Genomic DNA, 115,343 nt, shown 5'->3' on the forward strand with positions numbered 1-115,343 from the left:
TGCGCTATCCTTTGGCTAAGCAAGCTAGGATTTCATCAGGATTTAATCCTAGACGATTAAACCCCGTCACTAAAAAAGTAACACCACATAATGGCGTGGATTTTGCTGTCTCTCGTGGTACTCCTGTTTTATCTGTAGGTGAAGGAGAAGTTATGATCGCCAAATATAGTGGTTCAGCAGGAAATTTCATAGCGATTCGTCATGGGCGGCAATATACTACTAAGTACATGCATCTTGATAAAATTTTAGTAAAAGCTGGTCAAAAAATTAAGAAAGGCGATAAGATAGGGTTATCAGGAAATACAGGTCGTTCTACAGGACCTCATTTACATTTTGAATTGTATATTGATGGCAAACCTGTTAATCCTATAACTGCGAATTTACCTGTTTCAGAAGGTTTAACAGGTAAATCGAAAAAAACCTTCTTAGAGCAATTTAAAAAGATTGAGCCTAAGCTTAGCTTTGAATCTTTAACCCCATCAAATTGATCAATATCAATCAAAAAATTAAGGGTCTTAAATAATTTTTGACCCTTAATTCTTATTTAAAATCTAATCATTGATAACGATATTGCTAGATTTTTATCCAGTAAAATATTTGTGAATTAATAAGATTATTAATCATTAAATATAATAGGAATTTTTTCAGTAATTCTAATTCCTTTTGTTGATATATCTGTTTTATAGCACAATAACTTAACGCCACATTGATGAGCTTGTTTAAGAAGACTGCTATAAATAGGATCAATATTATTTGCAGGAGAAAAATAATCTATCCCAGTATGTAAGACTAGGAAAAAAACGACAGCTTGTTTTCCTTGATTGACAATATTAATTAATTCACGAAGATGTTTTTGACCTCGATTAGTTATTGCATCTGGGAAATAACCAAATTTATTAATCGGGTTACAAAAAGTTACTGATTTTACTTCAATATAACACGCATTTTGGTCTAGATTTGTTAATAGAAGGTCAATTCGACTGTTTTCTAATCCATATTTTACTTCACTTTTAATATCATTGTAGTATAAGAATTCCTCTAATTCATTATTTACGATAGCTTCCTTTACAATTTGATTTGCTCTAATTGTGTTAACACAAATCCAATCATTTTGGTGAGTCTGTGTTAATTCCCAGCTCAAAGGATATTTGCGTTTTGTGTTGTTGGATATAGAAAACCAGACAATATCTCCCTCATTTGCACAACCTGTCATTGCCCCTGTATTTGCACAATGAATAGTTATAATTTCACCATTATCAAGTTTTACATCAGCTAAGAAACGTTTATATCGTTTTATTAATATTGCAGATTGTAAATGGGTTGGAAAATACACAGACTACCTAAGTTAGTTATTCGAAATTATGCTATTATACTTTGTCTAACTTAAGGTTATATATATTTTATAAATTTATGATTAATTCAAAGTCCTACAAGATATCTTAAATTTCTAACGTAAAGATGGTTGATAAGTAATTTATAATAAAATAGGTGATGTTTGGCTAAAAGAACTAAAACCATACGCAAAACGAAACAAAATTCTAAAATAAATAAAAAAAAGCCTCAAAATAAAAAAAGAAGTTTTGTATTGTTTTTGTTGAAAATTATACTTATATTCGCAGTAATTATTGCTGTATATGGTATTTATTTGGATCAACAAATTAAAGAAAAAATAGATGGAAATGTTTGGCAATTACCAGCAGCTGTATACGGGAAAATTATTAAATTAGAACCGAATGATTGCTATAATCAAAATGAAATTATTACATTATTAGTTAGTTCACAATATCGACAAGTTCGTATGACAACTAAACCAGGTGAATTTGTTGTAAATCGAAATTATATTGAAATCTATCGCAGACCTTTTTCTTTCCCAGATATTGAAGAATCAGCTTTTCGAGTTAAAATTATTTTTAATCAGGATCGCATTACAAACATCATCAACAGCGATAATGGAATGCCAATTGCTATGTTAAGAATTGATCCTAAGTTGATTACTTTTTTGCATTCACCAAATAATGAACAACGGCTATTCGTGCCACTAAAAGATTTTCCTGAATCGTTAATTCAAATATTAATTGCTACAGAAGACAAACGCTTTTATCAACATGATGGTATAAGTTTTTATTCTACCTTGCGTGCATTATATGCCAATATTGTTTCAGGAAAAACTATCCAGGGAGGAAGTACTTTAACTCAACAGTTAGTTAAAAATCTATTTTTAACTAATGAACGTTCTTATATGCGTAAAATCCGTGAGGCTTACATGGCATTAATTCTGGATTCTCGATATAGTAAGGAACGCATTTTAGAACTATATCTTAATGAGGTTTATTTAGGACAAGATGCCGATCAAGAGATCCATGGTTTTCCGCTAGCAAGTATTTATTATTTTGGCCGTCCTGTTAATGAATTAACCTTAGATCAACAAGCATTATTAGTTGGTATGGTTAAAGGTGCTTCTTACTATAATCCATGGACAAAACCAGAAAGGGTGATAGAACGTCGTAATATTGTTTTAAAATTAATTGAAGAACAGAATATTATTGATGAAGAATTATATCAATTACTTAGTCAACGTTCTATAGCTGTATTACCAAAAGGCGGTATTATTTCTCCGCAACCAGCTTTTATACAATTAGTAAAAAAAGCATTACGTGAACAATTGGGTAAATATGCTAATAATCTATCTGGGATGAAAATTTTCACTACTTTTGATCCCATAACCCAGCAAGCTGCCGAACTTGCAATGACTAAAGAAATTTCAAGTTTACAAAAAGTAACAAATAAACCAGATCTACAAGTTGCTATGGTCATTGTTGATCGTCAAACAGGTGAAGTTAGATCTTTAATTGGCGGTAATGATCCACAATATGCAGGATATAATCGAGCATTATTTGCTAGAAGACCAATTGGCTCACTAGCTAAGCCACCTACTTATTTAACGGCTTTGAGTGAACCAAACCGTTATCAACTTAATACTTTACTAGATGATAAACCTTTAAGCGTAAAAATTGATAACCATACTGTTTGGCGACCCAATAATTTTGATAAACAATTTAGAAATAAAGTGATGCTCATTGATGCATTAGCTAAATCGTTAAATATTCCTTCTGTCAATTTAGGAATGTCTGTCGGATTAAATAAAACGAAAAAAACGTTAATTGCTCTTGGTGTACCCGTTGCCGAAATAAAAGCGGTACCCTCGCGTTTTTTAGGTGCATTGGAACTAACCCCGCTTGAAACTGCTCAAATGTATCAGGTTATTAGTAATTCTGGTAGAAAAGTTCCTTTATCTACATTAGTTGCTGTTTTATCAGATAAAGGGGAAATGATATACCAAAATCACTCTAGTGCTACTCAAGTTGTTCCTGCACAGGCGGCTTATTTAACGACTTATGCAATGCAGAAAGTGGTTGAATCAGGCACCGCGAAAAGACTTCATATTAACTATTCCTCATTGCATTTAGCGGGTAAAACCGGAACAACAAATGATCTACGTGATAGTTGGTTTGTTGGTGTTGATGGTCAAAATGTTACTGTAATCTGGATAGGACTTGATGATCATAAATCTATGCAATTAACGGGTGCTTCTGGCGCATTAAAAATTTATCAGGAATATTTGCGTTTTCATTTGCCACGATCTTTATATCAAGATGAAATAACAAACATTAAAATGATAGCTATTGATAAAGAGGGGAAACGGCTATGTAAGGGGAATGGAATAGCATTTATGCCTATTTGGATAACAAGTAATGAGCCATTGTGTCATGATGGAAATTAATGAAAAAATACAATGAGTCAGGAAGTTACAATTTAATTTGGTTAAAAGATATTTTTACAGTTGATTTATAATCATGAAAATTCTTAAGAGAAATTGAAAAATATATTTCAAAAATCATTTTTTTTATTAAAATATGGATATTAAATTTAAATATCACAATAAATTAACGCTACCCCATTGACGAAAATGGGAATTAACGGTAATATGCGCGCCTTATGCAAAATAGATTGCCTTTAACCATTGACCCGATTAAAGCGGCTCAAAAAAGATTAGATTATACGGGTGTATATCTAGCTAAAAATGCTTGTCGCTTAGCTGAGTCAGTTGAACATGTGAACAGTGATATTAGTTGTTCGTTATCATTTGGATATGATGCTCAAAAGCTTTGTGTGATTACAATTACTGCAGAGGTTGAGGTCACCTTGATTTGCCAGAGATGTCAGCAACCTTTTATAATTCCTATTCACATTGAAAATAAATTTAGCCCTGTCAGAAGTGATTCTCAGGCAGAGGCATTACCGGAATATTATGAACCTGCCATGCTTAATGAGTTTGGTGAAGTTGATATATTAGCCTTGGTAGAAGATGAAATCATTCTTAGTTTACCTATAGCGCCGGTACATGATAGTAAACACTGCGAAGTGTCAGAAGCAGATTTAGTATTTGGTGAAATTCCTACTAAAGAAGATAAACCAAATCCGTTTGCAATTTTAGCCAGTTTGAAAAATAAGCCCTAAAGAGAGGAGTAAGTCCATGGCCGTTCAACAGAATCGTAAAACTCGTGCAAAACGTGGTATGCGTCGTGCACATGATGCATTAACTGTCGCTAATATTTCAGTTGATGAATCAGGAAAAACTCATTTACGTCATCACGTCACCGCTGACGGTTATTATCGTGGTCGTAAGGTTGTAAATAAATAGTTCCTTTAATCAAGGTAATATTTTGGATAATCTAACCATTGCGTTAGATGCTATGAGCGGGGACTTTGGTCCTCGTGTCATTGTTCCTGCCGCTCTTCAAGCACTTGATCTTCATCGGAATTTACATTTAATTTTAGTTGGTAGTTCAGCTGAAATTAACATTTTTTTGCCCAATAAACACCCTCGCTTAACCGTTATTAAATCATCATCCGTTATACCTAATGATATGAAACCATCTTTAGCCATCAGACGTAGTCAAGGAAGTTCCATGCGCATGGCTTTAGAGTTAGTTAATTCAAAAGAAGCACAGGCATGTGTAAGTGCGGGTAATACAGGTGCTTTAATGGGATTATCAAAATTATTACTTCATTCTATTTCAGGAATTAAACGTCCTGCGCTGGTTGCAACTTTACCTACCATCAAGGATGGTAATACAGTTATTTTAGATCTAGGGGCTAATATAGAAAGTGATAGTGAGATGTTGGTTCAATTTGCTATTATGGGATCTATTTTAGCTAATACTGTCCTAAATATTGTTAATCCTAGAGTAGCTTTATTAAATATAGGTAAAGAAGATATTAAAGGATTAGAGAGAATTCGTGTTGCAGCAAACAAATTAAAAACTAATCACTATTTTAATTTTGTTGGCTATTTAGAAGGAGATGAACTGTTAAGTGGTAAAACTGATGTTTTAGTGTGTGATGGTTTTACAGGAAATGTTACACTAAAAACTGTTGAGGGTTTGATAAAAATCTTTTTATCATCAAATCAGTTAATGACTAAAAACAAATCTATTTTTGCTAGATTAACTCGGTATTGGATGCAAAAAAAGATGATGAATTATTTTGGTCATTTGGATCCAAATCATTATAATGGTGCCTGTTTGCTTGGTTTGCAAAGTATTGTAATAAAAAGTCATGGTGCCGCAAGCCAAAGTTCGTTTCTTGCTGCAATTGAACATGCCATATTAGCGATTGAAAATAATCTACCGGAAAGAATAGCGTCAAGCCTTTCTTCTATACTACCTAAGAGTGAAAAGAATTAATGTTTACTAAAATTTTAGGCACAGGGAGTTATCTTCCTACGCAAATCAGAACCAACGGTGATCTTGAAAAAATGGTTGATACTAGTGATGAATGGATAACCACTAGAACTGGTATTAAAGAAAGACGCATCGCCGCTTCTGATGAAACTGTAACTTCAATGGCATATGAAGCTGCTTGCCGTGCAATAGAAATGGCGCAGATTGAAAAAAATGATATTGGTTTAATTATTGTTGCAACAGCAACTTCTGTTAATGCTTTTCCTAGTACTGCCACCGAGTTACAAGCAAAATTAGATTTATCTGATTTAATTGCATTTGATGTTTCCGCTGCATGCTCAGGATTTATCTATGCTTTAGACATTGCCGATAAATATGTTAAAACCGGCGTAGTAAAGTATGCACTTGTTGTTGGTGCTGATATGTTAACTCGTGGCGTAGATCCAAAAGATCGAGGAACAATTATTATTTTTGGTGATGGAGCTGGAGCTGTGGTAATTGGTGCTTCAGAGGAACCTGGAATTATTGCTTCTCGTCTGCATGCTGATGGTAAATATGGCGATTTGCTTAAATATCCAAATGTTGATCGTCGTAAATTGGATGATCCTGCATACATGGTTATGCATGGAAATGAAGTATTTAAAGTCGCGGTAAGAGAATTATCAAATTTAGTTGATGAAATTTTAACAGAAAATAATATTGATAAATCAGAGCTAGACTGGTTAGTACCTCACCAAGCAAATTTACGTATAATCTCAGCGACAGCTAAAAGATTGGATATGGACATGTCAAAGGTTATTGTCACTCTAGATAAACAAGGTAATACCTCAGCCGCATCAGTGCCTTGTGCGCTTGATATTGGTGTTAGAGATGGACGAATTAAACGTGGTCAATTGCTATTATTAGAAGCTTTTGGCGGAGGGTTTGTTTGGGGATCAATTTTAGCCCGATTCTAAACTAATGAATCAAATGTTATCAGTTGATAATTATAATTTAAGGTAAGTTTATGACTAAATTTGCAATGGTATTTCCCGGCCAAGGGTCACAAGAAATTGGTATGCTAAAAGAATTAAGTGAAGTGTATCCAATTGTTCAAGAAATATTTTCTGAAGCATCTTCCGTTCTCGGTTATGATCTCTGGAACCTTGTGCAAGAGGGTTCTGCTGAAAAATTAGGACAAACTTGGATTACACAACCTGCTTTATTGGCAGCATCTGTAGCAATTTTCAAAGTATGGCAACAAAAAGAAGGTGCGAAACCTGATTTTATGGCTGGACACAGCTTAGGTGAGTATTCTGCATTAGTTTGTGCAGGTGTAATAGAATTCCGTGATGCAATTAAATTAGTCGAATTGCGCGGTAAATTAATGCAGGAAGCTGTACCGGTTGGTACGGGTGCGATGTATGCTATAATCGGTTTAGATAATGATGTAGTTGTAAAAGCTTGTAAAGAAGCTGCACAAGGTCAAGTTGTTTCACCAGTGAATTTTAATTCGCCAGGTCAGGTTGTTATTGCCGGTAACAAAGAAGCGGTAGAACGCGCTGCTATATTATGTAAAGAAGCTGGAGCAAAACGAGCATTACCGTTAGCTGTAAGCGTTCCATCCCATTGTGAACTTATGAAACCAGCAGCAGATAAACTGGCTGAAAAATTAAAAACTATTTCATTCCAAGAACCTCAATATTCTGTTATTAACAATGTAGATGTTAAAATAGAAACAAGTGCACAAGCTATTAAGGATGCATTAATTGCTCAGTTATATAGTCCTGTCCGTTGGACAGAAATCGTAGAGTTTATGGCTAATCAAGGTACAACATTACTTGTAGAAATGGGACCTGGAAAAGTTTTAACTGGTTTAACTAAACGTATTATTAAAACTCTATCAGGTTGTTCTGTCAATGATCCTACTTCATTAGATGTTGCATTAGAGAGTGTAAAATAAATTAAATAAGAGGATTTTATATGAAGTTAGCAGGAAAAATAGCTCTAGTAACGGGCGCTAGTCGCGGAATTGGTCGCGCAATCGCTGAAAAATTAGTTAAAAATGGTGCTACTGTTATTGGTACCGCAACAACAGAAAAAGGCGCTGAAGCTATTAGCCAATATCTTGGTGCAAATGGTAAAGGTTTCTTACTTAATGTTACTGATGAAAAATCCATAGATTCAGTCATTGATGCTGTTAAATCACAATTTGGCGATATTGATATTTTAGTCAATAATGCAGGAATTACTCGTGATAACCTTTTGATGCGTATGAAAGAAAATGAGTGGCAAGATATCCTAGATACAAATTTAACTTCAGTATTTCGCGTATCGAAAGCTTTATTACGTACAATGATGAAAAAACGTTATGGGCGAATTGTAACAATTGGCTCAGTAGTTGGAACAATGGGAAATGCTGGTCAGGCAAACTATTCAGCAGCCAAGGCTGGATTAATTGGTTTTAGTAAATCACTGGCACGTGAAGTTGCTTCACGCGGGATTACAGTAAATGTTGTTGCACCAGGTTTTATTGAAACTGATATGACTAGAGCACTATCTGATGAACAGCGTACAGCTATACTGTCCCAAGTTCCTGCTAATCGTCTAGGTGAACCAGAAGAAATTGCTAATGCTGTAGCTTTCCTTGTGTCGGATGATGCGGCATATATAACAGGTGAAACTTTGCATATCAATGGCGGAATGTATATGGTTTAATCTGGAAAATTAGTGTAGAATAAGTCGCAATTTTAATAAAACAGTAATAATTAACTTTATCAGGTTGAAAAATTTGTTTGCAATTTTTTCAACATTTTATAAACTTACAGTCTCCGCCGGTATTGGCGATTTTTATAGGAAAGAAAAGAATATGAGCACTATTGAAGAGCGCGTTAAGAAAATTATTGTTGAGCAACTAGGTGTTAAAGAAGATGAAGTGAAAAATGAATCTTCTTTCGTTGAAGATCTTGGTGCTGACTCTCTTGATACAGTTGAATTAGTTATGGCTTTGGAAGAAGAATTTGATACTGAAATTCCTGATGAAGAAGCAGAAAAAATCACAACTGTTCAATCAGCAATTGATTATATTACTGCAAATCAATAAGGTTTGTTTGAGCTTGAAACTGTGCGATCATGCTTTTGATCGCCAGTTTATTTTCGTATAATATCACTTAATATTAAATTCACTTATTGCCTTATTATGAATAAGCGCAGTTCATATTTTAATCCTTTTCAGGAGAAACAACATGTCTAAACGCAGAGTTGTTGTGACTGGAATGGGGCTAATATCTCCAGTAGGTAATACCGTTGAATCAGCATGGCAATCATTGCTAGCAGGTCAAAGTGGAGTAGGACTTATTGAGCATTTTGATACAACCCCTTTCGCAACACGTTTTGCCGCTATGGTCAAAGATTTCAACGGCGAAGACTATAACATTACTCGTAAAGATGCCCGTAAAATGGATTATTTTATCCAATATGGTATCGCTGCCGGAGTGCAAGCTATTAAAGATGCTGGAATTGAAATAACCGAAGAAAATGCTAAGCGTATAGGATGTGCCATTGGCTCTGGTATTGGTGGATTAGGTTTAATTGAAGAAAACCATAGTGCACTAATTCATGGCGGTCCTCGTAAAATTAGCCCATTTTTCGTACCTTCGACAATCGTTAATATGATTGCTGGGCATTTATCAATTATTTTTGGATTAAAAGGTCCAAGTATTACTATAGCTACTGCTTGCTCATCAGGTGTGCATAATATTGGTCATGCTGCTCGTATGATTGCTTATGGTGATGCTGACGGTATGCTTGCCGGTGGCGGTGAAAAGGCAAGTACTGCATTAGGTATTGGTGGTTTCGGTGCAGCGCGTGCATTATCAACTAATAATGATAACCCTCAAGCCGCAAGTCGCCCGTGGGATAAAGATCGAGATGGTTTTGTATTAGGGGACGGTGCGGGTATTTTATTCTTAGAAGAATACGAACATGCCAAAAAACGCGGTGCTAAAATCTATGCTGAATTAGTTGGATTTGGAATGAGTAGCGATGCTTATCACATGACCTCTCCACCAGAAGATGGAAGTGGTGCGGCACTAGCAATGGAATGTGCTTTACGTGATGCTGGGATTACGGCTGAGCAAGTTGGTTATATTAATGCTCATGGTACTTCAACTCCAGCTGGAGACAAAGCAGAGACCCAAGCTGTTAAATCTGTATTTAAAGAAAATAGCAAGAAAGTTATGGTAAGTTCCACCAAGTCTATGATTGGTCATTTACTTGGCGCGGCAGGTGCAGTTGAGTCTATTTTCACTGTTCTCGCATTACAAGATCAGGCAATTCCACCAACTATCAATCTAGATAACCCAGATGAAGGTTGTGATCTAGATTATGTTCCACATACCGCACGTCAGGTGAAAGGTTTGGAATATGCGTTATGTAACTCTTTTGGATTCGGTGGAACCAATGGTTCTGTTTTATTCAAGAAGATTTAAATAATCTTATTAGATAAAAACCACGTTTATACGTGGTTTTTTTATACCTTCCCATATCCTAAGAATTTGAATTCTAATTTCCTGCTTTGTTTATTTCCGTTTCCATAGTTGTGTTATTTTATCCTGATTAAGATTATATGAAAAACAGCTAGAGAATAACTAATTTATACTAAATAAAAAGCCCTATATTTATAGGGCTTTTTCATATGAGCTTGAGGGAAATAAAATCTAAGAAATAATAATCAACTTCATTATTTTAATGAATCAACAACTTCATCAATTTGACGATCAAGACTTTCTAAACCGCCACCAGATAAATACCAAATATCAGCAGATAAATTCACAATTTTAGTTTTAGATTTCTTAAGAACTTTGGCATCAAAGTAATCATTTGTCATCGCTTGATTACCGATTGCTTTGCTGCGATCAACGATATAAACAATGTCAGGTTTAACTGTTGCAATATATTGATTATCAATAAATGTTGGTTTTGGTTTTTCTTTGCTATTCATTATCACTTGAGTTAAAGGCACCGCTCGCGATATATTTAAAACATCATGAATTAATGTTGCACTTGAACTATTATTAATTAGTATTACTTTACCATCGTTATGAATAGCAACAATGGCTTTTTTATTACTTTTTTGAGCTTCGGTTTGAGCTTGACTAATTTTGTTTTCCAGTGATTGAATTAAAACATTAGCAGTTTCCTGAGTATTAGTTAATTCACCAAGTAAATTGATATGCTCTTGCGTTGATTGGAGATAGTTTTTGGCATCTATGCTTAAATTAAGTACAGGTGCTATTTTAGTTAATTCTTCGTATTTACTTGCCTGACGACCATCAATAATAATTAAATCGGGTTTTAATTGTTTAATTGTTTCAAGATTAGGCGCTTTCATACTACCAGTATCGGCTACATTAGTATTCTTATATTGTTGTAAATAGGTTGGAATAACCGGAAGTGAAGTTCCAACGACAAGCGAACCTTTTCCTAACGCATCTAATGTATCAAGTGAGCCATAATTCATTACAACAATTTTCTTAGGTGATTTTGGAACGACTACCGATTGGTTATTTGATTCTACCGTAATGAGGTTTGAAGTCTGACATCCTGTTATACTTAGCATTATTGCAGCAATACCACTTAAAATGAGTTTTTTATTCTTGAACATATATCTCTCCAATAATTTTATAATTCAAATAATAATCATTATCATTTAATTATAATGCATTGTCTAGATATAAATAATTTTATAAAGGTATTGATAATTATTCTCATCTGGTGTAACGTTCATCATACTTTTATGAAAATAATTATCATTATTAATTATAAGGTTAATAAGTATGAGTTCTAAAATAAAATTCAATCTACTCACATATACAATAAAATCTAGCCTTCTCTTATCTACACTTTCAGCTACTGCATTGGCAGCGACAAATTCGGATATGGATACAATGGTCGTTACTGCCTCAGGATTTGAACAACAAATAAAAGAGGCTCCAGCAAGTATTTCGGTAATAACGTCTAAGGAAATTAGTAATAAACCTTATCGAGATATCACAGATGCATTGAAAGATATTCCAGGGATCAATGTCTCAGGTGGAGGTGATAGCACCGATATTAGTATTCGAGGAATGGATGCAAAATATACACTAATTCTTATTGATGGCAAAAAAGTGAATACACGAGAAACACGTCCAAATAGCGATGGTTCTGGATTTGAGCAAGGCTGGTTACCACCTTTAGCAGCAATTGATCGAATTGAAGTAGTAAGAGGTCCGATGTCTTCTTTGTATGGTTCAGATGCTATGGGTGGGGTTATTAATATCATCACAAAGAAGGTAGCTGATAACTGGCAAGGTGGTATTCGGTTAGAATCGACAATACAGGATAATTCCAAAGCAAAGAATTATTATAATGGCAATTTTTCCGTTATGGGTCCTATTATAAACGATATTCTTGGTATTCAATTGTATGGTCAATATTCCGATCGTGATGAAGATAAATTTTTAAATGGGCATGCTGCACAAAAGTTACAGAGTATTAACGGCAAACTTTCATTAAATTTAACTGAAAATCAGCGGTTTGATCTTGATTTTGGACGTTCCCTACAAACTAGTGAAGCAACCGGAGGGAAAACCCGAAACCCAAGAAGAGGTGATTTCAAACGTGATAATAGAAGAAATTCATTTGCATTAACACATAACGGTGTGTTTGATAATTTTACGACAACATCATTTGTATCGCATGAAGAGAATAATAATCCGAAAAGAAATATGAAGATTAGAAATACAGATGTTGACACTAGAGCTGTTATTCCATTTAGTATTAATACCTTATCAATCGGTGCAGCATATAATTATCAAGAATTGCATGATAATGGTAATGAACTTAAGACAACACTTAACGAAATCGATCGTTGGAATTATGCGATATTTACTGAAGATGAATTGCAACTATTGGAAAATTGGAGCCTTACATTAGGTTTACGTTTTAATAAAAATGAGAATTATGGTAATAACTGGAATCCAAGAGTTTACAGTGTGTGGAATATCAATGATAACTTTACTTTAAAAGGTGGTTATTCAACAGGTTATGCTGCACCACAATTACGATATGTGGTTTCAGATTGGGGGCAAGTCACCGGAGGATCGGGTACGGGTAACCATGGTGTAATTATTGGTAATCCAGATCTAAAACCAGAAAAAACGAATAGTTACGAAATTTCTCTTAGTTATGACAATGATTTTGGGTTAAGTACTTCTGTTACAGGATTTTATACAAAATATAAAGATAAAATTCAGTCTTATTATTTATGTAATCACGGTGCAGGTTCTGGCACATGTACTGTAAATGGTCAAGGGTCATTTGATTTCGTACAAAAACGAGAAAATGTTGATAAAGCCGATTTAAAAGGTCTTGAATTTACGTTAAAAACGCCTTTATTTGCCAATATTTCTGTGACATCAAATTATACTTGGACCAAGACAGAACAAAAGAGTGGTAAATATAAGGGACGACCTTTAAACCGAACACCAAAACAAAAATTTAATACGCAATTAGATTGGAATATCTCGACAGAATGGGATTTATGGGCAAAAATGGCATATTATGGTGTTGAAAGCTCATCTAGTCGAAATGGTAAAAAAGTAGAATATCCGGGTTATACATTTTGGGATTTAGGCGCAGTCTATCAGGTTAATAATCAAACAAAAATTATGGCTGGAATTTATAATTTATTTGATAAAGATGTGATGAATGAAGATTTCGGTAAGACTTTAGATGGACGTCGCTATTGGGTTGGTACTGAAATTAGTTTTTAGTATGACCGCTTATGTAAAATATATAGGATAATTTTAGGAGGGGATCATGCCATCCCCTCCTTATTCATTTTAAGTTTGATCTAGTCTTTATCGCTTTCGGAACTATATTTCCTACCTAATGATTTCTCTTTAATATTTGGTGTAATTTGAACCTTATAGGTTTTTTATTATTAATGTTCTATAATTTCTTATAATTATTATATTATTTGCCAACTATGTTTACTGTATATCATTCAAATCAACTCGATCTATTAAAAGAATTAACATCTCAGGTCATGACAATTCAGCCTTTGAATAGTGTATTTTCGCCGGAGATTATTTTAGTGCAGAGTCATGGAATGGGGCAGTGGTTGCAAATTCAGTTAGCTGAAAAATTAGATGTAGCAGCGAATATTCATTATCCTTTCCCTACCCAGTTTGTTTGGGATATTTATAGAATATTTTATCCCGATTTACCAAAAAGTAATATTTTTGATATCGACTTTATGACGTGGATTTTATTAGATATATTACCCGATTTGATTAAACAACCTCAATTCACGGCATTACAGAATTACTTTGATTTTATAGATGATAAACAGAAATATTATCAACTTGCCAGTATGATGGCTCAATTATTTGATCAGTATTTAGTTTACCGCCCTGACTGGTTGAAAGCATGGGAAAATAATCAAATAATTGAGGGGATAGATCAAACGCAACTTTGGCAAGCTGCATTGTGGAGAGAGTTAGTTTTCGCTTCTAAAAAATTAACTCCAGCTTATGCTCATCGTTCTGAGATACATATGAATGTTATCAAGGCATTAAATAATAAACTTAGCCTATCAGTTATTGAGCAATTACCAAAACGTATATTTGTCTTTGGTATTGTTTCTCTCCCCCCTATGTATTTGGAGCTTTTTTATAGTTTGAGTAAATATATTGATGTCCATTTTATGTTTATGAATCCTTGTCGACAATATTGGGGAGATATTATTGACCATTCTTTTCTGACGAAATATGCTCATACTGATGAAACACTTGATAATGTAATTCAAACAACTAATCCATTATTAGCATCTTGGGGAAAACTAGGGCGTGATCACTTAGCTCTTTTACAACACTATACAGATAAAAATGATATAGAAGCATTTGTTGATTACGATAATCGAACTCTATTATCTATGGTGCAACAATCTATTTTAGAAATGAACAACCAGTCATTTCTTTTGAAAGATCATGAACCAGATGCTTCAACATTAAGTATAGCTATGGATGATTACTCTATAGAATTTCATTCTTGTCATAGTGAGCAACGAGAAGTTGAAGTGCTTTACGATAATTTATTGGCAATTTTTGATAATCATCCTGATATTGACTTGAATGATTGCGTTGTTATGGTTGCCGATATTGATCATTATGCCCCTTATATACAGGCGGTATTTGATAATGCGCCAAAACATCGTTATTTACCCTATACTATTGCTGATCAAAAATTAAAATATATTGATCCTATCGTACAGGGATTCTTTTTATTGCTTGATCTGCCACACAGCCGTTTAGAAATAGAATATATATTTGATTTGCTTGAAATACCTGCTATAGCAAAACGTTTTTCATTTAATGAGGCGAATTTAATTCAATTACGAAATTGGATTGTTGATTCGGGTATTCGCTGGGGTCTTGAATCGGAAATAGATAAACCACATAGCTGGATCATGGGACTTCATCGAATGCTACTTGGTTATACCATGGAAAGTAAGTTAGATAGTTGGCAAAATATAGTACCTTATGATGAAGTAACAGGATTAAATGCGGAATTAATTGGTTTTTTATCTGAATTTATCATGATGGTAGCTAAATGGCGTGATACATTAACTCAATCCCATTCAATTAGTGATTGGCAGCATTTATGTTTAAACTTATTAACTGATTTTTTCTTTAAAAATGCTGAAAGTGAACCCTTGCTATTAATGATTGAGAACCAATGGCAAGATATTATTCTTCAAGCTAAAAATGCGAATTATAATGGTGAAATTGATACTATTATTTTGAAGAATTTTATTCAGACAAAATTTAATAATAACTATTTATCACACCGTTTTTTAATTGGTAAAATCAATTTTTGTACACTTATGCCGATGCGTTCGGTTCCCTTCAAAATTGTATGTTTATTAGGTATGAATGATGGTGTTTATCCACGCACTACTTCACCATTGGGATTTGATCTTATAAATCGACATGGTCGACTTGGTGATAGAAGCCGTCGTAATGATGATCGATACCTTTTCTTAGAAGCGTTGTTATCGGCTGAGCAAAAACTGTATATCAGTTATATTGGTCGAGATATGCAAACTAATGAACCACGTTATCCGTCTATTTTAGTTGATGAACTATTGAATTATATACAACAGAGTTATCAATTAGATGATGATAATGAGATTTCAATGGAATTAAGAGTAAAGAATCTAACTCAACATTTGATAAGACAACATACCCGAATGCCTTTTGATATTCAAAATTATCAAAAAATTACAGGTAGTGTATTAAGACCGCTTAGTTATGCGGATGAATGGTTATTGGCGGCAAAACGCTGTGGGAAAATAGATGTATTTAATCAACCGTTACATAACCAAGCTGTGACAATGATTACTTTAACAGAATTAAAACAGTTTTATCTCCATCCAATCAAATTCTTAACCAAAAAAAGATTAGGTTATTTCATTAATATCGATGCTGAGCAATTACCTGATGCAGAAAATTTCAATTTAAATAATCTACAGAGGTTTTATATTAATAACCAAATTTTAAATCAATTTATGTTGGAAAAGGATAAATATCATGACTTAGATGATAAATTGTACAATAAGATGTTACATAGCAATCAATTACCATATGGTGCATTTGGTCAATTGTTATATTCTGAACAAAAATCCTTGATGCAGACATTAATGGATCGTATTTACCAAGAAAGAGTGGGAGAGTATCGTACTTTAGATATTAACTTACCTATTCAATCTATAAACTTAATTGGCAGAATAACAAATTTGCAATCTGATGGTATTTTACAATGGTGTAGCTCCAAGTTAACGATCAAAAATGGACTATCATTATGGATTGATCATTTAATTATTTGTGCATTACAACCCTACAAGGATAAATTCCTAAATCGCTTATATGGTCGCGATGAATCAAAATGGTCTTTTGAAAATGTGTCTGCTGATGAGGCCTTAAAATTATTATCAGTATTAATGGAAGGTTATTTAGAAGGTCTTAATCAGCCACTATTTATGCCATTACAAAGTGCATGGAAATGGTTAGATGTCGCTTTTGATAATGAAAAACAAACTATTAGCGATGATGTTGTAATTTTATCAAAAGCTAAAGCTTCTTTTAGAGAACAATGGCAAAATAGCATTGGTTCTAACGCTGAATGTGATGATTATTATTATCGATTATATCCCGAATTGAATGATGAACTTATTGATTGTGCGATAAATGCATTAAAACGTTATTTGTTACCGATTATACAATATCGTCATAAGGAAAATTAACTATGTTCATTGATACTCATTGCCATTTTGACGCTCCACCTTTTATTAAACATGAAGATGATACAATTGCTAGATTTAAACAGTATCAAGTAGAAAAAATTATTGTACCTGCAGTGGGTAATCAAAATTTTTCTATTGTAAAATCATTATCTCAGCAATATGCTCCAATATATTATGCTTTAGGTTTGCATCCAATTTTTAAACATAATCCGGCTGATTTAATTATATTAGATGAAATGTTAAAAAATCGACCAGACAAACTAGTTGCTATTGGAGAAACAGGGTTAGATAATTTTATTGAATCAGCGAATCTAAAAGAACAACAGTCTTATTTATTACAACAGTTTGAATTAGCAAATCACCATCAATTACCTATCATATTACATTCACGTAGAACACATGCACAAATTTTGATGTTATTAAAACAAAATAGGTTAATTAATGGTGGTGTAATCCATGGTTTTTCGGGTAGCTATGAGCAAGCTATGCAATTTATTCGCTTGGGATTTTATATTGGTGTAGGTGGCGTAATTAGTTATGAACGTGCCAAGAAAACTCGCCATGCAATCAGTAAAATTCCTTTAGAATTTATTGTACTTGAAACAGATGCGCCAGATATGCCATTGAGTGGTCTTCAAGGACAGCCCAATCGACCAGAAAATATCGTGCGTGTTTTTGACATATTAGTATCACTTCGTTCAGAACCTGCGGAAAAAATCAAAAATAGCATTATTATGAATACCTTGACGCTGTTTCCGAGAATCAATAAAATGAAGGATAACTAATCTTACAACATAAAATTTTCCGATTTGTATTTGATCTAAAAATATCAAAAATCATATAAATCACTCACTCAACATTAATATCATAAAATAGCATATAAAGGGTATATTTGAGATGCTATTGAATGGTTTTCATTATTACTAATATTAATAGAGAATACTATTATGTCCAATCGCCTCAATCAGTTACTATTAAAACCACTATTGGCATCAACTAAATTCTTTTCTATATGGGCAGTATTATGTGCGATTGTTGCCTATTTATCTCCTGACATTTTTTTGCCGATAAAATCCTATACCCCAGAGTTATTAATGTTTGTTATGTTCACAATGGGAGTCACTCTTAGTATTAATGATTTTAAGCGTATTCTACTTCGTCCTAAAGCAGTTATTGTGTGTACTCTTTTACATTATATTGTTATGCCCTTAACGGCTTTAATTTTAGCAAAAATATTTGCTATGCAAGTCGATTTGTTAATAGGTATTATTTTAGTTGGTAGTGTTGCAAGTGGAACGGCTTCAAATGTGATGATTTATTTATCTAAAGGTGATGTTGCTTTATCGGTAACAATTTCATCAGTTTCCACATTAATTGGTGTAGTTGTTACACCGCTATTAACATTATTACTTGTTGGTAAAAGTGTTGAAGTTCCTTTCTTAAATATGCTTCTTTCCATTATAAAAATTGTCTTTATTCCGATTGTAGCAGGTTTATGTATTCACCATTTGTTTACAAAAAAAATTAGAATCTTTGAACGTTTTTTCCCAGTAATGTCAATGTGTTGTATTTTAATTATTTTATGTATTGTCGTTGCGGGTAGCCATGACCAAATTGCACAAGTCGGTATTACTGTGATTTGTGCAGTGATACTACATAATGGATTAGGTTTATTGGGAGGCTATTGGGGAGGTCGATTATTAGGATTTGACGAAGCAACATGTAGAACAATGTCTTTAGAGGTTGGAATGCAGAATTCAGCACTAGCTGCAACATTAGGCACGACTTACTTTTCGGCATTGTCCGCGCTACCAGCAGCGATTTTCTCTGTTTGGCATAATATTTCCGGTTCATTATTAGCAAGTTACTGGCAAGGAAAACCAATTAAAAAAAGAAACTAAAAACTAATTAATGTTGAATTAACCATTATCCATAAAGTGTTAACAAAATGACTGATAATTCTACGATTTCACCGATTATGTATAAAATGATGCCATGGATTGCAGCAATGGCATTTTTTATGCAAATGCTTGATAGCTCAATTTTAAATACGGCATTACCTGCAATTGCTCAAGATTTACATGAATCCCCGTTAAATATGCAATCGGCCGTCATTTGTTATGCATTGGCCCTTGCACTATTTATTCCAATAAGTGGCTTCCTTTCTGATAAATTTGGTTCACGTAATATATTCGTTTTTTCTGTACTACTCTTTTCATGTGGCTCACTGCTATGTGCATTATCATCGTCTCTTTTAATGCTAGATATTTCACGTGTAATTCAAGGGATTGGTGGGGCAATGATGGTACCAGTAGCCCGACTGGTTTTAATCAAGTCTTACCGACGCAGCGAATTTCTTGCTGCATTAAATACTTCTACTATACCAGGATTGATTGGACCGGTCGTTGGTCCATTGCTTGGTGGGTATTTTGTTGAATCACTTACTTGGCATTGGATATTTTTAATTAATATTCCGATTGGAGTGATTGGGATGATAACTGGCTGGAAATATTTGCCGAATATTAAAAGTTCCCGAACTATTTTTGATACATCGGGTGTCACATTCATTGCTTTAGGTGTAATTAGTGTGACATTAGGAATTGAATTCATTAACCAAAATATTAAAATTCAGTTTTCGATAGCATTGTTTATTATAGGCTTATTTTCCTTACTGTTTTATATTAAACATGCCAAAAAGACTTATTCGCCTATTTTTCCATTAGTTCTTTTTAATATTCATACTTTTAAAATTGGGATAATTGGTAATTTGATTAGTCGATTAGGGATATCGGCAGCCCCCTTTTTAGTTCCTTTATTATTACAAGTTGTTTTTGGATATTCTGCTATATATGCTGGATTAATGTTGATGCCAATGGCTATTGCATCTTTTTTAGGTAAATCCTTAGTACGACCTATTTTACGTAAATTTGGTTATCGTCATGTGTTACTTTTTAATACAACATTTATAGGACTTATAATAATGACAATGGCTTTATTAAATCAGGATTCACCACTGATATTCTTTGCTTTATTACTATTCCTTTTAGGCGCGACCAATTCGTTACAATTTACGGCTATGAATAGTATAACATTGGCTGATTTACCGAAAGAGCTTACTAGTAGTGGTAATAGCTTAATGGCAGTTAATCAACAATTAGCTATTAGTTTTGGTATTGCATGTGGAGCGGTATTGGTTAAAATATTACGTGATCAAAACGAGATTATTCATCACAATGATGCGCTAGCATTTAAATTTACTTTCTTGATTTTAGGAATATTAACATGTCTTTCTGGATTGATTTTCAGACGACTAAATTCTCAGGATGGTCAGAACCTTATTAATTAAGTAATCATTCATCAAAAGAAAAGGAACAGATGATGCAATTTCAAATTATTCCAGTAACTGCTTTTCAAGAAAATTGTTCAATTATTTGGTGTGAAAAAACAATGGCGGGCACTATTGTTGATCCCGGTGGTGAATTTGAGCTTTTAGTTAAAGCAGTTGAAAAATTAAATATTAATATCACTAAGATCTTGTTAACACATGGCCACCTTGATCATGTCGGAGCAGCAAAGGCGTTAGCTAATCACTATCATGTAAAAATTTATGGGCCACAGCAAGAAGATAAATTCTTATTAGATAATTTGCCTCAGCAAAGTGTTCAATTGGGTTTTCCATTTTGTGAAGCATTTGAGCCTGATATTTGGCTACAGGAAGGGGATATAGTACAAATTGGTGATGAGCAATTATCTGTACTACATTGTCCTGGTCATACACCTGGGCATATAGTATTTATTCATCATCAGCAAAAAGTAGCATTAGTGGGTGATGTGCTCTTCAATAACAGTATTGGTCGGACAGATTTTCCAAGAGGAAATTACACAGATCTTATATCATCAATAAAAAATAAATTATTTGTTTTAGGTGATGATATCATGTTTATTCCAGGACATGGTCCAACATCCACATTTGGTCAAGAACGCATCAATAATCCATTTTTAGTCTAAATAAATGGATTAAATGTCATTTTATTCTTGACAGGGTGTACATAACACTATAATATTCGCCCTGACTTTTCGGTTCCTCCATAGTTCAGTCGGTAGAACGGCGGACTGTTAATCCGTATGTCACTGGTTCGAGTCCAGTTGGAGGAGCCAAATTTCCACTAAGCAACCACCGTATACATTTCCTTTAGCATTTAAATCCTTTATAATTTTTTATTTATAAATACTATTTATAGTATTACGCTAGATTTACTATAAAGATCGCGAATATTTAACAAATTATTTTACAAAATCGAATTATTAAATATTATATAAAAATAGCTTGATACTGTATTATTATACAGTATAATTATTATTCATTGTATAGATGCGAACTATTAATATTGGAACCTAATTTATGAACGAAAATAAACAACGTGCGCTTACCGCAGCATTAAGTCAAATTGAAAAACAATTTGGTAAAGGCTCTATTATGCGTTTGGGCGATACTCAAACCCTAGATGTTGATGCAATTTCTACAGGTTCATTAGGGCTTGATATTGCATTAGGCATCGGTGGTTTACCTATGGGGCGAATTATTGAAATTTTTGGTCCTGAATCATCTGGGAAAACCACGTTAACTTTATCAGTTATAGCTCAGGCTCAGAAAGAAGGTAAAACTTGTGCTTTTATTGATGCCGAGCATGCACTTGATCCTATTTATGCAGCGAAGTTAGGTGTTCAAGTTGATGATCTACTAGTCTCACAACCTGATACAGGTGAGCAAGCACTTGAAATATGTGACGCTTTAGTGCGTTCAGGTGCTGTTGATGTTGTGATTGTTGACTCAGTAGCAGCATTAACACCTCGAGCTGAAATTGAAGGTGAAATGGGTGATTCTCACATGGGCTTACAAGCTCGCTTAATGTCTCAAGCATTAAGAAAATTAACTGCAAATATTAAAAATGCAAATTGCTTAGTTATTTTTATTAACCAGATCCGTATGAAGATAGGCGTGATGTTCGGTAATCCAGAAACCACTACAGGTGGTAATGCATTGAAATTCTATGCTTCTGTGCGTTTAGATATTCGTCGTATTGGTGCGGTGAAAGAAGGCGAAGACGTGATCGGAAGCGACACACGTGTCAAAGTTGTTAAAAATAAAGTTGCAGCACCATTTAGGCAAGCGGAGTTTCAAATTTTATATGGCTGTGGAATATCTAAATATGGTGAATTGATTGATTTAGGTGTTAAACATAAATTAGTTGATAAAGCGGGTGCATGGTATAGCTATAACGGTGAAAAAATCGGTCAAGGAAAGGCCAATTCAATTAAGTTTTTACAAGAACACGATGCTATTTCTAATGAGCTAGAAACAAAAATACGAGAATTATTACTAACTAATCCAGCAAGTTTTAGTTCTTCAGATGAAGACAATCCGGCTACAGAAGATGACATTTAGTGGTGTTGAAAAAACCTTATATTATAAAGCTGTGCAATTACTTGCACAGCGTAGTCATTCTACCGTTGAGTTAAAACAAAAATTAGTAATTTATGCATCAAAAAAATATGATAATTTAGATTCCCTTTCAAAGCATATAGAAGCCGTGATTAATCATTGCTTATCCCATCATTGGTTAGACGATCAAGACTACATCAATCAATATATTGCTATACGAGCCCGTAAAGGTTACGGAAAACATCGAATAGTAATGGAGCTAAAACAAAAAGGGCTAGATAGCTCTTTAATTTCGTCATTAATTCATCAAAAAGAGATTGATTGGGTTCAATTGGCATATCGCCAAGTAAAGAAAAAATGTAATTCATTTAAAAACGCAGATGCTCAACAAAAAGTAAAAATTAGACAATTTTTACTTTATCGTGGATTTAGTCATGGTGATATTTGCGATGTATTTACACTATTTCGATAATTATTTTCAAATAACTATTTATAATTTATTGTAAATAAGTATACTTAAGCAAATAAGTTGAGTACTATCTATGTAATTGAAAGTTTTATAATATCCTTTTTAGGTGTCTTTAATTAATTAATTTAGTTATTAAGCTCACATAATTTACTGAGTAAAAATTTGGGCTGTATGTATTGATATTACTTAGAGTTGCTTAAAATACAATTTAAAAGTACTTCTTGAAGTAGAGTGAGTATATAAGTATATTAAGCAAATTTAATTTTAATAATAATCGGATTTATAAATGAAAAGTACCGCAGAAATTCGCCAAATGTTCTTGGATTTTTTCCATAGTAAAGGTCATGAAATTGTCGAAAGTAGTTCTTTAGTGCCACATAATGACCCAAGCCTTCTATTTACTAATGCAGGCATGAATCAATTTAAAGATGTTTTTCTCGGTGTCGATAACAGAGCGTATTCGAGAGCAACGACAGCACAGCGTTGCGTGCGTGCAGGTGGTAAACATAATGATTTAGATAATGTCGGTTATACAGCTCGACATCATACTTTTTTTGAAATGTTAGGTAATTTTAGTTTTGGTGATTACTTTAAACGTGATGCCATCCATTTTGCGTGGGAATTATTAACGGGCGAGGGGTGGTTTAATCTCCCTAAAGAACGATTACTAGTGACTGTTTATGAAACAGATGACGAAGCATTTAACATTTGGGCAAACGAAATTGGTATACCTCAGGAAAAGATTATCCGTATAGGTGATAATAAAGGAGCACCTTATGCTTCTGATAATTTCTGGCAGATGGGTGATACTGGTCCTTGTGGTCCTTGTAGTGAAATTTTCTATGATCATGGTGATCATATTTGGGGTGGACCTCCAGGGAGTCCAGAAGAGGATGGTGACCGTTTCATTGAGATCTGGAATATTGTCTTTATGCAATTTAATCGTCATGCCGATGGAACAATGGAGCCATTACCAAAACCATCAGTTGATACCGGTATGGGATTAGAACGAATTTCAGCTGTGTTACAACATGTTAATTCTAATTATGAAATTGATTTATTTAAAGTACTTATCCAAGATACCGCTAAAGTAATAGGTTTGACGGATTTACATAATAAATCATTGCGTGTGATTGCAGATCATATTCGTTCATGTGCATTTTTAATTGCTGATGGTGTTTTACCTTCTAATGAAGGGCGAGGTTATGTACTAAGAAGAATTATTCGTCGTGCAGTTAGACATGGTCATATGCTTGGTGCAAAAAATGTATTCTTTTATAAATTAGTACAATCTTTAATTAATGTAATGGCAAGTGCTGGTGATCAATTAGCCAAAAAACAAAAACTTGTCGAGGATACATTAAAATCTGAAGAAGAACAGTTTTTGAAAACACTTGAAAGAGGTTTATTCTTACTTAATCAAGAACTAACTAAAATTCAGAGTAATCAATTATCTGGGGAAGTTGCTTTTAAACTTTATGATACCTATGGTTTCCCATTTGATTTGACGGCGGATGTTTGTCGCGAGAAAGATATTACGGTCGATGAAGCTGGTTTCAATCAATGTATGGAAGCGCAACGCAATCGATCACGTGAAGCGGATAATTTTAGCATTGACTATAGTAATACTATCAAGTTTGACGGTGAAACTCAGTTTTTAGGTTATGAAGTTAATGAATTAACAGCAACTGTAGTTGCAATTTTCCAACAAGGGAAGTCGGTTAATCGCATAGATCAAGGTGATGAAGCGGTTATTATATTAGATAAAACCCCATTTTATGGTGAATCGGGTGGTCAAGTAGGTGACAAGGGTATACTTACTGCTACAAATATAAATTTCGAAGTTGTAGATAGCCAGAAGTATGGAAAAAATATTGGTCACATTGGGCATTTGTTACAAGGTCAGTTACAAGTCGGTGATAAAATAGCTGCTATTATAAATGATGAATTAAGAGCCCGTATTAGAAGAAACCATTCTGCGACACATTTACTACAAGCTGCATTGCAACGTATTTTAGGTAGTCATGTACAACAAAAAGGTTCATTAGTTAATGATAACTATCTTCGTTTTGATTTCTCTCATACACAACCTATTGCATTGGCGCAAATTCAAGAAATAGAAAATTTAGTCAATCAACAGATTCGTCGTAATTATCCAGTCCTAGTTGAATTGATGCCAATAGATGAAGCAAAAAATAAAGGGGCAATGGCACTATTTGGTGAAAAATATGAAGATATTGTCCGTGTATTGACTATGGGAGATTTTTCGATTGAGTTATGTGGCGGCACACACGTTAAAAGAACGGGTGATATAGGCTTTTTCAAAATCATATCTGAATCAAGTATCGCATCAGGGGTAAGACGTATTGAAGCAACAACGGGACAAATTGCTATAGATTTAGTTCATGACGATAGTAACCAGTTGAATAATATTATGTCATTACTGAAAGTTGATAAAAATGGTGTGGTACCACGCTTATCCTTACTTGTGGAACAAGTTAAATTATTAGAAAAATCAATTGAACAATTAAAATCACAACAGGCTGTCCAGGAAAGCGCACAATTATTAAATAATGTAGAAACAATTAATAATAAAAAGTTACTGGTAGCTAGAATTGATAACACTGAACCGAAAGTTTTACGTGAAATGATTGATGGTTTAAAAAATCAGTTAAAGTCTGGTGTCATCGTTTTAGCGGCAGTTAATACCGATAAAATTAGTTTAGCCATAGGTGTAACTAAAGATTTAACTGAGCAGATTAAGGCGGGCATATTAGTTTCCCAACTAGCTGCTAAAGTTGGTGGTAAAGGCGGTGGAAGACCTGATTTCGCTCAAGCTGGTGGTTCAGATATATCTGTATTACCTGAAGCATTATCTTTGATTAGAAACGAAATAGGTGAGAAGCTAAAAACGATATAATCTGGATAATTATGAATAGGAGGTTTGATGTTAATTTTAACCAGGAGAGTAGGAGAAACACTAATAATAGGTGATGATGTTGTGATCACAGTATTAGGTGTGAAAGGCAATCAAGTTAGAATAGGGATTAATGCTCCTAAAGATGTATCAATCCATCGTGAAGAGATTTATAATCGCATTCATCAATATCAAAAACCAGAACTCGATAATGAAAAATGATAAGAGTTGTGTGTTTTTGTTATAATTGAATGCTAAATATGCAATTAATACAGATTTTAGTAAAAACCATTTGACTTATTTTCTGTAAACCGTAATATGTGCGCCACATACTTTTTATAAAGTCGCCGATTTTATGAAAAGGGATTTGTTAAAACAACGGTGAGATGGCCGAGAGGCTGAAGGCGCTCCCCTGCTAAGGGAGTATAGGGTCAAAAGCTCTATCGAGGGTTCGAATCCCTCTCTCACCGCCATTTTTGCAAATTATGCATCCGTAGCTCAGCTGGATAGAGTACCCGGCTACGAACCGGGCGGTCAGGGGTTCGAATCCCTTCGGATGCACCATTTTTACTTTTATACTTGCATCCGTAGCTCAGCTGGATAGAGTACCCGGCTACGAACCGGGCGGTCAGGGGTTCGAATCCCTTCGGATGCACCATTTTCTTATAGTTCCTCCTAGCATCCGTAGCTCAGCTGGATAGAGCACTCGGCTTCGAACCGAGCGGTCAGGGGTTCGAATCCCTTCGGGTGCGCCATAAAGTATTTTATAATCTATCCTATTATTTATAGTCTAATTAAATTACTAATATCGTCATAATTTACGCTTTCATAATATAGCCCTGATATGCTATCATAACCGACATTTCGTATAACCTATTGTTTAATAATTATGATTAAATCGATTCATTATTTACGTTTACGTAAAATTCTATTATTAGCAGGTCTGGGCATATCTTTTTTGATTAATGGATGTACATTAACAGGATCCGATATAAGCACTTCTCATAAAAATGTTGTTAAACAATCTGATCATGATTTTGATATTAATAAATTAGTCGATATCTATCCTCTCACTCCATCACTAATTCGTAATCTACAAACGGTACCAGTTATTGCAAAAAACAATCCTAAACTAGATAATGAAATTAAAAAATACCAATATCGAATAGGCATTGGCGATATTATTAATGTTACGGTATGGGACCATCCAGAATTAACTATACCAGCTGGTTCATATCGTAGTGCCAGTGAAGCAGGTAACTGGGTACATGCAGATGGAACAATATATTATCCTTATGTGGGTAAGTTAAAAGTAGTTGGTAAAACATTAGAAGAAGTGCGTAATACTATCTCATCAAAGCTTGCCACTTATATTGAAAGTCCTCAAGTTGATATCAGCATTTCAGCCTTTAACTCACAGAAAGTTTATGTAACTGGTGAAGTTATAAAATCCGGTAAGCAACCTGTTAGCAATATCCCCTTAACTATTTTAGATGCCGTTAACAACGCCGGAGGGTTAACTAATAAAGCTGATTGGCGCAATGTGATTTTGACTCATAAAGGTGTCAAAGAAAGAATCTCATTACAATCACTCATGCAATACGGCGATTTAACGCAAAATAGGTTATTAACAGCTGGTGATATTCTCTATATTCCAACAAATGATACACTAAAAATATTTGTTATGGGTGAGGTTGAAAAACAATCAACACTTGTAATGGATAAAACAGGTATGACACTTGCTGAAGCATTAGGAAATGCAAATGGGATCAACCAAAAAACTAGTGATACTTCAGGTGTGTTTATCATTCGAGCAACTAAAGAAGGTGATGAAGCTGATAAAAATGGTAAAATTGCTTATGTTTATCAATTAAATTTAAAAGATGCAACGGCTATGGCATTGGCAACAAATTTCCAGTTAGAGCCTTATGATGTTGTCTATGTAACAACGGCACCTATAGAACGTTGGAATCGTACAATCATGCAATTATTGCCAACTATTCAAAGTGCTAATAGCTTAACCGAAACTATACGTTGGATTCGTAATTGGCCAAATTAAAAAGAGTTAATCATGTTTGATTCAATTTGTGTCGTTTGTGTTGGGAATATTTGTCGCTCACCAATTGGTGAGCGACTATTAAAGAAAGATTTTCCCGAAAAAAAAATTTCATCAGCAGGTATTGCTGCTGTTGTTGGGGACAGTGCTTTTTATAAATCAGAATCAGTTGCAGAACAGAATGGTCTTTCTCTTGATGGTCACATAGCCCGTCAATTGACAAGAAAAATTTGTGCTGAACAAGATCTTATATTAGTAATGGAAAAATCTCATATCGAAGCCGTTTGTCGTATTGCCCCGGAAGTGCGCGGTAAGGTTATGTTATATGGGCATTGGCTTAATGAAATGGAAATCCCTGATCCTTATGGTGGTGATATTGAATTATTTGAAAAAACATATATTCAATTAGCTAAAGCAAGTAAAGCATGGGCAGAAAAATTAAAGTAAGCATTAATAGATAAGGTTAACATATCAAATGGCGACAAACAATACTGATAAACTAACTAGTACTTATGATGAAATTGATTTACTGGGTTTATTCTATGAATTAATTGATAAATGGAAGATTATTGTTACCATTACTTGTATAACCACCTTTTTGGGGATACTTTATGTTATTTTCGCCACACCTATCTATAAGGCAGATGCGCTTGTTCAAATAGAACAAAAAGTCGGTAATTCATTGTTTAAAGATTTTAGTTCTGTATTAACGGGAGATAAACCAACATCTACTACTGAAATTGAGCTAATACGTTCTAGAATGATAATTGGTAAGACAATTAATGATCTATCTTTAGATGTGGAAATAAAAGAGGTTTTTTTCCCTATTTTTGGTAAAGGGCTAGCACGTATATTGGGGAGTAATAATCAAATTGCCTTAACCCGTTATAATGTTGCTAAAGAATTATATGATATTCCGCTTGAATTAAGAGTCATTGATAATAATCACTATGCAATTTTCAATGGTAATGAAGAATTCTTAAAGGGAACTGTTGGAGAATATGCGTCTAATCAATATGTTTCTTTATTAGTCAGTGACATTAAAGCGAAGCCTAATACTAAATTTAAAATAACTAAACACTCTTATCTAAAAACAATTAATACTATTTTAGATAATTTATCGATCACTGATAAAGGTAAAGATAGTGGAATGCTTGAATTAAGTTTAATAGGCGAAGATCCTGCCCACATTCAATCTATCCTAGCTCAAATTTGTAATAACTATTTATCACAAGATGTTGAACATAAATCAGAAGAGGCAGCAAAAAGCCTGCAATTTTTAAAGACTCAATTACCCCGAATACGTGCCGAGCTAGATGACTCTGAAAATAAATTAAATGAGTTTAGACAAAAAAATGATTCCATTGATTTATCCTTAGAAGCTAAATCTGTGTTAGATACTTCTGTTCAGCTAGAGGCTCAATTGAATGAATTAACGTTCAAGGAAGCTGAAGTTTCTAAACTTTATACTAAAGAACATCCAGCCTATAGAGCATTGTTAGAAAAAAGGCAAACGCTAATAAATGAACGTTCAAAACTAGGTGAGAAAATCAGTTTTTTACCGCAAACTCAGCAAGAAATCTTAAGATTGACTCGAGATGTTAAAGCAAATAATGAAATTTATATTCAGCTTTTAAACAAACAACAGGAATTAAATATTTCGCAAGCGAGTACGGTTGGTAATGTGAGAATTATTGATAACGCTTTAACGCAACCAGAATCAGTTCAACCGAAAAAGTTTTTAATTGTAAGTGTTGCATTTTTACTTGGATTGATTTTATCTTCAGGCACAATTATTGTTGTTCTCATATTAAGAAAAACGATTGATAGTGTTGAGCAACTTGAAGATATCGGTTTAAACGTTTACGCGAGCATTCCTGTTTCTGAATGGCAATCCAAACAAAATCGGATTTCAAAGCGTAATAAGCACGGAAGAAAACATAAAAATGTACGAGCACGTCAGTTGGTTTCTGTTGGCTCACCTAGCGATTTTTCCGTTGAAGCACTTAGAAGTTTAAGAACTAGTCTACATTTTGCAATGATGGAGGCTAAAAACAATATTTTAGCCATTTCTGGTTGTAGTCCGAATATTGGTAAAACATTTGTTACTACGAATCTTGCTGTAGTTATTGCCGATTTAAATAAAAAAGTTTTATTAATTGATGCTGATATGCGTAAAGGCTATCTCCATGAATTAATGAACGTCAAAGTAAAATGTGGCTTATCTGAGTATTTATCTCGAAGACAAAATATTGATGACATTATCCATAAAACAGGAATAAATGAGCATTTAGATTTTATACCAAGGGGAGAAGTGCCACCTAATCCATCCGAACTTTTGATGTATCCACGATTTAAAGAGTTGTTGGATTGGGCGACTCAACAATATGATATGGTATTGATTGATACACCACCGGTACTAGCAGTAACCGATGCGTGTATTGCTGGTCAATATGCCGGAACAATGATGATGGTAGTGCGTTATGGTGAAAATACGATTAGTGAAATTGAATTAGGGTTGCAACGTTTTGAGCAAAATAATATCAATGTTAAAGGTGCAATCCTTAACTGTGTAGTTCGTAAAACCGGTAGCTATTATCAGTATGGTTATCATTATAAATAAATGATATTTTATATCGTTTATTTAACGGAAATAAATTAAATAACACCTTAATAATTAAATCATTTTGTTTATTATTAAGGTGTTTTTTATCATTAACTAATTTCTAATATCCTCAGTAACTTTTAGTTGTATCTAACTTGAAAATAGTTCTAATTATTAAGGTCTATATTTTCTCTATTTTCTGTTTCAAGAATATCTCTAAATATCCTATTTTGAAATCCATATAATGGATCTTACTTGATTTAATAAGCATGTTATGAGCGGGGTAAGATACATATTTTTTATGAAAATATCATATGGTAAGGTGATTTATTGAATTGTTATTTAAGAAGTAGCTCTATATTATGAGCTACTTTCAGAGTGACTATTTTAGCTGGAATAGTGACATGTTTTGCATGTTAACAAAAGTTTGTTGTGCAGCTTTCAAGTTTGCTTGCAACATGACGTATTCAGAAATTGCTTCGTACCAATCTACATCTTCAATTTCGCTAATCTGTGTTTCAAAATCAATATTAAGGGTTTTTCCTAATGTAGTTAGTTTTTCCGTTTCAGCTAATAATGCTCCACCTGCAGCACGAACACTGGAAATATTATTAAAACTATTGTCTATTCCTCTACTAGCGATTGCCAAGGTGTCGCGATATAAAGCCATATCACTTTCAGAACCATTATCTAAATCCATAGATAACGCTTTGAGGGCATTATCTATACTAGCAAAAATATTGCTATCTGACGGAGATCCATCCGGCTCTTTACTATTGGCCCCGGTCATAAATATTTTATTTCCGGTAAAACTAATTGGAATCTCACGAGTTTCATCAATAAAAATTGTAATAGGATTTTCACCGCCAACATACTTAACTTCACCAGACTCATTGACGATAAACGGTGGTTGATCATTCTTGGTGCCAGAAAAAATATAATTACCATTTGAATCTCGTGAATTTGCTAAAGAAAGGAGTTGATCTTTAAGAGTTTGTAACTTATTAGCGAGATCTGCTCTATCAGTATCATTAAGTGTTTCATTACCAGCATAAACTAAAGTTTCTTGGATACTCTGAACAACAGTTGTGACTTCTTTTAGAATCGTATCTTGTCGTGCTAGGGATTTTTCGACACTTTGTCTAGTCGCGAGGAATTGATTATTGCGAGCTTGTTCTTGTTTTAATATTAAACTTTTAGAAGAACCCATTGGATCATCTGATGGCGAGAGTATCTTTTTCCCAGTAGCTAAGTGTAAGCCAGATTTTTGCCAATTACTTTGAGTATTGAGAATATTTTGTAAATTCTTCTGATACATTGAGTTAGTGCTTATTCGCATTGTTTTATCCTTTTATCACTTAGTTAATCCTAAAATCGTATCAAAGATGGTCGTCGCAGCATCAATGATTTTTGCATTTGCTTGGTAATATTGCATGTATACTTGCATAGTGATATATTCTTCTTCAATATTTACACCAGATATTGATTGATTTTGCTCATTAATCTGATTGACGATATTATTACTAGCTGAGGCTGATGTTTTTGCTGAGTGTGTTTCACTACCAATATAACTAACTAATGAAGCATAAGCATTGGATAGGGTCATGTTATTGTTTACTAATTTTTCATTTTGAATATCTAATAATTTAGCGATATTTCTATTATCTCCAGCACCATTTTCATTATCTGCTATACCACTAGCAATTTTGTTAGGATCTTTAGTCGCCATTTTTAATGAACTTGCGATTTCAGCAACGGGTTTTAAAATAAAAGAATCACCTTCTACCGGTGTACCATTAATCGAAATTGTTAGTCCATCAAATATGAGCTGACCATCTTTCGTTTCAGTAGTTATTTGCTGATTATCGGATAGCCGAGTTACAACCCATTCCCCACCAACAAAGGTTATTTCATAATCTGAAGCTTTAACATCGGTTACTTTATTATATACTGCATCAATTGTTGCTTGACCTTGGTTTTTATTGTTTGCAATAGTTGTTGGTTTAGCAAAATCAAATAATTTTTCACCCGGGTTACCTTGAATATCGACACCACTACAGTTTACTTCATTAAATCGATCAGCCAAATTCAATGCGATCAATCCAAGTTGATTACGTGACTCATTTAGTGGACCATCTCTAAAAGTTAGCAAACCATGTAAACTGCCAGAGTTAATATTTTGACTTGTTAGTTCCTGTGTTGCACCTGAATTATGCGTATAAATTATGCTAAAGAGACTAGGATCAGCGGATGATGGTTGAACGGAAAGTAAATTAGCATTTGACCCTTGTACTAAATTTAAACCATTCATTAATGAAAGATTATATTGGCCATTTTGTTCGGTTACGTTGACGCCAATTATTTCATTTAATTCACTTACTAGCTGATCACGTTGATCTAGTAAGTCATTGGGTTCATGACCACCACTGACATTTTGTAAACGAGCTATTTTCTGGTTTAATTCAGCAATTTGTTGTGTATAGCTGTTGATTTTATCCACATTCTTAGCGAGTTCATTATTAACATTGTTAATCTGATTTTTTAGATTAATTTCAGTTTTGTTAAATTGACTGACTAAGGATTCTAAACTACTCATTACAGTTTGACGACCCGCAGGATCAGCCGCATTGGATGAAAGTTTATTGAGATTCGAAAATAAGTCGTTAATTTGTGAAGATAGGCTACTCTCCTTATTAGAAAATAAATTATCAATTTTTGATAATTCACCATAATAAGCGTTGACCGAGCCAGCATGAGATTGAGCTTGACGTAGTTGGTCAACAATAAATTGGTTATACGCGCGATTAACAGCATTAACTTTAACGCCATTCCCTGTAAATCCTTTACCGGAATGAGTACTATTTGCCTGACTTAAAATAATTTGTTGGCGATTATAGCCAGTAGTATGTGCATTACTGATATTATTACTAATTACATTAAGCATGTTTTGTGCTGCATTAAGTCCACTGATACCAGTATTAATTAATGAATTAGCCATAAAACTCCTCCAGATAATAGAGAATAATTCTATTTTTTCGATAAGAATAAGTTATATTAGGTATCGGCAGAGTTGAGTGAAACTTTAATGAAAACTATTACTGTTATTTTGAATGATTAAAAGCTAATCAATAATATGCTTGATTAGCTGATTTCTAATGTGTTATTGCTTGTTACTATTATCAATTTCGTTCGTTAAGAACGATTTAGATTGGTTTGTTTGTTCTAATTCTTTTATTTGATTTAGTAAATCAATGCCAGTCATAGTATTTTCATCTTCAATATAATCTTGCGCTGTTTTATTTAGTATTAGAATACTAATTCGACGATTTGAATCGCGATTGAAGCTTTTATTATTAAGACTGACTGTATCGGCAAGCGCAATAATTCGCATAATTTTATGAGAATCAAGTCCACTTAATATCAATTCTCGTCTTGATGCGTTAGCCCGATCTGCGGATAATTCCCAGTTACTGTATCCTTTGTCACCACTGCGATATTTTCGCTCATCAGTATGCCCTGAAATCGTTATTTTATTCGGTAATGTATTTAATATTGGTGCAAGAGCATGAAGAATTTTTTGCATATTGGGATGAATCTTAGCACTGCCTATATCAAACATTGGCTTATTATTTGATGCCAAGATTTGGATACGTAATCCTAAGTCGGTTAATTCAACAATTAAATTTGGCGCTAGTTCTTTTAAACGTGGATCGAGGTGAAAAATATCAAATATTTTTTTTGCAGCATCAACTAATCTTAATGATTCTGCCTGTTTTTGGTCTAAATCAATTTGTAGTGGAGAAACATCTTCGATTTTTTCTTCACCATCCACTTTAGTGAAATCATCACCACCTCCCGGTAACGGGCTCTCACTATCACTAGTTTTATTTCCTCCTGTAAATCCTAATACTAAAGGAGTTCGGAAATATTCTGCAATACCTTGTAACTCTTTGGGTGTTGATTTGCCAATTAACCACATAACTAAAAAAAGTGCCATCATGGCCGTCATAAAATCAGCATAAGCAATTTTCCATGAACCATTGTGATGACCTGAGCTATGATGCGATTTCTTTTTACGAACAATGATTTTTGCTACATTTTGTTTTTTCATAAATGGCTTTAATTAATCGTGTAATTATTAGACTTTATTGTTTTGTACTTTCTTTTGATTGCTGAACATGATTTTCTAATTCAAAAAATGTCGGACGTTCACTGGAAAAGAGTGTTTTACGGCCGAATTCAATGCAGATTTGTGGCGCATAGCCATGCATACTAGCAATTAATACGACTTTAATACATTCTAAAACTTTAGTAGCATTCATATTCTTTTGTCGTAATAAAGCTGCTAAAGGTGATATAAATCCATAAGCGAGTAAGATACCCAAAAAAGTACCTACCATCGCATGTGCAATCAGTTCACCTAATTCGCTTGCTGGACGATCAGCTTTAGCTAAAGTATTAATAACCCCCATTACTGCTGCCACGATACCAAAAGCAGGTAAACCATCACCAATACTCGCAATAGCTTCAGCTGGCTTTTCTAATTCAGCCTGATATGTAGATAATTCTTCATCCATGAGAGCTTCAATTTCATAAACATTCATATTTCCGCTAATCATTAATCGAAGATAATCAGTTATGAAATCACATATTTGAGAATCTGCTAAAATTTGCGGGTATCTTTTGAATAGCTCACTTTCCTGTGGATTATCAATATCTGATTCAATTGATAGCATGCCATTTTGGCGGATTTTATTTAAAATGCTATACAATAAGCTGATTAATGCCAAATAAAGTGTTTTATTATATTTCGATCGTTGAAATAACTTCCCAATTGATTTAGTGGTTGCCATTAACACTTTAGTATTGTTACTAACAATAAATGCTCCCAGAGCTGCTCCACCTATAATTAATAGTTCTAGAGGTTGAAATAATACAGCTAAGTAACCGCCACTAAGAACATAACCAAGTAGTGTAGAAGCAATAACGATAATATAGCCTATAATAATTGGCATTGATTTTCCCTATCTTAATTTAATTACTATTTAATGCTATTTAACACAATCAATTTACTTTTCGTTCAAGTTGTAAGCTGCTTAATGCTTGCCGAACTAAAACTATTTGAAATAGATGAAGAAAGAACCTGTATAAATTTCGCTTGATTCTCTTTAAGTGTTTTCTGATTTTTATCTACCCTTGACGGGGGTTGGCATAAACTACATATGAAACTATTCCTTGGTTGGTAAGCATGGGTAATAAAACGACCTTTACACCCTTTACAACATGATTGTTGCATAATACGACTTTCAACAAATTTGACTAATATCCATGCTCGAGTTAGTCCTAATACTGGTTCACCTTCAGTTGGTGGGGGACATTGTTCCAAATAAAGTTGATATGCTTTTATAATTGCTTTTACACCAGATTTATTACTATTTTTTACTAAAAATTGGTATGCATTGTAAAAAACACTAGAATGGATATTGGGTTCCCATGTCATAAACCAAGTAGTTGAAAAGGGAAGTAATCCTTTGGGAGGCGGACAACCTTGAATCTCTTTATACAGTTTAATTAATTTTCCACGGCTTAGATTCGTTTCACTTTCTAACATTTGAATTCTAGCACCGAGTGAAATTAGTCGCATGGCTAATTGAATGTCATTATACTTTTTTATTATGCTTTTCTCTGTCATCCTAATAATCCCCTATTTACTTATTGAATCTAACAGCAAGCTTGATAATAAGATACCGGTATGCATTTGTTTAATGTCACCGACACGTGATTCTTCGGTTAATTTTTTGACCATATCAGCGTTTTGAAACCGTAACTGAAAAATTAATTGATTGGTTTCAGATAAAACTAACATTTGAGGGGCATTTAGGTTGCTTAATACATCCGCAGTTTCTTCATCAATCCCTAAACGGTACATCGCAGCATATTTATCTTTTTCAAGCATACGCTGGCTTAATAGTAACGTTGAGAGATTTAAATGATGTATGCTTTTAAGCGTATCGTTGTCTATTACATCATCCAATTTAATCACCAATCCAAAATTATTTAATTTATCATCAGAATAACACTTAATTATGTTATTTTAAAACGTAAAATGCATATTTCTGCGAATAAGTTTGGTAGAACTAGAAAATCTAAAAAAAAATTTAAATTTACCAAACATTTACCAATGTTTAATGTTTTTTAGCTTTTATTTCTTTTTTTTAAACAAAAATCTTACTTTTTATTCTTTTTATAGCTTGACTATGTAATTGACTGACTCGTGACTCACTAATGTTAATGACTTTACCAATTTCTTTTAAATTAAAATCTTCTTGATAATAAAGAATTAATACCATTTTCTCATTTTCAGGTAGATGATTAATCTGTTGAATTATCTTATTTCTAATTTCCTCAATGAGTATCATTGAAGCAGGATTATTATCTTCCTGTTGCTTAATGATTAAATCGATACCATCACCTAACTTTCTTTTCATTTCGTCATATGAACATAGATGACAAGAGTTTGAATCAAGTAATATTTTGCGATATTCTTCAATTGAAATTTCTAAATATCTTGCAATTTCAAGTTCAGTCGGTACTCGTGCTAACTTATGTTCAAGTTCAGTGATTGCTTTAGCTACTTTTTTAATATTTTGTCTAGCTTGACGAGGTAACCAATCACGACTACGTAATTCATCTAGCATAGCGCCTTTAATTCGTTGTGTCGCATAAGTACTAAATGCTGTACACTGATTTGGATCAAAGCGTTCTAATGCATCCAATAAGCCAATATAGCCCACTTGAAGTAAATCATCCAACTCCACCGTTGATGGTAGTCTGATTGTTAATTTTAAAGCTTCATGACGAACTAATGGAATATATTGTTGCCAGTCAATTTCATTAACGACCCCTTGAGAGTTATATAAACTATCACTCATTTATGGTGCTAAGCCAATTTAAGAAAAAATGATTATTGGTATTATGGCAACGTTAGTTAATTTTTAATTGAATAAATAGACTAGAAAAAAATAGGCATTTATCATTATTAAACGGTTTATTAATTTAATAAAAATCATATTTACGTTTAATTCTACTTTTATTTGAGTATATTAGATTTTTAAAATCTGATATTGATTTTTGAGATCAATTAAAAATAGAAGGTAAAATGGTTCGGTTTAATTTTGCATTACCTTTAATAATTGATTTTAAATATGATTATTGTAAAAAAGGAATAGAATTGAGAATAATTAAGTTAACAAGAAGACCCTTAACTCAAGTAAATAGTCTAAATCTTACTAAAAAAAAGAATAATTGTTATAATGTTATAACGTGTTACTTCGAAAAAGAAACTGATATTGAATTGTGAAACAAAAAACTCGCGTTGAAATTTTGAAACGCTTAAAGAATCATATAAAAGATCCCACAACTGAATTAATATATCACACACCTTTTGAATTATTAATAGCAGTTTTATTATCTGCCCAAGCAACAGATGTGAGTGTTAATAAAGCAACAAAACCCTTGTTTGCCATAGCTAATACACCACAAGCAATACTTAATTTGGGAATTAATAAGTTAAAAGATTTTATTCGAACAATTGGACTTTATAATAGTAAGGCAGAAAATATCATAAAAACCTGCCAAATATTGATTACTGAACATAATAGTGAAGTACCAGAAGATTTTGATAAATTGATAGCTTTACCTGGTGTAGGACGAAAAACAGCTAATGTCGTATTGAATACGGCTTTTGGCTGGCCAACTATTGCTGTAGATACACATATATTTCGGTTATGTAATCGAACTGGATTCGCGCCTGGAAAAACAGTTGAAGCTGTTGAAGATAAGTTATTAAAGGTTGTACCGAAAGAATATAAAATAAATTGTCATCATTGGTTTATTCTTCATGGTCGTTATACCTGTATTGCACGTAAACCACGTTGTGGCTCGTGCGTCATTGAAGATTTATGTGAATTTAAAGATAAAGTTTATCCAGAGTAAATATTATGTCTCAACAATTTAATCTTAGTGATGAAGATATTGCTTTATTTAAAAATGCTATTGGTGCGACCAAAAAAATTAAACAAGATAAGGTTGTTCATAAGGTAAATAAGCAGTTGAAAAATCATAATTTAGAAAAGAAACAGCAGCAAGATACCTTGAATAATGAGTTCTATTTCTCGGATGATTTTCAACCTTTATTAGCGGATGATCCCATTCGTTATTTACGAGAAGATGGCGATCCTAATGAACTTAAAAAATTAAAACGTGGTTATTATGAACCCGATTTATTCCTCGATTTACATGGACTTACTCAGCGTGAGGCAAAAAAAGAGATCTCGGCTTTAATTTCTGCTTGTTTGCGGGAACGTGTTTTTTGTGCTTGTATCATGTATGGTCATGGGAAAAATATCTTAAAAAAACAAACCCCATTGTGGTTAGCACAGCATCCAGATATTCTCTGTTTTCATCAGGCTCCCAAGAATTATGGTGGTAATGCGGCACTACTCATTTTATTTGATTTATGTAAGGTTTCTGATGAATTATTTCGCTAACAAAAGAAATATTGCCTAAGTTAATTGATAAACTTATTTAACAATATTTCTTTGCTTGTCATTATTATTGATATAGTTGTTGTAAAGACATCACACAATCGGTAGCATCATAATCAAGTGCAGCGGTTGTAGCATAAGCAGCATTCATGGTGGTGTCATAATGCGTTTTATACATAATTGCACTACGGCGTAAAATTTTAGAAGCTTCTATTGCATCTCGTCCAGATGTAGTATTTAGAATATAACTATATTCACCGTTTTTAATATGATCATGAACGTTTGGTCTACCTTGCGTTTCTTTGTTGACTTTTTGACAGTGGATACCCGCTTGGATAAGATATTCAGCTGTACCTTCAGTCGCATCAATAGTAAAGCCATGTTTAGTTAAACGCTTGGCAATTTCAATTACTCGTTGCTTATCTTGATCGCGAACGGATAACAGAGCTTTTCCTTGTTTCTTCATATTTGATAAGCTAGCCAATTGTGCTTTTGCAAATGCTTCGGCAAAGGTTTGACCTATTCCCATGACTTCACCGGTTGAGCGCATTTCAGGACCTAAAATCGGATCTACGCCACTAAATTTGTTAAATGGCAATACCACCTCTTTTACTGAATAATAAGAAGGTATAATTTCGGTAGTTACTTTTTGTTGTGGCAATGATTGCCCAACCATAACTCTCGCAGCGACTTTAGCTAATGCTATCCCTGTTGCTTTTGATACAAAAGGAACGGTACGTGCTGCGCGTGGATTAACTTCAATTAAATAAATTTGATTATCTTTAATTGCAAATTGTGCATTCATAAGCCCCTTAACATTTAACTCAATTGCTAATTGTTTAGCCTGATGACGTAGTCCTGATAATATTTCATCGTTAAGGGTATGAGTAGGTAATGAACATGCTGAATCACCCGAGTGCACACCGGCTTGTTCAATATGTTCCATGATTCCACCAATTACTACATTTTCACCATCACAAATTACATCAATATCTACTTCAACAGCGTCATCTAAAAAATGATCAAGTAGTACAGGCGCATTATTTGATTCGCTTACAGCAGTAGCAAAATAACGTTCCAGATCTGTGTTATTATATACAATTTCCATAGCACGACCGCCTAATACATAAGAAGGTCTTACCACCAATGGATATCCGATATGTTCCGCTTCATTTAAAGCTTGTTTTAGATCAGTTACTGTAGCATTAATAGGTTGTTTTAGGCTAAGTTTGGCTACGACCTGTTGAAAACGTTGTCTATCCTCAGCTCTATCAATGGCATCTGGCGAAGTACCAATGATAGATACACCTTCTTGAGCAAGTGCTTTAGCTAATTTTAATGGTGTCTGTCCACCGTACTGAATAATGACACCATTAGGTTGTTCTTTGTGAACAATTTCAAGTACATCTTCAAGGGTAACAGGTTCGAAATACAGTCGATCTGATGTATCATAATCCGTTGATACTGTTTCTGGATTACAATTGACCATAATTGTTTCGTAACCATCTTGATGAAGTGCTTGAGCAGCATGGACACAGCAATAATCAAACTCAATACCTTGACCAATACGATTTGGTCCTCCGCCAAGAATCATAATCTTTTTACGCTCAAATTGTGGAAGCGCCTCACATTCTTCTTCATAAGTAGAATAAAGATAGGCTGTTTGTGTAGCAAATTCCGCAGCACATGTATCGACACGTTTATAAACTGGATGTATCTGTAATTGCCAACGTTTTTGTCTTATATCTTTTTCTTCAACGTTGAAAAGATGAGCAAGTCTAGCATCAGAAAAACCTTTACGTTTTAGCTCAAACAATCGTTCTTTACTGACCTGATTCAATTCGGTTGAACAAATACTATTTTCAATTTGTATTAATTCCTTAATTTGTACAAGGAACCAACGATCAATATGTGTTAATTCAAAGACTTCTTCAATTGATAAACCTGCTCTAAAAGCATCTGCAATGTACCAAATACGATCACTGCCTGCTTCATTTAATTCATGGCGAATGATGGCTAATTGTTCATTATTTATTGAATTGCTAAATTTTGAATCTAATCCCGTAGCACCGACTTCAAGTCCACGTAAGGCTTTTTGTAGTGATTCTTGAAACGTACGACCAATGGCCATGACTTCGCCCACTGATTTCATCTGTGTCGTTAGTCGATCATTACATCCAGCAAATTTTTCAAAATTAAATCTTGGTATTTTAGTCACAACATAATCAATTGCGGGTTCAAATGATGCTGGAGTTCTGCCTCCAGTAATATCATTAGCCAGTTCATCCAGCGTATATCCAATCGCTAATTTTGCTGCGATTTTGGCAATAGGAAAACCTGTTGCTTTAGATGCTAAAGCGGATGATCGAGAAACGCGAGGATTCATTTCAATAACAATTAATCGTCCACTAAGAGGATCAACAGAAAACTGGACATTAGCTCCTCCGGTTTCTACCCCGATCTCTCGTAATACGGCAAGCGAAGCATTACGCATAATTTGATACTCTTTATCAGTTAGCGTTTGTGCTGGCGCCACGGTAATTGAATCACCTGTGTGGATTCCCATAGGATCGAAATTTTCAATGGAACAAACGATAATACAATTATCATGTTTATCTCGTACCACTTCCATCTCGTATTCTTTCCAACCAATCAATGATTCATCAATTAACAGTTCATTTGTCGGTGAAAGGTCAAGACCACGTAAGCAAATCTCTTCAAATTCATTACGATTATAAGCAATTCCACCACCGGTTCCACCCATTGTAAAAGAAGGTCGAATAATACAAGGGAAGCCAACTTTATCAAGTACTTCATAGGCTTCTTTTAAATCATGAGCAATGCCACTACGTGCCGTTTCGAGACCAATTTTCTTCATTGCTTGATCAAAGCGTTTACGATCTTCTGCTTTATCAATTGCGTCCGCCGTTGCACCAACCATTTCAACGTTAAATTGTTTAAGGATGCCGTTCTTTTCGAGTTCTAAGGCGCAATTCAATGCAGTTTGTCCACCCATGGTAGGTAAAATTGCATCAGGTCGTTCATGTTCAATAATCTTACTTACAGTTTTCCAATTAATAGGCTCTATATATGTGACATCAGCCATATCAGGATCAGTCATAATTGTTGCAGGATTAGAATTAACTAAAATAATACGATAACCTTCTTCACGAAGTGCTTTACAGGCTTGTGTGCCAGAGTAATCAAATTCACATGCCTGACCAATTACAATAGGACCTGCGCCAATAATTAAAATACTCTTAATATCTGTACGTTTTGCCATTTTACTTATAGCCTTTGTTTATAGTTTGATATGAGTTCAATAAAATGATCAAATAATATAGCAGCATCATGTGGACCGGGGCTTGCTTCTGGATGACCTTGGAAACTAAAGGCAGGTTTATCATTATGATGAATACCTTGTAATGATTGATCGAATAACGACTTATGTGTTACGCGTAAATTAGAAGGTAAACTTTTTTCATCAACGGCAAATCCATGATTTTGAGCTGTAATCATAACTAAATTTTTTTCTATATCTTTAACCGGATGATTGCCACCATGATGACCAAATTTCATTTTTACGGTGTTCGCATTACAAGCTAAAGCTAAAAGCTGATGGCCTAAACAAATACCGAAGATTGGTATATTAGTTTCTAATAATTGCTTAATTGCTTCGATAGCGTAAGTACAGGCAGAAGGGTCACCAGGACCGTTAGATAAAAAAATCCCATCAGGTTTGAGAGCTAATACTTCATCGGCTGACGTTTCAGCAGGGACAACAGTTAGATAGCAACCGCGATCGACTAACATAGTTAAAATTTGATGCTTTATACCAAAATCATAGGCAACGACGTGATAGGGTAATTGCATTTTTGTTTTTGCTGGTGGGTAAGGATTGGTTAAAGACCATGAACCTTGCTGCCAATGATAAATTTGTTTAGTACTAACTTGTTTGGCTAAATCTGCACCTTTAATACCGGGAAAATTTTGAGCATTAAACAAAGCAACATCAGCTTGTTCAACAAGAGCTTCTTTGGAGACCGCCGTTATGATACAACCATGTAAACTTCCCTTTTCACGTAGGATACGAGTTAATTTTCGGGTATCAATATCGGCTATACCAATGATATTATGCTTCTTAAGGTAATCGGATAGATTGCCCGTACTTCTGAAATTGCTAGCTAATAAAGATAAATCACGGATAATCAATCCTTTGGCATAAATTTGTTTAGACTCTTCATCAGATGCGTTAGTGCCGACATTACCTATGTGCGGATAGGTTAAGGTAACGATTTGCTCGCAATATGATGGATCAGTTAGAATTTCTTGGTATCCTGTCATAGAGGTGTTAAACACGACTTCACCGACGGTGTTTCCTTCAGCTCCAATCGATTTACCATAAAATTGAGTACCATCTTGTAATATTAATAGGGCATGGTTATGCATTACTTGCAACTCTCTTAATGAATAATAAATCATTATTTATGAATTTGTATGCAATTTATTTTAGCTTTTAAATTGAGAATAGCAATATGTTTATTAGAAAATAAATCAATATTTATAATTTAATTTATAAATGTTAGCGAATAGATAAATCTAAATTTTGAGACAATAGAATAATAGTAGCTATATTAATGTTAAATTTTTCACTTAAACTTGAAATTGAATAATTATTCAAATAGAATTCAAGACTATGTTATTAGAAAACGACAATTTATAAGTGATAACTTATCGGGAGCGGTATATGCAAGGTTTTTACCAACGCCATTTTTTACGATTACTTGATTTTACACCAGTAGAAATTGAACAACTGATTGCTTTAGCTATGGATTTAAAACAAGCCAAGAAGCAGGGTAAAGAAAAACAATATCTTAAAGGTAAAAATATTGCATTAATTTTTGAAAAAGATTCAACTCGAACACGTTGTGCTTTCGAAGTGGGAGCTTTTGATCAGGGGGCTAATGTAACTTATTTAGGCCCTTCGGGTAGTCAGATAGGTCACAAAGAATCTATTGCCGATACCGCTCGTGTTTTAGGGCGAATGTATGATGGCATACAGTATCGTGGTTTTGGACAAGAAATTGTAGAGACATTAGCACAATATGCTGGCGTACCAGTATGGAATGGTTTGACCAATGAAGCACATCCAACCCAAATCTTAGCCGATTTTATGACAATGAAAGAGCATATTGGTGAACGTAAACTGAATAGTGTTAAATTTGCTTATTTAGGTGATGCTCGTAATAACATGGGGAATTCCTTAATGGAAGGTGCTGCATTAATGGGAATGGAAATTAGGTTAGTTGCACCAAAGGCCTGTCAACCAGAGCAAAATCTGATTGATCAATGTCAATCCATTGCTACAGAAACTGGGGCAAAAATTATCTTGACTGACGATTTAGCGCAAGGCGTGAAGGATGTCGATTTCCTATATACTGATGTTTGGGTCTCAATGGGAGAACCTAAATCAGTGTGGGATGAGCGAATAAAATTACTATCTCCTTATCAAATTAACCAAGATGTCATTAAGTTAACCCAAAATCCACAGGTTAAGTTTATGCATTGTTTGCCTGCTTTTCATGATATGAATACATCAGTTGGTCAACAAAGGGCAACACAATATGGATTAAGTAATGGTCTTGAAGTGACTAATGATGTATTTGAATCGCATCATAGTATAGTTTTCGATGAGGCAGAAAATCGTTTACATACGATTAAAGCAGTTATGGTGGCTACATTAAGTGAAGATTAATCAGAAAATTAATAACTATTTTGACGATAACCAACAGTGAAATTTGCATGAGCATTTTCTTAATAAACTATACAGTTTACTAATTGAAAATGCTCAGATTCTATTATTTAATAGCCGTTAATTTAACGAAAACTAATGCTTAATTTCTTGATGTTGTTGATGACGTAATTTTTCAATATCAATCTTATCAAATATATAATGAGAACCGCAGTAATCACAATGCATATCAATATTCCCATCTTCAGCTAAGATCGTGTCGATTTCATTGGCTGGTAACGTTATTAAAGTATCTTCACATCGTTGTCGAGAACAGCGACACTTGAATATCACATCTTGCGCTTCAAAAAGCCTAACCTCTTCTTGATGATATAAACGATATAAAATTTCTTCAGCTGGTAGAGAAAATAATTCGTTATCAGTTAAGGTTTCAGCTAGAGTAGAAAGGTGTTCAAATGAATCATGTGTATCGTCACTCGCTGGTAATACTTGTAATAATAAACCAGCAGCAATAGGTTTATTTTGATAAACCCCCGTTTTAATTAACAATCGAGTCGGTAGTTGTTCAGATTGTTTAAAATAATTTTCAATACAACCCGTAATGGTGTCAGCCTCAAGGGCAACAATACCTTGATAACGTTCGCCTTGTTTGGGTGTAATAGTGATGACAATGTAACCGTTGTCAATCATTTCTTTTAACGTAGCATCATCTTTAATTGTTCCACTAAATCTAGCAACTCCGCGCATTTGTTGATGGTTATCACCGTTGATTACGGCTAAGGTTAACGGACCATCACCTTGTAATTGAACTGTTATATCACCTTCAAATTTAAGAGTTGCAGTTAATAGACAAGTGGCAACTAGTAATTCACCTAGTACATTTTGTACGGCTAAAGGATAATTTTGATTGTTTAAAATCTGCTGGTATGTTTCATTTAAATGAACTAACTCACCACGTATAGCATGATTATCAAATAAGAATCTTGATAATTGATCATGATGAGAAGAAATATGATTAGTTTGTGTCATAGGTACTCCAAGTGAATTATCATTCACCATACTTAAATTTAATTAAATTACGACGTTCTTTTTTATCTGGTCGTCTATCAGGATGTGGCATAGTTAATGAACCATCTTTGCGTGCTTGCGCAATATTTTCACGCTTAATAATACTTTGTTGCGTTTCTAAATATAGATATTGTGCTTCGCTAGCAGATCGTCGCTGCTGGCTGATAGCTTGAATGATAACCGTCTTTTCATCACTTCCTTGTCTTAATTTTAGCTTAGCTCCAATCTCAACTATTTTGCTCGGTTTCGTTCTTTGTCCATTGTAATGGACTTTACCTCCCTCAATCATTTCTTTTGCGATTGAACGAGTTTTGTAAAACCGTGCTGCCCATAACCATTTATCTAGTCGAACATTATGCTGAAGGATTATCATCTGATTCCTCTTTATAAGTTAATTCCTTCGAATTATAGTTGGGTTTAATTTTAACATATCAATAGTTTATTAAACGATTGTTATCAATAGAATAAAAATTATTGTTTGTTTGCAATTTACCGCTTAGATTTAATGGGTCTAAGGTACCGTTTAATTCAACCGTAAATTTATTAGTGTTTAAAGGATTGTTAATTATATGCCATAATGACAAAATCTGACTATTAACAGTATGGGCTTGCAAGGTTAAAGATTGAACATCTTTGGGGTTTGTTAAACAGACCTCTCCCTCTAAAAATCCTTTCTCAACTAAACTACTAAAGGTTATTTCACTACATTTAGGTTTAAAATTAATAATAAGATCGGGTTTCTCAAGGTTTATTTTATTCAATATACCGTGTTCAGCCTTAATCGATATAATTCCATTTAATTTAAGTGCATTAGCCTTCGAATGAAGTTGCACATTCTTACCGAAAGTTTCAAAAGCATCTAATTGAAACGGCAGAGTAGGATTGGTTGAAATGATAAAACTCGGCATCAGAATGAATTGTTTAATATTAATTTGAGTAAATAAGTCATTAGTAATATCCACTTTATTTAAAGATTGATACCAATTATTGGGTAATTGGTAGTAAATTCCCGATGCAATCAGAGAATCAATGTTTAATGACTTATTTTGTAGATTACCTGAAAAGTTAATATTCCCTTTATTCCAATTAGCAATCCCATGCTCAATTATAAGTTGGTCATTATCGAGATGCCATTGTAATAGTGGATTATTAATTGATTCATCAAACCAAATAACATTTTCAGCGTTAAACATTAAGTTTGATTTTTCCAGTTGCCAACCTTGTTGGTAATTGAGATTAGAGACTTCTAAATTACCATTTTCAATAATAAAATTAGGTAAATTAATGCTACTATTTAAAATAGACAATTTTCGAATAGTGATTTTAGGCCAGTCCATAAACATTTTGTTTATGTGTGCAATATCAAGTTTAGATTGATAATTTAATTTATTGATTTTTAATCTATTAACATATAATGAATTATCAGGAAAAACACTAATATTGCCGTTTATTGCAGCCTGAGAAAGATCTGCTCCAAAATTGGTAATATTTAGTTGGCGATTTTTTTGATTACCTTCAATCAATATCGAATCAATACTGAAATCATCAAATTGTGCTTTTTCGACAGTGAAACTAAATTCACTATCTGTTTGTCGGGTTAATACTTGGGAATTCCAAGGTTTTATTCCACCGGAAAGATTTATTAAGTTAATTTTATGATTTATAGGTGTATTTTCATAATTAATGGATACATGATTAAGCTGTAAAAAATCGGTAGAAATACCTTGTGTATTAGAAGCAGCATTGATCTCACCATCAAATACATAAACATAAGCAAATGATTGATATTGTAATAGATGATTTGATTTGAGTCCGACTATTAATTTATTAGCGGTAAGATTATTTTTACTCTGGGTTTTATCCTGAATATAAATATTTTCAAATGTGAGTTCAAAAGGTTTTGCCATTGAATGAGAGATTTTACCAATGGAAATATCATAATTGGGAATCCAGTACATTAATAACTTACTTGTATATTTTGCTCCCCAATTGGTTTGTAACAAAAAATAAGGTAAAACAATACCAAACCAAGCAATGGCAATCAAAATATAGAAAAATAGTTTTAGACGATTAAGCATGTTTGATTGATTTGAAATAATGATAAATTAACTTTTAGTATTATACTGATTTTTTTTAGAGATAAAATTGATAGTTTAAATAAATGAAAATAGTAGGGGTTATAGGTTTTTTTGCATGTGCATTAATGCTTGCCTTATCTCAAATACACGCTAATATATTGATTAAAGGTTAAATAAGACTCTCCCTTTTGATAAGGGAGTGTTTTTTTATTGCTTATTGAAATTCAGCAATTGAATTTAAAATTGATTCTATAAGGAATAAATATCAAAGGTGAAATCATTATGCAACAGATTCCAATGACGATTAAAGGTGCTGAACTATTACGTGCAGAACTTGAAGAATTAAAAAATGTTAAACGACCACAAATTACTGCTGCGATTGCTGAAGCGAGAGCTCATGGTGATTTGAAAGAGAATGCTGAATATCATGCAGCCAGAGAACAACAAGGCTTTTGTGAAGGAAGAATTCAAGAAATTGAAGGTAAACTGGCGCAAGCACAAATCATTGATATTACAAAAATGAAAAATACTGGACGCGTAATATTCGGTTCCACGGTAACTGTATTAAATCTTGATACTGATGAAGAGATCACATATCGAATAGTTGGTGACGATGAAGCTGATTTTAAACAGAATTTGATTTCTGTAAATTCACCCATTGCTCGTGGTTTAATTGGTAAAGAAATTGATGATACTGTTTCGATTAATACCCCTGGGGGAGAAGTCGAATTTGATATTCTAAAAGTTGAATATATTTAATAAATATTGCCGCATTGCGCGGCATTTTTAGTGTTGTCTTCAACTTTTTGGTAGAGCGATTTTTTTATCTTCGCTTGGTTTAAATAAAGTAAGAATTGAACCAATTAGTTGTACTTGTGTGGCATCAGTTTCACGAATTATTGCATCGCAAATTAATTTTTTGGTTTCTCGATCTTCCGCCGAAACTTTAACTTTAATCAGTTCATGATATTCAAGTGCATTTTCTATTTCAGCTAATACACCTTCAGTTAACCCATTGGCGCCGATCATTACGACAGGTTTTAGATGGTGAGCTTCACCTTTTAAATACTGTTTTTGTTTGTTAGATAAATTCATTTAAATTACTATCAATAAGGGTTGTATTTTTGTTATTCTACCCTTATATAGTATAGAAATTCAATGGTTATTCACAATTGTGAATAAAAATCAAGGATTAAACGTGAGTAATAAAAAACGTTCAGCTAGCTCAACCCGTTGGCTAAATGAACATTTCAAAGATCAGTTTGTATTGCAAGCTCAAAAAAAAGGGTTGCGGTCTCGGGCTTGGTTTAAATTAGAAGAAATTCAGAAAACGGATAAATTATTTAAACCGGGTATGACAGTCGTTGATTTAGGTGCGGCGCCAGGCGGATGGTCACAATATGTGGCGTCTGTAATTGGCAATAAAGGTAGAATAATTGCATGTGATCTTTTACCAATGGATCCTATAGTTGGTGTTGATTTTTTACAAGGTGATTTTCGCGACGAAGCTGTACTCAATGCTTTACTTGCGCGAGTAGGTGAAGATAAAGTACAAGTCGTGATGTCTGATATGGCACCGAATATGAGTGGTCAACCAGCCGTTGATATTCCCAGAGCTATGTATTTAGTTGAGCTAGCGCTTGATATGTGTCGAGATGTATTAGCACCAAATGGCAGTTTTATTGTCAAAGTGTTCCAAGGAGAAGGATTTGAGCAATATCTGAAAGCTATTCGGGAAATGTTTAAAGTGGTTAAAATTCGTAAACCACAGGCATCTCGTGCCAGATCACGAGAAGTTTATATTGTTGCAACAGGGCGGAAGTAGCCAGTTGTTTTTTTTTGTAGTACTATTGTGCTCTATTTTTAAAGTAGCATAATCCATTATTTTTGAGGGGTTTTTCTTTTGAACGACATGGTAAAAAATCTGCTAATTTGGGGTGTTATTGCTGTTGTATTAATTGCTGTGTTTAATCAATATAGTTCTGTGTCAGGCAGCGGTCAACAAGTTGACTACATAACATTTAATAATGATGTTATTAGCGGTAAACTTAAAGAAGTTCACATTGATGGTAGAGAAATTAAAGCCATCACAAAAAATAATAATAGTTACGTGACTTATGTTCCTTATGAAGATCCTAAATTAATGGATATATTGAATGTTAATCACGTACCAACATATGGTACACCAGCCGATAAGCCGAGTTTATTGCTTACCATTTTGATTTCATGGTTCCCAATGATCCTCTTAATTGGTTTTTGGTTCTTTATGATGCGCCAAATGCAAGGTGGCGGTAAAGGCGGGCCATTATCAATTGGAAAAAGCAAAGCTAAAATGCTAACCCCTGATCAAATCAAAACTAAATTTACTGATGTCGCAGGTAGTGAAGAAGCTAAACAAGAAGTAACAGAAGTTGTCGATTTCTTACGTGATCCGGGTAAATATCAAAAATTAGGTGGACGTATACCAAAAGGTATTCTTATGGTTGGGCCACCAGGAACGGGTAAAACACTATTAGCTAAAGCCATTGCAGGTGAAGCTAATGTACCTTTCTTTAGTATCTCTGGTTCTGATTTTGTTGAAATGTTTGTTGGTGTTGGTGCTTCACGAGTACGTGATCTTTTTGAACAAGCACGTAAACATGCGCCATGCATTATCTTTATTGATGAAATTGATGCTGTAGGTCGCAAGCGAGGTAATGGTTCTATGGGAGGACACGATGAACGTGAACAAACATTGAATCAAATGTTGGTCGAGATGGATGGGTTTGAGACCAATAGTGGAATTATTATTATTGCAGCGACCAACCGCGCTGATATTTTAGATCCCGCTTTATTACGTCCTGGTCGATTTGACCGTCAAGTACAAATTGATCGACCAGACATGAAAAGTCGTGAGCAAATATTAGCAGTACATGTTCGAAAAGTTCCTTTAGAAAATAATGTTGATTTATCAGTATTAGCGAGAGGTACGCCAAATTATTCGGGTGCGGATCTTGCTAACTTAGTAAATGAAGCAGCTTTATTTGCTGCTCGGCGTAATAAACGCTTAGTTGGCATGGAAGAATTTGAAGAAGCTAAAGACAAAATCAATATGGGGACTAAGCGAACTTCGTTATCAATGAGTTTAGAAGAGTTAACAAATACTGCTTATCATGAGGCGGGTCATGCCATTGTAGGCTATTTAGTTCCTGAACATGATCCACTTCATAAAGTGACTATCATTCCTCGAGGAAGAGCATTAGGTGTGACGTTTTTCTTACCAGAAGGTGATCAAATTAGTAAAAGCCGTATTAGCCTTGAATCACAAATATCAACGCTATACGCTGGAAGAATTGCGGAAGGTTTAATTTATGGTGAAGATAAAATTACTTCAGGCGCATCAAGTGATATTCGTTATGCCTCCAGTCTTGCCCGAGCGATGGTGACTGAATGGGGTTTTTCAGATCGTTTACCACCAGTGCTATTTGAATATGAAGAATCATCATACGGACCATTAAAGCGAATTTCTGATAATACAGCAAAAATTATTGATGAAGAGGTTGAAGCAATCGTTGATCGTAACTATAAGCGTGCAAAACAGCTTTTAACCGATAATATTGACATTCTTCATGCAATGAAAGATGCTTTACTTAAATATGAAACCATCGGTATTAAACAAATAGATGAATTAATGCAACGTAAACCAATTACTCCGCCGGATGATTGGACAGAAAAAGATGAGCAAGCAGCGAATAAAACGCTACAACAAACTAACAATACCATGTTAGAACCTAATGAAAAATCATCAAGTGATGATTCATCTAATAATAGCTAGTTAACTTATAAATAAAAAACGCGCTGTAGCGCGTTTTTTTATAACTAATTTAAAGTGATAACATAATGGAAATCAAATTTAACCAATATACTATGGATCTAACATTTCCCCATGTAATGGGGATATTGAATATGACGCCAGATTCTTTTTCTGATGGTGGTCATTATAATAATCTTGATGCAGCAATGCATCGTGTTGATAAAATGATCCAAGACGGAGCAACATTCATTGATGTCGGAGGGGAATCAACAAGACCAGGAGCTGCCGAAGTTCATGTCGACGAGGAATTGGATCGAGTTGTACCTATTGTTGAAAAAATAGCTAAATATTATGATGTTTGGATTTCTGTTGATACATCCAAGCCACAAGTTATGCTTGAATCGGCTAAAGCTGGCGCTCATTTAATTAATGATATTCGCGCTCTAACTTTACCAGGGGCTATAGAAGCCGCACAAAAAGCGGGATTACCAGTTTGTTTGATGCATATGCAAGGTGAACCACAAACTATGCAACAATCACCTCATTATGATAATGATATCTATCATGAAGTCGATAGTTTCTTTGCACAACATATTCAACGTTGTATTGATGCAGGAATTGAACGACAGAAAATTATCTTAGATCCCGGCTTTGGTTTTGGTAAAACGTTACAACATAATTATCGATTATTAGCTAAATTGTCTGATTTCCACCATTTTGGTTTACCGCTGTTAGTTGGGATGTCACGTAAATCAATGATCGGGCAAGTTCTAAATGTACCGCCATTAGAAAGAATGATTGGTAGTGTGACATGTGCTGTAATGGCAGCTATGAAGGGCGCACAAATTATTCGTGTTCATGATGTTAAAGAAACTTTTGATGCTTTACGTTTAGTACAAGCAACATTAGCGGAACAAAATTAAAAATTATTTGGGATAAAATTACTAAGTCAACTTAATAAATCAGCATTGCTAAATACAAGTCAATATTATATTGTTACGGCAATGTAAATAAGATCCAAAGTAATCTGAAATAAGAAGGAGTAGCAGGATGTCAAAAAGAAAATATTTTGGTACTGATGGTATCCGTGGAAAAGTTGGTGAATATCCTATTACACCTGATTTTGCCTTAAAGTTAGGTTGGGCTGTTGGTCGTGTATTAGCCAAAGAAGGCATAGGAAATGTGTTAATTGGTAAAGATACTCGTATTTCAGGTTATATGTTAGAGTCTGCACTAGAAGCCGGTTTTGCATCTGCTGGCGTAGCTGCTGCGTTTACCGGACCTATGCCAACACCGGCAATTGCCTATTTGACACGTACATTTCGTGCTGATGCCGGCGTAGTTATTTCAGCTTCTCATAACCCTTTTTACGATAATGGTATTAAATTCTTTTCTACTGAAGGTAAAAAATTACCCGATGATGTTGAAGCACTTATAGAAGCTGAACTTGAAAAACCATTAGTATGTGTTGCATCAGATAAATTAGGTCGTGCGAGCCGAATTACAGATGCGGCTGGGCGTTATATTGAATTCTGTAAAGGGTCATTTGATCATGAACTGAGTCTTTCAGGTTTAAAAATAGTGGTTGATTGTGCCAATGGTGCTACTTATCACATTGCACCCAATGTATTAAAAGAATTAGGTGCACACGTAATTAAAATTGGCTGTAATCCAAATGGTATGAACATCAATGAAAAATGTGGTGCGACTGATGTTGATGCATTAATTGAAAAGGTCTTAGAAGAAAAAGCAGATCTAGGCTTCGCTTTAGATGGTGATGGTGATCGAATTATTTTGGTTGATCATAACGGTCATAAAGTTGATGGCGATCAGATTATATATATCATAGCACGTGAAGCATTACGCAAAGGACAATTGCAGGGTGGTGTAGTTGGAACACTAATGAGTAATATGGGGCTTGAAATAGGTCTTAAAGAGTTAGGTATACCATTTGTTCGAGCTAAAGTAGGTGACCGCTATGTTTTAGAAAAACTAATCGAAAATGATTGGCGGTTCGGAGCTGAAAATTCTGGGCATGTTTTGCTTTTAGATAAAACAACTACAGGCGATGGTATTATTGCTGGTTTACAGGTTTTATCCGCCATGATTCGTAATAAAATGTCGTTAGCTGATTTAAGTTGTGGTATGAAGCTATTTCCGCAAGTTTTATTGAATGTTCATTTATCAGGTTCAACAGATCCATTGAATCATCAACAAGTAAAAGACGTTATCCAAGAAGTTGAATTAGCACTAGCAGATAAAGGTCGATTATTAATTCGTAAGTCTGGCACTGAACCTTTAATTCGAGTAATGGTTGAGGGAGAAGATAAAACGTTAGTAACACAATATGCTCAATGTATTGTTGATGTGATTAAAAAAGTTAATGCTAATTAATTTTATTTATTGAATATAAAATCATAGTATTAAATATCATGTATCTTCAGGTATTAAGGAAATTCAATAGGCAATAATAATATGACTTATTTAATCCCCAAAAACATTGCTATTCTCGGCTCAACAGGTTCAATTGGTTGTAGTACATTAGCGGTTATTCGACAAAATCCAAATTTATTTAAAGCTTATATCCTAGTAGGTGGGCAAAATATAACTAAAATGGTTGAGCAATGTATTGAATTTCGACCTAAATATGTTGCTATGGCTGAAATGAATGCGGCTAAAACATTACAACAAGCTATTGAGCATTTACATCTTGATGTGACTATTTTATCGGGTGAGCAAGATATTTGTGATTTAGTTCAATTACCTGAAGTTGATTATGTTATGGCTGCTATTGTTGGGGCGGCCGGATTACGTTCTACACTAGCCGCTATAAAAAAAGGAAAGCGAATTCTTCTAGCGAATAAAGAGTCATTAGTAACTTGTGGGCATTTGTTTATGCAAGCAGTTAAAGATTATAATGCTCAATTACTTCCCGTTGATAGTGAACATAATGCAATTTATCAGAGTTTACCTAAGTTAGTCCAAGAACAATTAGGTTTTGCATCATTAATTGAGCATGGCATTAGTAAAATTGTATTAACAGGTTCTGGTGGACCTTTTAGGGACAGAGATATAGCGACTTTAAAACAAGTAACACCACAACAAGCTATTGCACATCCAAATTGGTCAATGGGGAAAAAAATATCGGTAGATTCGGCAACTATGATGAATAAAGGATTAGAATATATCGAAGCGCGATGGTTATTTAATGCTAATCAAGAAGAAATGGAAATCATTATTCATCCGCAGTCAATTATTCATTCAATGGTTCGTTATATTGATGGCAGTGTAATAGCTCAACTGGGTAATCCAGATATGTGCACACCAATAGCTTATGCTATGTCTTATCCTGATCGCATTTATTCAGGTGTTCCGCCATTAGATTTTATGCAATTGTCACAGTTAACGTTTCAACAACCAGATTTTAAACGCTATCCTTGCTTGAAATTGGCCATTGAAGCTTCACAAAGTGGGCAAGCAGCAACGACAGCATTGAATGCTGCAAATGAAATAGCTGTTGAAGCTTTCCTTAAGCAAGATATTGGTTTTATGGATATTGCTACAGTTGTTGATCAAGTGCTAAATCAATTAACTCTAGCCGAACCACAATCAATTGATGAAGTCTTTATCATTGATAATTGGGCTAGAGAGTTAAGTCGAATTGTTATTAGCAATAAAAATAAATCGTAAATTTATTTTGTATTTTTTGTGTCATTGATGATAGCATTAGTAATGAGTTAACGCTTATTACACTAAAGATTAAGAGTAATTTAAATCTGTATAATAAATAGGTTAACCATTTTACCATGCTATTTGGGGCGAATATTTTTCAGTAAGTTTAACAACCTTTAACATATCAATAATTTTAATTTCTGAATCGACAAGCTGCGTTAATCCACGCGCGGCTAAATCACTTTCTAATGCATAACAATGTGGAGTGATAGTCTTAATTTGTTTGATAATTGCGTTATCTCTTAAGGTTAAAATAACACCATTTTGCCAGAATAAAATGATATCATTAGGTAGTATCAAGTTGATATCGATGGTTGTATTCGCGATTGTGTGTAATGTCATATTTAAGCCGTAATTTGTAAACATTTCCTTAATAGCGTCTATTCTTCTATAATAATTATTAAGAGTCTAGAAGAGAATGTTAAAATGTCACACTTAATACGCTTAAAAACCGAGCAAGATACAATTGATTTGGGTAAACGATTAGCTTTAGTTTGCTTAGATTACCTTAACACCCATGATGATTCAATTATAATTTATCTTGAGGGTGATTTAGGTGCTGGAAAAACGACCTTTAGTCGTGGATTTTTACAAGCCTTGGGTCATAAAGGAAATGTGAAAAGTCCCACTTATACATTAGTTGAGCCTTATGAATTTAAGGAATTTTCTGTTTACCACTTTGATTTATATCGTTTAGCTGATCCAGAAGAATTAGAATTTATGGGAATTAGAGATTATTTATCTAAACGTAGTATTTGTTTAGTTGAATGGCCAAGTCAAGCGTCTGGTGCTTTACCAAATGCTGATGTCAACATTCATTTGATTTACGATAACTTTTCACGAATTGCAAATATCGATCTAATAACAAATAAAGTACATTTATAACAGGTAGAATTTTTAGATTAAATAGAGTTTATATATCCATGAAGATATCTTTTAAAATGCTTATATTGTCTTTTATGACACTTTTTATATGCTTTACAGCTGATGCAAAGGTTATTATAGCAATTGATGCTGGACATGGAGGTAAAGATTCAGGAGCAATCGGAAAGAAAAATCTTTATGAAAAGGACGTAACCCTTTCAATTGCCAATAAGCTAATGACTATAATGAATAAAGACCCGGAAATAAAAGCAATTTTGACGCGCAAAAACGATTCGTATATTTCTGTGTTTCAGCGTTCAGAAATTGCTCGTAAAAATAAAGCGGATTTATTAATTTCTATCCATGCTGATTCTGCCCCTAATCGTAATGCAACAGGCGCATCTGTTTGGGTTTTGTCTACTAAACGAGCAGATACTGAATTAGGTCGTTGGTTAGAAAAACATGAAAAGCAATCTGAACTTCTGGGTGGCGCTGGAGATGTTTTATCTGGCGAAGCAAGTCATCCCTATCTAAGTCAAGCAGTGCTTGATTTACAATTTTCATACGCTCAGCGAGTTGGATACGGTTTAGCAAGTGATATCTTAAAAGAAATGAATAAAGTTGTGACTTTACATAAACGAGAACCCGAACATGCAAGCTTAGGAGTCTTGAGATCACCAGATATACCATCTGTTTTGATAGAGGTTGGATTTATTTCAAATTTAAGTGAAGAACGATTACTTAAAAGTCAGACTCATCAAGATAAAATTGCACAAGCAATTTATAGAGGTCTTAAGATATATATCAAGAAAAATCCGATGATAAAGGAAAAACATTGATGACTATTCATATTCTGCCCCCAGAGTTGGCGAATCAAATTGCAGCCGGTGAGGTAGTCGAAAGACCGGCGTCAATTATTAAAGAATTAGTAGAAAATTGTATTGATGCAGGGGCAACTCAAATCGATATTGATATTGAACAAGGTGGGTGTAAATTAATTCGTATTAGAGACAATGGTTGTGGTATCAGTAAAAGCGAATTAGCCTTGGCATTAGCAAGACATGCGACAAGTAAAATCACTAATCTTGATGATTTAGAAGCCATTGTAAGCTTAGGATTTAGAGGGGAGGCTCTCGCTAGTATTAGCTCAGTATCTCGATTAACGCTAACATCAAGACCACAATCGCAGACAGATGCTTGGCAAGTGTATGCTGAAGGGAGAGAAATGACACCCATTATCAAGCCTGCATCGCATCCTGTTGGAACGACTGTAGAAGTATTAGATATTTTCTATAATACACCAGCAAGACGACGTTTTTTAAAAACTGAAAAAACAGAATTTTCACATATTGATGAAGTTATACGTCGTATAGCATTAGCCTATCCTAATATAGCTTTTAACTTTCAACATAATGGTAAATTAGTTAAGCAGTACCGAGTTTCCCAGTCAAGTGATCCAATAGATAAGCGCATTGTGACTGTTTGCGGCACAACTTTTATGCAAAAGGCGATTAAATTATCATGGCAACATGATAATTTATCAATTAACGGATGGATTGTAGCTAAAACAACGCAAGAGCCGATGCAGTATTTCTATGTCAATGGCAGAATTGTGAAAGATCGTTTACTTAATCATGCCCTAAAGCAGGCTTTTCAAGAAAGAAACAAATCTTCAATTCATTCAACAGATCAGACATTAAGCTATATTATTTATTTGGAAGTTGATCCGCATCAGGTTGATGTGAATGTGCATCCAGCCAAACATGAAGTAAGATTCCATGAATCCAGATTAGTTCATGATTTTGTACATCAAGCGGTGGTGATGGCATTACAGCAAATAGAGCAGCAAACCGAGCAATTGAAAGAATCCACGTTGCCAGTGAATCTTACCGAACCATTGTATGGTAATCATCTTGATTATAAAAATGAAAATCGCATGGCAGCAGGTCGGAGTGTTTTTGATAAGCGTTTTGAAAAAAATGAATCAGTTAAGCAAAATGGTTATGCTAATTATATTGATAAATCTCAAGTTAAAAAGAATGATCATCTTAACGAAAACAAAATATATGGGCGATTAATTCAACAACCTAGCGCTAACTATTCTGGAGTGGATACCTCTATTTCTCAAGAACAGCAAGCCGTTATTGATTCATTATTTCCTAAAAGAGATGATTCTTTAGTTATTCCAAAAAATGAAATTAAAGTATCCTCTGCAACTCAATTAGGAAAAGTACTGGCAATTGTAAATAATGAATATGCGTTACTTGAAAAGAGCCAGCAACAACAGCAACAATTTAGTTTATTATCTTTAAAGAAAGCACAGTTAATCCTGTTAAATGCTGAATTATTAGAAAAAGACAAAACCCCAAATATTGAACGTTTATTAATCCCGTTATCAATGCTATTAAATAATGAAGAACAACAAGTTATGATTCAGTATCAAAAGGTACTTGAAGAATTTTCGTTCGAATTTGAAATTGAGAGATCAAAGTTTCTTTTAATGGCAGTTCCTAAATTAATGCGTAAAGCTAATTGGCAGAAAATTATACCTAGTTTGACAAAATTTTTATCAAAAGAGAATGGGGCTATCATAAATAATCAAGAAATAATGAAATGGTTATGTGATCATTATATAAACAGTGATGAATATTCTCAGATACTCTGGAATATTCCTAAAGCAATACAACTATTGTCAGAACTCGAAGAACTCGATCCTCAATCTTATGATCCGTGTGAGATCATTAAATCTCTAGATTCATTATCATTTATTGAATTATTTAAGTAATATTTAATTATGAATAAACCGCAAATTTTAACTTTAATGGGGCCTACTGCTTCGGGAAAAACGGCTCTTGCTATGGCACTAAGTGATGATTATCCAATTGATATAATAAGTGTTGATTCAGCACTTATATATCGAGGAATGGATATAGGAAGTGCTAAACCTTCTACAGAAGAATTGATTGCTTACCCCCATAAATTAATTAATATTAAAGATCCCGCAGAAAGTTATTCGGCAGCTGATTTTCGGCATGATGCTATTAACGAAATAAAAACATCTTTAAGTCAAGGACGAATACCATTATTAGTCGGCGGTACCATGCTTTATTTCAAAGCGTTAATTGATGGCTTATCACCTCTACCAGCAGCTAATGAAAATATCCGAAAACATATTGAAGAAAAAGCGAATCGACAGGGTTGGCAAGCGATTCATGAACAACTGATGGAGGTTGACCCTATTTCTGCTTCACGAATTCACCCTAATGATCCACAGCGCCTTAATCGCGCATTAGAAGTCTACCTAATTACGGGTAAAACACTAACCGAATTAACTGAGAATAAAGGAGAAAGTTTACCTTTTAAAGTTATTCAATGCGCAATAAATTGTGATGATCGTAAATTATTGCATGATCGAATTGAAAAAAGATTTTTGATGATGTTAGAACAGGGATTTGAGGATGAGGTTAAGCTTTTAATGCAGCGTAATGATTTGCATCTTGATTTACCATCAATACGTTGTGTGGGATATCGACAAATGTGGCAGTACTTAGCGGGTGATATTAGCTATGATGAAATGATTTATCAAGGAATATGTGCTACACGCCAATTAGCAAAACGGCAAATCACATGGTTAAGAGGATGGAAACACTCAATAAATTGGTTAAAAAATGACAATTATAAGTCTTTCAAACAAATTTTTTTGGAACATTTTACGTAAATTTAAACAATTAATAGCCATAATTTGAGGATAATTATTTACACTAAATTATAATAAATTATCATTATTTTAACGGAAATTATTTGTAAAATAATGTATCGTATTTTTATAATTTAAAAATATTAAAATATTCGTTTAAATTTTTCTAATTATTGTATGTCTATATCTAATTTGAATAAATTGCGAGTAACTGGTATATTATTTTTTTGATATAAATCAATATTTAGTGAAAAAATAACATCATATTTTTAAATATTTTTACAAAATAAAAGAAATTTTAATAATTTCTGATAAATTTTCAGTTCAAGTGTTTAAGATTCTATTTTTTTATGATAATTTGGATCTCACAAAAGCTCAGAAATAGTGAATTGAGTTTTTGAAACATTTTTAGTTTCTTATTAGTAATCAAAAAGGAAAATTACATGTCAAAAGGGCAATCTCTACAAGATCCTTATTTGAATTTATTGCGCCGTGAACATATTCCGGTCTCAATTTATTTAGTTAATGGTATTAAATTACAAGGTCAAATAGAATCATTTGATCAGTTTGTTATCTTGTTAAAGAATACGGTTAGTCAGATGGTATATAAGCATGCGATTTCCACTGTCGTACCATCAAGACCGATTTCTAATTCGCTTGTGCAGTCTGAAGAAACAAGTGAAGATTCAAATTAATCTATTATTCTTAATAAAGGATATATAGTTGTTTGAACGTTATAAAGGTGGTGAAAAAGCCCTACTTGTCCATGTGTTTTTTTCTCATGAAAGTGATATCGAGGATTTAAAAGAGTTTGAGGTACTGGTATCCTCAGCTCGTATCGAAATTCTCGATATCATCACCACGTCTAGAAAATCCCCTCAAATCAAATATTTCGTTGGAGAAGGAAAAGCCCAAGAGATTGCTGAACTAGTCAAATTACATAATGCATCAGTGATTTTGGTTAACCATTCTTTAACGCCAACTCAAGAAAGAAATCTTGAAAAATTATGTGAGTGTCGTGTAGTTGATAGAACGGGGCTAATATTAGATATTTTTGCCCAGAGAGCTCGGACTCACGAAGGTAAGCTACAAGTTGAACTTGCTCAATTACAGTATCTTTCTACACGTTTAGTCCGCGGGTGGACACATCTTGAAAGACAAAAAGGCGGAATTGGGCTTCGTGGCCCAGGTGAAACACAACTTGAAACAGATAGACGATTAATTCGGCATCGTATCCAAGTTATCTTAAATCGTTTAGATAAAGTTGAAAAACAGCGCGCACTAAATCGCCAATCTAGATTAAAAGCGAATCTTTCTACTGTATCATTAGTTGGATATACGAATGCGGGTAAATCCACTCTTTTTAATGCCTTAACAAATTCTGATGTCTATGCTGCTAATCAACTTTTTGCAACTTTAGATCCCACCCTTAGACGAATTCAAGTTGAAGATGTAGGGGAAATTGTATTAGCTGATACTGTAGGATTTATACGTCATTTACCACATGATCTCGTAGCTGCCTTCAAAGCAACTTTGTTAGAAACTAAAGAATCTGAACTTATATTACATGTAATTGATGCAAGTAATGCTAATTTATACGACAACATAGAAGCTGTAGATCAGGTTTTAACGGAAATTGGTGCGGATAATATTCCAGTTTTATTAATTATGAATAAAATTGATTTATTAGATGGGCGTCAGGCTTCTATTGACCGTGATGAGAATGGTTTACCATTTCGTGTTTGGCTTTCCGCAGAAAATAAGGTAGGATTAGATCTTTTATTACTGGCTTTAAAAGAACGATTATGTAAACAGATTTATAATTGCCACATAAAATTGCCAATTAATTTAATTAGTTTGCGAAGTCGTTTTTACCAATTAAATAGTATAGTTAAAGAAATTGTTAACGAAGACGGTAGTTTTAGTTTAGCTATTCGTATACCATTAATTGAATGGAATCGATTATGTAAACAAAACCCAGATTTGTTATACTTAATTAATGATAAAGTTGAAATTAGTTAGATGGAGCACATAAAATATGGCGTGGAATCAGCCCGGAAATAACGGACAAGATAATGATCCATGGGGTAACAACAAGAGAAAAAAAACAAGTAATTCACCTGATAACATTTTAGAAAAACTTAATAACCTTTTTAAAAAACAACCATCTAACAACAATGGTGGTTCTAATAGTGTAAAAGCTCCATTTAATCTATCAGCACTTTTAGGTGGAATACTACTCCTTATTATTGGTATCTGGTTTATCAGTGGATTCTATACAGTAAATCAAAGTCAGCGTGGTGTAATTACACGTTTTGGACAAGTTCAATCAGAGATTGTACAACCTGGATTAAATTGGAAACCTTCATTGGTTGATAGTGTTCATTTGGTTGATACGCAGGGCACACAGAGTCTAAATGTTCACGGCTTCATGATAACTGCTGGCGAAAATTTAATTTTTGTTGAAATGAACGTTCAATATCGAATTACCAATCCAATTAAATACTTATTCAATGTTAAAAGTGTAGAAGATAGTTTACGTCAGGCGGCTGATAGTGCATTACGTACCGAAGTAAGTAGTTCAAATATGGATGCTATTTTGACTGATGGTCGTGCTGAACTTGAAACCAGAACCAAGCAACAACTAGTCGATACTATTTCAAATTATGATATGGGTATTACCATTGTTGATTTAAATTTCCAATCTGCTCGTCCGCCAGAAGAAGTGCAAGAATCTTACAATGATGCAAATCGTGCTCGAGAAGATCGTGATAGAGAGATAAATAAAGCTGAAGCAGATAAAGTTCAAATCATTCAGGAAGCTGAAGGTCGTGCTGCTAAAATCTTAGCGGATGCTGATTCTTATCGTGTCCGTGTTGAACTTGAAGCTCAAGGTGATGTTGCTCGTTTTGAAAAACTATTACCAGAATATCGAAATGCACCAGAAATTACTAAAGCTCGCCTATACATAGAGACTATGGAACGTATTTTAGCAAATACAAATAAAGTTATGGTTAATGATAAAAGTGGTAATTTATTAGTTTTACCATTAGAACAAATGTTAAATAGCAAGAACACTAACAGTAATAACGATATGAAAATCGAGCAATCTAATTTAAATACACCTAATAATAGTTCTATAAATAATGTAACTCCTCCAGTAGTTACGCCTACTGTAACTCAAACTAATGCTATCCCTCCATCAGATAACACAAATATGCTTCGTGGTAGCAATATTAATGCTATTAGAACAGGACGATAAGGAGAATAAAAATGCGTAAAATTATCATTCCTTTCGTTATCATATTGATTGGCGTACTATTTTCATCAGTTTATGTTGTAGAAGAAGGTACAAAAGGTATTGTTTTAAGATTTAATAAAATGATTGCTTTATCTGAACCCGGGTTACATTTTAAAGTTCCGGGTATTGATAATGTTCGAATTGTTGATGCAAAAATTCAAACTACTGATAGCTCCAAAAATGGAATGGAACAAAAATTCATCAATAGAGAAAAAAATTATCTAATTGTTGATTACTTTGTTCAATGGAAAATTACGGACTTTAAACGATATTATGAGACTATTGCTGGAGGCAATAGTATAGAAGATTTATTGATGGCCAGATTAAATGGTCGTTTACGTGCAGAAATAGGTAAATTAGACATTATAGATATCATTAATGATGCTAATACTGAAATGAAATCACGTAACTCATTGATGCTAAGAGTTAAAGATGCCCTAAATGGTAAACAGCCAAATGCTAAAAGTGATGAAAACATATCAAATGGACAATTTGATGATCAATCTGAAGGTAATTTAGAAAAAATCACAAGTATGAGGGCCTTTGGTGTTGAAGTTATTGATGTACGTATTAAACAAATTGATTTTCCAGCAGCAGTATCTAAATCTATCTATGATCGAATGAGTGAAGAACGTAAAGTATTTGCGCGTGATAAACGTTTTCAAGGCTATAAAAAAGCAGAAGAAATTCGAGCTCAATCAAGACTAACCGCGACTAAAATTCTATCTGAAGCAGAAAAACAAGCTAGAATTATTCGAGGTGAAGGAGATGCTAATGCTGCTAAAATTTATGCTGATACCTTTAGTAAAGATTTTGAATTTTTTAGTTTTATTCGTAGCCTGAAAGCCTATGAACAGAGCTTTAAAGAAAATGATATTATGGTAATAAGTCCAGATAGTGAGTTTTTCCGTTATATGAAACTCAATCCTAATATCAAATCTGATAAAAAATAATTGTTACTAATATTTGGTAGCGGTAGGAACTTAATTTAAATAAAAATGAGTATGTTACGATGAGTGATAATGTTGTTGTACTTGGAACACAATGGGGTGATGAAGGTAAAGGTAAGGTTGTTGATTTACTTACTGAAAAGGCTAAATATGTTGTTCGCTATCAAGGTGGGCATAATGCTGGTCATACTTTAGTCATCAATGGTGAAAAAACCGTTTTACATCTTATCCCTTCTGGTATTTTAAGACCAAATGTCATTAGTATTATAGCTAATGGTGTTGTGCTTTCTCCAGAAGCACTTATGAAAGAAATGAAAGAACTAGAAGAAAAAGGGATCCCTGTAAAAGAAAGATTACTTATTTCTGAATCTTGTCCACTTATTCTTCCATATCATGTTGCTTTAGATAATGCACGAGAAAAAGCAAGAGGCGCAAAAGCGATTGGTACGACAGGTCGGGGGATTGGTCCAGCCTATGAGGATAAAGTAGCGCGTCGCGGACTTCGAGTTGGCGATTTAAAAGATCGCCAAGTCTTTGCTGAAAAATTAAAAGAAGTTATGGAATACCATAATTTTCAGTTAGTTAATTTTTATAAAGCAGACGCCGTAAGCTACGATAAAGTACTAAATGATGTACTTAATATTGCTGATATTTTATTAGCGATGGTCGCTGATGTTCCAACGTTACTTGAATCTGCGCGTAAGAATGGCGAGAAAATTATGTTTGAAGGGGCACAGGGTACCTTACTAGATATTGATCATGGTACATATCCTTATGTAACTTCATCTAATACCACTGCAGGTGGTGTGGCAACTGGTTCGGGTTTCGGACCTCGATATGTAGGCTATGTGTTAGGAATTGTAAAGGCATATAGTACCCGAGTTGGCGCAGGTCCATTCCCAACGGAACTGTTTGATGATATTGGCGAATTTTTATGTAAACAAGGAAATGAATTTGGTGCAACTACTGGTCGCAGACGTCGAACAGGTTGGCTAGATATTGTGGCAATTCGTAAAGCAGTACAGCTAAATTCGGTTTCTGGATTTTGTTTAACTAAATTAGATGTGCTTGATGGATTAGAAAATGTAAAAATTTGTGTTGGCTACCAACAACCAGATGGTCATATCACTAAAATAGCACCATCTTCAGCTGAGGATATGAGTGAAGTAGTACCAATTTATGAAACAATGCCTGGTTGGAGTGAGTCAACGTTTGGAGCAAAAACAATTAATGATCTCCCGCAAGCAGCTAGAAACTATATTAAACGTATAGAAGAATTAACAGAAATTCCTATTGATATTATTTCAACCGGTCCTGATCGATTAGAAACAATGATCCTACGCGATCCATTTGAAATATAATTATCAAAAATACAAAGGCACCAATATTAGGTGCCTTTATTGTTAGTGTGAATAATAAAAAAGATCTAAAATGCATGTATTTTGTACTAAATTACATAATATCGCGCAAACAATAACCAAACGAAAGAAAAAGCTCAAAATAGAGTTGATCTAAAAAATAAGATGTCTATAATGCGCAACCACTGAGTGATTGAGACGAACGAAAAGAAAGTCTAGGTTGCAAAAGTGAAGTGAAGAAAGTTTTTAAAAAAAGTTAAAAAACTTCTTGACAGGAAATAAGAGGTAGCGTAGTATACGCAACCCTTGAGACAGTAAGCCGAAACGGAAAAAAACTGTCAGCTCTTTAAAAAGTAAATAACAGACAATCTGTGTGGGCACTGTTAGGACAAAGAATTAAAGTCTATGGGCTTAAAAGAAATCAAGTCTTAATAAGTGACACTGAAGATTCATTTGAATATGTCAGAGACAGTTATTGAGCATCAAACTTTAAATTGAAGAGTTTGATCATGGCTCAGATTGAACGCTGGCGGCAGGCTTAACACATGCAAGTCGAACGGTAACATGAGTGCTTGCACTTGATGACGAGTGGCGGACGGGTGAGTAATGTATGGGGATCTGCCGAATGGATTGGGACAACAGTTGGAAACGACTGCTAATACCGAATAATGTCGCGAGACCAAAGGGTGCTTTCGGGCACTTGCCATTTGATGAACCCATATGAGATTAGCTAGTTGGTGGGGTAAAGGCTCACCAAGGCGACGATCTCTAGCTGGTCTGAGAGGATGACCAGCCACACTGGAACTGAGACACGGTCCAGACTCCTACGGGAGGCAGCAGTGGGGAATATTGCACAATGGGGGAAACCCTGATGCAGCCATGCCGCGTGTATGAAGAAGGCCTTAGGGTTGTAAAGTACTTTCGGTGATGAGGAAGTTATGTGTGGGATAAGCACATATAATTGACGTTAGTTACAGAAGAAGCACCGGCTAACTCCGTGCCAGCAGCCGCGGTAATACGGAGGGTGCGAGCGTTAATCGGAATGACTGGGCGTAAAGGGCATGTAGGCGGATGATTAAGTTAGGTGTGAAAGCCTCGGGCTCAACCTGAGAATAGCATTTAAAACTGGTGATCTGGAGTACTGTAGAGGGAGGTAGAATTCCACGTGTAGCGGTGAAATGCGTAGAGATGTGGAGGAATACCGGTGGCGAAGGCGGCCTTCTGGACAGATACTGACGCTGAGATGCGAAAGCGTGGGGAGCAAACAGGATTAGATACCCTGGTAGTCCACGCTGTAAACGATGTCGATTTGGAGTTTGTTGCCTAGAGTGATGGGCTCCGAAGCTAACGCGATAAATCGACCGCCTGGGGAGTACGGCCGCAAGGTTAAAACTCAAATGAATTGACGGGGGCCCGCACAAGCGGTGGAGCATGTGGTTTAATTCGATGCAACGCGAAGAACCTTACCTGGTCTTGACATCCACAGAATCTTTCAGAGATGAGGGAGTGCCTTCGGGAACTGTGAGACAGGTGCTGCATGGCTGTCGTCAGCTCGTGTTGTGAAATGTTGGGTTAAGTCCCGCAACGAGCGCAACCCTTATCCTTTGTTGCCAGCGATTAGGTCGGGAACTCAAAGGAGACTGCCGTTGATAAAACGGAGGAAGGTGGGGACGACGTCAAGTCATCATGGCCCTTACGACCAGGGCTACACACGTGCTACAATGGCGTATACAAAGGGAAGCGAAGGTGCGAGCTGGAGCGGACCTCCTAAAGTACGTCTAAGTCCGGATTGGAGTCTGCAACTCGACTCCATGAAGTCGGAATCGCTAGTAATCGTGAATCAGAATGTCACGGTGAATACGTTCCCGGGCCTTGTACACACCGCCCGTCACACCATGGGAGTGGGTTGCACCAGAAGTAGATAGCTTAACCGCAAGGGGGGCGTTTACCACGGTGTGATTCATGACTGGGGTGAAGTCGTAACAAGGTAACCGTAGGGGAACCTGCGGTTGGATCACCTCCTTACGAAGCGCCTGGCAGTGTTCACACAGATTGTTTGTTATGAAGTATAAAGTTGTTATACGTCCCCTTCGTCTAGAGGCCTAGGACATCGCCCTTTCACGGCGGTAACAGGGGTTCGAATCCCCTAGGGGACGCCATTAAAGACGGTCAACTTTATACGATAAATTATCTTTGTATTTACTGATAAGTGAATAGAGAGATAAAGCTCTTTAACAAGTAGGAACAAGCTGAAAGAAACGAGTTCTCGAATGATGTTGGAATTGCATGAATGAATTTATGTGGTGAAGATATGATAAGAGAAGAAAGCGTAAAAGAAAACCAGAGACAACTGTGAGTTGTAAGGTTAAGAAATTAAGCGTACACGGTGGATGCCTAGGCAATCAGAGGCGATGAAGGACGTGTTAATCTGCGAAAAGCGACGGTAAGCTGATAAAGAGCGTAATAGCCGTCGATGTCCGAATGGGGAAACCCAATGCAGGTAACTGCATTATCATATGATGAATACATAGTCATATGAGGCGAACCGGGAGAACTGAAACATCTAAGTACCCCGAGGAAAAGAAATCAACCGAGATTCCCGAAGTAGCGGCGAGCGAACCGGGAGGAGCCCAAAGTGGGAAGCATATAGAGTTAGTGGAATTATCTGGAAAGTTAGACGATAGAGGGTGATAGTCCCGTACACGAAGACTAGATATGTGAAAGCTTGAAGAGTAGGGCGGGACACGTGATATCCTGTCTGAAGATGGGGGGACCATCCTCCAAGGCTAAATACTCCTGATTGACCGATAGTGAACCAGTACCGTGAGGGAAAGGCGAAAAGAACCCCGGCGAGGGGAGTGAAATAGAACCTGAAACCGTGTACGTACAATCAGTGGGAGCTGTTACCATTGGGTAATAGTGACTGCGTACCTTTTGTATAATGGGTCAGCGACTTATATTCTGTAGCGAGGTTAACCGAATAGGGGAGCCGAAGGGAAACCGAGTATTAACTGTGCGTTAAGTTGCAGGGTATAGACCCGAAACCCGGTGATCTAGCCATGGGCAGGTTGAAGGTTGGTTAACACTAACTGGAGGACCGAACCGACTAATGTTGAAAAATTAGCGGATGACCTGTGGCTGGGGGTGAAAGGCCAATCAAACCGGGAGATAGCTGGTTCTCCCCGAAAGCTATTTAGGTAGCGCCTCATGTATAACTGTTGGGGGTAGAGCACTGTTTCGGCTAGGGGGCCATCCCGGCTTACCAACCCGATGCAAACTCCGAATACTGACAAGTTTGAGCATGGGAGACACACGGCGGGTGCTAACGTTCGTCGTGAAGAGGGAAACAACCCAGACCGCCAGCTAAGGTCCCCAAGTCATAGTTAAGTGGGAAACGAAGTGGGAAGGCTTAGACAGCTAGGATGTTGGCTTAGAAGCAGCCACCATTTAAAGAAAGCGTAATAGCTCACTAGTCGAGTCGGCCTGCGCGGAAGATGTAACGGGGCTAAAACTATGCACCGAAGCTGCGGCAGTATGCGAAAGCATATTGGGTAGGGGAGCGTTCTGTAAGCCTGTGAAGGTATCCTGAGAGGGGTGCTGGAGGTATCAGAAGTGCGAATGCTGACATAAGTAACGATAAAGCGGGTGAAAAGCCCGCTCGCCGGAAGACCAAGGGTTCCTGTCCAACGTTAATCGGGGCAGGGTGAGTCGACCCCTAAGGCGAGGCAGAGATGCGTAGCTGATGGGAAACGGGTTAATATTCCCGTACTAGATATAACTGCGATGGGGTGACGGAGAAGGCTAGGTTTACCATATATTGGATAATGGGTTAAGCGTGTAGGGGTGTGATTAGGCAAATCCGGTCACTGAAACCCTGAGGCGTGATGACGAGTCACTAAGGTGGCGGAGTAATTGATGCCATGCTTCCAGGAAAAACCTCTAAGCATCAGGTTATATGTAATCGTACCCGAAACCGACACAGGTGGTCAGGTAGAGAATACTAAGGCGCTTGAGAGAACTCGGGTGAAGGAACTAGGCAAAATGGTGCCGTAACTTCGGGAGAAGGCACGCTGATGGTAATTGAAATCCCATGCGGATGTAGGTGAAATCAGTCGAAGATACCAGCTGGCTGCAACTGTTTAATAAAAACACAGCACTGTGCAAACACGAAAGTGGACGTATACGGTGTGACGCCTGCCCGGTGCTGGAAGGTTAATTGATGGGGTTATGCGCAAGCAGAAGCTCTTGATCGAAGCCCCAGTAAACGGCGGCCGTAACTATAACGGTCCTAAGGTAGCGAAATTCCTTGTCGGGTAAGTTCCGACCTGCACGAATGGCGTAATGATGGCCAGGCTGTCTCCACCCGAGACTCAGTGAAATTGAAATTGCCGTGAAGATGCGGTGTACCCGTGGCAAGACGGAAAGACCCCGTGAACCTTTACTATAGCTTGACAGTGAACATTGAGCCTTAATGTGTAGGATAGGTGGGAGACTGAGAAATGTGTACGCCAGTATGCATGGAGTCGACCTTGAAATACCACCCTTTAATGTTTGATGTTCTAACCTATGCTTCTGAATCGAGGCAAGGGACACTGTCTGGTGGGTAGTTTGACTGGGGCGGTCTCCTCCCAAAGAGTAACGGAGGAGCACGAAGGTTAGCTAATCCTGGTCGGACATCAGGAGGTTAGTGCAATGGCAAAAGCTAGCTTGACTGCGAGAGTGACGGCTCGAGCAGGTACGAAAGTAGGTCATAGTGATCCGGTGGTTCTGAATGGAAGGGCCATCGCTCAACGGATAAAAGGTACTCCGGGGATAACAGGCTGATACCGCCCAAGAGTTCATATCGACGGCGGTGTTTGGCACCTCGATGTCGGCTCATCACATCCTGGGGCTGAAGTAGGTCCCAAGGGTACGGCTGTTCGCCGTTTAAAGTGGTACGCGAGCTGGGTTTAGAACGTCGTGAGACAGTTCGGTCCCTATCTGCCATGGGCGTAGGAAAATTGAGAGGGTTTGCTTCTAGTACGAGAGGACCGAAGTGAACGCACCGCTGGTGTTCGGGTTGTGATGCCGATTGCATTGCCCGGTAGCTACGTGCGGAATAGATAAGTGCTGAAAGCATCTAAGCACGAAACTAGCCTTGAGATGAGTTTTCCCTGAAGAGATTCAGTAAGGTCCGTTCGAGACTAGGACGATGATAGGTCAGGTGTGTAAGTGTAGTGATACATTGAGCTAACTGATACTAATGAGCCGAGAGTCTTAACCTTACAACTCGGAGTTGTTTTTGGAAAGAAGAGCTTGTTCTGAAGAGTTAGAGAAGTTAGACAGGATATGTCTGGCGGCGATGTTGCGGTGGTCCCACCTGACCCATGCCGAACTCAGAAGTGAAACGCCGTGGAGCCGATGGTAGTGTGGGGGTTACCCCATGTGAGAGTAGGTCACCGCCAGACTATAAAATACAGACCTCGTCCGAAAGGATGGGGTTTTTTTATTGCTGTTATATTGTTGTCATTAAACCATATCTATCTTAATTTATAAGACTAAAATTAAGATTAAGATTCTGATTCCTGATTAGTTCATCATAGCCATTAGTCCTTACCCTTTCATAATGTAATACTCCAATACCCACTAACCTTATATTCATTTTAAGTCTAAATCTTACCTTATTATTATCATAAATGATGTCCTCGTACTAATTTATTTATAAATTATAGAAAGTTAATTTTAAATCATCTTATTGGCGTTGCTTTAATATTCAAAATATTTCCCTGCTCTTATTAATATACTTTTGAATAACAATGAAATTGCTTTATTTATTGTTAATTTAGTTTTTACTTCACATCTTTATCAAAAAATATGCGATTTATTTATAATAATTAACAGAATGATGTAATATTTTTAGTATCTAACTGATAATATAGATTATTCAGATAGTTATAATAATGTTAAAAAGTATCAATTAACTAAATATATAAACAGAGATAGTCAGTTATTATCGACTGACTTTATAGAATTATGAATCGAAACTACTTTACGAACTAATTTAGTTCATAAAATAATAGGTTATACATAATTAATAATTACGTTGTACCGATAATAAAGCTATTTGCCTTAGCGCTTCCTTATAAGGTGAATCTGCTAATATATTTAAAGATTCAACCGCTTTTAGTGCTTCTTGTTCGGCAATTTTATACGTATATTCAAGGGAATGGCATTCTTGCATGATGGTTAGTACTTTATCCAACAAATGTCTACCATTTCCTGTTTCAATCGCTGTGCGTATTAATTTTATATCTTCAGGATCCTTAGCGTGATGCATGGCATGTAATAAAGGTAAAGTCGGTTTTCCTTCGTTAAGATCATCACCTAAGTTCTTACCTAATGCATTTGCATCTTCAGTTGAATAGTCAAGCATATCATCAATAATCTGAAAAGCTGTACCAAGATAACGTCCATAATCTTTTAACGCTATTTCAACTTCATCTGTTGCATTACTTATGATTGCAGCAATATGGGAAGAAGCTTCAAATAATTTTGCTGTTTTACGGTAGATAACTTGAAGGTATTGTTCCATTGAAATATCAGGATCATTGCAATTCATTAATTGCTGAACTTCACCTTCAGCAATAATATTTGTAGCCTCTGACATTATTTTTAGAACTCGAATTGATTCAACACTTACCATCATCTGAAAGGAACGAGTATAAATATAATCTCCAACAAGTACACTTGCAGCATTACCAAAAAGCGTATTCGCTGTTGAACGACCTCTCCTTAATATTGATTCATCTACGACATCATCATGCAATAAAGTTGCTGTATGAATAAATTCAATAAATGCTGCGGCTGTAATATGTTTATCATCTTCAGAATCTAAAGCTTTAGCACACAACAGCGCTATAATGGGGCGTATACGTTTACCTCCTCCGTCTATAATATATTTACCCAGTTGATTTATTAGAGCAACGTCAGAAGTTAGTTGCAACATGATTACTTGATCTACTTTCTTTAAATCATCACGTACAAGGTCAATTATTTTTTTCATTGTCATTTTTAGTTCTTTAACTGCCTATCGACATTTTAAAATTTCATTTATTATAATATTATGCGATAAAAGCTTAATTACAACAATATAAGTTGATTAATATATCGGTTTTAAATAAAAAAAAATACTATAAATGATACTTATTTTCATTTAAAATTACCTACCTATTTGTTATTAAAATTGTATTTTACACTGGTTGAGAAATGGATAAAATCTGTAAACCGATAGAAAATAAGAATAATCTCTCTATTGTATTATTAATAGCGACATTTTTACATTTTATCATCATTGTACTTATTCTTATGGGGTCTTTGTTCTCCGAATCAGCGCTTTCATTGGATGGTGATAAATCAATAAAGGCTATGATGATCGATTTTTCTATTATGGCAGCTCCACAGCAATCTTTAGCCCAAAATACCATAAATAATGAAGAGTTACCTACACCTGATGAAACAGAAAAAGCGATAGTTCAAAAAGAAGATAAAGAAAAAGAAGTTGAACCAGATATTATTGTAGAAAATAAAATCAAACAACCAGTTGTTACTCCTAACGAACCAACTTTAGTGATAAAAGAAAAACCTAATAAACCAAAAAAACAATTTCATAAGAAAGTAAACAAACATAAAGTATCTAAGGCTCAAGTCAAACAGGAAATTATGACTGAAAAACGTTCTGATGTATCCACCGCTTCAGCTATATCAGAGAATAACCAATACTCTGAAATGCCAACAGCAATTAGTCGTAGTTTACCAGAATATCCAAGACGAGCCTTAGATATGCGAATAGACGGACATGTGATTGTTATGTTTGATATTGATAATCATGGAAATGTTGATAATATTCGTATTATTGAGGCAAAACCAAATAATATTTTTAACCGTTCAGTTATTCAAGCAATGAAAAGATGGAAATATCCTCCACGTATGAAAAAAGACTTAAAAACAAAAGTAATTTTTAATCGTAATAAATCAGTTAAATTTGACAATTAAGTTAATTAATATTAACTGACTTATTACATTCCATTCTTTTATTAAGAATTCATAAGGGCTTCAATTAATTCGGGCTCTTTAGGAACTTCAGCTGTAAAAACTTCATTACCGTTTGGAGTGATTAAAATATCGTCTTCAATACGAATTCCAATTCCTTTATATTGAACAGGCACATCTGCATCTTTATTAATATATAAACCTGGTTCAACTGTTATAATCATACCAGGCTCTAGAATGCGTTCTCGATAAATTGTTTTATAGTCACCTACATCATGTACATCAATTCCTAGCCAATGGCCTAATCCATGCATATAAAATTGATTATAAGCTTTATTTTCTATTAGCTCATCAACACTACCATGCATAATGCCCAATTTAACTAATCCTTCAACCATGATTCTTATAACAGCATCATTGACTTGTTTAATGGACGTTCCGGGTTTAAATAATTCAATTGCTTTATATTGTGATTTAAGGACAATATCATAAATCTCACGTTGCGCCTGACTGAATTTTCCATTTATCGGGAAAGTTCTTGTAATATCGCCTGCATAATATTCATATTCACAACCAGCATCAATTAGAACTAAATCACCATCTTTTAATTGTTGATCATTATTTTCATAATGCAAAATACATCCATTATTACCACTTCCAACAATAGTATTGTATGACGGATTTCTAGCGCCGTGCATAGCGAATTCATGCAGAATTTCTGATTCTAATTGATATTCATACATATTGGGCTTACATTTTTGCATAGCTCTAATGTGACCAAGTGCACTAATCTTCCCTGCTTTACGCATTAATTCAATTTCCTTTGGAGACTTAAATAAACGTAAATCATGCAATATAGGTCGCCAATCAATTATTGATTGTGGAGCAAAAAGGTTATGTCTTAAACCTTTTCTTAAATTATCCATTAATTGATTAACAATATTGTCAGCATAATCGTAAAGTTGGCTAGCATGATAGATAGCTTGTTTACCACTAACAATTTTAGGTAGTAGCTCTTCGGCTTGGCTAAATGGGTAGGCAACATCAACTTGCAATTGCGACAGTGCTGCTTGTTGACCTAAGCGATAACCTGTCCATATTTCAGCAAGAGTATCTTTGGTACGATTAAACAAAATAGTTTGATGTTTATTGTTAGATTCTTTTATTATAATAAAAATCGCTTCAGGTTCTTTAAAAGATGTTAAGTACCAAAAATCACTATTTTGCCGGTAGGTATAATGAGTATCATTACTTCTTACGACTTCAGGCGCTGCAAAAAAAATAGCAGCACTGTTATCAATCATTTTTGCCAAAAGCTTATTACGGCGCATAATTATATCGTTAATCATTTTTCAACCTATTAATTATTAAATTATTTATTTTCCTGATTTATCTTTATTGGTTTAAGAATTCATTAGTGATTAATGAAGAACTTTTGATGAATAATGATCAGTAAATTCGTCATAACATAAAATGACAGTCATACGGACATATTCTAGAATTTCTTCAAAAGCGAATGCTAACTCTTCTTGATCATCATCTCTATCGTAGCCTAATTGGATAATTTGACGCAGATCATAAATTGCTTCTCCCACATCACCTTTAACTTTCATTAATTGTGGCTGTGCTAATCCTAGACCCAATAAAAAGTGATTAATCCAATCAACCATATCATCAATTTGTTCAAAAAGTCCTTCATCGCGGAGCAATAGCTGAAATTCAAAATTATCATCAGCTAGTTGTTCTTTGATTTGTTCATAAACATGTTCAATTGATGTTGATAATTCACCTGCAAGTGATTGCCCATTATTTAGCATATCATTAAGTAATACTTGCCAGCTTTTATCTTGTATTCCACCCGCAATAATTCCAGTAAGCAATCCATGTAATTCAGAGGCATTAACACCTATTTGTGAGGATTTCAATTCATTATTTAATGAAGAATAGCTTATTTGCTTTGACATAATTGTTCCTATCAATAGTGAAATAATGTGTTTAGTATATCTCTAATTCAATGAATTTGGCACTCATTGAATTCAATCAGCAACATGTTGGGGAAGCATATAATTTACAATAATGAATCGATTTAATGATGTTTAGACATGGCATTATCAGTTTTACTAATTAAATTATTGATAAATACAACTTGATAAAATAAGTTATTTGAATTTAAACAGATTTTGTTTTATTATCCCCTTTGTTATTTAAATGATCACATGTAAAACAATCTTTTACTATTTTATCGTTATAATTTTATTGATATCGTGGTTCGTAATCCATCCCACGTAAAAAAACTAGGAGTTATTGATGTTACAGATCTTACTTATCAAATATTTTAATTCACCTCATTGCATACTGATTAATCCCCATTGTTAATAAAAATTATTTTATTTCTATAATGTAATCTAATTATAAATCCGAGCTTATTATGTATAAAATTGCTAAAGAATTTCAATTTGACGCTTGTCATATGTTGGATGGACACAATGGTAAATGTCATAATTTACATGGACATACTTATCGTTTAATTATCGAAATATCAGCTAACCTCATTGAACAGGGTAGCAGTGCTGATATGGTAATGGATTTCGCTGATATAAAACAAACTGTTAAACAACACGTGATTGATAAACTAGATCATGCATTCCTATATAATCAGCATAATAATAATGAAAGCCAAATTGCTGACCTATTGCAAAAAATGCAACGGAAAACCTTTGCTTTTCCTTGCCGAACAACGGCAGAAGGTATGAGTAAATTTATATTTAACGTTCTCAAGCAATATCTACCGATTTCATCGGTAACGTTATGGGAAACGCCAACTTCTTATTGCCAATATAGTGAGTGATAATATGCCAAATTTTCCGATAGTAGAAATATTTCAGTCGCTACAAGGAGAAGGATATAATACGGGCATGCCAGCAATCTTTATACGTTTTGGCGGTTGTAATTTACGATGCCCTTGGTGTGATACTAACTTTGATAATTTTCAAAAATTATCTTTAACAGCGATACTAACGCGAGTACTCACTTACTCGGCAAAAAATATTATCATTACTGGCGGGGAACCGACATTACAAAAATATTTACCTGAACTTGTCACACGCTTAAAACAGTTAGGATATTATGTTGCCATCGAAACTAATGGTTTAAAATCAGTTTATTCGGAAATTGATTATATTGCGGTAAGTCCTAAATACCATTATTGGCGACGTTATCATGATGCACCTTTAATCAAAGCCGATGAAGTGCGAATTGTTGTTGAAGAAGCAAAAGATATCGCTGAATTTTGCTTGGCAATGGAACAACGCATAGAAGCAAAACGGTATTATCTTTCGCCTTGTGAACAAAATGGCCAAATGGCATTATTGCCAACATTAGAATTATTAGGAAAACTCAATCAAGGAAGACAAAATAATAAATGGCAGTTGAGTATTCAAACGCATAAACTTGCCAATATAGAATGATAATTTTTTACTAATAATTTAGTCTAAATTGGCTAAGATATCTAATGCTTCGGACAACTTTTTAACACCATATACCTTTAAATTATCAGATGTTTTTTTAGGCATGTTACTTATTGGTACAATCGCACGTTTGAAACCGTGTTTAGCTGCTTCGGCAATTCGTTCTTGTCCACTAGGTACAGGACGAATTTCTCCACCTAAGCCTATCTCTCCAAAAATAACTAAGTCTTGTGGTAATGGGCGGTTACGTAAACTAGAAACTAGAGCTGCAACTAAAGCTAAATCGGCACTAGTTTCGTTTACTTTAACGCCACCGACGACATTCACAAAGACATCTTGATCTGCCATATGTAAGCCACCATGACGATGTAAAACAGCCAGTAATAATGCTAATCGATTTTGCTCTAATCCAACAGTTACACGCCTTGGGTTTCCAAAATGAGACTGATCGACTAATGCTTGTATTTCGACGAGTAAAGGACGAGTACCTTCCCAAATTACCATAACCGAGCTACCAGAGGACATTTCTTCCCCTCGCGTAAGAAAAATAGCTGATGGATTACTTACTTCTTTTAAGCCTTGTTCAGTCATGGCAAACACACCGAGTTCATTTACTGCACCAAAGCGGTTTTTATGACTACGTAAAGTTCTAAAACGTGAATCAGAATCACCATCCAGTAATATTGAACAATCAATACAGTGCTCAAGTACTTTTGGTCCAGCCAGTGAACCGTCCTTTGTAACATGCCCTACCATGATAATTGCAATTCCTTTGGTTTTTGCAAAACGTGTTAAGTATGCAGCCGTTTCACGAACTTGGGCGACACTTCCTGGTGAGGATTGAATATCAGCCATATGCATAACTTGAATTGAATCAATTACCATAAGCCGAGGTTGTTCTTGTTCAGCTAACAAACAAATTTGCTCTATGCTTGTTTCGGAAAGCATATTTATATTATCGGTAGGTAAACCCAAACGATGAGCACGCATTGCAACTTGTTGCAAAGACTCTTCACCCGTAACATACAATGTTTTCATACTACTAGAAAGGCGACACATCGTTTGTAATAATAATGTACTTTTGCCAGCTCCGGGATTACCCCCGATTAATATTGCGCTACCGGGGACAACACCGCCACCAAGTACGCGATCAAATTCTGAAAAACCAGTTGAAAAGCGGGGTAACTCTTCTAAACTTATCTCGACTAATTTTTGTATTTTGCTCTGACCAACACCACCAGCATAACCGCTAAATCGGTCATTAGTGCGTGCATTTGCCGCAGCAAGTCTAATTTCGGTAATTGTATTCCAAGCGTGGCATTCACTACATTGACCTTGCCAGCGTAAGTAATCAGCACCACATTCATTACAGACATAAGCGCGTTTTACAGCCTTTGCCAAATTTATACTCCTAAACTTAATTTATAAATAACGCTGATTTAAGTTAACAATACATATTATTAATTTCATAACATCATTATCTAACCTTGACTATCAATACTGGCTGATAAAATACACATCAATCCTGTTAGATCAGCATAATTAATACTATTCTTAGCTTTTTGGATTACTTTAGGTTTGCCATGATAAGCAACACCTAATCCTGCTATACGAATCATCATTAAATCATTAGCACCGTCTCCAATAGCCACAGTCTGTTCTATTGGTATATTGAATTGTTGAGCTAGATTTTGTAGCATCTTTGCTTTGAATCTTGCATCAACAATCTGACCTTTTACTTTACCCGTTAGTTTCTGTTGATTATTAATTACCAATTCATTTGCATAGACTTCTGCCAATTTTAATTTGCTTTTTAAATGTTCTGCAAAATAGGTAAATCCACCAGACACAATTGCGATCTTCCAATTTCGTTTATGCAACTCTTTGATTAAAAATGTCAATCCAGATGTTAATGGCAATTTGTTTTTAATGGATTCTAATATCGCCACATCGGCACCTTTTAATGTTGCGACACGTTTTCTTAAGCTAGTAGCAAAATCTATTTCACCTCGCATTGCTTGTTCTGTGATTTTGGAGACTAAATCACCTGAACCATGCTGCTTGGCAATTTCATCAATACACTCTATCTTTATAGCGGTTGAATCCATATCCATTACTAACAAACCTTCAGATCGAAGAGAGGGTAGATGATTAATACTTGCCACATCAATACCTAATTCATTAGCAATAGTTTGTGCTTTTTTCGGCATGACGCCAGCAATACGTATAACTTGGTAATTTTTGACCTGCCATGAAGACACAATAACAATTGGCATAGCTAGTTTATTTTGAAACTTAGAAACAAGAGTCTTATTTAACTTACGACCATAAATAATCCACCCAGTTTTGCCAGCATTGTAATCTAATGGCATGATTTCACAGCCATTTAATGATAATGGCAGTGCTTGCCAATTTTTAATATTTTCGGGTAAATCGTTAAAAGTTAATGTATAGGCCATAATGTATTTAACAAGTCAATTAGTTTTTATAGTCAATTAATTTATCATAACATAAGCCATGAAAGTGCGTTACAAAAAGATAAATATAAAAAACAAAACCGCCAAACTATGGCGGTTATGTGTTTGTAAAGAGTACATTGAGATAAATAGGCAACTGTACCGATAAAGGATTAATTTGTTTGTTTTGTCTTACCAATTGCTCTATGAATGCCATAACTTATCGCTAAAATTAAAAACCAGATTGGCGTTGCTAATAGTGCTTGTCGAGTATCGTTCTCGAAAGTTAATAAAACAATAACAAATGCAAAGAAAGCTAAGCAGATAAAACACATCATAATGCCACCTGGCATTTTAAATAATGATTGTTGATGAAGTTGCTGACGTTTTTTACGATATTGGATATAAGATAATAAAATTATTGACCATATAAACATAAATAAAATGGCGGATATTGTCGTTACAATCGTAAAAGCTGTCATAACATCAGGGACTAAGTAAATTAAAACAACCCCACTCAATAAGCAGAGGCAAGAGAACATTAATCCATTTGCGGGTACAAATCGCCTTGAAAGCCGTCCAAAAATTGAAGGTGCATCATTTTTTCGGGCCAATCCAAATAGCATACGACTTGTAGAGTAGATACCACTATTTGCTGAAGATGCGGCAGATGTAAGAACAACAAAATTGATCAAACTGGCAGCAGCAGGTAATCCAATTAATGTAAACAATTCAACAAACGGGCTTTTATTTGCTGAAATAAAAACCCAAGGTGTAACTGTCATGATAATAATTAATGCAAACACATAAAAGAAAATAATGCGTAATGGGACAGAATTGATCGCACGAGGCAGATTTTTAGTTGGGTCTTGAGTTTCTGCAGCTGTGGTGCCAACTAACTCAATACCGACAAAGGCGAAAATTGCAATCTGGAAACCAGCAAAGAATCCCATCATGCCATTAGGGAAAAGACCGCCATATTGCCAAAGATTGCTCAAAGCTGCGGATGTATTGGTTTGTTCAGAATGATAGGATGTCAGTAATAAAATAATACCCACAACAATTAATGCTAAAATTGCGATGATTTTTATCATCGAAAACCAAAATTCAGTTTCACCAAACATTTTTACCGTCAGTAGATTAAGTGATAACAGGACAAAAATACAGATCAACATTGGTATCCATGCCTCTAAAGTTGGAAACCAATGCTGTGCATATCCAGCAATCGCTACAACATCAGCGATTCCAGTAATCACCCAACAAAACCAATAAGTCCAACCTGTAAAAAAGCCAGCCCATGGCCCTAACAAATCTGCTGCGAAATCACTAAACGATTTGTAATTTAAATTAGATAATAAGATCTCACCCATTGCTCGCATCACAAAGAATAGGATAAATCCAATAATCATATAGACAAAAATAATAGATGGACCTGCTAAACTAATCGTTTTGCCTGATCCCATAAATAACCCTGTTCCGATAGCACCACTAATTGCAATCAATTGTATATGGCGATTAGATAGATTGCGTTTAAGTTTCTTTTCTTGTGAAGACCCAGTATTATTAATGGAATTCATGGTATCTTTTTTCCTTAGTTAATGGTTTCATTGATTAACAGCCTTGAAATATTAAAGATAATAAATCTCTATTTCAATGTTTTTCTAAGATATTATTAAAATTTTTAAGGGTATATTCAAAAATATAATATTATGAATTGTATTATAAGGTTATCAATTATTTAGGCGAGACAGTGAGGTGTTAATGGGGATAGGAAAGACATTAAACAATATAAATAAACTGGCGGTGAAATACATATTCTTCATTGTATTATTATCAGCATGTCACTATCAACCAACCCAACAAGGGCAGCAATATACCGATGGTAAATTATCTAAATTATATAATTTAACTTACCCTCAATTAGGTAGACCGGTTAATATTGATAGTTATTTAGAACAGGTTAAGCTCATTGAACAGTATTCACCTCAACTATTTCAAAAAAACAAAGTAATCTATGATGGAATTAATCAATGGATTATAAGAGGCTTAACAACAAATCAACTTAATTTGGTCGGATTGAACAGTTATCAATTACAGGGCCAAGATAAATGGGGCAATGTCCTTTTAACAGGATATTATACACCAATTATGAAAGCGCGTCGTAAGCCTCAAGCTCAATACCATTATCCTTTATATGCAAAACCCATCAATTTTTCGAAACAATTACCTTCTCGATTAGAAATATATGAAGGGGCATTGGATGGGCAAAAACTTGAAATAGCTTATACCGATTCATTAATAGATAATTTCATTATGGAAGTACAAGGTAGTGGATATATTGATTTTGAGGATGGCTTTCCACCCATTTTCTTTAGCTATAATGGTAAAAATGGGCATCCCTATAAAAGTATTGGTCGGTTATTAATTGAACAAGGTGAAATCGATCGTCACAAAATATCAATTCAGGCTATCAAGGCTTGGGCAGAGAAACAAGATGAACAAGTTGTTAAGAATTTATTGATCAAAAATGCCTCAGCTGTTTTTTTTGAACCACAAGGTAATGCATTGGTGAGTGGTTCTACTGGAGTTCCATTAATTGCGCAAGCATCGGTTGCATCAGATCAAACAATTGTGCCGGCAGGTTCTGTATTACTTGTGGATACCCCTTTATTGGATGACAAAGGAGTATATCGTGGACAGAGAGAATTAAGATTAATGATTGCTTTGGATATTGGTGGTGCGATTAGAAGACAACACCTAGATATGTATCAAGGCATAGGTGAACAAGCGGGAAATCTGGCTGGTTACTATAATCACTATGGTCGAGTATGGTTAATTACACCCTAAAAATAATTAACTGCTAATTCCATAATTATATAAGAAAAGGGAATCTTGCATGATTCCCTTTTAAAAGCTATATGTTTAGTTAGTGTAATCTAATTTAATTAGCTAATTTTCATACCAGGTTTAGCACCACAATCAGGAGATAATAGATATAAACCATCATCATCTTGTTTACCGCTAGCACATAGTACCATTCCTTGTGATATACCAAACCGCATTTTACGTGGTGCAAGATTGGCAACCATAACAGTTAATTTTCCTTCAAGTTGTTTTGGATCTGGATAGGCACTACGAATTCCAGAAAATACATTACGAACCTCACCACCTAAGTCTAGTGTTAGTTGTAATAATTTATCAGAACCTTCGACCAAATTAGCTTCTTTGATTAATGCAACACGCAAATCAATTTTGGCAAAATCATCAAAATTGATTGTTTCTGCAATAGGTTGTTGCTCAATAGTACTAGCTGGTTGAGTCGGGGTATTTAATAGTGATTTAGTTTCATCAATCATTTGTTCAATATTCGTCATTTCAATACGAGTAAATAATGCTTTAAATTTATTAATACTATGATTTATTAATGGTTGACCAATAGTATCCCATTCTAAGGTTGTGTTTAAGAAAGATTCGCTGCGTTGACTTAACGCCGGGATTACTGGTGTAAGGTAAGTCATAAGAATACGGAAGAAATTAATTCCCAAAGAACAGATATCTTGTAATAACTGATCTTGGCCTTCTTGCTTAGCTACAATCCAAGGCGCTTTTTCGTCAATAAAACGATTTGCTTCATCGGCCAAGGCCATAATTTCTCGTATGGCTTTACCTAATTCTCTTGCTTCAAAATATTCACCAATAATAACGCTTTTTTGACAAAATAGATCATACAAGTCTTGGTCTAAAACAGTTTGAGATAATTTACCATCGAAACGCTTATTGATGAAACCGGCACAACGTGAAGCTATGTTTACGACTTTATTGACTATATCACTATTAACGCGTTGTACAAAATCTTCAAGATTAAGATCGATATCATCAATTGCTGCTGATGATTTAGCCGCATAATAGTAGCGTAAGCAATCAGGGTCGAGATATTTTAGATAAGTATTCGCTTGAATGAATGTACCTCTTGATTTGGACATTTTCGCGCCATCAACAGTAACATAACCATGAACAAATATATTGCTAGGCTTACGATATTGGCTACCTTCAAGCATTGCAGGCCAAAATAAACTATGGAAATAAACAATGTCTTTGCCGATAAAGTGATACAATTCAGTGGTGGAGTCTTTTTGCCAAAAATCATTAAAAGAAACATGAGGCGTTCGATCGCAATAATTTTTAAAAGATCCCATATAGCCAATTGGTGCATCCAACCAAACATAAAAGTACTTACCTGGAGCATCAGGAATTTCAAAACCAAAATAGGGTGCATCACGACTAATGTCCCAAGGTTGTAAACCTGATTCAAACCATTCTTGCATTTTATTAGCAACTTGTGCTTGTAAAGAACCAGAACGAATCCAATCTTGCAACATAGCTTTAAACTCTGGCAAATCGAAGAAATAATGCTCGGAATCTTTTATAATTGGTGTCGCACCAGAAATAACAGATTTAGGATTAATTAAATCAATTGGACTATAAGTTGCACTACATACCTCGCAGTTATCACCATATTGATCAGGCGATTTACATTTAGGGCAGGTACCTTTAACAAAACGGTCAGGTAAAAACATCTGTTTTTCAGGATCATACAGTTGTGAAATGACCTTAGTTCTAATGTAACCATTATTTTTTAACCGATCATAAATCAGTTCAGATAGTTCACGGTTTTCAGGACTATGTGTTGAATGATAATTATCAAAACTAATATTAAAACCTGTAAAATCATGGAGGTGTTCATGCTTAACTTGATCAATTAACTGCTCAGGCGTAATACCTAATTGTTCCGCTTTAAGCATAATTGGTGTGCCATGTGCATCATCAGCACAAATAAAATAGATTTCATGACCACGCATGCGTTGATAACGAACCCATACGTCGGCTTGAATATGCTCAAGCATATGACCTAAATGAATTGAGCCATTTGCATAAGGCAGGGCACACGTTACCAGAATTCTACGTTTGTCAGTCATCTTTGATACCTTTTGATTTTTTGTTGCTTCAGGATTATATATTAAGGATATTGATATTATGCTCCGCTCAATATTCCTGCAAGAGATATTTGAGCAAATAATCTGTAAATACTACAACAAACATAGGATTATCGCTAGATTTGTGCCATAATTTGCACTAATAAAATCATAAATAGTTTGATTATCAGGTTAGTTACTATGTCTGTTATCGATATTTCTCCCATTAAATCAATCTTATCTGAATTTACCCATCCCACATTAGCTAAGAATTTGCTTGAACTTAATGCTATAAAAAAATGTAGTTGGGAAGAAAATGAATTAATTATTAAATTAGTAATGCCTTTTCCATGGCAGACTGCATTTGATGTGTTACAACAAGAAACGACCGACAAAATCCTAAAACAGACTCATGCTAAAGCAATTCGTTGGTCTATTAATTATGACATTGCAACATTAAAACGGGCTAATGAACAGCAAGCAATAAAAAATGTCAAAAATATAATTGCAATCAGTTCAGGAAAAGGGGGTGTGGGTAAATCTTCCACAGCGGTCAACTTGGCGCTAGCTTTACAACAAGAAGGGGCAAAAGTTGGTTTACTTGATGCTGATATCTATGGTCCTTCCATACCTACAATGTTAGGGACAGTCGATCAGCATCCTCTCACACCAGATAATCAGCACATGACACCTATTATGGCATATGGTTTAGCTACGAATTCAATCGGTTATTTAGTTGAACAAGGTAATGCTATGGTATGGCGTGGACCAATGGCAAGTAAAGCTCTATTACAAATGCTTAATGATACTTTATGGCCTGAACTAGATTACTTAGTCATTGATATGCCACCCGGTACAGGTGATATCCAACTTACTTTAGCCCAAAGCATACCAGTAACAGCCAGTGTGATTGTTACAACACCACAAGATATTGCATTAATTGATGCACAAAAAGGGATCGCGATGTTTAATAAAGTTAATATTCCTACACTGGGTATTATTGAAAACATGAGTTATCACATTTGTGAGAATTGTGGTCATCACGAGACAATTTTTGGAGAAAATGGTGCTCAAGAATTAGCCCAACAGTATCATACTTCATTGCTGGGTCAAATCCCTTTACACCGATCATTACGACAAGACTTAGATCAAGGACAACCAACGGTTATTAAACAGCCGGATAGTGAATTTGCTAATTTATATCGTCAAGTTGCTGATCGAATTGCTTCAGCCCTTTATTTTCAAGGGAAAGTCATCCTTCCCGATATTTCAATTCGAACGATATAATCAAATTTTTCTCATGCCATAGCATTGTAATTTAAACCAATGCTATTGCTCATTATTCAATTTGAGAAAAGCTCAGTAATTAATTAAAAATCTTGTCTCTAAACATAAAAAATACAGCCCCTAACAAGCATAGCCCTGCCCAAATATAATCCATTTTAAATGGTTCTTTTAATATAAGAAGTGAGAAAGGGATAAAAATGCTCAAACTTAAGACTTCTTGGATGATTTTTAACTGCCCAGCAGTTGCCACTTCATAACCAATGCGGTTAGCGGGTACTTGTAATAGGTACTCAAATAATGCGATACCCCAACTAACTAATGCTGCTACAATCCAAGTTTTATTATTTAAATATTTCAAATGACCGTACCAAGCAAAAGTCATAAACATATTACTTAAGGTCAACATACCAATGGTTATATAAATAGGATTCATGACAAAAATGCTTGGAAAAGAAATTAATTTATCAATCAATCACTATAGTGCAACCTAAACCAACATACAATCAAACATCATATTAACGTGCTGATTTTTAACTTAATATTCACTATTATTTGAATTTTCAATATGTTAATTTTTGCGCTAATTGATTTATATTTGATTCAGCCAATCGTTATAAATTCTAATAACTGCTCATCAAGTTATTACTTTTATTATGAAGTTAATTTCAACCCGATAATACCGATTACAATTAAAATCAAGCAGATCAGGCGGATTGGGTTAATAGATTCATTGAATATCAGAATACCTAATGCGGTTGCACCTAACGTGCCGATACTAGTCCATACAGCATAAGCGGTACCCATCGGTAAATTTTTCATGGCTTGTGAGAGTAATAAAAAACTACAAGACATAGTAATTAGTGTAATAATGCTTGGAATCAAACGAGTAAAACCTTCACTATATTTCAAGCAAATAACCCAAATCACTTCAAAAATACCTGCAATAATTAAATATACCCAAGCTACCATGACACTTATTCCTTCCTTAATCGGCTTAGAATATTAACATTTTTTAAATGAATTGTCCTACCTAATAGCAATAACTAGTTTACTTAATATTGAGTAATGATGTCATTTATAAGTCTTAATGATTAAAAACCTAAACGGTTTAATTGTTCAAGTAACACATTGAAATATATGTACTTTTCATCAATAAAGATGTATAACTAATAAAAAGTGATGAATTTATCATAGCGATCAATTGAATTTATTAAAATAATTAACTCAAAATCAAACTTAATACTTAGGAAAGCATTTTAAATACTAAGCTCAGAATCTATTTATCAAACAAGCAATCACCTGTTAGAATACAAAGAATTATAGAAACTATTGCTTGGAGTAAAGCAAATGAGATTATGTGATCGTGATATCGAAGCATATTTAGCTGAAGGAACGCTGAAAATTAGCCCGGAACCACAACCTAATAGTATTAATGGTGCAACGGTTGATGTTAGATTGGGGAATCAATTCCGAACTTTCCGAGAACATACTGCACCTTTCATTGATTTGAGCGGTCCTAAAGAGGACGTCTCATTAGCACTTGAACGTGTCATGGGTGAAGAAATAATTCTAGCGGATGGAGAGGCTTTTTATTTACATCCCGGTGAGTTGGCATTAGCTGTGACCTTAGAATCTGTATCAATTCCTGATACCTTAGTAGGTTGGTTAGATGGTCGCTCATCACTTGCACGTCTTGGTTTAATGGTGCATGTAACGGCTCATCGAATAGATCCCGGTTGGGAAGGGCAAATCGTATTAGAATTTTATAATTCGGGTAAATTACCTTTAGCTTTAAGACCCGGAATGACGATTGGTGCGCTAAGTTTTGAAATCTTAACAGGTCCAGCAGCAAGACCATATAACCGTCGTCGAGATGCTAAATATAAAGGTCAACAAGGTGCGGTTGCCAGTCGAATAGACAAAGATTAAGTAAGAGAAAGAGGGTGTGGATATGATCAAAAAGATATTGTTGACGTTATTAATCTTAATAATTCTTGCTGTTGCAGGTATTATAGCTTTAGTGGTTTTTGTTAATCCGAATCATTTTAAAGGATTCATCTCTGAAACTGTAAAAGATAAAACAGGTTATGAATTAACCATTGATGGTGATTTACGTTGGCATATATGGCCACAGATCAGCATACTTACAGATTCCGTTAAACTTGAAGATGAAGGGGCAAAAAAACCATTATTAACGGCTGATAATATGCGTCTTGATGTTGAATTATTCCCTTTATTCTCTAAACAACTTGCAGTTAAAAATGTACTGGTAAAATCAGCAATTATTAATATTTCTGATGAAAGTAAAGGTCAAGTTGCCAAAAAAAGCAAACCAACTACGACAGTTAACCAAAATAAAACTGAACAAAATCAGAATGCAAAATCTAAGTGGTCATTTACATTAAATAAACTCGAAATAGCAGATAGTACCGTTGTTTATCAACAAGGTAAAGATTTCATCAATTTTAGAGATATCAATATTAAGATTGAACAAAATGGCGATAAAAATGTTGCATTAGATTTAAGTGGTAGTGTTAATCGTGATCAACAAGATTTTATATATTCATTAAATGCTAATGTTGATTTGACCCATTTCCCGGATAACGCTAAATTAGATTTACATAAATTGGATTATGTCTATAAAGGTGTTGGTGTTCCTGCACAGCAACTAAAAGGGCAAATAAGTGCAAAATTTGATTATCAAAAATCACCGATGATTTTAAGTAGCGATAATTTCGTTTTGACAGTTAATGACAATAAAATAACCGGTAAAATAAAAGCAAATCTTGATAAAAAACCAAATATTGAAGGCTCATTTGCATCAGATAAAATAGATCTAACTTCTTTCTTATCATCAAGTAATTCCAGTAATGATAAAAATAACTCTCGCCAAGCCACTCAAAAACAACCTGTTGTTTCCAGTGCTCGGACTAAAGGTAATGAACTGGCATTTTTAAACAGTTTCGATGCTAATTTTGTTTATAAAATTAAAGAAATAGTCATTAACAAGTTGGCTTTAAATAATTTTGTAATTAATGCGCAAAATAAAAATGGTGTGGCAAATATTAATAATGTTGATCTTGATGTAGCTAATGGACATATTAATGCTAATGGTATTGCCAATGGTAAACTTCCAACAGCATCAATCAAATTGGCGACTAAAATTGCGAATATTGATTTAGGTAGTTTATTTCGTCAATTGGAGATTGTGAATGACTTTAAAGGTCAGTTCAACGCCAATGGAAATATTACTGCTGATACGATTAATCCGGAGAAAATTATTACTTCTCTAACGGGTAATTTAGATATAGTTGTGAATAATGCCAGACTTGATAATCTGAATATCCAACAGATCGTGCAAAGTGCAATCGCTAGCTATTACAAAAAAGCCATAACAACCGAAGATTATCAAAAATACACTGAATTAAATGAAGTAAGTGCTTATGCTAATCTTAGCAATGGCGATATGAATATTTCTTCGCTTAAAGCATCATCGGCTACGTTAGATCTTGATGGTAATGGACGAGTTGGCTTAGCTAAGCGTGATTTAGATATAATGTTAGAGGCTAAAATTCTTAGTGGTTGGAATCAAGATAGTAAAACTATTCAAAAATTACAAAACGTTACAATTCCATTACGTATTTATGGTAATTTTAATGAATTACATTATCAAATTAAGCCGGAACAACTGATCAATGCTTTACTAAGTGATAAATTACAAAATGAACTTGGTAAGTTTAAGGATCGTCTCAAAAATGCAACACAAAATAATGATAACGGTGATGCGAGAGATGATAACTCAGGTGATAATAAACAAAAAATCAAAGAGTTATTTGGCGATTTTATTAATAAGCATAAAGATAAAAAATAGTTATTCAGTTTAAATCAAGAAATTACTGCTAAAGCGCCATCTATGAATATAGATGGCTTTTTTATTTTTTAGAAAACGAATTTAAAAGTTAACAATTGTTATTTTAAATAACAGAATATTAATAATAAGTTGTATTTATGCAAATGTATTATGTTGTTAATTATTCAATATTTAATTTCATTAAAAATACATTATTTTCTTGTATAAATGAGCAAGTTAACCCCTATTTCGAACTGATTTTATTTCACTTAGTAACTGCATAATTGGTTAAATTTATGATATAATTCTATATTATTTTTGTTTAATTTTATCAAGAGAGAAAGTGGTTTTATGACCGAAGTATCAACAACAGAACTCGCCAGAGAAATTACTCCTGTTAATATAGAAGAAGAATTAAAAACATCTTACCTTGATTATGCGATGTCAGTAATTGTTGGTCGAGCGTTGCCTGATGTACGAGATGGGCTTAAACCAGTGCACCGTCGCGTACTTTTCGCTATGAACGTGTTAGGTAATGACTGGAATAAAGCTTACAAAAAGTCTGCGAGAGTTGTAGGTGATGTTATCGGTAAATATCATCCGCATGGTGATACCGCTGTATATGATACAATTGTTCGTATGGCACAACCTTTCTCGTTGCGTTATATGTTGGTCGATGGTCAAGGGAATTTCGGTTCTGTTGATGGTGACTCGGCAGCAGCGATGCGTTATACCGAAATTAGAATGGCTAAGATCGCTCATGAACTATTGGCTGATCTAGACAAGGAAACAGTAGATTTCGTTCCTAATTATGATGGAACAGAACAAATACCCGCCGTGTTACCAACCAAAATACCAGCTCTTTTGGTGAATGGTTCTTCTGGTATTGCTGTTGGTATGGCAACCAATATTCCACCGCATAATTTAGCAGAGGTTATAAACGGATGTTTAGCATTCATTGAAGATGAAAACATCACGGTTGATGGCTTAATGGAACATATACCTGGACCGGATTTTCCTACTGCGGCTATTATAAATGGTCGTAAAGGTATTGAAGAAGCCTATAAAACTGGACGTGGCAAGATTTATATCCGTTCAAAAGCAGAAGTGCAAGTAGATGATAAAACAGGACGTGAAACTATCATCGTGCACGAAATTCCTTATCAAGTAAATAAAGCTAAGTTAATTGAGAAAATAGCTGAATTAGTTAAGGATAAAAAAATAGAAGGTATTTCGGCTTTACGTGATGAATCCGACAAAGACGGTATGCGTATTGTTATTGAAGTTAAACGCGATGCTGTTGGTGAAGTTGTTCTTAATAACCTTTATGCTTTAACTCAATTACAAGTGACCTTTGGTATCAATATGGTTGCTTTACATAAAGGGCAACCTAAGTTACTTAATTTACGAGATATGATAGAAGCCTTTGTGCTTCATCGTCGTGAAGTGGTAACGCGTCGTACTATTTTTGAATTACGTAAAGCGCGTGAACGAGCTCATGTATTAGAAGGTTTAGCTATCGCTTTAGCTAATATTGATCCTGTGATTGAATTAATCAGAGCCGCCAAAACTCCTGCAGAAGCCAAAATTAAATTATTAGAAAAACCATGGCAACTAGGTAATGTCCAAGCGATGCTTGAAAAAGCAGGTAATGATGCTGCTCGCCCGGAAAATTTAGCACCAGAGTATGGCATTCGTGACGGTTATTATTATTTATCTGATGCTCAGGCGCAGGCGATTTTAGAGCTACGTCTGCACCGTTTAACAGGACTTGAACATGAGAAAATTCTTGATGAATATAAACAATTACTTGGTCAAATCTCTGAATTATTACGTATCTTAGCAAGTCCACAACGTTTAATGGAAGTCATTCGTGAGGAATTGGAAAATGTGAAAGCACAATTCCAAGATGCAAGAAGAACTGAAATTACAGCAAGTAGTGCGGACATTAATATTGAGGATTTAATTGCTCAAGAAGATGTAGTTGTTACTTTATCTCATCAAGGTTATGTCAAATATCAACCTCTATCAGATTACGAAGCTCAACGCCGAGGTGGTAAAGGTAAATCAGCAACTAAAATCAAAGAAGAAGATTTCATTGAGAAATTATTAGTAGCAAATACGCATGATACGATTCTATGTTTCTCAAGCCGTGGTCGATTATATTGGATGAAGGTTTATCAATTACCAGAAGCTAGCCGTGGCGCGAGAGGTCGACCAATCATCAACCTACTACCATTAGAAGCGAATGAACGAATTACCGCTATTCTACCGGTAAGAGAATTCGATGATGAGCACTGTGTATTTATGGCAACCTCACAAGGTACAGTTAAGAAAACATCACTTATTGAATTTAGTCGTCCTCGTAGTGGTGGTATTATCGCTATTAATCTTCGTGATGATGATGAATTAATTGGTGTTGATTTAACACTCAATGAGTCTTCTGCGTTGATAGATGATGAAGAAGATATCGTTGATGATGCTGTAGTGGATGAGGTCGATCTTGAAGAAGAAAATACTAATGAGATCTCTAATACGGAAGATATCATGCTATTCTCTGCTAATGGTAAAGTTGTTCGATTCCCGGCTAATAAAGTTAGAACGATGGGACGAACTGCAGCCGGTGTGCGTGGAATCAAACTCGAAAATGGCGATAAAGTCGTATCGCTAATTGTACCACGTGGTAATGGCGCAATTTTAACCGCTACGCAAAATGGTTATGGTAAACGAACAGAACAAGCATCTTACCCAACCAAATCAAGAGCTACTAAAGGTGTTATATCCATTAAAGTCAGTGAGCGTAACGGACAAGTTGTTGGTGCTGTTCAAGTTGAAGAAAGTGATCAAATCATGTTGATTACTGATGCCGGAACACTGGTTAGAACACGTGTTAGTGAAGTTAGTATTGTGGGTAGAAACACACAAGGTGTCACGCTGATACGTACTGCGGATAATGAAAAGGTCGTTGGGCTTGAGCGTGTAGCAGAAGCAGAAGAAGACAACGATATGATAAATGATGAGGAACTTTCTTAATCATCTTTTTACCGTGTATTAAAAGATTAGTCCCGACTAATCTTTTTTAAATAATTATAGGGAAAGGAATTTATATGTCATCAATAGTAAGTAGGTTTTGTAAAAGTTTAGCTTGGCAAATATTATTTGCCTTAATTTTGGGAATAATAGTAGGTTCATTTTTGTACGAAATTTCTGACACTAGCCATACATTAAATTCCTATTACAAATTTTGCCTTGTAAATATCTTCCAACCAGCCGGTGATATTTTCATTAAATTAATAAAAATGATTGTATTACCTATTATTTTAAGTACCTTAACTTTAGGTATTGCTGGATTAGGTGGATCTAAACAACTAGGTACACTCGGATTTAAAACTATTCTCTATTTTGAAATAATTACGACTATTGCGATTTTATTAGGATTACTATTTGGTAATTTATTTAACCCAGCTGATGGAGTAAATTTATCACAGTTACAAAGCGCAGATGTATCTCAATATATTGCTAGAAGCGCTGAAATGAGCGAGAAACCGCATGGTCTTATCGTAATGATATTAGATATGATTCCTTCTAATATATTCAAAGCAATGACTAATGGTGAGATCCTACCTGTTATCTTCTTCTGTGTCTTTTTTGGCTTAGGTTTAATGAATTTGCCAGATAAACAACGCCAACCATTCCTTGATTTCTTGAAAGTCATTTCTGATACCATGTTTAAAGTTACCAATATGATTATGCGTTATGCACCAATTGGGGTATTTGCATTAATGACAGTAACTATTGCTAAGTATGGTTTCACATCACTCTTACCATTGTTAAAGTTAGTGGCGTTAGTTTATATAGCGATGATTATCTTTACTATTGTCGTATTGGGTATAGTGTGTAAGATTTGTGGGTTCAATATTTTTACCATATTAAAAATATTAAAAGAAGAACTCATTATTGCTTTTTCAACTGCAAGTTCAGAAACAGCTTTACCGAAAATAATGGAAAAAATGGAAGCTTATGGCGCGCCAAAATCAATCACAAGTTTTGTCATTCCAACAGGTTACTCGTTTAACCTTGATGGCTCTACGCTTTATCAAAGTATTGTGGTGATTTTCCTAGCCCAAATATTCCAAATTGATTTATCAATATTCCAACAGATTGTCATTGTTATTACATTGATGATTGCATCTAAAGGAATAGCAGGTGTACCGGGAGCATCTATTTTGGTTCTTTCTGCAACACTTGGTAGTGTTGGTATTCCTTTAGAAGGAATAGGATATATTATGGGCGTTGAGCGTATTTTAGATATGGGACGAACAGTTGTTAACGTCGTTGGTAATGCGCTTGCTGCAATTGTTATTGCTCGCTGGGAAGATATGTTTGACGATAAAAAAGCACGTCAATATGAAAAAGAATATATCCTAAAAAAATAATTTTATCGATTAAATTTACTACGAGCTAACTTATTACGGTTTATTAATAAGTTAGCTTTTACGTAAAAACCATTCCAAAAGTATTATTTTAGAATTAACTATTTGAATTTACCTTTATGATAGTTAACACATCACATAGAATCATTGAATTAATAATATATTTTCTCTGAACTAATGCTATTCATCATTATGATGGCACTAATAATATAGTTTTATGACTTTAATTATCAGTTATATATGGTTATTAACTAGGGATATAGATATATTTGATTGAATTGATTTTATTACTTAATTAATAATAAAATACTGTTTGTGATATTACCGTGACATTCATCACGGTAAATTGATAACTAATACTGAATTAACCTAACAATAATGCATCATCAGTAACTTCTTCACCACGATTTTTCTCAAACATCGCAAGTAGATCATTGACTGTTAATTTCTCTCGTTCTTCACCGGATACATCAAGTACAACTCTACCTTGATGCAGCATCACCGTACGGGTTCCGTATTGTAATGCTTGTTTCATTGAGTGAGTCACCATCATAGTCGTCAATTTATTTTCTTTAACGATTTGATTCGTTAATTCTAAAACAAATTGAGCCGTTTTGGGGTCTAATGCTGCCGTATGTTCATCAAGAAGTAAAATCTTGGATGGCTGTAAAGTTGACATTAATAAACTAACCGCTTGCCGTTGGCCACCTGATAATAATCCCATCATATCGTTGAGGCGATGTTCTAAACCTAGATCCAAAATTTTTAATTTCTCTTTAAATATTTCAGACATATGACGATTTAAAGCTGGTTTTAAAAGGCTCTCTTTACCACGATTATAAGCAAGCGCCATATTCTCTTGAATAGTCAAGTTACCACAAGTCCCAATCATAGGATCTTGAAAAACTCGTGCAACTAAACCAGCTCGACGCCAAGCGGGAAAATGACTGACATCCAAATTATTAATAATAACGTAACCTGAATCGGCAATAAGATCACCGCTAATTACATTGAGTAACGTACTTTTACCAGCACCATTACTACCTATAACTGTAACAAATTCACCTTCTTTTATGTTTAGATTTAGTCCACGTAATACATGATTCTCGATAGGAGTGTTAGCATTAAAAGTGAGTTGCAGTTCTTCGACTTTTATCATGCAGCTTTACCTCTTTGACTTTTCCATTTTTTAAATTGCTTTGGTAAAACCAACGCTAATACTACTAAGATGGCAGTGATCAGATTTAAATCTTCAGTGCCAATACCGATATATCTTAATAATTCATTCTCTAAGGCAATTGCAATAAATAGCCGATATAGAATTGAGCCAAATATCACTGATAAAGTGATTGCCCACATTCGTTTTGCAGAGAAAATGCTTTCACCAATGATGATAGAAGCTAAACCAATAACAATTGTACCTACGCCAATAGTAATATCAGCACTTCCTTGAGTTTGAATGAATAAACATCCACCTAAAGCAATTAAGCCATTAGAAATAGCCATACCTAAAATTATCATATGACCGGTAGGTATGCCTTGTGCTTTTGCCATACGTTGGTTGGTACCGGTTGCTCTTAGTGCCAATCCTTTTTGTGTATTTAGAAAGGCATTCAATAAATACCAACAAGCAAGAACAAATACAAATACTAATAATGGTTGAACTAAATATTGATTAGTTGCATTTTCGTCTAAAAAAGGACTAAAAATAGTATTAGCATCAAGCAATGATAAATTGGGTGAACCAGTCCAACTGTCTAACTCATTATTAAGATATTGACCTAAACCTAAAATCCTTAAATTAATTGAGTAAAGCCCAATCATCACAATAATACTGGAAAGTAATTGTAATATGTTAAGGCGTACATATAGCCAACCTGTTATCATTCCAGCTACACAACCACCAAGTGTACCAAATAATGTCGCTAGCCATGGATTTACTCCTAAATATAGACATAATCCACATATTGCCCCACCTAAGGGGAAGCTAGCGTCCGCGGTAAGATCAGGGAAATCTAATAAACGAAACGAGATAAATACCCCGAGACTAACAATAGCGTAAATTAAGCCTATCTCTAAGGAACCGAGAAGAAGATCAAATGACATGAGTTATATATCCTAACAAATACTGCTTATTGCTAAGCTGTAAAACTAAATGATTAATTGATAATTTTAGCAGCCATTTGTAACATTTCGTCAGAAAGTGTTACACCTTGTTTTTCTGCTGCTTTAGTGTTGATAACTAATTGCGTTACTTCGCCCACTTGAGGCGCAATATCACCGGCTTTTTCACCATTTAAGATACGAATCACAATTTTACCTGCTTGACGACCTAAGTCATAATAACTCATACCTAATGCAGCGATGGCACCGCGTTCAGCAGAATCAGGATCTGATGCGATAAGAGGTATTTTGCTACTATTAGCAACTTTCACTAATGATTCATAAGCTGAGATTACATTATTATCAGTGGTTGTATAAATTAAATCGACCTTACCTTTCAAACTTCGTGCTGCTGTTGGAATATCAGAGGTACGCTGAGCCGGTACTGCAATAATTTTCATATCTCGGGATGCTAGTAGCTGCTGAAGTTGTTTAAGAATAATAGTAGAATTAACTTCACTTGGTGAATAAACATAGCCAATTGATTTAGCGTTAGGTATGATTTTTAATATCGTATCTAATTGTGTCTCAAGCGATAGTGCATCCGAAACGCCAGTAATATTGCTATGAGATGGTTGCCAACTCGGTGTTAATTTAGCCGCAACAGGGTCAGTTACCGCGGTAAATATTACAGGAATGGTTTTGGTTGCAGCTGCTAGAGCTTGTGCACTAGGCGTTGCGATAGCAACAATGGCATCGGGTTTACTTGCTGCAAATTGTTTTGCGATTTGCGCAGCATTAGCACTACTACCTTGAGCACTTTGATATTGTAATTTTAAATTATCGCCTTCAATGTAACCATTTGCTTTTAATTCATCTTCCACCCCTTTTTTAACATTATCTAAAGCAGGATGTTGAACTATGGCTGTTATTGCTACGTATTTAACCGATTTTTCGGCTGCCAAACCATACATAGGTAATACAATTAAACTAAAAGCCAGCCCCACTATGGATAGCAATTTTATCTTTAAATGGCTCATTTTAAGTTCCTGTAAAGTTATAAATACAAAACTAATAGAATAGTGTGTACTATAGTATATTTTTGAATGTTTATCTAGCATTGAAAATATAGTAACTGTAACATTTTATTTACATATCATAAAAAAGATAAACTTTGGACATTTAATCGTTAACTCAATAACACTCTACGATTTATGAAAGGAAGATAGATTAATTTCAATTAAAAATGACTAAATTAAGGAAAAAAATTGATGCAAATTAATTTAACTTACATCAATTTAACTTTTTTTGTTTTATGTAATTTAAGAAAAGCTCTTATTTTTCATCTAAGACCTTAAAAGCAGAATCAATGACACTAGGATCAATTTTAATGCCTTGACGCTTGGCTGCCTCAAGGTTGATAACTAATCGTAACTCTTTACCTATTTCTGGTGTAATATTACCAACATTTTCACCCTTTAATATGCGAACGACTAATTTACCTGTTTGACGACCAACATCATAGTAACTCATACCATATGCTGCGGTCGCACCCCGTTCGATCGCATCAGGAAATGAAGCTAATAGTGGAATCTTATTGCTATTAGCTACTTTCACTAATGATTCATAAGCTGATACAACATTATTATCAGTTGTTGTATATATTAGATCCACTTTTCCTTTTAGCGTTTTAGCAGCGGTTGGAATGTCTGCTGTTCGTTGTGCTGGTACAGCAATGACCTTAATTCCTTGTTTTGATAATAACGTTTTTAATTGTTTTAAAATGATTGTAGAGTTAATTTCACCTGGGCTATATATATAACCTACGGATGTTAGATTTGGTACGATTTTCTTCATAAAAGCGATCTGTGGTTCAATTTCTTGATAATCAGATACACCTGTAATATTAGTACCCGTTGGCTGCCAATCTTTAATTAGTTTTGCTGCAATCGGATCGGTAATTCCGGCAAAAACTAATGGAATTTTTTTAGTTGATGCAGCCATTGCTTGAGCGCTTGGTGTAGCAATAGCGACAATTACATCAGGTTTATTAGCGACAAATTGCTTTGCGATTTGTGCCGCATTGGCACTGCTCCCTTGAGCACTTTGATATTGAATGATGAGATCCTTTCCAAGTTGATAACCTTGTGCACTGAGTTCATCTTTAACACCATCTCTTATTTGATCTAACGAAGGATGTTCAACAATTGCTGTAATTGAAACATGTTTTGTCATGTCGGCATAAACACATAAAGAGATTAAATATGTGAGGATACAGCAGGAAGTTAATAATCTTTTAAGGAAAAAATTCATTATAAGTATCTCTATACTAGTACAATATTATTGTATTGTACTAGTATAAAAATAAATGTTAAGTGTTTTATTTGCTACTATAGGTTTCTTGATATTTGATCGCTAACAATTTTGCTTCTTCTTTCTCTTTTTTTGAAAGACTGTTCGAGATTAATTTTAATAGTTCAGTTGCATCAGTTTCATCATTAGATTCTGCTAGCACAGCCCAGGCGTAGGCTTCTAACAATGAATCTTTTTTAGGTTTGATATAATAGAGTAGATTAGCTAAATTATATTGTGCTTTGGCGTAGTTTTTTTCGGCAGCATATTTATACCAATGGAAAGCACTAGGATAGTTCTCCTTTTCTTGATAAATTACGCCTAAACTATTTGCCGCAACGCTAAATCCCTCTTTGGCTTTAGTCTTGTACCATTCAATAGCTTTTCGGGAACTCTTAAATTCTTTTTGGTACATCTGACCAACCGAATAGATAGCATCTTCATCCCCATTTTCTGCTGAATTTTGATACCATTTTAACGCGAGATTAATATTCTTATTCGTTCCTCGACCATATTGGTAAGCATATGCTAGATTATATTGTGCTGCTGAATTTCCTTGTTCGGCAGCTTTTTGATACCAATAGAATGCTAAACGTAAATCCTTTTTAACACCATGCCCATTATTATATAAATTTCCTAAGTTATTTTGGGCAAAGTCGTAACCCTGTTGGGCTGATTTATCATAATAATAATAAGCTTTTTGATAATCTTGGGCTAATCCAGCATAACCATACTGGTAAAAGTAACCCAATCTATATTGTGCATTTCGATAATTTTGTTCTGCAGATAGGCGATACCATTGCAAGGCTTTATTAGGATTTCTTTCTACACCATCTCCATTTTCATAAAGTATTGCTAAATTATTTTGCGCTACTCGATGATCTCGTTGGGCTGCTTGTTGGTACCAATAAAATGCTTCAGAATAGTCTTGCTCTATGTCTAACCCTACGTCGTAAAAGTATCCGATATTAGCCATTGCATTTGAATTACCTGATTTAGCTGCCTTTTCATACCAATAAAAGGCTTTTTTATTATCGGCTTCAACACCCTTTCCATATTGATAAATATAACCTAAATTTAATTGACTTAATGCATCATTAAGTTCAGCACCTTTTGTGTACCAATATATTGCTTTATCATTATCTTGTGGTATTGAAGAACCTTCTTGGTAAAGCTCTGCTAAAAAGTTCATTGCTCGTGTGTAACCTTGTTTTGCTGACTTTTCATACCAATTAATTGCTTCTTGATAATCTATTTTGCATCCTCTTCCGTATTGGTACATTAATCCTAGGTTGGATTGAGCAATACTATTACCTAAATCGGCAGCTTTTTGATACCACATTAATGATTTTGCATAATCTTTTTTAACCATTTTTCCGACTTCATAGATATAACCAAGATTATTCATCGCTAAACTGTCATTTAATTGGGCTGCTTTTTCATACCAATATAATGCTTGTTTAGGATCAGCATCTTGATAACTATTGCCATCCTCATAAATGACTGCAAGTCGATATTGAGCATAGCTATAATCATGATTAGCGGCAGCTAAATAATAATCCAAAAAGTCATAATGCGTGTTCTTTTGCTGATTTTTTTGTTTATTATTATCTAAAGGGAATGATCGTTGATACCAATATAATGCTTGTTCAAGATCTTTTGAGGTACTAATACCATTTTCGTAAAAATAAGCGAGATTAAATGCTGCGGGTTGGTAGCCCTGTATTGCTGCTTTCTCATACCAATAGAAAGCCATTCTCTTTTCATCATCTGTTGCAAGGAAACTGTCATATTTTAAAGCAAGATCATATTGGGCTTTAGGATCAATAATACTTTTTTGTTCAATTGGAATTTCGATCGGTTGATCAATTGATGAATTAGCTAAAAGTGTACTTGGAATTAAACAAGATAATATTATAGTTTTTAGTAAGAAATTTCGCATTTCATTCACTTTCATTTTATGATATTTATTTTATTGAAAATAATAGAGTATTAATCCCACTTTTGGCAAATCCTAATTTTTCAGTTTCCATATCTAATACTAGTGAATTAATATCGTCAGCAACAATGTCCAAATGAGGATCTTGGTCTTGGTAAAATATTTTTAGATAGCTATGACATTTTTCGCAACATTCAGTTTTAATAGCAGAAAGCTCACGATCAAGGGAATAATAGGTAATATTCTCTAAATTATCACAATTAGTACATTTTGCACGTGGTACGTACCACTCGCTTTCACATAAGCTGCAATGTAAATAACGTAAACCTGTGTTTTGACCGATATGAATAATACTGGCTGTTGGGCTACTTTGGCAAACAGGGCAATGCCAACACTGTTGAGCTGTATCCGCAACGGCTTTTCCGGGAAGTAGGCTGGCTAGTTGTGTGTAATATACAGAAAGTGCACACCAAATAAATAACGATTCATTGCTACTAACTTCTGCATATCGTCCCATAAGTAAATGTTGTGCTTTAGCAAATAATTCATCTTTGGTGTATTTTTTTAATTGGTTAAGAATGGCATCAATTTCTGTGTTAATAGCTTGAGTCATCGCTATGATTTTGTGTAGGTAATTAAACCAAGTATCATTTAAAGGTAAATTTTCAAGCGATAAGGGAGGACAATCATGAGCTGCACCTTGCTGAACTAAATGAGCAAAATCACAGTGAAGTGGCTCATGCGCGACAATTTCTGATTGAGCTAAGACAATTTTATGACAGAAGGTAAGATAATCACTTAATGGACTATCCATTGTAAGTTGGGTTATTCGTGCTAAGCGATTAGCATATAACGACTTAGGGGAGGGATAATAAACTAACGGTATATTCGGTATAATACTGGTTTTATTATGTTGTTGTGTAAGTTGTTCTTGCGGAACAATTTTGATACTCATAGTAAACCTACTGTTGAAGATTATTAATTAACTCTAAATAGTTAACAGAAAAAATTGTCTATATACAACACAATGTTCTTCTCAATCATAGAGAATCATAAATCATTTTATGTCCAGCAAACTAGCATTAAGTATGACTAAGCGAGTTTCTTATGGCTATTATTTTCTTTTTGATTAGATTTGTTCTCTGCTTCTTGTTCGGCGATATATATTTTTTTCATTTCATCATGATACCACTTAGAATGGTTTTTCCTTGCCCATGCCCTTGAAACGTGTCCGTTAATCATACCTTTGATTGAACCTTTAACCCAAAAAGCCATATAGGCATGACCTATAATTAACAAAATTAAACCAATTGCCGCTAATGAATGAAAAAAAATCGCGATTCGTATTATTTCTATTGAGAAATATTCTGCAAAATAACGACGCCACATTATCAGACCAGTTACCATTAATACGGTGATCAAACTCATAATGCACCAGAATAAAACTTTCTGTCCGGCATTATATTTGCCAATTGGAATATCTTCTGGCTCTTTCCCGCTAATTATTGATTTAATATGTTTCATCCAACGGATATCATCCCAATTAGGGATATTATGATGTGCAAGTCTGACCAACATAAACATTAACAGGATAAAAACTATCCCCCCCAAAAAAGGATGCAATTCTCTAACCAGTTGCGGAGTTCCTAACACTAATCCGAAGGCTTTTATTGATGGAAAAAACAGCGATAAACCAGATAATGCGGTAATAATAAAAAGAATGACAATAAATACATGGCAAAATCTGACTAATAACGGGGTTCTTAAAATCATATCCTTTTTACTCATGACGATTCTCCTCAATAATTGTGGATGTCGTTTTGGCATTTTTAGCTAGAAAGGCTTTACGTGCTTCCTGCTCAAATTCTTTTTCTCGTTCGACATCTTCTTCATCAACGTCAATTGGTCCAACTGCCATATAGTGGAAAACTAATCCAGCAAATGTGGCAACAAATGCGGCTGCTGAGATTGGTTTCCAAGCACCTTTCCAGAATTTTACAATTTCACTAATATGAGGGTTATTTGGTAAGCCATGGTATAAATTCGGTTGATCGGCATGATGTAAAACATACATAACATGCGTTCCGCCTACTTGCTGAGGATTATATAAACCCGCATGCTCAAAGCCTCGTTTTTTGAGATCGACAATTCGATTGTTAGCATAATTGATCATGTCTTCTTTCGTACCAAAATGAATGGCTCCAGTTGGACAAGTTTTCACACATGCTGGTTCTTGTCCAACAGCAACACGATCAACACATAAGGTGCATTTATAAGCGCGATTATCTTCTTTGCTGATTCGAGGAATATTAAATGGACAGCCCGCAACACAATAACCGCAACCAATACAATGTTCCGACTGAAAATCAACGATTCCATTAGCATATTGAATGATTGCTCCTTCTGATGGGCAGGATTTTAAGCAACCCGGATCGCTGCAGTGCATACAGCCATCTTTTCTAATTAGCCACTCAAAGCGACCATTAACTTCAACCTCTGAGTAACGCATTACTGTCCATGCTTTAGGTGCTAGATCTGCTGGGTTATCATAGACCCCTACAGTATGTCCAATTTCGGCGCGTAAATCATTCCATTCACTGCATGCAACTTGGCATGCTTTACAACCGATACATGTAGTAACATCTATAAGCTTAGCCACTTCTTGTTGAAACTCACGAGCCCTTGGTGCTGGAGTCAGTCGGTTGGTTGCTGAGCGTTTGATAATGTCTTGAGTTTGTAATGACATAGTAATTTTCTCCAATCCACTATACAGGTGAAGTTTCTGCTGAAACTTTTTCAACATTGACTAAGAAGGTTTTATATTCAGGTGTTTGTGAATTAGCATCACCTAAATGAGGGGTAAGCTCATTAACTAAAAACCCTTTTTGAGTTTGACCAGTAAATCCCCAAACAATTGGTATGCCAATTGTTTCAATTTGTTTACCGTCAACGGTCAATGTTGGTAAGCGTTTTGTTACCACAGCTTTCGCTTTTATGTAACCGCGGTTGGAACTTACTTTTACAGTGTCACCAACTTTTATGCCTTTTTGATTTGCTAAATTTTCACTGATTTCGATGAACTGTTGTGGTTGAATAATGGCATTAAGTTTGACATGTTGAGTCCAAAAGTGGAAATGCTCAGTAATGCTATAGGTGGTACCAACATATGGAAACTGTTCCGCTTTTCCTAGACGTGTTAAATCTTCGGCAAATACACGTGCAGCTGGACTATTAATTTGTTTAGGATGCAATGGGTTTGTCGCAATAGGTGTTTCAAATGGTTCATAATGCTCTGGGAAAGGTCCATCAACTAAGCGATTTAAACAGAATAACCCGCCTAATCCATCATTGTTCATGATAAATGCACCCGCACCCTCACTCGGTGATAGGTTAGCAGTAAAATCAGGAATATCATTTCCAGTCCATCGCTCACCATTCCATTCAACTAATAATCTATTTGAATCATATGCTTTACCATTGGCATCGGCCGATGCTCGATTATAGAGAATGCGACGATTGGCAGGCCATGCCCATGCCCAATCGGCATGAATCCCTTTTCCTGATGGATCTGTTGGATCACGTCGCGCCATCTGATTTCCTTGCTCAGTCCAGCAACCACAAAATATCCAAATCCCACTGGAAGTTGAACCATCAGCTTTTAATTGTGCAAAGCTATTTAATAATTGTCCTTTCTTCACCGTAATATTGCCATTGGCGTCTTTTAGATCAGTCAATGCATAACCATTATATTCCTTAGCTAATTCTTCGGCGGAAGGTTCATCCGGAATTTTATAATTCCAAGTTAGGTTTTGTATTGGCTCTTGACAAGGACCACCTTCTTCTTCATAAAGTTCTTTTATGCGTAAAAAGATGCGTGCGATAATTTCAGGATCATATTTTGCTTCAGCCGGTGGTGTAGCCGCCGCCCAATGCCATTGTAACCATCGGGATGAATTAACGATAGTACCGTTTTCTTCCGCAAAGCAGTTAGCCGGTAGACGAAATACCTCTGTTTGAATTTTGCTCGAATCAACATCATTTGATTCACCATGATTTTGCCAAAAAACAGCGGTTTCAGTTGGCATCGGATCAATACTGACTAAAAATTTAAGTTTTGATAATCCATCACGTACAGCATTTTTATCAGGCAGCGCAGCTAATGGATTAAAGCCTTGGCAAATTAAACCATGTGCTTCGCCATCTCGCATCATTTTATTAAATTGTAATATATCGTACGTTTTATCCCATTTAGGTAACCAATCAAAACCCCAATTATTTTCAACTGTAGCTTTATCGCCGTACATTGATTTCATGAAACTGACAAAGAATTTTGAATAATTGCCCCAGAAATTAACTTCAGTTGGTCCTAAAGGTTTTGGCGTTTTTTCTGTTAGATATTGTTCTAAAGTAAGTTGTGAGTCTTTGGGTAATTCTAGATAAGCAGGTAAACGGTTTGATAATAAGCCAACATCAGTTAAGCCTTGAATATTAGAGTGACCACGTAAAGCATTAATTCCGCCACCCATCACCCCGATATTACCTAATAATAGTTGAATCATTGCTGCGGTACGAATAATTTGTGTACCATAACTGTGTTGTGTCCAACCAAGGGCATACAGAAAGGTTGCAGCACGATTATTGGTCTTTGTACTAGCAAGGGATCGGCATACATGAAGGAAATGATCTACCGAGCTACCTGTTATATTATTGACCACTTCTGGAGTATAACGTCGGACGTGTTTTTTGAGTAAATTCCACACACATCGAGGATGTTGTAATGTTTTATCACGTAATGCGTAACCATTATCATCAACTTGATAATACCAGCTTGAGGTATCATATTTGTGATTTTCAGCATCATAACCACTGAATAAACCGTTGTTTTCATCAAAATTAAAATCATCTCGGACAATTAAACTAGCGTTACTGTGAGTCACTAGATAATCATAATTGACTTCATCATGTGAAATTAAGTAATTGATAATACCAAGTAAAAATGTGATATCTGAACCTGATCGAATAGGAACATATAAATCAGCGACAGATGCGGTTCTTTGAAAGCGAGGGTCAATAGCGATGAGTTCAGCACCATTATTAATCTTTGCTTCCATTGCCCATTTGAATCCTACTGGATGGGCCTCCGCAGCATTTCCGCCCATAACAATAATGACATTAGCATTTTTTATATCGTTCCAATTATTTGTCATAGCGCCGCGTCCATAGGTAGCAGCTAAACTTGATACAGATGGTCCATGGCAGACTCGCGCTTGTGTTTCTAAGCTTAACATACCTAATGATCTGGCAACTTTAAATGCTAACCAACCGGTTTCATTACTGGCAGCAGAAGTCACTAACCATCCCGTGCTTGTCCAACGATTAACAGTATTACCTTCCGTATTTTGGGCTTTAAAATTGTTATCACGATCTTCTTTCATCAATCTAGCAATACGATCGATCGCATCATCCCAACTGATTTTCTGCCATTTATCAGAACCAGGAGCACGGTATTGAGGGAATTTAACGCGATTTTCGCTTTTTACATAATCCAGTACACCAGCGCCTTTTGGACATAAGGAGCCACGACTAACAGGATGGTCGGGATCACCTTCGACATGAAATACAGACGAAACGGCATTTTTAGCACCATCACCGCGACTGTATAACAACATACCACAACCAACAGAACAATAGGTACAGTTGTTCCGTGTTTCTTTTGATTTTAATAATTTATATTGTCGGGTTTGAGCAAGTGCAACATTAGGCGCAAAACCCAATGTTGCGACAGTTGTTCCTGCCATGCCGCCAGCACAGATCTTAAAGAACTGTCTACGGTTGATTAGCATAGTGGGGCTCCTTACAGAATGACATTGGCTTATAATTGCTTTTCTTATATTATTAAAGGCGACGCCTTTATTAAGTAATAATAAAACTTCCCCGCTTTAAAATAAAGATAATACAGGAATAAAATTGGATAGTATGACGGGGATCAAACAATTATTCTCAAAATGCTTTAGTACATATAAAGGCTTATATCACCAAATGTTATTGAAAATAATTGTTAACCTATTAATGTTTTTGAGTTTTTTTCGAATAGAGCGGTTTTTCACCGAGGGGACGAGTTTTAAAACGGCGATGAAGCCACATATATTGCTCTCGAGCGGTCAAAATTTCTTGTTCAATAGCTTTGTTCATAAAAGTTGCTGCGGCAATCTCATCATCTAACGGGAAATTTACCATAGGTGGTGAAACCGTGACAAGGTATTGACCTTTTTGTTCACGTTTAGGTGTAAATGGAATAATAGCAGGTTTACCTAATCTGACTAATATAGAAGTACCGACGGTAGTCGCCGCTTTGTCAACAGCAAAAAAGGGAGCAAAAACGCTATTCTTACGACCATAATCATGATCAGGAGCATACCAAACTAATTCGCCATTTTTAAGCGCACGTATCATCCCTTTAGTATTATAACGATTTAACATATATTTGTTGGATTTTAAACGCCCCTTCAATTGTATATAATCAAGCACCGGATTATCATTAGGGCGATACACTCCCACTCCGGGATGGCTCATTCCAAGAATTCTAGCGCCTAATTCTAAGGTTAAGAAGTGAATACCAATCAGTAATACCCCTTGTCCGGTTTGTTGAACTTCGGTAATGTAATGGTCTCCCATAATTCTTGCATGTTTTTTTAGTCGTTTATCTGACCAGAACCAAGCCATACCAGTTTCAAAAATTGCTAAACCTGTTGATATGAAATTATCATGTAACAATTTTTCTAATTCATTAGAAGATAAATCAGGGAAACATAATTGTAGATTTTGTCTAGCGACTTCTCGGCGTTTAGACATACATTTTTTAGCAATAAGCCCTAAACATTTACCTAATTGGTAAATAATGGGGTAGGGTAATAAAACCAAGACATAGAAAACTCCGACGCCAAACCATGTTAACCAGTAGCGTGGATGAAGTAGTTTGTTGCTAAATTTAGCATGAATCTCTTGATTATTGTTCATGTCATTCCAAATGTTAAAATAACGACCTTATAATCTGCGCTATTATATCGAAATTCCTTATAGCAAGCAAAATGACAAACATAGTTTCAACCGTAATATTTAGAGTGGAAAAGGATTGATTTAATATGATTATTTGGCTATTTATCTTTGATTTACTCAATTAGGTAATCATCTAAAGATATGTTAGGATTGCTTTAATAATCAAGATTGAGTATTAGTTATGCCAGAATTGCCAGAAGTTGAAACAAGCCGTTTAGGGATTCGTCCTTATTTACAAAACCAAAAGATACATCAAATCATAGTACGTCAGCCAAAATTACGCTGGCCTATTGATACAGATATTGTACAGATAAACGGACAAATTATTGAGGATATCCAACGTCGCGCTAAATATATATTAATTAAACTTCAAACCGGTTGGGTAGTTATCCATTTGGGTATGTCAGGAAGTTTACGCATTCTCCAGCAAGAGAAATCTGCCGAAAAACATGATCACGTTGATTTAGTTATGGAAAATGGTGTGATTTTACGCTACACCGATCCTCGTCGTTTTGGGGCTTGGCTTTGGACTCCATTTTTAGAATGGTTACCGCAATTAAAGAACCTTGGACCCGAACCGTTAAGTGATGATTTTAATGCTGATTATCTTTACTCGACATTAAGTAAAAGAAAAGTACCAATTAAATCATTAATTATGGACAATCATGTGGTAGTTGGCGTCGGTAATATCTACGCGAGTGAATCACTATTTATGGCAAAAATACTACCGAGCCGTTTAGCTAATACCCTAACTTATGAAGAAGTATCGTTGTTAGTGCAATCAATCAAATTAGTATTAGCTAAATCAATTGCTCAAGGTGGCACAACGTTAAGAGACTTTGCTCAATCTGATGGTAAACCAGGATATTTCGTCCAGCAATTGCAAGTTTACGGACGTGCACAGTTGCCTTGTTTTGAATGCAATACACTAATCAAGTCACAACGTATTGGACAACGAAATACTTTTTATTGTGAGAGTTGCCAAAAGTAAAATCAATTATTGTCAAAAGATACAATTAGTGTTAAAAGTTTTAATCTTAATAATAAGTCAATGGTTAGAGTTAAATATTCATTGAGTATCAAAGCACGTAAATACTTTCAAATACTCGCTAAAAATCAAAATTATACATCTGAATATTTTGCTATTAGTCTGACAAATCTTAGTTATGCAATCGCTGAGTTAGAGAAAGAAGTTAGCAATAAGTTATTCCTAAGTCAGGGCACAATGTTGAATTAACCAATAAGAGTTAACTAATGTTGTAAGTCATGCTGAAAACGAGAATTTGGTGATTAAATTAGCTTTTATTGATTCTAGTATAGGAATGATGATTAAGGTTCCTGTTCATCAGCAAGCGAATGCATTGCTAATTGTGATAAATGAAAATCGCCCAAAAAGAGCAATTTATCTCGCTACAGTAGAAAATCGTCCATTAATGCCAGTAGCTTAAAAGTTTATTGTTGCTTAACAAAAAATTGTGGCGATAATTTTTTTATAATTAATTTCGCGTATTTTTAGTAGATAATATTAATGTGTATTATTGGTGATTAATTACCATTATACACTTCACTTAGATAGGAACATCATTGTATGAGTCAGTTTAAACCTTATGATATTTATGGCATTATCGGCTATCCATTAGGACAAACATTAAGTCCTCTTATTCACACCACATCTTTCAAAGATCAGAATATTCCTGCAGTTCTAGTTGCTTGGCCAATGCCACCTGCGGAAGTTGAGGACTTCATAAAATCAATACGTTTACTAAATATTCGTGGGTGCTGTGTTACGATTCCTCATAAACAAACTGTCATCCCATTCCTTGATAAAGTGACAGATCGAGTTAAAAAAGTAGGTGCTGCTAATTTGATTTACTGGGATGGTGATAAGTTATGTGGTGATAATACCGATGTTAAAGGATTTATTGAACCGCTAGAACGAGAACCGTTACCTAAAGATTATAAACAGGTTTTACTCTTAGGTGCAGGTGGTGCTGCGCGAGCAGCTGTAGTCGGCTTACAAACATTAGGTTATAGCGACATTACTGTAACGGATATCGTTGAAGATTTGCCCAATGCACTGGCCAAAGAGTTTGGTTTGAAAACCGTTAAATGGGATCAACGACACAACGTTGAAGCACAAATTATTGTTAACTCAACACCATTAGGAATGCTTGGAAAATATGAAGGACAAACTCCTTATCAAGCAGATTGGTTTAAAGGGCAGGGAGTGGCTTACGATATTGTCTATACACCTTATTATACGCAGTTCCGCTTAGATGCTGAAAAAGCGGGGTGGAAATCAATTTCTGGTCGCGAAATGTTTATTGGACAAGCTAATGAGCAGTATAAAATATGGACAGGTCATCATTTATCAGACAATGCTAAACAAGCGGTTATTGATGCATTATCAGAAAAATAAACCTTAACTATAAGTATTGAAAATACCATTTAAGATAGAAATAATAGGGACAAAATTAATTAAAACAAATCTCTTTAAATAATGATGTCTCTATTGCCAAATTAGAGCTTGGTACGCTTAAAATGATTGTTCCTCAAGAAGATAATGATGCGGTTATGGTTACATTAGGAAAGGTTACATTAGGAAAATAGTCATCGCTTATTTGAAAGCACGCAATTATGTAACTAAGAAAAAAATGCTCGGTGAAGTATTTGTACATAGTGTTATTAAACGAAATGAATTGTTTATAACGACTAAAGTCAATAATGATGATTAAGAGTATAATCAGAATTTAGGATCGTTTGAACAATCTTTAAAGAACTTTAAAACGGATTATTTTGACCTATTTTTAGTTTAGTGGCAGTGATGAAGAATCATTTTTTTACTATCTGAAAAGCATTAGAACATATTTACCAAAATAAAGTGGCACGTGCGATGGGTGTCTGTATTTTTCACCAATCACATTTTGAATGAGTAAATTCGCAAGCCAATACGCAACCGATGATTAATCAAGTTGGAATTCACCTTTACTTAGTCCAACAAGAACTTATGGATTATTTACAATTACAAAATATTACCATTGAAGTGTTAGCACATGGTCGAGTAGATGATGAGTCGATTTTAAGTAATATTGCGAATAAATATCACAATTCTCCTTCGCAAATAACATTACGTTGGCAGATAAAAAAGGGATAATTGTGATATTTAAATTAACAAATTCGTAGCGTATTGCCGAGAATATGCAAACTTTTGATTTTCAGCTTAGTGTTGATGAAATGTACCAGCTCGATTGTTTAAACGAACATTTTAGAACAAAACTTAATCCTGATAATGTGTACGAAAAGAATAGTTTTTAACTTTAACTAATTTATTTATAGTTTGATTTTTCACTAAAAATTAAAAGCTTGTTGGAGAGCATTTATGACTAATCTTGAATTACAGGCCTACCGGCGTTATTTTATGTTAAAAGTTGCTGAAGCAAGTGAGTTTATTGGTAATACGATAGCAGAAGTTTGGCATAATTGGGAACAAGGAAATTCTACCATTCCTACTTATGTAATTGAAACGATGAAAGATCTAAAAAAACGTCGACAAGACAAAATTGACGCAATTATTGCTGATATTAACAATCGTATTGGGAGTAATAATATTCGCTATTTTTTGACTTTTGAAGATTTTAAAAAAGTTAATCCTACACTTACTGTATTAGATTGGCGTTTACACCAATCTATTGCCACTGAACTTTACTTTCGAGGTCTTGAAGTATTGTGTTAATTGTTTTCTTTAGTCCATAATTATATTACTAAAAAATGGGTACAAATGTACCCATTCGAACATATGATTAATTCAGATAATTGATTTTTAACATGCCAAACCTCGCTTAACACTTCCTGTAAATATATCGTTACAGAAAATATAATGCTAATTGATTGATAAATAATGATTGGTTTTTAATTGAAATTAAAGTGTAACTACTAGTTGCAATTGTGGCAATTATGAATAACATATGGCTATAACTTGGTTAATTATTAGAGAATATTAATATGAATACAACCATCTTCTTAGTAGGAGCAAGAGCCGCAGGTAAAACAACAATAGGACGTTTACTTGCTGAGAAATTGAATTACTCTTTTATCGATACCGACGTTTATTTGTTTGAAAAAACTCAACGTACTGTTGCTGAAATAGTTGAAAAAGAAGGGTGGGAAGGTTTCAGAAAACGTGAAAGCCAAGTGTTAAAAGAGGTAACTCAACCATGTCGTGTGATTGCAACAGGTGGAGGTATGATTTTAGCGGAACAAAATCGTCAATATATGCAGCAAAAGGGTATAGTTTTCTTTCTTTCTGCACCAGCAAAAGTGCTTGCACAACGATTAATGAAAAATCCAAATGTAGCTCAAAGACCATCATTAACTGGTTTATCAATATTTGATGAAATGGAAAAAGTGTTAGAGGAACGTCATCATCTCTATATTGAGTCGGCTAACCATGTCATTAATGTTGATTGTGAAGAGATGCAAATATTAAGTCAAATGCTTGATGCACTGAATATAGATTAACCTATGAAATAATGTAAATCTAATGAAGAAAACTAAGTGCGTTGTAACCTAATATAGACCGAGAAAGATTCAATTCGTAAAATCATTGTAAACAATTTACATTTATCACTTATTTCATTTAGCGAATAATGATATAACAAGAAATAAATGTATATATCTATCAGACAACTCGAATTGGTTATATTAATATAACTAGGTTGGTGAATGTAGATTTTTACACATGCTTCTAATATTATCTATTCAATGATTTATAGTACAATATCTTTTTCATATTTATGCAATTTTCAGTAGCGATGCCTAAACAGCTAGGGATTGATTTGCACGATTTATCTTATGTTGCTTCATGAATAGAAATTGGAAATTCTTATTGGAGTTTATAGAGGTAATTTATCCAATACAAAACAATATAAATCATTGATTGAATTAAAAATATATCGTTGTGTCATTTTTGTGTTGGCATGTTATTTTGACACAATATCAATGTGTTTTTTCTTAACAATCTTTATTGAAACGGGTAATTCTTTATTTCGACACTGTTTTAACGCTAGCATTACCTAACAACTATGCTAATTAGCAACTTGGCATAATAAGTGAATTGATTGGATATAAATAATTTTAGCTGTTAGTAGGTGTTAACATTTTTTGCTTAAATCCAACAAATGACAGTAGTTAACCATATTAACACATTGGAGATCACATGACTAAAATTACAGTAAAAGGTTTAGAGATTGGCACCGGTGCGCCAAAAATCATTGTTCCAGTTGTTGGTAAAACCGAACAAGCATTATTAGGTGAAGTTGAATTTTTGAAAAATATCGATTTTGACGTGGTGGAATGGCGTGTAGACCATTTTCAACATGTTGATGATATTGAAAAAGTAAAACAAATGGCAAGTAAAATACAGGCTATTATTGGTCATAAACCTATTTTATTCACCTTTAGGACCGCAAATGAAGGCGGTGTATACCCTGCGTCTATAGAGTTCTATATCAATCTTAATAAGGCATTAATAACCAGTGGTTTTATTGATTTTGTGGATATAGAGCTTTTTACTGGGGATGAATATGTGAAAGAAATGGTTGCTTTAGCCCATCAACATGATGTTTTAGTCATCGCTTCTAATCACGATTTTGATAAAACACCGGCTAAAGATGAAATCGTTGCTCGTTTACGAAAAATGCAAGATCTAGGTGTTGATATTCCTAAAATCGCCGTTATGCCACGAACTACAGAAGATGTCATTTCATTACTTGCAGCGACGACAGAAATGAAAGAAAAATATGCTACAAAACCACTGATAACAATGTCGATGTCGGGAAAAGGTGCTATTAGTCGTATAGCAGGTGAAACGTTTGGTTCAGATCTCACTTTTGGGGCAGCTAAAAATGCTTCTGCACCAGGTCAGCTTGATGTAAAAGAGTTAAGGCAACTATTAAATATTTTACATCGAAGCTTAGCATAAAAGCATAAAGATATGTTTATGCCAAAGTCTAATTTTGCATAGGTTTTCTATCTAATAGGAAAATAGATGGTTGCTGAATGGGGACAATCTGTTATTCACTGTAACGCAATTAGTCGGTCTTTTTTAAAATACCGTTATCTAAGGAATCTTATGAGGTTAAAGAATCTGAATAGGATAATAAAGGACCGGTTATTTTAGAAAATGTATCTTCAGCATAAAATCATATTTTGTTTACGCGATTTGTTCAAATGAATCCACTTAATGGTTAGTGCTTATACCGTCGGTATAGGTTTTCTGACTCCAATTTTAGTGGTTAAAATACCAGATAAAATTTGATTTAACGCCTAGATAAGGAAGCATAGACTAACTAAAAAATGCTGATGTATGATTTAGATTAAATTCTTGATGAAAATAAGCTAATGCAAAGCTAGTATCAGCGCGAACCGCATTAGTAATAGTGTAAATGACAAAGAGAAACGCCATAACTCGCCAGTGATAATGGGTTCTCTTTGTGCATTCTTCATCCACTAAAATGTTGTTAGTTAGACTGTTTAATTTAGAGTTATCAATTAAATTAAAAATTAGATATATGTTCCAATATTCATTGCCTTAGCTTTACAATAAATGTCATACCCTACATAAACATCTAACACGGCAGTACCAACGCTCTTAAATAAAGTAATTTGGTCTTCATTCTGACGTCCCCGTTGCTCATTAAGGATTAATTCACCTAATTCAATAAATTGATCCGGTCTTACCATACCATTATTAATAGGGTCAATGATGTCACCAGCTTCACTAAAGACTCCTTCCTTCGTATCCAATACTTTTATGGCTGCTTGCTCAACAATATTAGGCGGAATTTCATGCATTTCAGGCGTATAAGATCCGATTCCATTAATATGAGTACCAGCTTTAACACATTCACCGTTGAATGTAGTCTGGTTTGAAGTCGTGACTGTTGTGATGATATCAGCTTGAGCAATATCTTCATCAAGATTGTCGGAATAGTAAATATTGGCACCAAAATGTGCAAAACGCTTATTCATGTCATAGATGAATTGCTGTGCTTTGGATTTATTTAAACCATAAACAGCTACATTTTTGAGTTGTCTAACAGTTAGCATTGCTTCTAACTGGGATGCTGCTTGACCACCCGTACCAATAAGCACGGCGTTAATACAATGTTTCTTTGCTAATAATTCTGTTGCAGCCCCTTGTACTGCACCGGTGCGTAGTTGAGTTAAATAAGTGCCATCAATTATTGCACACACTTCCCCGGTTTGCGGTTCAAGAATAAATACTTGTGCGGGTACAGAAGGTTTTCCTAATTTCGGATTATCAGGGAAAATTGATACTATTTTTAAACCACATATATCGGTGTTCTTGATATGGGCAGGCATAATCAGTGTTTGACCATGTTGTAAACGGAAATGACTACGTAATGGAACAGAACTTTGTCCTTCGGTATAAGCTTTTAAAGCTTTTTTATCCGCTTCAATAGCATCACGCATAGTATAAATTTGCTGAATGTCATTGGCACTAAGTATTAACATTATTTTTCCTTAGCAATTATAAGTAATGTTGAAATGAGTTTTTAAACGGATTGCTATGATAACTTTGGTCATATTGAACTATCATTACACCGCTGACTTAAACGAAAAGCATATGCTTTGTATATTTAAAGGTCAAATAATTGTTATTTATGATACGTAAA

The 115,343-nt window shown here is 34.7% G+C and carries 92 protein-coding genes, 6 tRNA genes, 3 rRNA genes, 1 pseudogene and 1 riboswitch (1 of these 103 running past the window's edge); of the genes and pseudogenes, 66 read left to right on the top strand and 36 right to left on the bottom strand.

Going from position 1 to position 115,343, the window contains the following annotated elements:
• Positions 1-488, top strand: partial view of a murein DD-endopeptidase MepM gene (mepM, locus tag FPB0191_RS01125; RefSeq protein ID WP_110021849.1) — the end only. The gene continues 901 nt to the left of window position 1, outside the view; the window shows 488 of its 1,389 coding nt (coding positions 902-1,389); its start codon lies off the left edge, out of view; it ends in the stop codon at positions 486-488.
• Between the two features lie 128 nt (positions 489-616).
• Here the strand turns inward: mepM and sfsA are convergent, their stop codons facing one another.
• Complete coding sequence (sfsA, locus tag FPB0191_RS01130; protein WP_039103396.1) at positions 617-1,333, bottom strand: DNA/RNA nuclease SfsA; 717 nt, start codon at positions 1,331-1,333, stop codon at positions 617-619.
• Between the two features lie 162 nt (positions 1,334-1,495).
• Here sfsA and mrcB point away from each other — a divergent pair, with 162 nt between their 5' ends.
• From mrcB to fabF, 9 genes are all read left to right on the top strand, one after another.
• Positions 1,496-3,781: a bifunctional glycosyl transferase/transpeptidase gene (gene mrcB / locus FPB0191_RS01135; RefSeq protein WP_052236668.1), complete on the top strand. Its 2,286-nt coding sequence runs from the start codon at positions 1,496-1,498 to the stop codon at positions 3,779-3,781.
• A gap of 215 nt (positions 3,782-3,996) precedes the next feature.
• On the top strand, positions 3,997-4,518 hold the full coding sequence (yceD, locus tag FPB0191_RS01140) for a 23S rRNA accumulation protein YceD (RefSeq protein WP_039103398.1): 522 nt from the start codon (positions 3,997-3,999) through the stop codon (positions 4,516-4,518).
• Positions 4,519-4,534: 16 nt separating this feature from the next.
• Entirely contained in the window at positions 4,535-4,702 is a 168-nt protein-coding gene (rpmF, locus tag FPB0191_RS01145) for a 50S ribosomal protein L32 (protein WP_039103400.1), read from the top strand.
• A gap of 22 nt (positions 4,703-4,724) precedes the next feature.
• The gene (plsX, locus tag FPB0191_RS01150) at positions 4,725-5,747 is read left to right on the top strand and encodes a phosphate acyltransferase PlsX (RefSeq protein ID WP_039103402.1); all 1,023 of its coding nucleotides are present in this window, start codon (positions 4,725-4,727) and stop codon (positions 5,745-5,747) included.
• Positions 5,747-6,700 carry a beta-ketoacyl-ACP synthase III gene (locus tag FPB0191_RS01155; protein WP_039103403.1) on the top strand — a complete coding sequence of 318 codons (954 nt, stop codon included), beginning with the start codon at positions 5,747-5,749 and terminating at the stop codon, positions 6,698-6,700. Before plsX ends, FPB0191_RS01155 begins: the two co-directional genes overlap by 1 nt.
• A 50-nt stretch (positions 6,701-6,750) precedes the next feature.
• Positions 6,751-7,686, top strand: a complete 936-nt coding sequence (fabD, locus tag FPB0191_RS01160) for an ACP S-malonyltransferase (protein ID WP_039103404.1) — start codon at positions 6,751-6,753, stop codon at positions 7,684-7,686.
• Positions 7,687-7,706: 20 nt separating this feature from the next.
• A complete protein-coding gene (fabG, locus tag FPB0191_RS01165) occupies positions 7,707-8,441 on the top strand; it encodes a 3-oxoacyl-ACP reductase FabG (RefSeq protein WP_039103405.1) in 735 nt (244 codons plus the stop codon).
• Between the two features lie 151 nt (positions 8,442-8,592).
• Positions 8,593-8,826 (top strand): acyl carrier protein, encoded by a 234-nt coding sequence (gene acpP / locus FPB0191_RS01170; protein ID WP_025316503.1) that lies wholly within the window; start codon positions 8,593-8,595, stop codon positions 8,824-8,826.
• A gap of 142 nt (positions 8,827-8,968) precedes the next feature.
• Positions 8,969-10,213, top strand: coding sequence for a beta-ketoacyl-ACP synthase II (fabF, locus tag FPB0191_RS01175; protein ID WP_039103408.1), 1,245 nt, complete (start codon positions 8,969-8,971; stop codon positions 10,211-10,213).
• Between the two features lie 251 nt (positions 10,214-10,464).
• Here the strand turns inward: fabF and FPB0191_RS01180 are convergent, their stop codons facing one another.
• The gene (locus tag FPB0191_RS01180; protein ID WP_052236669.1) at positions 10,465-11,388 is read right to left on the bottom strand and encodes an ABC transporter substrate-binding protein; all 924 of its coding nucleotides are present in this window, start codon (positions 11,386-11,388) and stop codon (positions 10,465-10,467) included.
• A 172-nt stretch (positions 11,389-11,560) separates the two neighbouring features.
• Between FPB0191_RS01180 and FPB0191_RS01185 the strand changes: the two genes are divergently transcribed.
• From FPB0191_RS01185 to FPB0191_RS01270, 18 genes are all read left to right on the top strand, one after another.
• A complete protein-coding gene (locus FPB0191_RS01185; RefSeq protein WP_039103409.1) occupies positions 11,561-13,540 on the top strand; it encodes a TonB-dependent receptor domain-containing protein in 1,980 nt (659 codons plus the stop codon).
• Between the two features lie 215 nt (positions 13,541-13,755).
• A complete protein-coding gene (gene recC / locus FPB0191_RS01190; RefSeq protein WP_039103411.1) occupies positions 13,756-17,073 on the top strand; it encodes an exodeoxyribonuclease V subunit gamma in 3,318 nt (1,105 codons plus the stop codon).
• Positions 17,074-17,075: 2 nt separating this feature from the next.
• Complete coding sequence (locus FPB0191_RS01195; protein ID WP_039103412.1) at positions 17,076-17,858, top strand: TatD family hydrolase; 783 nt, start codon at positions 17,076-17,078, stop codon at positions 17,856-17,858.
• A 162-nt stretch (positions 17,859-18,020) separates the two neighbouring features.
• The gene (gene panS, locus FPB0191_RS01200) at positions 18,021-18,974 is read left to right on the top strand and encodes a ketopantoate/pantoate/pantothenate transporter PanS (protein WP_052236670.1); all 954 of its coding nucleotides are present in this window, start codon (positions 18,021-18,023) and stop codon (positions 18,972-18,974) included.
• Positions 18,975-19,021: 47 nt separating this feature from the next.
• Positions 19,022-20,419 (top strand): DHA2 family efflux MFS transporter permease subunit, encoded by a 1,398-nt coding sequence (locus FPB0191_RS01205; protein ID WP_082018200.1) that lies wholly within the window; start codon positions 19,022-19,024, stop codon positions 20,417-20,419.
• A gap of 32 nt (positions 20,420-20,451) precedes the next feature.
• Positions 20,452-21,081 (top strand): MBL fold metallo-hydrolase, encoded by a 630-nt coding sequence (locus FPB0191_RS01210; RefSeq protein WP_039103413.1) that lies wholly within the window; start codon positions 20,452-20,454, stop codon positions 21,079-21,081.
• A 74-nt stretch (positions 21,082-21,155) separates the two neighbouring features.
• Positions 21,156-21,231 (top strand) — tRNA-Asn (locus FPB0191_RS01215).
• A gap of 244 nt (positions 21,232-21,475) precedes the next feature.
• Positions 21,476-22,519, top strand: coding sequence for a recombinase RecA (gene recA, locus FPB0191_RS01220; protein ID WP_039103415.1), 1,044 nt, complete (start codon positions 21,476-21,478; stop codon positions 22,517-22,519).
• The gene (locus FPB0191_RS01225) at positions 22,509-22,988 is read left to right on the top strand and encodes a regulatory protein RecX (RefSeq protein ID WP_052236671.1); all 480 of its coding nucleotides are present in this window, start codon (positions 22,509-22,511) and stop codon (positions 22,986-22,988) included. The genes recA and FPB0191_RS01225 overlap by 11 nt, the downstream gene beginning before the upstream one ends.
• A 283-nt stretch (positions 22,989-23,271) precedes the next feature.
• On the top strand, positions 23,272-25,905 hold the full coding sequence (gene alaS, locus FPB0191_RS01230) for an alanine--tRNA ligase (RefSeq protein WP_039103419.1): 2,634 nt from the start codon (positions 23,272-23,274) through the stop codon (positions 25,903-25,905).
• Between the two features lie 27 nt (positions 25,906-25,932).
• A complete protein-coding gene (gene csrA, locus FPB0191_RS01235; RefSeq protein ID WP_039103421.1) occupies positions 25,933-26,124 on the top strand; it encodes a carbon storage regulator CsrA in 192 nt (63 codons plus the stop codon).
• 158 nt (positions 26,125-26,282) lie between these two features.
• Positions 26,283-26,375 (top strand) — tRNA-Ser (locus FPB0191_RS01240).
• Positions 26,376-26,389: 14 nt separating this feature from the next.
• Positions 26,390-26,466, top strand: a tRNA-Arg gene (locus FPB0191_RS01245).
• A 17-nt stretch (positions 26,467-26,483) separates the two neighbouring features.
• Positions 26,484-26,560, top strand: a tRNA-Arg gene (locus FPB0191_RS01250).
• A 20-nt stretch (positions 26,561-26,580) separates the two neighbouring features.
• A tRNA-Arg gene (locus FPB0191_RS01255) sits at positions 26,581-26,657 on the top strand.
• Positions 26,658-26,791: 134 nt separating this feature from the next.
• Positions 26,792-27,961 carry a polysaccharide export protein gene (locus tag FPB0191_RS01260; protein WP_039103423.1) on the top strand — a complete coding sequence of 390 codons (1,170 nt, stop codon included), beginning with the start codon at positions 26,792-26,794 and terminating at the stop codon, positions 27,959-27,961.
• 12 nt (positions 27,962-27,973) lie between these two features.
• Positions 27,974-28,405: an arsenate reductase/protein-tyrosine-phosphatase family protein gene (locus FPB0191_RS01265; protein ID WP_039103425.1), complete on the top strand. Its 432-nt coding sequence runs from the start codon at positions 27,974-27,976 to the stop codon at positions 28,403-28,405.
• A gap of 28 nt (positions 28,406-28,433) precedes the next feature.
• The gene (locus tag FPB0191_RS01270; RefSeq protein ID WP_039103426.1) at positions 28,434-30,581 is read left to right on the top strand and encodes a polysaccharide biosynthesis tyrosine autokinase; all 2,148 of its coding nucleotides are present in this window, start codon (positions 28,434-28,436) and stop codon (positions 30,579-30,581) included.
• A gap of 364 nt (positions 30,582-30,945) precedes the next feature.
• On the opposite strand, the gene flgL is transcribed toward FPB0191_RS01270, so the two are convergent.
• The 7 genes from flgL to FPB0191_RS01305 all read right to left on the bottom strand — a co-directional run bounded on the left by flgL (position 30,946) and on the right by FPB0191_RS01305 (position 37,495).
• Positions 30,946-31,902: a flagellar hook-associated protein FlgL gene (flgL, locus tag FPB0191_RS01275; protein ID WP_039103427.1), complete on the bottom strand. Its 957-nt coding sequence runs from the start codon at positions 31,900-31,902 to the stop codon at positions 30,946-30,948.
• A 15-nt stretch (positions 31,903-31,917) separates the two neighbouring features.
• Positions 31,918-33,561, bottom strand: a complete 1,644-nt coding sequence (gene flgK, locus FPB0191_RS01280; protein WP_039103429.1) for a flagellar hook-associated protein FlgK — start codon at positions 33,559-33,561, stop codon at positions 31,918-31,920.
• Between the two features lie 162 nt (positions 33,562-33,723).
• Positions 33,724-34,674, bottom strand: coding sequence for a flagellar motor protein MotB (gene motB, locus FPB0191_RS01285; protein WP_082018202.1), 951 nt, complete (start codon positions 34,672-34,674; stop codon positions 33,724-33,726).
• Between the two features lie 34 nt (positions 34,675-34,708).
• Positions 34,709-35,578: a flagellar motor stator protein MotA gene (gene motA / locus FPB0191_RS01290; protein WP_039103430.1), complete on the bottom strand. Its 870-nt coding sequence runs from the start codon at positions 35,576-35,578 to the stop codon at positions 34,709-34,711.
• A 65-nt stretch (positions 35,579-35,643) separates the two neighbouring features.
• Positions 35,644-36,255 carry a flagellar transcriptional regulator FlhC gene (flhC, locus tag FPB0191_RS01295; RefSeq protein ID WP_052236672.1) on the bottom strand — a complete coding sequence of 204 codons (612 nt, stop codon included), beginning with the start codon at positions 36,253-36,255 and terminating at the stop codon, positions 35,644-35,646.
• Between the two features lie 12 nt (positions 36,256-36,267).
• Positions 36,268-36,585, bottom strand: a complete 318-nt coding sequence (flhD, locus tag FPB0191_RS01300; protein ID WP_039106425.1) for a flagellar transcriptional regulator FlhD — start codon at positions 36,583-36,585, stop codon at positions 36,268-36,270.
• A 193-nt stretch (positions 36,586-36,778) separates the two neighbouring features.
• Positions 36,779-37,495 carry an RNA polymerase sigma factor FliA gene (locus FPB0191_RS01305; protein WP_039103432.1) on the bottom strand — a complete coding sequence of 239 codons (717 nt, stop codon included), beginning with the start codon at positions 37,493-37,495 and terminating at the stop codon, positions 36,779-36,781.
• Positions 37,496-37,919: 424 nt separating this feature from the next.
• Here FPB0191_RS01305 and nth point away from each other — a divergent pair, with 424 nt between their 5' ends.
• Together nth and smrB are read left to right on the top strand one after the other, a co-directional pair.
• Positions 37,920-38,558, top strand: a complete 639-nt coding sequence (nth, locus tag FPB0191_RS01315) for an endonuclease III (RefSeq protein ID WP_039103437.1) — start codon at positions 37,920-37,922, stop codon at positions 38,556-38,558.
• A 5-nt stretch (positions 38,559-38,563) separates the two neighbouring features.
• Positions 38,564-39,112 carry an endonuclease SmrB gene (smrB, locus tag FPB0191_RS01320; protein WP_039103439.1) on the top strand — a complete coding sequence of 183 codons (549 nt, stop codon included), beginning with the start codon at positions 38,564-38,566 and terminating at the stop codon, positions 39,110-39,112.
• A gap of 64 nt (positions 39,113-39,176) precedes the next feature.
• Here the strand turns inward: smrB and carB are convergent, their stop codons facing one another.
• Together carB and carA are read right to left on the bottom strand one after the other, a co-directional pair.
• Positions 39,177-42,392, bottom strand: a complete 3,216-nt coding sequence (gene carB / locus FPB0191_RS01325; protein ID WP_039103442.1) for a carbamoyl-phosphate synthase large subunit — start codon at positions 42,390-42,392, stop codon at positions 39,177-39,179.
• Between the two features lie 5 nt (positions 42,393-42,397).
• Positions 42,398-43,558 (bottom strand): glutamine-hydrolyzing carbamoyl-phosphate synthase small subunit, encoded by a 1,161-nt coding sequence (gene carA / locus FPB0191_RS01330; RefSeq protein ID WP_039103444.1) that lies wholly within the window; start codon positions 43,556-43,558, stop codon positions 42,398-42,400.
• A 298-nt stretch (positions 43,559-43,856) separates the two neighbouring features.
• Between carA and argF the strand changes: the two genes are divergently transcribed.
• The gene (gene argF, locus FPB0191_RS01335; RefSeq protein ID WP_039103446.1) at positions 43,857-44,864 is read left to right on the top strand and encodes an ornithine carbamoyltransferase; all 1,008 of its coding nucleotides are present in this window, start codon (positions 43,857-43,859) and stop codon (positions 44,862-44,864) included.
• 132 nt (positions 44,865-44,996) lie between these two features.
• On the opposite strand, the gene hslO is transcribed toward argF, so the two are convergent.
• From hslO to FPB0191_RS01350, 3 genes are read right to left on the bottom strand one after another with little or no spacing between them, the layout of a single operon-like run.
• Complete coding sequence (gene hslO, locus FPB0191_RS01340; RefSeq protein ID WP_039103448.1) at positions 44,997-45,890, bottom strand: Hsp33 family molecular chaperone HslO; 894 nt, start codon at positions 45,888-45,890, stop codon at positions 44,997-44,999.
• A gap of 19 nt (positions 45,891-45,909) precedes the next feature.
• A complete protein-coding gene (hslR, locus tag FPB0191_RS01345) occupies positions 45,910-46,302 on the bottom strand; it encodes a ribosome-associated heat shock protein Hsp15 (RefSeq protein ID WP_039103450.1) in 393 nt (130 codons plus the stop codon).
• Between the two features lie 58 nt (positions 46,303-46,360).
• Positions 46,361-48,007: a hypothetical protein gene (locus FPB0191_RS01350; RefSeq protein ID WP_039103451.1), complete on the bottom strand. Its 1,647-nt coding sequence runs from the start codon at positions 48,005-48,007 to the stop codon at positions 46,361-46,363.
• Between the two features lie 282 nt (positions 48,008-48,289).
• On the opposite strand from FPB0191_RS01350, the gene greA reads away from it, so the two are divergent.
• The gene (greA, locus tag FPB0191_RS01355) at positions 48,290-48,766 is read left to right on the top strand and encodes a transcription elongation factor GreA (RefSeq protein ID WP_039103453.1); all 477 of its coding nucleotides are present in this window, start codon (positions 48,290-48,292) and stop codon (positions 48,764-48,766) included.
• 39 nt (positions 48,767-48,805) lie between these two features.
• On the opposite strand, the gene yhbY is transcribed toward greA, so the two are convergent.
• Positions 48,806-49,102, bottom strand: coding sequence for a ribosome assembly RNA-binding protein YhbY (yhbY, locus tag FPB0191_RS01360; protein ID WP_039103455.1), 297 nt, complete (start codon positions 49,100-49,102; stop codon positions 48,806-48,808).
• A gap of 103 nt (positions 49,103-49,205) precedes the next feature.
• Between yhbY and rlmE the strand changes: the two genes are divergently transcribed.
• From rlmE to ispC, 5 genes are all read left to right on the top strand, one after another.
• Entirely contained in the window at positions 49,206-49,832 is a 627-nt protein-coding gene (gene rlmE, locus FPB0191_RS01365) for a 23S rRNA (uridine(2552)-2'-O)-methyltransferase RlmE (protein WP_039103457.1), read from the top strand.
• Between the two features lie 78 nt (positions 49,833-49,910).
• Positions 49,911-51,821: an ATP-dependent zinc metalloprotease FtsH gene (ftsH, locus tag FPB0191_RS01370; RefSeq protein WP_082018203.1), complete on the top strand. Its 1,911-nt coding sequence runs from the start codon at positions 49,911-49,913 to the stop codon at positions 51,819-51,821.
• 65 nt (positions 51,822-51,886) lie between these two features.
• Positions 51,887-52,723: a dihydropteroate synthase gene (gene folP / locus FPB0191_RS01375; RefSeq protein WP_039103459.1), complete on the top strand. Its 837-nt coding sequence runs from the start codon at positions 51,887-51,889 to the stop codon at positions 52,721-52,723.
• Between the two features lie 127 nt (positions 52,724-52,850).
• Positions 52,851-54,194 carry a phosphoglucosamine mutase gene (gene glmM, locus FPB0191_RS01380; protein ID WP_039103461.1) on the top strand — a complete coding sequence of 448 codons (1,344 nt, stop codon included), beginning with the start codon at positions 52,851-52,853 and terminating at the stop codon, positions 54,192-54,194.
• 81 nt (positions 54,195-54,275) lie between these two features.
• Entirely contained in the window at positions 54,276-55,490 is a 1,215-nt protein-coding gene (gene ispC, locus FPB0191_RS01385; RefSeq protein ID WP_039103463.1) for a 1-deoxy-D-xylulose-5-phosphate reductoisomerase, read from the top strand.
• Positions 55,491-55,601: 111 nt separating this feature from the next.
• Here ispC and tusB read toward each other — a convergent pair whose 3' ends face one another.
• A complete protein-coding gene (gene tusB, locus FPB0191_RS01390) occupies positions 55,602-55,874 on the bottom strand; it encodes a sulfurtransferase complex subunit TusB (protein ID WP_162485143.1) in 273 nt (90 codons plus the stop codon).
• Between the two features lie 84 nt (positions 55,875-55,958).
• Between tusB and tsaE the strand changes: the two genes are divergently transcribed.
• From tsaE to rrf, 13 genes and pseudogenes are all read left to right on the top strand, one after another.
• On the top strand, positions 55,959-56,417 hold the full coding sequence (tsaE, locus tag FPB0191_RS01395; RefSeq protein WP_039103465.1) for a tRNA (adenosine(37)-N6)-threonylcarbamoyltransferase complex ATPase subunit type 1 TsaE: 459 nt from the start codon (positions 55,959-55,961) through the stop codon (positions 56,415-56,417).
• Between the two features lie 104 nt (positions 56,418-56,521).
• Positions 56,522-57,217: pseudogene (locus FPB0191_RS01400) on the top strand (N-acetylmuramoyl-L-alanine amidase); the annotation flags it as partial.
• Between the two features lie 17 nt (positions 57,218-57,234).
• Positions 57,235-59,181: a DNA mismatch repair endonuclease MutL gene (gene mutL / locus FPB0191_RS01405; protein WP_039103467.1), complete on the top strand. Its 1,947-nt coding sequence runs from the start codon at positions 57,235-57,237 to the stop codon at positions 59,179-59,181.
• A 9-nt stretch (positions 59,182-59,190) separates the two neighbouring features.
• Positions 59,191-60,114 carry a tRNA (adenosine(37)-N6)-dimethylallyltransferase MiaA gene (gene miaA / locus FPB0191_RS01410; protein ID WP_039103469.1) on the top strand — a complete coding sequence of 308 codons (924 nt, stop codon included), beginning with the start codon at positions 59,191-59,193 and terminating at the stop codon, positions 60,112-60,114.
• A gap of 422 nt (positions 60,115-60,536) precedes the next feature.
• Positions 60,537-60,788 (top strand): RNA chaperone Hfq, encoded by a 252-nt coding sequence (gene hfq, locus FPB0191_RS01415; protein WP_039103471.1) that lies wholly within the window; start codon positions 60,537-60,539, stop codon positions 60,786-60,788.
• A gap of 28 nt (positions 60,789-60,816) precedes the next feature.
• Positions 60,817-62,115, top strand: coding sequence for a ribosome rescue GTPase HflX (gene hflX / locus FPB0191_RS01420; protein WP_039103473.1), 1,299 nt, complete (start codon positions 60,817-60,819; stop codon positions 62,113-62,115).
• Positions 62,116-62,131: 16 nt separating this feature from the next.
• Positions 62,132-63,355 (top strand): FtsH protease activity modulator HflK, encoded by a 1,224-nt coding sequence (hflK, locus tag FPB0191_RS01425; RefSeq protein WP_052236676.1) that lies wholly within the window; start codon positions 62,132-62,134, stop codon positions 63,353-63,355.
• 11 nt (positions 63,356-63,366) lie between these two features.
• A complete protein-coding gene (hflC, locus tag FPB0191_RS01430; RefSeq protein WP_039103475.1) occupies positions 63,367-64,347 on the top strand; it encodes a protease modulator HflC in 981 nt (326 codons plus the stop codon).
• Between the two features lie 59 nt (positions 64,348-64,406).
• Positions 64,407-65,705, top strand: a complete 1,299-nt coding sequence (locus tag FPB0191_RS01435) for an adenylosuccinate synthase (protein ID WP_039103477.1) — start codon at positions 64,407-64,409, stop codon at positions 65,703-65,705.
• Positions 65,706-66,193: 488 nt separating this feature from the next.
• Positions 66,194-67,727: ribosomal RNA gene (locus tag FPB0191_RS01440) — 16S ribosomal RNA — on the top strand.
• Between the two features lie 58 nt (positions 67,728-67,785).
• Positions 67,786-67,861 (top strand) — tRNA-Glu (locus tag FPB0191_RS01445).
• A gap of 204 nt (positions 67,862-68,065) precedes the next feature.
• Positions 68,066-70,966, top strand: a 23S ribosomal RNA gene (locus FPB0191_RS01450).
• A gap of 67 nt (positions 70,967-71,033) precedes the next feature.
• A 5S ribosomal RNA gene (rrf, locus tag FPB0191_RS01455) occupies positions 71,034-71,149 on the top strand.
• The 16S, 23S and 5S rRNA genes sit together here with 1 tRNA gene alongside, the layout of an rRNA operon.
• A gap of 623 nt (positions 71,150-71,772) precedes the next feature.
• Here the strand turns inward: rrf and ispB are convergent.
• Positions 71,773-72,750, bottom strand: a complete 978-nt coding sequence (ispB, locus tag FPB0191_RS01460) for an octaprenyl diphosphate synthase (protein WP_039103479.1) — start codon at positions 72,748-72,750, stop codon at positions 71,773-71,775.
• Between the two features lie 197 nt (positions 72,751-72,947).
• Here ispB and FPB0191_RS01465 point away from each other — a divergent pair, with 197 nt between their 5' ends.
• Complete coding sequence (locus FPB0191_RS01465) at positions 72,948-73,733, top strand: TonB family protein (protein WP_039103481.1); 786 nt, start codon at positions 72,948-72,950, stop codon at positions 73,731-73,733.
• A gap of 41 nt (positions 73,734-73,774) precedes the next feature.
• Here the strand turns inward: FPB0191_RS01465 and pepP are convergent, their stop codons facing one another.
• A complete protein-coding gene (pepP, locus tag FPB0191_RS01470) occupies positions 73,775-75,079 on the bottom strand; it encodes a Xaa-Pro aminopeptidase (RefSeq protein WP_039103483.1) in 1,305 nt (434 codons plus the stop codon).
• A gap of 72 nt (positions 75,080-75,151) precedes the next feature.
• The gene (locus tag FPB0191_RS01475) at positions 75,152-75,694 is read right to left on the bottom strand and encodes a YecA/YgfB family protein (protein ID WP_039103484.1); all 543 of its coding nucleotides are present in this window, start codon (positions 75,692-75,694) and stop codon (positions 75,152-75,154) included.
• Positions 75,695-75,988: 294 nt separating this feature from the next.
• Positions 75,989-76,034, top strand: a riboswitch (PreQ1 riboswitch).
• 124 nt (positions 76,035-76,158) lie between these two features.
• Between FPB0191_RS01475 and queD the strand changes: the two genes are divergently transcribed.
• Entirely contained in the window at positions 76,159-76,578 is a 420-nt protein-coding gene (gene queD / locus FPB0191_RS01480; RefSeq protein ID WP_039103486.1) for a 6-carboxytetrahydropterin synthase QueD, read from the top strand.
• Between the two features lie 4 nt (positions 76,579-76,582).
• Positions 76,583-77,197 (top strand): 7-carboxy-7-deazaguanine synthase QueE, encoded by a 615-nt coding sequence (locus FPB0191_RS01485; protein WP_039103488.1) that lies wholly within the window; start codon positions 76,583-76,585, stop codon positions 77,195-77,197.
• An 18-nt stretch (positions 77,198-77,215) separates the two neighbouring features.
• On the opposite strand, the gene radA is transcribed toward FPB0191_RS01485, so the two are convergent.
• From radA to cycA, 3 genes are all read right to left on the bottom strand, one after another.
• Positions 77,216-78,598: a DNA repair protein RadA gene (gene radA / locus FPB0191_RS01490; RefSeq protein WP_039103489.1), complete on the bottom strand. Its 1,383-nt coding sequence runs from the start codon at positions 78,596-78,598 to the stop codon at positions 77,216-77,218.
• 80 nt (positions 78,599-78,678) lie between these two features.
• Positions 78,679-79,656, bottom strand: coding sequence for a phosphoserine phosphatase (gene serB / locus FPB0191_RS01495; protein WP_039103491.1), 978 nt, complete (start codon positions 79,654-79,656; stop codon positions 78,679-78,681).
• Positions 79,657-79,826: 170 nt separating this feature from the next.
• Positions 79,827-81,230: a D-serine/D-alanine/glycine transporter gene (gene cycA / locus FPB0191_RS01500; RefSeq protein ID WP_039103492.1), complete on the bottom strand. Its 1,404-nt coding sequence runs from the start codon at positions 81,228-81,230 to the stop codon at positions 79,827-79,829.
• Between the two features lie 184 nt (positions 81,231-81,414).
• On the opposite strand from cycA, the gene mltA reads away from it, so the two are divergent.
• Entirely contained in the window at positions 81,415-82,500 is a 1,086-nt protein-coding gene (gene mltA / locus FPB0191_RS01505; RefSeq protein WP_052236677.1) for a murein transglycosylase A, read from the top strand.
• A 98-nt stretch (positions 82,501-82,598) separates the two neighbouring features.
• On the opposite strand, the gene metG is transcribed toward mltA, so the two are convergent.
• Positions 82,599-84,629 carry a methionine--tRNA ligase gene (gene metG, locus FPB0191_RS01510; protein ID WP_039103494.1) on the bottom strand — a complete coding sequence of 677 codons (2,031 nt, stop codon included), beginning with the start codon at positions 84,627-84,629 and terminating at the stop codon, positions 82,599-82,601.
• Positions 84,630-84,827: 198 nt separating this feature from the next.
• Between metG and apbC the strand changes: the two genes are divergently transcribed.
• Positions 84,828-85,913: an iron-sulfur cluster carrier protein ApbC gene (gene apbC / locus FPB0191_RS01515; protein ID WP_039103496.1), complete on the top strand. Its 1,086-nt coding sequence runs from the start codon at positions 84,828-84,830 to the stop codon at positions 85,911-85,913.
• A 79-nt stretch (positions 85,914-85,992) separates the two neighbouring features.
• Here apbC and FPB0191_RS01520 read toward each other — a convergent pair whose 3' ends face one another.
• Together FPB0191_RS01520 and sugE are read right to left on the bottom strand one after the other, a co-directional pair.
• Positions 85,993-86,346: a DMT family protein gene (locus tag FPB0191_RS01520; RefSeq protein WP_039103498.1), complete on the bottom strand. Its 354-nt coding sequence runs from the start codon at positions 86,344-86,346 to the stop codon at positions 85,993-85,995.
• Positions 86,347-86,564: 218 nt separating this feature from the next.
• Complete coding sequence (gene sugE / locus FPB0191_RS01525) at positions 86,565-86,882, bottom strand: quaternary ammonium compound efflux SMR transporter SugE (RefSeq protein ID WP_039103499.1); 318 nt, start codon at positions 86,880-86,882, stop codon at positions 86,565-86,567.
• A gap of 378 nt (positions 86,883-87,260) precedes the next feature.
• On the opposite strand from sugE, the gene dcd reads away from it, so the two are divergent.
• The 4 genes from dcd to gltP all read left to right on the top strand — a co-directional run bounded on the left by dcd (position 87,261) and on the right by gltP (position 94,199).
• The gene (gene dcd / locus FPB0191_RS01530; RefSeq protein ID WP_039103500.1) at positions 87,261-87,842 is read left to right on the top strand and encodes a dCTP deaminase; all 582 of its coding nucleotides are present in this window, start codon (positions 87,261-87,263) and stop codon (positions 87,840-87,842) included.
• 22 nt (positions 87,843-87,864) lie between these two features.
• On the top strand, positions 87,865-89,784 hold the full coding sequence (asmA, locus tag FPB0191_RS01535) for an outer membrane assembly protein AsmA (RefSeq protein ID WP_039103502.1): 1,920 nt from the start codon (positions 87,865-87,867) through the stop codon (positions 89,782-89,784).
• 330 nt (positions 89,785-90,114) lie between these two features.
• Positions 90,115-92,796, top strand: coding sequence for a DNA topoisomerase (ATP-hydrolyzing) subunit A (gene gyrA, locus FPB0191_RS01540; RefSeq protein ID WP_052236678.1), 2,682 nt, complete (start codon positions 90,115-90,117; stop codon positions 92,794-92,796).
• Positions 92,797-92,870: 74 nt separating this feature from the next.
• Entirely contained in the window at positions 92,871-94,199 is a 1,329-nt protein-coding gene (gene gltP, locus FPB0191_RS01545) for a glutamate/aspartate:proton symporter GltP (RefSeq protein WP_039103503.1), read from the top strand.
• A gap of 361 nt (positions 94,200-94,560) precedes the next feature.
• Here gltP and FPB0191_RS01550 read toward each other — a convergent pair whose 3' ends face one another.
• From FPB0191_RS01550 to lpxL, 10 genes are all read right to left on the bottom strand, one after another.
• On the bottom strand, positions 94,561-95,355 hold the full coding sequence (locus tag FPB0191_RS01550; protein ID WP_039103505.1) for an ABC transporter ATP-binding protein: 795 nt from the start codon (positions 95,353-95,355) through the stop codon (positions 94,561-94,563).
• On the bottom strand, positions 95,352-96,302 hold the full coding sequence (locus FPB0191_RS01555) for an ABC transporter permease (RefSeq protein ID WP_039103507.1): 951 nt from the start codon (positions 96,300-96,302) through the stop codon (positions 95,352-95,354). The genes FPB0191_RS01550 and FPB0191_RS01555 overlap by 4 nt, the downstream gene beginning before the upstream one ends.
• A 53-nt stretch (positions 96,303-96,355) precedes the next feature.
• A complete protein-coding gene (locus tag FPB0191_RS01560) occupies positions 96,356-97,339 on the bottom strand; it encodes an ABC transporter substrate-binding protein (RefSeq protein WP_039103508.1) in 984 nt (327 codons plus the stop codon).
• 295 nt (positions 97,340-97,634) lie between these two features.
• Positions 97,635-98,612 (bottom strand): ABC transporter substrate-binding protein, encoded by a 978-nt coding sequence (locus FPB0191_RS01565; RefSeq protein WP_039103510.1) that lies wholly within the window; start codon positions 98,610-98,612, stop codon positions 97,635-97,637.
• Positions 98,613-98,679: 67 nt separating this feature from the next.
• Positions 98,680-100,593: an SEL1-like repeat protein gene (locus FPB0191_RS01570; RefSeq protein ID WP_052236679.1), complete on the bottom strand. Its 1,914-nt coding sequence runs from the start codon at positions 100,591-100,593 to the stop codon at positions 98,680-98,682.
• Between the two features lie 25 nt (positions 100,594-100,618).
• Positions 100,619-101,545: a formate dehydrogenase accessory protein FdhE gene (fdhE, locus tag FPB0191_RS01575; RefSeq protein WP_039103512.1), complete on the bottom strand. Its 927-nt coding sequence runs from the start codon at positions 101,543-101,545 to the stop codon at positions 100,619-100,621.
• 137 nt (positions 101,546-101,682) lie between these two features.
• Positions 101,683-102,378, bottom strand: a complete 696-nt coding sequence (locus FPB0191_RS01580; protein WP_052236680.1) for a formate dehydrogenase subunit gamma — start codon at positions 102,376-102,378, stop codon at positions 101,683-101,685.
• Complete coding sequence (gene fdxH, locus FPB0191_RS01585; protein ID WP_052236681.1) at positions 102,371-103,336, bottom strand: formate dehydrogenase subunit beta; 966 nt, start codon at positions 103,334-103,336, stop codon at positions 102,371-102,373. Before fdxH ends, FPB0191_RS01580 begins: the two co-directional genes overlap by 8 nt.
• Positions 103,337-103,355: 19 nt before the next feature.
• On the bottom strand, positions 103,356-106,433 hold the full coding sequence (fdnG, locus tag FPB0191_RS01590; protein ID WP_082018207.1) for a formate dehydrogenase-N subunit alpha: 3,078 nt from the start codon (positions 106,431-106,433) through the stop codon (positions 103,356-103,358).
• A gap of 223 nt (positions 106,434-106,656) precedes the next feature.
• Positions 106,657-107,607, bottom strand: coding sequence for an LpxL/LpxP family Kdo(2)-lipid IV(A) lauroyl/palmitoleoyl acyltransferase (lpxL, locus tag FPB0191_RS01595; RefSeq protein ID WP_052236682.1), 951 nt, complete (start codon positions 107,605-107,607; stop codon positions 106,657-106,659).
• Between the two features lie 220 nt (positions 107,608-107,827).
• Here lpxL and mutM point away from each other — a divergent pair, with 220 nt between their 5' ends.
• The 7 genes from mutM to aroD all read left to right on the top strand — a co-directional run bounded on the left by mutM (position 107,828) and on the right by aroD (position 113,626).
• Positions 107,828-108,637 carry a bifunctional DNA-formamidopyrimidine glycosylase/DNA-(apurinic or apyrimidinic site) lyase gene (mutM, locus tag FPB0191_RS01600; protein ID WP_039103514.1) on the top strand — a complete coding sequence of 270 codons (810 nt, stop codon included), beginning with the start codon at positions 107,828-107,830 and terminating at the stop codon, positions 108,635-108,637.
• A gap of 331 nt (positions 108,638-108,968) precedes the next feature.
• A complete protein-coding gene (locus FPB0191_RS12410; protein ID WP_272866966.1) occupies positions 108,969-109,094 on the top strand; it encodes a hypothetical protein in 126 nt (41 codons plus the stop codon).
• A gap of 140 nt (positions 109,095-109,234) precedes the next feature.
• Entirely contained in the window at positions 109,235-110,065 is an 831-nt protein-coding gene (locus FPB0191_RS01605; protein ID WP_039103516.1) for a shikimate dehydrogenase family protein, read from the top strand.
• 540 nt (positions 110,066-110,605) lie between these two features.
• Positions 110,606-110,800 carry a hypothetical protein gene (locus tag FPB0191_RS01610; RefSeq protein ID WP_039103518.1) on the top strand — a complete coding sequence of 65 codons (195 nt, stop codon included), beginning with the start codon at positions 110,606-110,608 and terminating at the stop codon, positions 110,798-110,800.
• Positions 110,801-111,025: 225 nt separating this feature from the next.
• The gene (locus FPB0191_RS01615) at positions 111,026-111,379 is read left to right on the top strand and encodes an Aca2/YdiL-like domain-containing protein (protein ID WP_039103519.1); all 354 of its coding nucleotides are present in this window, start codon (positions 111,026-111,028) and stop codon (positions 111,377-111,379) included.
• 269 nt (positions 111,380-111,648) lie between these two features.
• Positions 111,649-112,164, top strand: coding sequence for a shikimate kinase AroL (gene aroL / locus FPB0191_RS01620; protein WP_039103520.1), 516 nt, complete (start codon positions 111,649-111,651; stop codon positions 112,162-112,164).
• A gap of 697 nt (positions 112,165-112,861) precedes the next feature.
• Positions 112,862-113,626, top strand: a complete 765-nt coding sequence (gene aroD / locus FPB0191_RS01625) for a type I 3-dehydroquinate dehydratase (RefSeq protein ID WP_039103522.1) — start codon at positions 112,862-112,864, stop codon at positions 113,624-113,626.
• A 581-nt stretch (positions 113,627-114,207) separates the two neighbouring features.
• Here the strand turns inward: aroD and FPB0191_RS01630 are convergent.
• A complete protein-coding gene (locus tag FPB0191_RS01630; RefSeq protein ID WP_039103524.1) occupies positions 114,208-115,182 on the bottom strand; it encodes an ornithine cyclodeaminase in 975 nt (324 codons plus the stop codon).
• Positions 115,183-115,343 lie beyond the last annotated feature (161 nt).

Origin of the sequence: Frischella perrara (assembly GCF_000807275.1) — a bacterium.
GTDB lineage: Bacteria > Pseudomonadota > Gammaproteobacteria > Enterobacterales > Orbaceae > Frischella > Frischella perrara.

What these genes read in the sequence shown, in the direction of transcription:
- yceD (WP_039103398.1), top strand. Translation starts at nt 3,997, where the DNA reads ATGCAAAATAGATTGCCTTTAACCATTGACCCGATTAAAGCGGCTCAA.
- rpmF (WP_039103400.1), top strand. Translation starts at nt 4,535, where the DNA reads ATGGCCGTTCAACAGAATCGTAAAACTCGTGCAAAACGTGGTATGCGT.
- FPB0191_RS01155 (WP_039103403.1), top strand. Translation starts at nt 5,747, where the DNA reads ATGTTTACTAAAATTTTAGGCACAGGGAGTTATCTTCCTACGCAAATC.
- fabD (WP_039103404.1), top strand. Translation starts at nt 6,751, where the DNA reads ATGACTAAATTTGCAATGGTATTTCCCGGCCAAGGGTCACAAGAAATT.
- fabG (WP_039103405.1), top strand. Translation starts at nt 7,707, where the DNA reads ATGAAGTTAGCAGGAAAAATAGCTCTAGTAACGGGCGCTAGTCGCGGA.
- acpP (WP_025316503.1), top strand. Translation starts at nt 8,593, where the DNA reads ATGAGCACTATTGAAGAGCGCGTTAAGAAAATTATTGTTGAGCAACTA.
- fabF (WP_039103408.1), top strand. Translation starts at nt 8,969, where the DNA reads ATGTCTAAACGCAGAGTTGTTGTGACTGGAATGGGGCTAATATCTCCA.
- FPB0191_RS01180 (WP_052236669.1), bottom strand. Translation starts at nt 11,388, where the DNA reads ATGTTCAAGAATAAAAAACTCATTTTAAGTGGTATTGCTGCAATAATG.
- FPB0191_RS01185 (WP_039103409.1), top strand. Translation starts at nt 11,561, where the DNA reads ATGAGTTCTAAAATAAAATTCAATCTACTCACATATACAATAAAATCT.
- recC (WP_039103411.1), top strand. Translation starts at nt 13,756, where the DNA reads ATGTTTACTGTATATCATTCAAATCAACTCGATCTATTAAAAGAATTA.
- FPB0191_RS01195 (WP_039103412.1), top strand. Translation starts at nt 17,076, where the DNA reads ATGTTCATTGATACTCATTGCCATTTTGACGCTCCACCTTTTATTAAA.
- panS (WP_052236670.1), top strand. Translation starts at nt 18,021, where the DNA reads ATGTCCAATCGCCTCAATCAGTTACTATTAAAACCACTATTGGCATCA.
- FPB0191_RS01205 (WP_082018200.1), top strand. Translation starts at nt 19,022, where the DNA reads ATGACTGATAATTCTACGATTTCACCGATTATGTATAAAATGATGCCA.
- FPB0191_RS01210 (WP_039103413.1), top strand. Translation starts at nt 20,452, where the DNA reads ATGCAATTTCAAATTATTCCAGTAACTGCTTTTCAAGAAAATTGTTCA.
- recA (WP_039103415.1), top strand. Translation starts at nt 21,476, where the DNA reads ATGAACGAAAATAAACAACGTGCGCTTACCGCAGCATTAAGTCAAATT.
- FPB0191_RS01225 (WP_052236671.1), top strand. Translation starts at nt 22,509, where the DNA reads ATGACATTTAGTGGTGTTGAAAAAACCTTATATTATAAAGCTGTGCAA.
- alaS (WP_039103419.1), top strand. Translation starts at nt 23,272, where the DNA reads ATGAAAAGTACCGCAGAAATTCGCCAAATGTTCTTGGATTTTTTCCAT.
- csrA (WP_039103421.1), top strand. Translation starts at nt 25,933, where the DNA reads ATGTTAATTTTAACCAGGAGAGTAGGAGAAACACTAATAATAGGTGAT.
- FPB0191_RS01260 (WP_039103423.1), top strand. Translation starts at nt 26,792, where the DNA reads ATGATTAAATCGATTCATTATTTACGTTTACGTAAAATTCTATTATTA.
- FPB0191_RS01265 (WP_039103425.1), top strand. Translation starts at nt 27,974, where the DNA reads ATGTTTGATTCAATTTGTGTCGTTTGTGTTGGGAATATTTGTCGCTCA.
- FPB0191_RS01270 (WP_039103426.1), top strand. Translation starts at nt 28,434, where the DNA reads ATGGCGACAAACAATACTGATAAACTAACTAGTACTTATGATGAAATT.
- flgL (WP_039103427.1), bottom strand. Translation starts at nt 31,902, where the DNA reads ATGCGAATAAGCACTAACTCAATGTATCAGAAGAATTTACAAAATATT.
- flgK (WP_039103429.1), bottom strand. Translation starts at nt 33,561, where the DNA reads ATGGCTAATTCATTAATTAATACTGGTATCAGTGGACTTAATGCAGCA.
- motB (WP_082018202.1), bottom strand. Translation starts at nt 34,674, where the DNA reads ATGAAAAAACAAAATGTAGCAAAAATCATTGTTCGTAAAAAGAAATCG.
- motA (WP_039103430.1), bottom strand. Translation starts at nt 35,578, where the DNA reads ATGCCAATTATTATAGGCTATATTATCGTTATTGCTTCTACACTACTT.
- flhC (WP_052236672.1), bottom strand. Translation starts at nt 36,255, where the DNA reads ATGACAGAGAAAAGCATAATAAAAAAGTATAATGACATTCAATTAGCC.
- FPB0191_RS01305 (WP_039103432.1), bottom strand. Translation starts at nt 37,495, where the DNA reads ATGAGTGATAGTTTATATAACTCTCAAGGGGTCGTTAATGAAATTGAC.
- smrB (WP_039103439.1), top strand. Translation starts at nt 38,564, where the DNA reads ATGTCTCAACAATTTAATCTTAGTGATGAAGATATTGCTTTATTTAAA.
- carB (WP_039103442.1), bottom strand. Translation starts at nt 42,392, where the DNA reads ATGGCAAAACGTACAGATATTAAGAGTATTTTAATTATTGGCGCAGGT.
- carA (WP_039103444.1), bottom strand. Translation starts at nt 43,558, where the DNA reads ATGCATAACCATGCCCTATTAATATTACAAGATGGTACTCAATTTTAT.
- argF (WP_039103446.1), top strand. Translation starts at nt 43,857, where the DNA reads ATGCAAGGTTTTTACCAACGCCATTTTTTACGATTACTTGATTTTACA.
- hslO (WP_039103448.1), bottom strand. Translation starts at nt 45,890, where the DNA reads ATGACACAAACTAATCATATTTCTTCTCATCATGATCAATTATCAAGA.
- hslR (WP_039103450.1), bottom strand. Translation starts at nt 46,302, where the DNA reads ATGATAATCCTTCAGCATAATGTTCGACTAGATAAATGGTTATGGGCA.
- FPB0191_RS01350 (WP_039103451.1), bottom strand. Translation starts at nt 48,007, where the DNA reads ATGCTTAATCGTCTAAAACTATTTTTCTATATTTTGATTGCCATTGCT.
- greA (WP_039103453.1), top strand. Translation starts at nt 48,290, where the DNA reads ATGCAACAGATTCCAATGACGATTAAAGGTGCTGAACTATTACGTGCA.
- yhbY (WP_039103455.1), bottom strand. Translation starts at nt 49,102, where the DNA reads ATGAATTTATCTAACAAACAAAAACAGTATTTAAAAGGTGAAGCTCAC.
- folP (WP_039103459.1), top strand. Translation starts at nt 51,887, where the DNA reads ATGGAAATCAAATTTAACCAATATACTATGGATCTAACATTTCCCCAT.
- glmM (WP_039103461.1), top strand. Translation starts at nt 52,851, where the DNA reads ATGTCAAAAAGAAAATATTTTGGTACTGATGGTATCCGTGGAAAAGTT.
- ispC (WP_039103463.1), top strand. Translation starts at nt 54,276, where the DNA reads ATGACTTATTTAATCCCCAAAAACATTGCTATTCTCGGCTCAACAGGT.
- tusB (WP_162485143.1), bottom strand. Translation starts at nt 55,874, where the DNA reads ATGACATTACACACAATCGCGAATACAACCATCGATATCAACTTGATA.
- tsaE (WP_039103465.1), top strand. Translation starts at nt 55,959, where the DNA reads ATGTCACACTTAATACGCTTAAAAACCGAGCAAGATACAATTGATTTG.
- mutL (WP_039103467.1), top strand. Translation starts at nt 57,235, where the DNA reads ATGACTATTCATATTCTGCCCCCAGAGTTGGCGAATCAAATTGCAGCC.
- miaA (WP_039103469.1), top strand. Translation starts at nt 59,191, where the DNA reads ATGAATAAACCGCAAATTTTAACTTTAATGGGGCCTACTGCTTCGGGA.
- hfq (WP_039103471.1), top strand. Translation starts at nt 60,537, where the DNA reads ATGTCAAAAGGGCAATCTCTACAAGATCCTTATTTGAATTTATTGCGC.
- hflK (WP_052236676.1), top strand. Translation starts at nt 62,132, where the DNA reads ATGGCGTGGAATCAGCCCGGAAATAACGGACAAGATAATGATCCATGG.
- hflC (WP_039103475.1), top strand. Translation starts at nt 63,367, where the DNA reads ATGCGTAAAATTATCATTCCTTTCGTTATCATATTGATTGGCGTACTA.
- FPB0191_RS01435 (WP_039103477.1), top strand. Translation starts at nt 64,407, where the DNA reads ATGAGTGATAATGTTGTTGTACTTGGAACACAATGGGGTGATGAAGGT.
- ispB (WP_039103479.1), bottom strand. Translation starts at nt 72,750, where the DNA reads ATGACAATGAAAAAAATAATTGACCTTGTACGTGATGATTTAAAGAAA.
- FPB0191_RS01465 (WP_039103481.1), top strand. Translation starts at nt 72,948, where the DNA reads ATGGATAAAATCTGTAAACCGATAGAAAATAAGAATAATCTCTCTATT.
- pepP (WP_039103483.1), bottom strand. Translation starts at nt 75,079, where the DNA reads ATGATTAACGATATAATTATGCGCCGTAATAAGCTTTTGGCAAAAATG.
- FPB0191_RS01475 (WP_039103484.1), bottom strand. Translation starts at nt 75,694, where the DNA reads ATGTCAAAGCAAATAAGCTATTCTTCATTAAATAATGAATTGAAATCC.
- queD (WP_039103486.1), top strand. Translation starts at nt 76,159, where the DNA reads ATGTATAAAATTGCTAAAGAATTTCAATTTGACGCTTGTCATATGTTG.
- FPB0191_RS01485 (WP_039103488.1), top strand. Translation starts at nt 76,583, where the DNA reads ATGCCAAATTTTCCGATAGTAGAAATATTTCAGTCGCTACAAGGAGAA.
- serB (WP_039103491.1), bottom strand. Translation starts at nt 79,656, where the DNA reads ATGGCCTATACATTAACTTTTAACGATTTACCCGAAAATATTAAAAAT.
- cycA (WP_039103492.1), bottom strand. Translation starts at nt 81,230, where the DNA reads ATGAATTCCATTAATAATACTGGGTCTTCACAAGAAAAGAAACTTAAA.
- mltA (WP_052236677.1), top strand. Translation starts at nt 81,415, where the DNA reads ATGGGGATAGGAAAGACATTAAACAATATAAATAAACTGGCGGTGAAA.
- metG (WP_039103494.1), bottom strand. Translation starts at nt 84,629, where the DNA reads ATGACTGACAAACGTAGAATTCTGGTAACGTGTGCCCTGCCTTATGCA.
- apbC (WP_039103496.1), top strand. Translation starts at nt 84,828, where the DNA reads ATGTCTGTTATCGATATTTCTCCCATTAAATCAATCTTATCTGAATTT.
- FPB0191_RS01520 (WP_039103498.1), bottom strand. Translation starts at nt 86,346, where the DNA reads ATGAATCCTATTTATATAACCATTGGTATGTTGACCTTAAGTAATATG.
- sugE (WP_039103499.1), bottom strand. Translation starts at nt 86,882, where the DNA reads ATGGTAGCTTGGGTATATTTAATTATTGCAGGTATTTTTGAAGTGATT.
- dcd (WP_039103500.1), top strand. Translation starts at nt 87,261, where the DNA reads ATGAGATTATGTGATCGTGATATCGAAGCATATTTAGCTGAAGGAACG.
- asmA (WP_039103502.1), top strand. Translation starts at nt 87,865, where the DNA reads ATGATCAAAAAGATATTGTTGACGTTATTAATCTTAATAATTCTTGCT.
- gyrA (WP_052236678.1), top strand. Translation starts at nt 90,115, where the DNA reads ATGACCGAAGTATCAACAACAGAACTCGCCAGAGAAATTACTCCTGTT.
- gltP (WP_039103503.1), top strand. Translation starts at nt 92,871, where the DNA reads ATGTCATCAATAGTAAGTAGGTTTTGTAAAAGTTTAGCTTGGCAAATA.
- FPB0191_RS01550 (WP_039103505.1), bottom strand. Translation starts at nt 95,355, where the DNA reads ATGATAAAAGTCGAAGAACTGCAACTCACTTTTAATGCTAACACTCCT.
- FPB0191_RS01555 (WP_039103507.1), bottom strand. Translation starts at nt 96,302, where the DNA reads ATGTCATTTGATCTTCTTCTCGGTTCCTTAGAGATAGGCTTAATTTAC.
- FPB0191_RS01560 (WP_039103508.1), bottom strand. Translation starts at nt 97,339, where the DNA reads ATGAGCCATTTAAAGATAAAATTGCTATCCATAGTGGGGCTGGCTTTT.
- FPB0191_RS01565 (WP_039103510.1), bottom strand. Translation starts at nt 98,612, where the DNA reads ATGAATTTTTTCCTTAAAAGATTATTAACTTCCTGCTGTATCCTCACA.
- FPB0191_RS01570 (WP_052236679.1), bottom strand. Translation starts at nt 100,593, where the DNA reads ATGCGAAATTTCTTACTAAAAACTATAATATTATCTTGTTTAATTCCA.
- fdhE (WP_039103512.1), bottom strand. Translation starts at nt 101,545, where the DNA reads ATGAGTATCAAAATTGTTCCGCAAGAACAACTTACACAACAACATAAT.
- FPB0191_RS01580 (WP_052236680.1), bottom strand. Translation starts at nt 102,378, where the DNA reads ATGAGTAAAAAGGATATGATTTTAAGAACCCCGTTATTAGTCAGATTT.
- fdxH (WP_052236681.1), bottom strand. Translation starts at nt 103,336, where the DNA reads ATGTCATTACAAACTCAAGACATTATCAAACGCTCAGCAACCAACCGA.
- fdnG (WP_082018207.1), bottom strand. Translation starts at nt 106,433, where the DNA reads ATGCTAATCAACCGTAGACAGTTCTTTAAGATCTGTGCTGGCGGCATG.
- lpxL (WP_052236682.1), bottom strand. Translation starts at nt 107,607, where the DNA reads ATGAACAATAATCAAGAGATTCATGCTAAATTTAGCAACAAACTACTT.
- mutM (WP_039103514.1), top strand. Translation starts at nt 107,828, where the DNA reads ATGCCAGAATTGCCAGAAGTTGAAACAAGCCGTTTAGGGATTCGTCCT.
- FPB0191_RS12410 (WP_272866966.1), top strand. Translation starts at nt 108,969, where the DNA reads ATGATGATTAAGGTTCCTGTTCATCAGCAAGCGAATGCATTGCTAATT.
- FPB0191_RS01605 (WP_039103516.1), top strand. Translation starts at nt 109,235, where the DNA reads ATGAGTCAGTTTAAACCTTATGATATTTATGGCATTATCGGCTATCCA.
- FPB0191_RS01610 (WP_039103518.1), top strand. Translation starts at nt 110,606, where the DNA reads ATGATTAATCAAGTTGGAATTCACCTTTACTTAGTCCAACAAGAACTT.
- FPB0191_RS01615 (WP_039103519.1), top strand. Translation starts at nt 111,026, where the DNA reads ATGACTAATCTTGAATTACAGGCCTACCGGCGTTATTTTATGTTAAAA.
- aroL (WP_039103520.1), top strand. Translation starts at nt 111,649, where the DNA reads ATGAATACAACCATCTTCTTAGTAGGAGCAAGAGCCGCAGGTAAAACA.
- aroD (WP_039103522.1), top strand. Translation starts at nt 112,862, where the DNA reads ATGACTAAAATTACAGTAAAAGGTTTAGAGATTGGCACCGGTGCGCCA.
- FPB0191_RS01630 (WP_039103524.1), bottom strand. Translation starts at nt 115,182, where the DNA reads ATGTTAATACTTAGTGCCAATGACATTCAGCAAATTTATACTATGCGT.